At 59.1% G+C, this 115343-nt stretch carries 109 protein-coding genes (1 of these 109 cut by a window edge); 45 read left to right on the top strand and 64 right to left on the bottom strand.

What is annotated here, in order from left to right; all coding sequences use genetic code 11:
• Positions 1 to 208: 208 nt before the first annotated feature.
• Positions 209 to 565, top strand: coding sequence for a FlxA-like family protein (locus H7K56_RS11110; protein WP_021508090.1), 357 nt, complete (start codon positions 209 to 211; stop codon positions 563 to 565).
• Here the strand turns inward: H7K56_RS11110 and H7K56_RS11105 are convergent.
• A complete protein-coding gene (locus H7K56_RS11105) occupies positions 562 to 1482 on the bottom strand; it encodes a LysR family transcriptional regulator (RefSeq protein ID WP_150361611.1) in 921 nt (306 codons plus the stop codon). The two genes, H7K56_RS11110 and H7K56_RS11105, sit on opposite strands and share 4 nt — an antisense overlap.
• 101 nt (positions 1483 to 1583) lie before the next feature.
• Here H7K56_RS11105 and H7K56_RS11100 point away from each other — a divergent pair, with 101 nt between their 5' ends.
• Positions 1584 to 2585, top strand: coding sequence for a bile acid:sodium symporter family protein (locus H7K56_RS11100; RefSeq protein WP_021508088.1), 1002 nt, complete (start codon positions 1584 to 1586; stop codon positions 2583 to 2585).
• 31 nt (positions 2586 to 2616) lie between these two features.
• On the opposite strand, the gene H7K56_RS11095 is transcribed toward H7K56_RS11100, so the two are convergent.
• The 3 genes from H7K56_RS11095 to zipA form a co-directional block, all read right to left on the bottom strand.
• The gene (locus tag H7K56_RS11095) at positions 2617 to 2835 is read right to left on the bottom strand and encodes a DUF3820 family protein (protein WP_021508087.1); all 219 of its coding nucleotides are present in this window, start codon (positions 2833 to 2835) and stop codon (positions 2617 to 2619) included.
• Position 2836: 1 nt separating this feature from the next.
• The gene (ligA, locus tag H7K56_RS11090; RefSeq protein WP_058758355.1) at positions 2837 to 4855 is read right to left on the bottom strand and encodes an NAD-dependent DNA ligase LigA; all 2019 of its coding nucleotides are present in this window, start codon (positions 4853 to 4855) and stop codon (positions 2837 to 2839) included.
• A gap of 72 nt (positions 4856 to 4927) precedes the next feature.
• The gene (zipA, locus tag H7K56_RS11085; RefSeq protein WP_150361612.1) at positions 4928 to 5911 is read right to left on the bottom strand and encodes a cell division protein ZipA; all 984 of its coding nucleotides are present in this window, start codon (positions 5909 to 5911) and stop codon (positions 4928 to 4930) included.
• Between the two features lie 217 nt (positions 5912 to 6128).
• On the opposite strand from zipA, the gene cysZ reads away from it, so the two are divergent.
• The 6 genes from cysZ to crr all read left to right on the top strand — a co-directional run bounded on the left by cysZ (position 6129) and on the right by crr (position 11082).
• The gene (cysZ, locus tag H7K56_RS11080) at positions 6129 to 6890 is read left to right on the top strand and encodes a sulfate transporter CysZ (RefSeq protein WP_127834407.1); all 762 of its coding nucleotides are present in this window, start codon (positions 6129 to 6131) and stop codon (positions 6888 to 6890) included.
• 140 nt (positions 6891 to 7030) lie between these two features.
• Positions 7031 to 8002, top strand: a complete 972-nt coding sequence (cysK, locus tag H7K56_RS11075; protein ID WP_021508083.1) for a cysteine synthase A — start codon at positions 7031 to 7033, stop codon at positions 8000 to 8002.
• Between the two features lie 16 nt (positions 8003 to 8018).
• A complete protein-coding gene (locus H7K56_RS11070) occupies positions 8019 to 8213 on the top strand; it encodes a hypothetical protein (RefSeq protein ID WP_021508082.1) in 195 nt (64 codons plus the stop codon).
• A gap of 178 nt (positions 8214 to 8391) precedes the next feature.
• Positions 8392 to 8649, top strand: coding sequence for a phosphocarrier protein Hpr (ptsH, locus tag H7K56_RS11065; protein WP_007889063.1), 258 nt, complete (start codon positions 8392 to 8394; stop codon positions 8647 to 8649).
• Between the two features lie 159 nt (positions 8650 to 8808).
• Complete coding sequence (gene ptsI, locus H7K56_RS11060) at positions 8809 to 10536, top strand: phosphoenolpyruvate-protein phosphotransferase PtsI (protein WP_021508081.1); 1728 nt, start codon at positions 8809 to 8811, stop codon at positions 10534 to 10536.
• Positions 10537 to 10578: 42 nt separating this feature from the next.
• Positions 10579 to 11082, top strand: coding sequence for a PTS glucose transporter subunit IIA (gene crr / locus H7K56_RS11055; RefSeq protein ID WP_010617547.1), 504 nt, complete (start codon positions 10579 to 10581; stop codon positions 11080 to 11082).
• A gap of 243 nt (positions 11083 to 11325) precedes the next feature.
• On the opposite strand, the gene H7K56_RS11050 is transcribed toward crr, so the two are convergent.
• From H7K56_RS11050 to H7K56_RS11005, 10 genes are all read right to left on the bottom strand, one after another.
• Entirely contained in the window at positions 11326 to 12687 is a 1362-nt protein-coding gene (locus H7K56_RS11050) for an ATP-binding protein (RefSeq protein WP_021508080.1), read from the bottom strand.
• Positions 12684 to 13364 carry a response regulator transcription factor gene (locus tag H7K56_RS11045; RefSeq protein WP_021508079.1) on the bottom strand — a complete coding sequence of 227 codons (681 nt, stop codon included), beginning with the start codon at positions 13362 to 13364 and terminating at the stop codon, positions 12684 to 12686. The genes H7K56_RS11050 and H7K56_RS11045 overlap by 4 nt, the downstream gene beginning before the upstream one ends.
• Positions 13365 to 13537: 173 nt before the next feature.
• The gene (gene cysM, locus H7K56_RS11040) at positions 13538 to 14422 is read right to left on the bottom strand and encodes a cysteine synthase CysM (RefSeq protein WP_104094124.1); all 885 of its coding nucleotides are present in this window, start codon (positions 14420 to 14422) and stop codon (positions 13538 to 13540) included.
• A gap of 72 nt (positions 14423 to 14494) precedes the next feature.
• Entirely contained in the window at positions 14495 to 15583 is a 1089-nt protein-coding gene (gene cysA, locus H7K56_RS11035) for a sulfate/thiosulfate ABC transporter ATP-binding protein CysA (protein ID WP_021508077.1), read from the bottom strand.
• Positions 15573 to 16445, bottom strand: a complete 873-nt coding sequence (cysW, locus tag H7K56_RS11030) for a sulfate/thiosulfate ABC transporter permease CysW (protein WP_150361613.1) — start codon at positions 16443 to 16445, stop codon at positions 15573 to 15575. The genes cysA and cysW overlap by 11 nt, the downstream gene beginning before the upstream one ends.
• Positions 16445 to 17278 (bottom strand): sulfate/thiosulfate ABC transporter permease CysT, encoded by an 834-nt coding sequence (gene cysT / locus H7K56_RS11025; protein WP_021508075.1) that lies wholly within the window; start codon positions 17276 to 17278, stop codon positions 16445 to 16447. Before cysT ends, cysW begins: the two co-directional genes overlap by 1 nt.
• The gene (locus H7K56_RS11020) at positions 17278 to 18294 is read right to left on the bottom strand and encodes a sulfate ABC transporter substrate-binding protein (RefSeq protein ID WP_150361614.1); all 1017 of its coding nucleotides are present in this window, start codon (positions 18292 to 18294) and stop codon (positions 17278 to 17280) included. Before H7K56_RS11020 ends, cysT begins: the two co-directional genes overlap by 1 nt.
• A gap of 220 nt (positions 18295 to 18514) precedes the next feature.
• On the bottom strand, positions 18515 to 19417 hold the full coding sequence (locus H7K56_RS11015) for a Dyp-type peroxidase (protein ID WP_150361615.1): 903 nt from the start codon (positions 19415 to 19417) through the stop codon (positions 18515 to 18517).
• 98 nt (positions 19418 to 19515) lie between these two features.
• On the bottom strand, positions 19516 to 20136 hold the full coding sequence (locus tag H7K56_RS11010; RefSeq protein WP_150361616.1) for an RpoE-regulated lipoprotein: 621 nt from the start codon (positions 20134 to 20136) through the stop codon (positions 19516 to 19518).
• A gap of 114 nt (positions 20137 to 20250) precedes the next feature.
• The gene (locus H7K56_RS11005; RefSeq protein WP_021508071.1) at positions 20251 to 20676 is read right to left on the bottom strand and encodes a GNAT family acetyltransferase; all 426 of its coding nucleotides are present in this window, start codon (positions 20674 to 20676) and stop codon (positions 20251 to 20253) included.
• Positions 20677 to 20885: 209 nt separating this feature from the next.
• Here H7K56_RS11005 and amiA point away from each other — a divergent pair, with 209 nt between their 5' ends.
• Together amiA and hemF are read left to right on the top strand one after the other, a co-directional pair.
• Positions 20886 to 21743, top strand: coding sequence for an N-acetylmuramoyl-L-alanine amidase AmiA (gene amiA, locus H7K56_RS11000; RefSeq protein ID WP_021508070.1), 858 nt, complete (start codon positions 20886 to 20888; stop codon positions 21741 to 21743).
• A gap of 47 nt (positions 21744 to 21790) precedes the next feature.
• Positions 21791 to 22711, top strand: coding sequence for an oxygen-dependent coproporphyrinogen oxidase (gene hemF / locus H7K56_RS10995; RefSeq protein ID WP_021508069.1), 921 nt, complete (start codon positions 21791 to 21793; stop codon positions 22709 to 22711).
• A gap of 72 nt (positions 22712 to 22783) precedes the next feature.
• On the opposite strand, the gene maeB is transcribed toward hemF, so the two are convergent.
• Entirely contained in the window at positions 22784 to 25063 is a 2280-nt protein-coding gene (gene maeB / locus H7K56_RS10990; protein ID WP_150361617.1) for an NADP-dependent oxaloacetate-decarboxylating malate dehydrogenase, read from the bottom strand.
• A gap of 352 nt (positions 25064 to 25415) precedes the next feature.
• Here maeB and tal point away from each other — a divergent pair, with 352 nt between their 5' ends.
• The 3 genes from tal (at position 25416) to ampH (ending at position 29759) form a co-directional block, all read left to right on the top strand.
• Positions 25416 to 26366, top strand: coding sequence for a transaldolase (gene tal, locus H7K56_RS10985; RefSeq protein ID WP_021508067.1), 951 nt, complete (start codon positions 25416 to 25418; stop codon positions 26364 to 26366).
• A 69-nt stretch (positions 26367 to 26435) separates the two neighbouring features.
• Positions 26436 to 28445, top strand: coding sequence for a transketolase (gene tkt, locus H7K56_RS10980; protein WP_058758343.1), 2010 nt, complete (start codon positions 26436 to 26438; stop codon positions 28443 to 28445).
• Between the two features lie 144 nt (positions 28446 to 28589).
• Entirely contained in the window at positions 28590 to 29759 is a 1170-nt protein-coding gene (ampH, locus tag H7K56_RS10975) for a D-alanyl-D-alanine-carboxypeptidase/endopeptidase AmpH (RefSeq protein ID WP_031279806.1), read from the top strand.
• Positions 29760 to 30036: 277 nt separating this feature from the next.
• Here ampH and H7K56_RS10970 read toward each other — a convergent pair whose 3' ends face one another.
• Entirely contained in the window at positions 30037 to 30972 is a 936-nt protein-coding gene (locus H7K56_RS10970) for a DUF1176 domain-containing protein (RefSeq protein ID WP_249042762.1), read from the bottom strand.
• A complete protein-coding gene (locus H7K56_RS23385) occupies positions 30947 to 31351 on the bottom strand; it encodes a hypothetical protein (RefSeq protein ID WP_249042763.1) in 405 nt (134 codons plus the stop codon). Before H7K56_RS23385 ends, H7K56_RS10970 begins: the two co-directional genes overlap by 26 nt.
• Before the next feature lie 236 nt (positions 31352 to 31587).
• On the opposite strand from H7K56_RS23385, the gene H7K56_RS10965 reads away from it, so the two are divergent.
• The 8 genes from H7K56_RS10965 to rbsK are packed head-to-tail and all read left to right on the top strand — an operon-like array spanning position 31588 to position 39526.
• Positions 31588 to 32418: a DeoR/GlpR family DNA-binding transcription regulator gene (locus H7K56_RS10965; RefSeq protein ID WP_021508063.1), complete on the top strand. Its 831-nt coding sequence runs from the start codon at positions 31588 to 31590 to the stop codon at positions 32416 to 32418.
• Positions 32419 to 32430: 12 nt separating this feature from the next.
• Positions 32431 to 33414 carry a substrate-binding domain-containing protein gene (locus H7K56_RS10960; RefSeq protein ID WP_150361619.1) on the top strand — a complete coding sequence of 328 codons (984 nt, stop codon included), beginning with the start codon at positions 32431 to 32433 and terminating at the stop codon, positions 33412 to 33414.
• Between the two features lies 1 nt (position 33415).
• Complete coding sequence (locus H7K56_RS10955; RefSeq protein ID WP_021508061.1) at positions 33416 to 34921, top strand: sugar ABC transporter ATP-binding protein; 1506 nt, start codon at positions 33416 to 33418, stop codon at positions 34919 to 34921.
• On the top strand, positions 34914 to 35903 hold the full coding sequence (locus H7K56_RS10950) for an ABC transporter permease (protein ID WP_021508060.1): 990 nt from the start codon (positions 34914 to 34916) through the stop codon (positions 35901 to 35903). Before H7K56_RS10955 ends, H7K56_RS10950 begins: the two co-directional genes overlap by 8 nt.
• A 17-nt stretch (positions 35904 to 35920) precedes the next feature.
• Positions 35921 to 36970, top strand: a complete 1050-nt coding sequence (locus tag H7K56_RS10945) for an ABC transporter permease (RefSeq protein WP_021508059.1) — start codon at positions 35921 to 35923, stop codon at positions 36968 to 36970.
• Positions 36970 to 37662, top strand: a complete 693-nt coding sequence (gene alsE / locus H7K56_RS10940) for a D-allulose 6-phosphate 3-epimerase (protein WP_031279804.1) — start codon at positions 36970 to 36972, stop codon at positions 37660 to 37662. The genes H7K56_RS10945 and alsE overlap by 1 nt, the downstream gene beginning before the upstream one ends.
• Positions 37659 to 38555: an allose kinase gene (alsK, locus tag H7K56_RS10935; protein WP_150361620.1), complete on the top strand. Its 897-nt coding sequence runs from the start codon at positions 37659 to 37661 to the stop codon at positions 38553 to 38555. The genes alsE and alsK overlap by 4 nt, the downstream gene beginning before the upstream one ends.
• On the top strand, positions 38552 to 39526 hold the full coding sequence (gene rbsK / locus H7K56_RS10930; protein ID WP_141496608.1) for a ribokinase: 975 nt from the start codon (positions 38552 to 38554) through the stop codon (positions 39524 to 39526). The genes alsK and rbsK overlap by 4 nt, the downstream gene beginning before the upstream one ends.
• 71 nt (positions 39527 to 39597) lie before the next feature.
• Here the strand turns inward: rbsK and nudK are convergent, their stop codons facing one another.
• The 8 genes from nudK to H7K56_RS10890 form a co-directional block, all read right to left on the bottom strand.
• A complete protein-coding gene (gene nudK, locus H7K56_RS10925) occupies positions 39598 to 40176 on the bottom strand; it encodes a GDP-mannose pyrophosphatase NudK (protein ID WP_021508055.1) in 579 nt (192 codons plus the stop codon).
• Between the two features lie 300 nt (positions 40177 to 40476).
• The gene (gene napC / locus H7K56_RS10920; protein ID WP_058758337.1) at positions 40477 to 41061 is read right to left on the bottom strand and encodes a cytochrome c-type protein NapC; all 585 of its coding nucleotides are present in this window, start codon (positions 41059 to 41061) and stop codon (positions 40477 to 40479) included.
• A gap of 7 nt (positions 41062 to 41068) precedes the next feature.
• Positions 41069 to 41500, bottom strand: a complete 432-nt coding sequence (napB, locus tag H7K56_RS10915) for a nitrate reductase cytochrome c-type subunit (RefSeq protein ID WP_058758336.1) — start codon at positions 41498 to 41500, stop codon at positions 41069 to 41071.
• An 11-nt stretch (positions 41501 to 41511) separates the two neighbouring features.
• Positions 41512 to 43998 (bottom strand): nitrate reductase catalytic subunit NapA, encoded by a 2487-nt coding sequence (gene napA, locus H7K56_RS10910; RefSeq protein ID WP_150361621.1) that lies wholly within the window; start codon positions 43996 to 43998, stop codon positions 41512 to 41514.
• Positions 43995 to 44273, bottom strand: coding sequence for a chaperone NapD (locus tag H7K56_RS10905; protein ID WP_021508051.1), 279 nt, complete (start codon positions 44271 to 44273; stop codon positions 43995 to 43997). Before H7K56_RS10905 ends, napA begins: the two co-directional genes overlap by 4 nt.
• The gene (napF, locus tag H7K56_RS10900; RefSeq protein ID WP_021508050.1) at positions 44263 to 44733 is read right to left on the bottom strand and encodes a ferredoxin-type protein NapF; all 471 of its coding nucleotides are present in this window, start codon (positions 44731 to 44733) and stop codon (positions 44263 to 44265) included. Before napF ends, H7K56_RS10905 begins: the two co-directional genes overlap by 11 nt.
• A 163-nt stretch (positions 44734 to 44896) precedes the next feature.
• Positions 44897 to 46399 (bottom strand): L-asparagine permease, encoded by a 1503-nt coding sequence (gene ansP, locus H7K56_RS10895; protein WP_150361622.1) that lies wholly within the window; start codon positions 46397 to 46399, stop codon positions 44897 to 44899.
• 290 nt (positions 46400 to 46689) lie between these two features.
• Complete coding sequence (locus tag H7K56_RS10890) at positions 46690 to 46962, bottom strand: YdgH/BhsA/McbA family protein (protein WP_058770823.1); 273 nt, start codon at positions 46960 to 46962, stop codon at positions 46690 to 46692.
• Positions 46963 to 47201: 239 nt separating this feature from the next.
• On the opposite strand from H7K56_RS10890, the gene narQ reads away from it, so the two are divergent.
• The 3 genes from narQ (at position 47202) to acrD (ending at position 52876) form a co-directional block, all read left to right on the top strand.
• The gene (narQ, locus tag H7K56_RS10885) at positions 47202 to 48890 is read left to right on the top strand and encodes a nitrate/nitrite two-component system sensor histidine kinase NarQ (RefSeq protein ID WP_150361623.1); all 1689 of its coding nucleotides are present in this window, start codon (positions 47202 to 47204) and stop codon (positions 48888 to 48890) included.
• 41 nt (positions 48891 to 48931) lie between these two features.
• Positions 48932 to 49564, top strand: coding sequence for a response regulator (locus H7K56_RS10880; RefSeq protein WP_150361624.1), 633 nt, complete (start codon positions 48932 to 48934; stop codon positions 49562 to 49564).
• 195 nt (positions 49565 to 49759) lie between these two features.
• Positions 49760 to 52876 carry a multidrug efflux RND transporter permease AcrD gene (gene acrD / locus H7K56_RS10875; protein WP_021508044.1) on the top strand — a complete coding sequence of 1039 codons (3117 nt, stop codon included), beginning with the start codon at positions 49760 to 49762 and terminating at the stop codon, positions 52874 to 52876.
• A 108-nt stretch (positions 52877 to 52984) separates the two neighbouring features.
• Here acrD and ypfM read toward each other — a convergent pair whose 3' ends face one another.
• Positions 52985 to 53044: a protein YpfM gene (gene ypfM, locus H7K56_RS23530; protein WP_104085366.1), complete on the bottom strand. Its 60-nt coding sequence runs from the start codon at positions 53042 to 53044 to the stop codon at positions 52985 to 52987.
• Between the two features lie 394 nt (positions 53045 to 53438).
• Here ypfM and H7K56_RS10865 point away from each other — a divergent pair, with 394 nt between their 5' ends.
• The 3 genes from H7K56_RS10865 to H7K56_RS10855 are packed head-to-tail and all read left to right on the top strand — an operon-like array spanning position 53439 to position 55148.
• Positions 53439 to 53807: an ArsC family reductase gene (locus H7K56_RS10865; protein ID WP_021508043.1), complete on the top strand. Its 369-nt coding sequence runs from the start codon at positions 53439 to 53441 to the stop codon at positions 53805 to 53807.
• 1 nt (position 53808) lies between these two features.
• A complete protein-coding gene (dapE, locus tag H7K56_RS10860) occupies positions 53809 to 54936 on the top strand; it encodes a succinyl-diaminopimelate desuccinylase (RefSeq protein ID WP_010617581.1) in 1128 nt (375 codons plus the stop codon).
• A gap of 23 nt (positions 54937 to 54959) precedes the next feature.
• A complete protein-coding gene (locus tag H7K56_RS10855; RefSeq protein WP_021508042.1) occupies positions 54960 to 55148 on the top strand; it encodes a YpfN family protein in 189 nt (62 codons plus the stop codon).
• Between the two features lie 66 nt (positions 55149 to 55214).
• On the opposite strand, the gene ypfH is transcribed toward H7K56_RS10855, so the two are convergent.
• The 6 genes from ypfH to dapA form a co-directional block, all read right to left on the bottom strand.
• Complete coding sequence (gene ypfH / locus H7K56_RS10850) at positions 55215 to 55910, bottom strand: esterase (RefSeq protein WP_150361625.1); 696 nt, start codon at positions 55908 to 55910, stop codon at positions 55215 to 55217.
• 73 nt (positions 55911 to 55983) lie between these two features.
• Positions 55984 to 57960, bottom strand: a complete 1977-nt coding sequence (locus H7K56_RS10845) for a tRNA(Met) cytidine acetyltransferase TmcA (RefSeq protein ID WP_182689009.1) — start codon at positions 57958 to 57960, stop codon at positions 55984 to 55986.
• Positions 57960 to 58823 (bottom strand): KPN_02809 family neutral zinc metallopeptidase, encoded by an 864-nt coding sequence (ypfJ, locus tag H7K56_RS10840; RefSeq protein ID WP_021506607.1) that lies wholly within the window; start codon positions 58821 to 58823, stop codon positions 57960 to 57962. The genes H7K56_RS10845 and ypfJ overlap by 1 nt, the downstream gene beginning before the upstream one ends.
• A 206-nt stretch (positions 58824 to 59029) precedes the next feature.
• Positions 59030 to 59743, bottom strand: coding sequence for a phosphoribosylaminoimidazolesuccinocarboxamide synthase (gene purC / locus H7K56_RS10835; protein ID WP_031279423.1), 714 nt, complete (start codon positions 59741 to 59743; stop codon positions 59030 to 59032).
• 144 nt (positions 59744 to 59887) lie between these two features.
• Positions 59888 to 60919 (bottom strand): outer membrane protein assembly factor BamC, encoded by a 1032-nt coding sequence (bamC, locus tag H7K56_RS10830; protein ID WP_021506605.1) that lies wholly within the window; start codon positions 60917 to 60919, stop codon positions 59888 to 59890.
• A gap of 14 nt (positions 60920 to 60933) precedes the next feature.
• Positions 60934 to 61812, bottom strand: a complete 879-nt coding sequence (gene dapA / locus H7K56_RS10825; protein WP_021506604.1) for a 4-hydroxy-tetrahydrodipicolinate synthase — start codon at positions 61810 to 61812, stop codon at positions 60934 to 60936.
• 143 nt (positions 61813 to 61955) lie between these two features.
• Here dapA and H7K56_RS10820 point away from each other — a divergent pair, with 143 nt between their 5' ends.
• Together H7K56_RS10820 and bcp are read left to right on the top strand one after the other, a co-directional pair.
• Positions 61956 to 62522: a glycine cleavage system transcriptional repressor gene (locus tag H7K56_RS10820; RefSeq protein ID WP_081049393.1), complete on the top strand. Its 567-nt coding sequence runs from the start codon at positions 61956 to 61958 to the stop codon at positions 62520 to 62522.
• 142 nt (positions 62523 to 62664) lie between these two features.
• Positions 62665 to 63132, top strand: coding sequence for a thioredoxin-dependent thiol peroxidase (gene bcp, locus H7K56_RS10815; RefSeq protein ID WP_021506602.1), 468 nt, complete (start codon positions 62665 to 62667; stop codon positions 63130 to 63132).
• Between the two features lie 57 nt (positions 63133 to 63189).
• On the opposite strand, the gene H7K56_RS10810 is transcribed toward bcp, so the two are convergent.
• The 9 genes from H7K56_RS10810 to H7K56_RS10770 all read right to left on the bottom strand — a co-directional run bounded on the left by H7K56_RS10810 (position 63190) and on the right by H7K56_RS10770 (position 71841).
• Entirely contained in the window at positions 63190 to 64785 is a 1596-nt protein-coding gene (locus H7K56_RS10810; protein WP_150360853.1) for a sensor domain-containing diguanylate cyclase, read from the bottom strand.
• A gap of 166 nt (positions 64786 to 64951) precedes the next feature.
• A complete protein-coding gene (locus tag H7K56_RS10805) occupies positions 64952 to 65770 on the bottom strand; it encodes a phosphodiesterase (protein WP_220496578.1) in 819 nt (272 codons plus the stop codon).
• 24 nt (positions 65771 to 65794) lie between these two features.
• Positions 65795 to 66781, bottom strand: a complete 987-nt coding sequence (locus H7K56_RS10800) for an ABC transporter ATP-binding protein (protein WP_058770829.1) — start codon at positions 66779 to 66781, stop codon at positions 65795 to 65797.
• Positions 66778 to 67590, bottom strand: coding sequence for an ABC transporter permease (locus tag H7K56_RS10795; RefSeq protein WP_150058743.1), 813 nt, complete (start codon positions 67588 to 67590; stop codon positions 66778 to 66780). The genes H7K56_RS10800 and H7K56_RS10795 overlap by 4 nt, the downstream gene beginning before the upstream one ends.
• On the bottom strand, positions 67587 to 68444 hold the full coding sequence (locus H7K56_RS10790) for an ABC transporter permease (RefSeq protein ID WP_150360854.1): 858 nt from the start codon (positions 68442 to 68444) through the stop codon (positions 67587 to 67589). The genes H7K56_RS10795 and H7K56_RS10790 overlap by 4 nt, the downstream gene beginning before the upstream one ends.
• Positions 68444 to 69466, bottom strand: coding sequence for an ABC transporter substrate-binding protein (locus H7K56_RS10785; RefSeq protein WP_058758325.1), 1023 nt, complete (start codon positions 69464 to 69466; stop codon positions 68444 to 68446). Before H7K56_RS10785 ends, H7K56_RS10790 begins: the two co-directional genes overlap by 1 nt.
• Positions 69453 to 70475 carry a substrate-binding domain-containing protein gene (locus H7K56_RS10780; RefSeq protein ID WP_021506595.1) on the bottom strand — a complete coding sequence of 341 codons (1023 nt, stop codon included), beginning with the start codon at positions 70473 to 70475 and terminating at the stop codon, positions 69453 to 69455. The genes H7K56_RS10785 and H7K56_RS10780 overlap by 14 nt, the downstream gene beginning before the upstream one ends.
• Before the next feature lie 124 nt (positions 70476 to 70599).
• Entirely contained in the window at positions 70600 to 71208 is a 609-nt protein-coding gene (locus tag H7K56_RS10775; RefSeq protein ID WP_021506594.1) for a DsrE family protein, read from the bottom strand.
• Positions 71209 to 71235: 27 nt separating this feature from the next.
• Complete coding sequence (locus H7K56_RS10770; RefSeq protein WP_021506593.1) at positions 71236 to 71841, bottom strand: DsrE family protein; 606 nt, start codon at positions 71839 to 71841, stop codon at positions 71236 to 71238.
• A 697-nt stretch (positions 71842 to 72538) separates the two neighbouring features.
• Here H7K56_RS10770 and bepA point away from each other — a divergent pair.
• Positions 72539 to 74002, top strand: a complete 1464-nt coding sequence (gene bepA, locus H7K56_RS10765) for a beta-barrel assembly-enhancing protease (protein ID WP_021506592.1) — start codon at positions 72539 to 72541, stop codon at positions 74000 to 74002.
• Between the two features lie 148 nt (positions 74003 to 74150).
• The gene (gene arsC / locus H7K56_RS10760) at positions 74151 to 74498 is read left to right on the top strand and encodes an arsenate reductase (glutaredoxin) (protein ID WP_182689007.1); all 348 of its coding nucleotides are present in this window, start codon (positions 74151 to 74153) and stop codon (positions 74496 to 74498) included.
• Here arsC and hda read toward each other — a convergent pair.
• The 3 genes from hda to upp all read right to left on the bottom strand — a co-directional run bounded on the left by hda (position 74495) and on the right by upp (position 77417).
• Positions 74495 to 75196 carry a DnaA inactivator Hda gene (gene hda / locus H7K56_RS10755; RefSeq protein WP_031279417.1) on the bottom strand — a complete coding sequence of 234 codons (702 nt, stop codon included), beginning with the start codon at positions 75194 to 75196 and terminating at the stop codon, positions 74495 to 74497. The genes arsC and hda overlap by 4 nt on opposite strands.
• A 92-nt stretch (positions 75197 to 75288) precedes the next feature.
• Positions 75289 to 76572: a uracil permease gene (uraA, locus tag H7K56_RS10750; protein WP_031279414.1), complete on the bottom strand. Its 1284-nt coding sequence runs from the start codon at positions 76570 to 76572 to the stop codon at positions 75289 to 75291.
• Positions 76573 to 76790: 218 nt separating this feature from the next.
• On the bottom strand, positions 76791 to 77417 hold the full coding sequence (upp, locus tag H7K56_RS10745; RefSeq protein ID WP_010617600.1) for a uracil phosphoribosyltransferase: 627 nt from the start codon (positions 77415 to 77417) through the stop codon (positions 76791 to 76793).
• Between the two features lie 240 nt (positions 77418 to 77657).
• Here upp and purM point away from each other — a divergent pair, with 240 nt between their 5' ends.
• Positions 77658 to 78698, top strand: a complete 1041-nt coding sequence (gene purM / locus H7K56_RS10740; RefSeq protein WP_021506588.1) for a phosphoribosylformylglycinamidine cyclo-ligase — start codon at positions 77658 to 77660, stop codon at positions 78696 to 78698.
• Positions 78695 to 79333 (top strand): phosphoribosylglycinamide formyltransferase, encoded by a 639-nt coding sequence (gene purN, locus H7K56_RS10735; RefSeq protein WP_021506587.1) that lies wholly within the window; start codon positions 78695 to 78697, stop codon positions 79331 to 79333. Before purM ends, purN begins: the two co-directional genes overlap by 4 nt.
• Positions 79334 to 79468: 135 nt before the next feature.
• Here purN and pstB read toward each other — a convergent pair whose 3' ends face one another.
• Genes pstB through H7K56_RS10720 form a run of 3 tightly spaced genes read right to left on the bottom strand, consistent with a single transcriptional unit; the run spans position 79469 to position 83937 of the window.
• Positions 79469 to 80236, bottom strand: coding sequence for a phosphate ABC transporter ATP-binding protein PstB (gene pstB, locus H7K56_RS10730; RefSeq protein ID WP_021506586.1), 768 nt, complete (start codon positions 80234 to 80236; stop codon positions 79469 to 79471).
• A gap of 12 nt (positions 80237 to 80248) precedes the next feature.
• Positions 80249 to 81847 (bottom strand): phosphate ABC transporter permease PstA, encoded by a 1599-nt coding sequence (pstA, locus tag H7K56_RS10725; protein ID WP_150360857.1) that lies wholly within the window; start codon positions 81845 to 81847, stop codon positions 80249 to 80251.
• Positions 81844 to 83937 carry an ABC transporter permease subunit gene (locus H7K56_RS10720; protein WP_150360858.1) on the bottom strand — a complete coding sequence of 698 codons (2094 nt, stop codon included), beginning with the start codon at positions 83935 to 83937 and terminating at the stop codon, positions 81844 to 81846. The genes pstA and H7K56_RS10720 overlap by 4 nt, the downstream gene beginning before the upstream one ends.
• Before the next feature lie 183 nt (positions 83938 to 84120).
• Here H7K56_RS10720 and ppk1 point away from each other — a divergent pair, with 183 nt between their 5' ends.
• The 6 genes from ppk1 (at position 84121) to H7K56_RS10690 (ending at position 90995) form a co-directional block, all read left to right on the top strand.
• A complete protein-coding gene (gene ppk1, locus H7K56_RS10715; protein ID WP_021506583.1) occupies positions 84121 to 86181 on the top strand; it encodes a polyphosphate kinase 1 in 2061 nt (686 codons plus the stop codon).
• Positions 86182 to 86186: 5 nt separating this feature from the next.
• Entirely contained in the window at positions 86187 to 87710 is a 1524-nt protein-coding gene (ppx, locus tag H7K56_RS10710; RefSeq protein WP_021506582.1) for an exopolyphosphatase, read from the top strand.
• A 27-nt stretch (positions 87711 to 87737) separates the two neighbouring features.
• Complete coding sequence (gene tehB / locus H7K56_RS10705; RefSeq protein ID WP_058770838.1) at positions 87738 to 88337, top strand: tellurite resistance methyltransferase TehB; 600 nt, start codon at positions 87738 to 87740, stop codon at positions 88335 to 88337.
• 684 nt (positions 88338 to 89021) lie between these two features.
• Positions 89022 to 89207, top strand: a complete 186-nt coding sequence (locus tag H7K56_RS10700) for a YfgG family protein (RefSeq protein WP_022548292.1) — start codon at positions 89022 to 89024, stop codon at positions 89205 to 89207.
• Between the two features lie 124 nt (positions 89208 to 89331).
• The gene (gene mgtE / locus H7K56_RS10695) at positions 89332 to 90768 is read left to right on the top strand and encodes a magnesium transporter (protein WP_021506579.1); all 1437 of its coding nucleotides are present in this window, start codon (positions 89332 to 89334) and stop codon (positions 90766 to 90768) included.
• A gap of 47 nt (positions 90769 to 90815) precedes the next feature.
• Entirely contained in the window at positions 90816 to 90995 is a 180-nt protein-coding gene (locus H7K56_RS10690; RefSeq protein WP_010617609.1) for a GDFGVC terminal motif YodC-like protein, read from the top strand.
• Positions 90996 to 91049: 54 nt separating this feature from the next.
• On the opposite strand, the gene H7K56_RS10685 is transcribed toward H7K56_RS10690, so the two are convergent.
• From H7K56_RS10685 to H7K56_RS10670, 4 genes are all read right to left on the bottom strand, one after another.
• Positions 91050 to 91826 carry a DUF3750 domain-containing protein gene (locus tag H7K56_RS10685; RefSeq protein ID WP_150360859.1) on the bottom strand — a complete coding sequence of 259 codons (777 nt, stop codon included), beginning with the start codon at positions 91824 to 91826 and terminating at the stop codon, positions 91050 to 91052.
• 123 nt (positions 91827 to 91949) lie between these two features.
• Entirely contained in the window at positions 91950 to 92714 is a 765-nt protein-coding gene (locus tag H7K56_RS10680) for an SDR family oxidoreductase (RefSeq protein WP_021506577.1), read from the bottom strand.
• Positions 92715 to 92724: 10 nt separating this feature from the next.
• Entirely contained in the window at positions 92725 to 93912 is a 1188-nt protein-coding gene (locus H7K56_RS23380; protein ID WP_021506576.1) for an arabinose transporter, read from the bottom strand.
• A 53-nt stretch (positions 93913 to 93965) separates the two neighbouring features.
• Positions 93966 to 95282: an amidohydrolase family protein gene (locus H7K56_RS10670; protein WP_058770840.1), complete on the bottom strand. Its 1317-nt coding sequence runs from the start codon at positions 95280 to 95282 to the stop codon at positions 93966 to 93968.
• Between the two features lie 140 nt (positions 95283 to 95422).
• Between H7K56_RS10670 and H7K56_RS10665 the strand changes: the two genes are divergently transcribed.
• Entirely contained in the window at positions 95423 to 96331 is a 909-nt protein-coding gene (locus tag H7K56_RS10665) for a LysR family transcriptional regulator (RefSeq protein ID WP_104094087.1), read from the top strand.
• Positions 96332 to 96337: 6 nt separating this feature from the next.
• Here the strand turns inward: H7K56_RS10665 and H7K56_RS10660 are convergent, their stop codons facing one another.
• The 3 genes from H7K56_RS10660 to H7K56_RS10650 form a co-directional block, all read right to left on the bottom strand.
• The gene (locus H7K56_RS10660; protein ID WP_104094086.1) at positions 96338 to 96706 is read right to left on the bottom strand and encodes a hypothetical protein; all 369 of its coding nucleotides are present in this window, start codon (positions 96704 to 96706) and stop codon (positions 96338 to 96340) included.
• 125 nt (positions 96707 to 96831) lie between these two features.
• Positions 96832 to 97752, bottom strand: coding sequence for an NADP-dependent oxidoreductase (locus H7K56_RS10655; RefSeq protein WP_150360860.1), 921 nt, complete (start codon positions 97750 to 97752; stop codon positions 96832 to 96834).
• A gap of 20 nt (positions 97753 to 97772) precedes the next feature.
• The gene (locus tag H7K56_RS10650; protein WP_058770844.1) at positions 97773 to 98216 is read right to left on the bottom strand and encodes an ester cyclase; all 444 of its coding nucleotides are present in this window, start codon (positions 98214 to 98216) and stop codon (positions 97773 to 97775) included.
• Between the two features lie 95 nt (positions 98217 to 98311).
• Here H7K56_RS10650 and H7K56_RS10645 point away from each other — a divergent pair, with 95 nt between their 5' ends.
• A complete protein-coding gene (locus tag H7K56_RS10645) occupies positions 98312 to 99223 on the top strand; it encodes a LysR family transcriptional regulator (protein WP_150360861.1) in 912 nt (303 codons plus the stop codon).
• Positions 99224 to 99336: 113 nt separating this feature from the next.
• Here the strand turns inward: H7K56_RS10645 and guaA are convergent, their stop codons facing one another.
• Positions 99337 to 100917: a glutamine-hydrolyzing GMP synthase gene (gene guaA / locus H7K56_RS10640; RefSeq protein ID WP_021506569.1), complete on the bottom strand. Its 1581-nt coding sequence runs from the start codon at positions 100915 to 100917 to the stop codon at positions 99337 to 99339.
• A 72-nt stretch (positions 100918 to 100989) separates the two neighbouring features.
• Positions 100990 to 102456, bottom strand: a complete 1467-nt coding sequence (gene guaB, locus H7K56_RS10635) for an IMP dehydrogenase (RefSeq protein WP_021506568.1) — start codon at positions 102454 to 102456, stop codon at positions 100990 to 100992.
• A 168-nt stretch (positions 102457 to 102624) separates the two neighbouring features.
• Between guaB and xseA the strand changes: the two genes are divergently transcribed.
• The 4 genes from xseA to H7K56_RS10615 all read left to right on the top strand — a co-directional run bounded on the left by xseA (position 102625) and on the right by H7K56_RS10615 (position 105742).
• Positions 102625 to 103992 (top strand): exodeoxyribonuclease VII large subunit, encoded by a 1368-nt coding sequence (xseA, locus tag H7K56_RS10630; RefSeq protein WP_058781809.1) that lies wholly within the window; start codon positions 102625 to 102627, stop codon positions 103990 to 103992.
• A gap of 125 nt (positions 103993 to 104117) precedes the next feature.
• Positions 104118 to 105131, top strand: a complete 1014-nt coding sequence (locus tag H7K56_RS10625) for a M4 family metallopeptidase (RefSeq protein ID WP_021506566.1) — start codon at positions 104118 to 104120, stop codon at positions 105129 to 105131.
• Entirely contained in the window at positions 105128 to 105457 is a 330-nt protein-coding gene (locus H7K56_RS10620; RefSeq protein WP_021314501.1) for a protealysin inhibitor emfourin, read from the top strand. The genes H7K56_RS10625 and H7K56_RS10620 overlap by 4 nt, the downstream gene beginning before the upstream one ends.
• 102 nt (positions 105458 to 105559) lie before the next feature.
• A complete protein-coding gene (locus H7K56_RS10615) occupies positions 105560 to 105742 on the top strand; it encodes a con-10 family general stress protein (RefSeq protein ID WP_071813581.1) in 183 nt (60 codons plus the stop codon).
• A gap of 86 nt (positions 105743 to 105828) precedes the next feature.
• On the opposite strand, the gene H7K56_RS10610 is transcribed toward H7K56_RS10615, so the two are convergent.
• From H7K56_RS10610 to rodZ, 8 genes are all read right to left on the bottom strand, one after another.
• Complete coding sequence (locus H7K56_RS10610; RefSeq protein ID WP_021506565.1) at positions 105829 to 108267, bottom strand: glucose/quinate/shikimate family membrane-bound PQQ-dependent dehydrogenase; 2439 nt, start codon at positions 108265 to 108267, stop codon at positions 105829 to 105831.
• Positions 108268 to 108596: 329 nt separating this feature from the next.
• Positions 108597 to 108824 (bottom strand): zinc ribbon domain-containing protein, encoded by a 228-nt coding sequence (locus H7K56_RS10605; RefSeq protein ID WP_150360862.1) that lies wholly within the window; start codon positions 108822 to 108824, stop codon positions 108597 to 108599.
• Positions 108825 to 108909: 85 nt separating this feature from the next.
• Positions 108910 to 110400 carry a ribosome biogenesis GTPase Der gene (gene der / locus H7K56_RS10600; protein ID WP_021506563.1) on the bottom strand — a complete coding sequence of 497 codons (1491 nt, stop codon included), beginning with the start codon at positions 110398 to 110400 and terminating at the stop codon, positions 108910 to 108912.
• 176 nt (positions 110401 to 110576) lie between these two features.
• Positions 110577 to 111758, bottom strand: coding sequence for an outer membrane protein assembly factor BamB (gene bamB / locus H7K56_RS10595; protein ID WP_058758300.1), 1182 nt, complete (start codon positions 111756 to 111758; stop codon positions 110577 to 110579).
• 19 nt (positions 111759 to 111777) lie between these two features.
• Complete coding sequence (locus H7K56_RS10590) at positions 111778 to 112395, bottom strand: YfgM family protein (RefSeq protein ID WP_150360863.1); 618 nt, start codon at positions 112393 to 112395, stop codon at positions 111778 to 111780.
• Positions 112396 to 112434: 39 nt separating this feature from the next.
• A complete protein-coding gene (hisS, locus tag H7K56_RS10585; RefSeq protein ID WP_058770848.1) occupies positions 112435 to 113709 on the bottom strand; it encodes a histidine--tRNA ligase in 1275 nt (424 codons plus the stop codon).
• A 105-nt stretch (positions 113710 to 113814) separates the two neighbouring features.
• On the bottom strand, positions 113815 to 114936 hold the full coding sequence (ispG, locus tag H7K56_RS10580; protein ID WP_021506559.1) for a flavodoxin-dependent (E)-4-hydroxy-3-methylbut-2-enyl-diphosphate synthase: 1122 nt from the start codon (positions 114934 to 114936) through the stop codon (positions 113815 to 113817).
• 38 nt (positions 114937 to 114974) lie between these two features.
• Positions 114975 to 115343, bottom strand: the 3' portion of a protein-coding gene (gene rodZ / locus H7K56_RS10575) for a cytoskeleton protein RodZ (protein WP_150058768.1). Its footprint extends 654 nt past the window's final position; 369 of the gene's 1023 nt are visible here — the last part of the coding sequence; the start codon falls outside the window, past its right edge; its stop codon occupies positions 114975 to 114977.

Below are 115343 nucleotides of genomic sequence, written 5' to 3'. Positions count from 1 at the left end.
GTTGCCATATCTGACCGCTCTTACATTCTCAGGGCGCTTTTTCGCTTCAGCTGTGAAGAAAGAACCCGCTCAGCCTGAGGCCGTGCCCGCCCTATTCCCTTCCGCCCTCGTTCCTGACGAAACCTTTTCGCAAATTTAACACCTCTCACCCTCAAGCCGCAGCGGCTGCCTTCCGATAACGAAAGGGCACATTTGCAAGGAGAACGTTATGACCACCATTTCGACCAATACCAATATTGGCAGCAGCAGTACTTCCGGCTCCGGAAGCGCATCCGGCAGTAGCGATAGCGCTTCGAAAATCGCCAGCCTGACTAAACAAATCGCCAGTCTGAATGATGAACTGAAAGACATTGCGAAGGACAAAAGCCTGACCGAGAAGCAAAGAAAGGATAAGCAGGAGACGATTAACGCGCAGATTCAGTTGCTGCAGGCGCAAATCCAGCAGTTGCAGAAGCAGGAAAAGGAGAAAGCGGAGCAGAAGCAGGAGAAACAGGAGGTTACTGCAGTGAAAGCGGATGGTATCAACCGCCCAACCGACAGCAACCAACTTGACGTTTATGTTTAAAAAGCCGGATTAAGCGCGCGATCCTGCGTCAGCAGCGCCGCCTGCTGACGCACTTCCTGCCAGATAGCCTCCGCTGCCGGGGTGAGTGACCGATTTTTGCGTTTAATCAGCATCAGGCTGCGATTGATCTCCGGATAGAGCCGGCGCACCGTCAGCTTACGACCAGACGGCAGCGGCAGCGCCAGTGCCGGTAAGATACTGATGCCAATGCCCGCTTCCACCATCGGATAAAGCGTGGCCGGATGGCCAATCTCCTGCACCACCTGCACGTTCAGCGCCAGCCGCTGCAATGCGGCATCGACCAGCAAACGGCTGCCCGACGCGTAATCCTGCAGCACCATAGCGCGACCAGCCAGCATTGACCACTGGGCCTGCGGCACCTGCGCCAGCGCATCATCCTGATGGCACAACAGTAAAAACGGCTCCTGCAGAATCTCCTCGCTATCGAAATCCGCATCCTGCAGCGGACCGATGACGATGCCAAAATCGACTTCCGCATTGCGCACGCTCTGCAATACCCACTGCTGCACGCGGTCGTGCAGAATCACCCGAATGTCGGGGTAGCGCAGCTGGCTGCTGGCCAGACATTGCGGCATAAGATGCGCCGAGGGCGTCTGGCTGGCCGCCACGCGCACCGTGCCGCTGCGCTGCTCGCCATAGCTGCGCACATCGAGCAGAGTGGTATTGAGCTCCTCCAGCAGTCGTTCCAGCCGCGTTGCCAGTTGCTGTCCGGCTTCGCTCAGTAACACCTCGCGCGTGGTGCGATCCAGCAGCCGTACGCCCATCTCCTCTTCCAGCTCTTTAATGCTATGACTGACCGCCGACTGGCTCAGCCCAATCGCCTGCCCTGCCTGGCTGAAACTGCCGTGCTGCGCCACCGCCACGAAGGTGCGCAGCTGTCGTAAGGTGTAATTCATCGATTACGCTCATAGATTAATGCAATAAATCAATTTTATTTCTAAACGCGTCTGACGCACAATCAGCAGCATCATTTATTACATTTAACCGGATTGTAACAATGGGCTTTTTACGACTTGACCCGATGATGGTCAAACTCATCATCACCGTGCTGCTGGCCAGCTTCTTTCCGGCCAAAGGCGGGTTTGTCGATTTCTTCGAATACCTGACCACTGCGGCCATCGCCCTGCTGTTCTTCATGCACGGTGCCAAACTGTCGCGTGAGAAGATCATCGCTGGCAGCAGCCACTGGCGGCTGCATCTGTGGATTATGTGCAGCACCTTCGTGATTTTCCCGATCCTTGGCCTGCTGCTGGTGTGGTGGCATCCGGTCAACGTCGGCGCGGAGATTTACACCGGTTTCCTCTACTTGTGTATCCTGCCGGCGACGGTGCAGTCCGCGATTGCTTTCACCTCCATGGCGGGCGGTAACGTTGCCGCGGCGGTGTGTGCTGCCTCCGCCTCCAGTCTGCTCGGCGTCTTTATTTCGCCGCTGCTGGTTAACCTGGTGATGAATGTGCACAGCGATGCGCCGGGCAACGGTCTGGAGCAGATTGGTAAAATCATGCTGCAGCTGCTGGTGCCCTTTGTGCTGGGCCACCTGGCACGCCGCTGGATTGGTGGCTGGGTGGAGAAGCATCGCAGCCTGATTGGCAAAACCGATCAAACCTCGATTCTGCTGGTGGTCTATTCGGCGTTCAGTGAAGCGGTGGTTAACGGCATCTGGCATCGCGTCGGCGTTGATACCCTGCTGTGGATTCTGGCTGGCAGCCTGCTGATTCTGTTCGTCGCACTGGCGATCAACCTTGGCGCTTCCCGGCTGTTTGGCTTTAGCCGTGCGGATGAGATTGTGGTGCTGTTTTGCGGCTCGAAAAAGAGCCTGGCAAACGGCGTGCCGATGGCCAACATTCTGTTCCCGGCCAGTGCAGTGGGGATTATTGTCCTGCCGCTGATGATCTTCCATCAGGTACAGCTGATGGTGTGCTCGTTCATTGCCCAGCGCTATAAAGCCGGTAATGAGAAGAAGCTGGCGAAGCAACAGATTGAAGCGCAGAAGTCATAAAACATCAGGCCCGCAATTGCGGGCCTGTCACTTATTCACTGCGCTTGAGCGGTTTAACTAAGCCCTGTAAGCCTTCGATTTTGATCGCCAGCGTCAGCTGCATCAGCTCACCCAGTTTGCCGGCGGGAAATTCATTTTTACGCGCAAACCACAGCAGATACTCTTCCGGCACATCGATCAGCATCCGCCCTTTGTATTTGCCAAACGGCATCGCGGTATTGGCAATTTCAACCAGCTGCTGCTTATCCATCTCAGGCGCCCAATAACCGAATCATTTCGGCTTCATCGATCACCGCAATCCCCAGCTCCTGCGCTTTTGCCAGCTTGGAACCGGCAGCCTCACCGGCGATTAGCAAATCGGTTTTTTTCGACACGCTGCCGCTGACTTTGGCTCCCAGCGCCGTCAGCCGCGCTTTGGCATCGTCACGGTTCATCTGCGACAGCGAGCCAGTCAGTACCACGGTTTTTCCGGCGAACGGGCTGTCGATCTCTTCGGCTTTGACCACCACCACCGCCGGCCAGTGCACGCCCACCTCCTCCGTCAGCTGGCGGATCACTTCACGGTTACTCTCTTCTTCCATGAAGTTGCGCACGTGCGCTGCCACCACTTTGCCGACGTCCTGTACCGCGATTAACGCATCGAGATCGGCGTTCATGACCTTTTCCAGCTCGCCAAAGTGGTTCGCCAGGTTGGCCGCCGTCGCCTCACCCACTTCGCGGATGCCGAGCGCATACAGGAAGCGCGGCAGCGTGGTGAATTTGGCTTTTTCCAGCGCGTCCACCACGTTTTGCGCCGATTTCGGCCCCATGCGGTCCAGTCCGGTCAGCTTGCCGGCGGTGAGACGGAACAGGTCGGCCGGGGTTTTGACGTACTCTTTTTCCACCAGCTGGTCGATGATTTTATCGCCCATGCCGTCCACGTCCATCGCACGGCGTGAGACAAAGTGCTTCAGCGCCTCTTTACGCTGCGCGCCGCAAATCAGCCCGCCGGTACAGCGCGTTACGGCTTCGCCTTCCACACGCTCTACGTCAGAGCCGCACACCGGACAGTGGCTGGGAAACACAATCTCGCGCGCATCCGCCGGACGTTCGGATTCCACCACGTTGACCACCTGCGGAATCACGTCACCGGCGCGACGAATCACCACTTTGTCACCGATACGCAGCCCCAGCCGGGCGATTTCATCGGCGTTGTGCAGCGTCGCATTACTGACTATCACGCCCGCGACCTGCACCGGTTCGAGGCGCGCCACCGGCGTAATCGCGCCGGTACGTCCGACCTGAAACTCGACGTCGCGCACCACCGTCATCTGCTCCTGCGCCGGGAACTTGAATGCCACCGCCCAGCGCGGTGCGCGCGCCACAAAGCCCAGCTGCTCCTGCAGCGCCTGCGAGTCGACTTTGATCACCACGCCGTCAATATCAAAGCCGAGTGACGGACGGTCCTGCTCAACCTGACGATAAAACGCCAGCACTTCATCCGCGGTGTGCACCAGGCGAATCCGATCGCTGACCGGTAATCCCCAGGCCTTAAACTGTTGCAGACGCTGCCAGTGGCTGGCAGGCATTTCGCCGCCCTCCAGCAGGCCAAAGCCGTAGCAGAAGAAGGTCAGCGGACGTTTCGCGGTGATACGCGGATCGAGCTGGCGCAGCGAGCCGGCCGCCGCATTACGCGGGTTGGCAAATACTTTGCCGCCGGTGCGTCGCGCTTCCTCATTCAGCTTCTCAAAGCCGCTTTCAGTCATAAATACTTCGCCGCGCACTTCTACCCGCGCCGGAATATTGTCGCCGTGCAGGCGCAGCGGAATGGCGTGAATGGTGCGTACATTCGCCGTGATGTTTTCGCCGGTGGTGCCATCGCCGCGCGTGGCGGCTCGCACCAGCAGGCCGTTTTCATACAGTAAACTCACTGCCAGACCATCCAGCTTCAGCTCGCAGCAATAGGTGAGATCGTCAGTGCTTTTCAGGCGATCCTGCACGCGCTTATTGAAGGCAAGAAATCCGGCTTCATCAAAGGTGTTATCGAGCGACAGCATCGGCACTTCGTGGCGCACCTGTTCAAAGGTGGCAAGCGGTGCCGCGCCTACGCGCTGGGTGGGAGAATCCGGGGTGATTAAATCGGGATGCGCGCTCTCCAGCTCACGCAGTTCGCGCATCAATCGGTCATATTCTGCATCCGGGATTTCCGGCGTATCCATCACGTGATAGAGGTATTCGTGGTGGCGTAACGTGGTGCGCAGCGCGGTGATCTGCTCCTGAACCGATGTCATATTCTCTCGTCCGATAAAAAACCCCCGGCAAGCGGGGGTTATTTAGTTAAAGGGTGATACTGCTGGCGGCGTTTAGCCAATAACCTCGCGGATGCGTGCTTTGTAGGTTTCCAGCTTTTGTGGTGTCATCATGCGACGCTCATCATCCAGCACTACGCCACCGACATCATCGGCGATGCGCTGTGCCGATTGCAGCATCAGCTTAAAGTTCTGATTGGCGTCACCGTAGGACGGCACCATCATAAAGATTGAGACGCCCGGCGTGGTGAAATCGCCCATTTCATCCGGATTGAACGAACCCGGTTTGACCATGTTCGCCAGGCTGAACAGCACCGGACCGCTACCGGCCGGGCTGAGATGGCGATGGAAAATGTTCATTTCACCAAACTGGAAGCCAGCCTGCAGAATGCCCTGCAGCAGCGCTTCACCGTTCAGTGCGCCACCGGCATGCGCGGCAACGTGCAACACCAGCACCGCTTCTTTTTTACTGCCCGGCGCAGCGGGCTGCGGTTGCGGTGCAGCTTCCTGCACAGGCGCAGGTTCAGGTTGTTTAACCTCCGGCTCGGCGGCGGTAAACTCCGGTGCCGGCTGGGTGGCGGACAGCGGTTCATTATCCAGCAGCGGATCGGCCTGAATCGGTTGTGGCTGTGGCACGGGCTGCGCCACCGGCGCCTGCGGTTGTGGCGCAGGTGCAGGCTGACGTACCGGCTCATCGTCCAGCAGCGGATCGCCGCTTAACGGCGTTTCCTTGCGTGGGAACGGCTGACGCACCGGTTCCGGCGCACGCGGAGCAGCAGGTTTGGTGACCGGCGCATCGAACTGCGGCTCGTCTTCGGCATCACGCTGACGACGCACGCGTACTTCGCCGACGCCATCGTCTTCGCTGTTCAGCAGATCATCGTCATCCGCTTCTTCACGCTGTTTCAGACGTTTGTGCGGGCGATCGCGAAACACGGAAGAGCGCTCTTTACGGCTGGTCCACAGTCCGTGAAGAAGCAGCGCTATTATGGCGATCGCGCCAACAACGATTAATATCAGACGCAAATCCTGCATCATTGTATTCTCTGTTGTTCCAATACCTTGCCACCACGGCAAACTTTATCCTCTAACTGTATTTGCCCAGCTACACAAGTGCAAGTCTGTGCAGTATTTTCTGACAAATAAGATAGCTGCCCCACGCTTTTTTGCTGTTTTTTCGCGCAAAGTGCGCCTGTCACCGATAAAAAGCCAGGTTATGATGTTGGCGCCGCTACATAAAGGAGAAAGGCTCGCTATGCCCGCTGAGAATTCGGTCTCATCCATGAATGGTATTCATTATTTTGCCCAGGGCTGGAAACTGGTGCGTCTGCCCGGTATCCGCCGCTACGTCATCATCCCGCTGCTGGTGAACATTGTGCTGCTGGGCGGTGCGTTTATCTGGCTGTTTCAGCGCCTCGGCCAGTGGATTCCACAGCTGATGTCGCACGTGCCGGACTGGCTGCAGTGGCTGAGCTATCTGCTGTGGCCGCTGTCGGTGATTTCGATTGTGCTGGTATTCAGCTATTTCTTCTCCACCATCGCCAACTGGATTGCCGCGCCGTTTTGCGGCCTGCTGGCGGAGCAGCTGGAAGGTCGTCTGACCGGAAAACCCCTGCCGGACAGTGGCTGGCTCGGCATGATGAAAGACATCCCGCGCATCATGAAGCGCGAGTTACAGAAGCTCGGCTACTATTTGCCGCGCGCGCTGGGCCTGCTGCTGCTCTATTTTATCCCCGGCTTTGGCCAGACCGTGGCACCGGTGTTGTGGTTTCTGTTTAGCGCCTGGATGCTATCAATACAATATTGCGACTATCCGTTCGACAACCACAAAGTCAGTTTTCCTCAGATGCGTAACGCGCTGCGTCAGCATAAAACCGCCAATATGCAGTTTGGCGCGCTGGTCAGTCTGTTCACCATGATTCCGATCCTCAATCTCGCCATCATGCCGGTCGCGGTATGCGGCGCGACCGCCATGTGGGTCGATCGCTACCGCAGCCAGCATGCGCGTCATCTATAATGCATCAAAAAGCCTTATGCATTTTTGCATCAGGCTTATGGTCGCAGGCTATATAGATATACGATTTCTTTCCTTCCGCCGGGGGTCAGAACAGGTATGCTCTGAGGGTTCCCAATATTTCATACAGTTAAGGACGGGCTATGAGTAAGATCTATGAAGACAACTCTCTGACAATTGGTCATACGCCGCTGGTTCGACTGAACCGCATCGGTAATGGACGCATTCTGGCGAAGGTCGAGTCGCGTAACCCGAGCTTCAGCGTTAAATGCCGTATCGGTGCCAATATGATTTGGGACGCAGAAAAACGCGGTATTCTGAAACCGGGCGTTGAGCTGGTAGAGCCAACCAGCGGCAACACCGGCATTGCGCTGGCCTATGTCGCCGCTGCGCGCGGCTACAAGCTGACGCTGACCATGCCTGAGACCATGTCGATTGAACGTCGCAAGCTGCTGAAAGCGCTGGGCGCCAATCTGGTGCTGACCGAAGGGCCAAAAGGCATGAAGGGCGCCATCGCTAAAGCAGAAGAGATTGTTGCCAGCGATCCGGACAAATATGTGCTGCTGCAGCAGTTCAGCAACCCGGCCAACCCGGAAATTCACGAAAAGACTACTGGCCCGGAGATCTGGGAAGACACTGACGGCGCCGTAGACGTTTTCATTGCCGGCGTGGGCACCGGCGGTACGCTGACCGGCGTGAGCCGCTACATCAAGAACACCAAAGGCAAGCAGGATTTGATCACCGTGGCCGTTGAGCCTACGGATTCCCCAGTCATCGCGCAGGCGCTGGCGGGAGAAGAGATCAAACCGGGCCCGCACAAGATTCAGGGCATCGGTGCCGGTTTTATTCCGGGCAACCTTGACCTGAAACTGATTGACCGCGTGGTGGCCATCACCAATGAAGAAGCGATCAGCACCGCGCGTCAGCTGATGGAAGAGGAAGGCATTCTGGCCGGTATCTCTTCCGGTGCAGCGGTGGCGGCTGCCCTTAAGCTGCAGGAAGATGAAGCCTTCGCCAATAAAAATATCGTGGTGATTCTGCCCTCTTCCGGCGAACGCTATCTCAGTACCGCACTGTTTGCCGATCTGTTCACCGAAAAAGAGCTGCAACAGTAAACGACAGAGTCTGAAAATGATGAAAAAAGCACCCAAATGGGTGCTTTTTTGTGGCGCAGATCTCACTTTTACCACCGGGCAGATTGATTTCAGTGATGCGGCTCTGGTATTTAAGCAGCCAATTATTTCGGTGCCTGAAATTAATCTGCCTTTGAAGTGGATCAAGCTGAATCGATTTACTGATTTGGTGAAACGGCGAATCACGGCATAATCAGCAGAGTGACGTATTGCAGCAGTTTTGATCCGTCATCGAAAAAATGACTTTTTCATTCAAGCGCATTTTTTGGTCAGCGTGATGCCGTACCAGCGCACCTACACAGGCTAAAGTTACGGCTCCAGGCTAGACTTTAGATCCATAACACCAAACCTGATAAAGTTGGGGAAATAGAATGTTCCAGCAAGAAGTTACCATTACCGCACCTAACGGCCTCCATACCCGTCCTGCAGCTCAGTTCGTGAAAGAAGCGAAGGCTTTCCAGTCTGAAATCACCGTGACCTCTAACGGCAAATCTGCCAGCGCGAAAAGCCTGTTCAAACTGCAGACTCTGGGTCTGACTCAGGGTACGGTTGTTACGCTTTCTGCAGAAGGTGAAGACGAGCAGCAGGCGGTTGAGCATCTGGTCAAACTGATGGCTGAACTGGAGTAATTCCGCTCCGGCAAGCCATTAAACCGACTCCTTTGCCCCATTGAGTGCAATTATGTTGATCGCGGACAACCTGTCCGCGTTATTGCTTCCTTAGAGTACTGCTCCGCGACAGTGGCAACGCATTGGGTCAATGAGCCATCGTGATTAAAAGGTAGAGTTATGATTTCAGGCATTTTAGCATCACCGGGTATCGCTTTCGGCAAAGCACTGCTGCTGAAGGAAGACGAGATCGTCATCAGCCGTAAAAAGATTACTGACGACCAGGTTGAGCAGGAAGTTCAGCGCTTCCTCGACGGTCGCAGCAAAGCAGCCGGGCAGCTTGAAGCCATCCGTGTGAAAGCCGGTGAAACCTTCGGTGAAGAGAAAGCGGCGATCTTTGAAGGTCACATCATGCTGCTCGAAGACGAAGAGCTTGAGCAGGAAATCATCGACCTGATTAAAAAAGATCACGTAACCGCTGACGCCGCCGCCCACTCTGTGGTTGAAGGCCAGGCAAAAGCGCTGGAAGAGCTCGACGACGAATATCTGAAAGAGCGCGCGGCTGACGTACGTGACATCGGCAAGCGTCTGCTGCAGAACATTCTGGGTCTGCATATCGTTGACCTGAGCGCCATTGCTGACGAATCCATTCTGGTGGCGAAAGATCTGACGCCATCCGAAACCGCACAGCTGAACCTGAAAAAGGTGCTGGGCTTTATTACCGATCTGGGTGGCCGTACTTCACACACCTCGATCATGGCGCGTTCGCTGGAGCTGCCTGCGATTGTCGGCACCGGTAACGTGACCGCTACCGTGAAAAACGGTGATTTCCTGATTATCGATGGCGTGAACAACAAGATTTACGTCAATCCGACCGACGACGTGCAGGAAGAGTTGAAAGCGATTCAGACGCAGTATCTGTCTGAGAAGCACGAGCTGGCGAAACTGAAAGATCTGCCAGCGATTACGCTGGACGGCCATCAGGTTGAAGTATGCGCCAACATCGGTACCGTGCGTGATGTCGCCGGTGCTGAGCGCAACGGCGCGGAAGGTGTTGGTCTGTACCGTACTGAATTCCTGTTCATGGACCGCGATTCGCTGCCAAGCGAAGAAGAGCAGTTCCAGGCTTACAAAGCCGTGGCGGAAGCGATGGGTTCCCAGGCCGTGATCGTGCGTACTATGGACATCGGCGGCGACAAAGATCTGCCGTACATGAACCTGCCAAAAGAAGAGAACCCGTTCCTCGGCTGGCGTGCGATTCGTATCGCCATGGACCGCAAAGAGATTCTGCATGCCCAGCTGCGCGCCATTCTGCGTGCGTCTTCCTTCGGCAAACTGCGCATCATGTTCCCGATGATCATCTCGGTGGAAGAAGTGCGCTTCCTGAAGGCTGAACTGGAGATGCTGAAGGCACAGCTGCGTGAAGAAGGTAAAGCCTTTGATGAGTCCATTGAAGTGGGCATCATGGTGGAAACCCCGGCTTCCGCAGTGATTGCCCGCCATCTGGCGAAAGAAGTCGACTTCTTTAGTATTGGGACAAATGACCTGACGCAGTATACTCTGGCGGTCGATCGTGGTAATGATTTGATTTCACACCTCTATAACCCAATGACGCCATCTGTACTGGGCCTCATTAAGCAAGTGATCGACGCATCACATGCCGAAGGGAAATGGACCGGCATGTGTGGTGAGCTGGCTGGTGATGAACGTGCTACACTACTGTTACTGGGAATGGGGCTGGACGAATTCAGCATGAGTGCCATTTCAATCCCAAGCATCAAGAAGATCATTCGCAATACCAATTTCGAAGATGCGAAGGCACTGGCAGAGCAGGCTCTGGCTCAACCCACAGCGGAAGATTTGATGAACCTGGTGAACAAGTTCATCAAAGAAAAAACGCTCTGCTGATCCACGAGACGCTGGCCCCAAATTACTGCTTAGGAGAAGATCATGGGTTTGTTTTCTAAACTTTTTGGCGATAAATCAGAGAGCGCGTCAGGGACTATCGATATCGTTGCGCCTCTGTCAGGCGAAATCGTGAATATCGAAGACGTACCTGATGTGGTATTCGCAGAGAAAATCGTCGGTGATGGTATCGCCATCAAACCTACTGGCAACAAAATGGTTGCACCAGTGGATGGCACTATCGGCAAGATTTTCGAAACCAACCACGCGTTTTCTATCGAGTCTGATAACGGCATCGAACTGTTTGTGCACTTCGGTATCGACACGGTAGAACTGAAAGGTGAAGGCTTCAAACGCATCGCTGAAGAAGGCCAGAAAGTGAAAAAAGGCGATGTGGTGATCGAGTTTGATCTGCCGCTGCTGGAAGAGAAAGCCAAATCCACGCTGACCCCGGTCGTGATCTCGAATATGGATGAGATCAAAGACCTGGTGAAACTCTCCGGTCAGGTTACCGTGGGCGAAACGCCGGTTATCCGCATCAGGAAGTAAACCGCGCTGATTGCGTGAAAACGGCACCCAATGGGTGCCGTTTTTGTTTTTTCACACGTTGATGAAAGATTTGCAGGCGAGCGCTTCTGGCAAAGCGCACCGTGCCTGTTTGAGGGCAGGACGACCGGGCAGAGGAGCAAAGCGTCCCGCGCCATGGATGGCGCGGGCCGAGGCCCAGGGACGGTTTATGCCGTCTTTGCGATCTGTCCGGTCGTCCTGACCGCCTGCGCCTGGCGTGATAATTTACGCCTGCTTCCAGCGCGGCAGCCGCAGCGTCACTTCCAGCCCGCCTTCCGGACGATTCACTGCCTGAACTTCGCCGTGATGTGCGAGAACCACTTTGCGCACGATCGACAGTCCCAGCCCGTAACCTTTGCCCATCAGCGGCGAATTCACCCGAACGAACGGATCGAAGATACTCGACAGCTTCTCATCATCCACGCCCGGCCCCTGATCGCGCACGCGAATCGCCAGCCACTGATTCTCCGCCTGCAACTGCACGCTGATATGCTGCCCCTGATGCGAGAAACGCAGCGCGTTGCGCAGCACATTCTCCACGCCGCGGCGGATTAGCTCAGCATTACCGCGCACGGTGTAATCCGCGTTCTCATCCACCAGAAAATCTACGTGCACACCGGGGATCTGCGCTTCGTAGCGCACATCGGTTACCACCGCATGCAGCAGGCCGGTCAGGTCAAAATACTGCTCGCCAGGCATGCTCTCATGTTCAGCGCGCGACAGCGTCAGCAGTTCGCCGATCATCTTATCCAGACGGCGCGCCTCCTCGTCGATGCGATTCAGTGAGGAGGCTACCGACTCCGGCGTCTGGCGCGCCAGACCGGTGGCTAACTGCAGGCGCGCCAGCGGTGAGCGCAGCTCGTGGGAGATATCGTGCAGCAGCTCCTCGCGCGCTTTCACCAGCGTATCCAGCCGCTCCACCATCGCATCAAAATCCTGAGCCACAATCGACAGCTCATCATGGCGGCGGCGCATTACCGGATAGAGCCGCACCGACAAATCACCGCGCGACACGCGGGCAAACCCCTCGCGCAGCTGACGCATTGGCCGCGTCAGGTTCCACGCCAGCAGCAGACTGAACAGCAGCCCCAGCGCGCCGGCAAAGGTAAACATCGGCTCGGGGATATTCAGAATACGACGCGGGCCTCCGCCGCCCATTGAACTGTCTTCACGCAGCCCTTTGACGTCATAGCGCAGTTCGTACTCTTTACCGTCAGCGCCCTTCACCCAGCGCACAATCACCTGCGGAAACGGGCCGTGAAACGGCTGATTAAAGGTCTCCGGCGGCGCATTGTCCGGCGTAGTGGCCGGTCTGGCGTGCTGAATCACTGAGAAAAACTGGCGATCGTTCGGCTCCCAGTCGGCCATCATATCGTCGAGCGAGCTGGGGCCGCCGCGCTCCAGTACCGACACCGCTGAAGCCATTTGCAGATTGACGATACGGCGCACCGCCACAATCTCCGGCGGCTCGTGACGGTTTCCTGACAAGGTAAAGCCCAGCCACAGCAGCTGGCTGATAATCACAAACACAATCCAGAAGCCCAGCAGGATCTTCCAGAACATGCGGCCACGGTAGCTGTGTTTCATCGAATGCGATAACCAATGCTGCGCACGGTTTCAATATTCACGCTGTCTGCGGTCAGCGCAGCCAGCTTCTGGCGGATATTGCTGATGTGCACGTCCACGCTGCGATCGTAAGCTTCACGCGGACGGCCCAGCCCCTTCTCCGACAGCTCATCTTTGGACACTACGCGGTCCGGTGCGCGCAGCAGCAGATCCAGCAGATTGAACTCCGACGCGGTGAGATCAAAAGCTTTGCCCTGCCACTCCGTGATACGCGTGGCCGGGTTCAGGCTGAGATCGCCCCAGCGCAGGACCTCTTTCTTATCCGGCACCGGTGCCTGATCTTCAAAGCGACGCAGCACCGCGCGCAGACGCGCCACCAGCTCGCGCGGATAGCAGGGTTTGGGCACGTAGTCATCCGCGCCCATCTCCAGGCCGATAACGCGATCGATATTGTCGCCCTTCGCCGTCAGCATGATCACCGGCAGGCGGCTGTTCTGCCGCACCTGACGCAGCACATCAATACCGCTCATATCCGGCAGCATGATGTCGAGAATCATCGCGGTGTAGTGTCCGGATAACGCCCCTTCAATCCCGGCGCTGCCGGTCAGCACCAGCTGGGTTTCAAAACCTTCGGCAATCAGGTACTGGCTCAGCATGGTGCCAAGTTCAACATCGTCATCAACAAGCAGGATTTTCATCTTTTTCTCTCGTACAAAATTGCCGCTATTTTGTCCTGAGTGCCGCGGGAAAGCAGCCGGTTTTACGCGATCCTTACAGTGACCGCGTCAGAACATGCTTAGGGAGACTATAGACAAAAATGGCCCGTACGCCGCGTCACAGGGCGCACGAAGCCAGAAACAGGCGGGGGGAACTAGCGGTGAAAAACGCCGGTGGAGAGATAGCGATCGCCGCGATCGCAGACAATGGCGACAACCACACTGCCCGGTTGCGCTTTGGCGATGCGTAATGCGCCCGCTACCGCACCGCCCGAACTGACGCCGCAGAAAATGCCTTCACGCTGCGCCAGCGCGCGCATGGTCTCTTCCGCTTCCTGCTGCGCCATATCCATCACCTCATCCACCAGCTCCGGACGATAAATGCCGGGCAGATAGGCCGCCGGCCAGCGCCGGATGCCGGGAATGCTACTGCCTTCCTGCGGCTGCAGACCCACCACTTTTACCGCCGGGGCAAACTCTTTCAGATAGCGTCCGACGCCGCTGATGGTGCCGGTGGTGCCCATGCTGGAGACAAAATGCGTCATACGGCCGTGACTTTGCTGCCAGATCTCCGGACCGGTGGTGAGATAGTGGCCGAGCGGGTTGTCAGGGTTATTAAACTGATCCAGCACCTTGCCTTCGCCGCGTTGCGCCATGGCCTGTGCCAGATCGCGCGCCCCTTCCATGCCCTGCTCACGCGTCACCAGCACCAGCTCAGCTCCATATGCGCGCATCGCATCCTGCCGCTCCTGGCTCATGTTCTCCGGCATCAGCAGGCGTAAACGGTAGCCTTTTAGCGCGGCAATCATCGCCAGCGCAATGCCGGTATTGCCGCTGGTGGCCTCAATCAGCGTGTCGCCGGGCTGGATTTCACCCCGCAACTCAGCGTGGTGGATCATCGACCAGGCCGCGCGATCTTTCACCGAACCTGCCGGATTGTTGCCTTCCAGCTTGAGCCAGATTTCGCTGCCGTTATCCGGCGTCAGGCGCTGCAACTTAATCAGCGGCGTATTGCCGATGGTGTTTTCCAGAGTGGTCACGGTGTCATTCCAGCCGAAAGGAGTACAAATAAATCGGGCGGGAAAATCCCGCCCGAAGGAGTGACAAAAATATCAGGCGCTTTCGGCAAAGGCAACCGGGCGCAGCGGCGTGGTGCCCTGGTAGATACGTGCCTGTTGCAGACCAACAAACAGCCGTTCGCCGCGGATCGGCGCCGTCTGTTCACCGGCGAATACCACCGAGATTGGCTCGCTCTGCCAGCCGACGGGCTGAACCACCAGCTGCCAGAAGTGGCCACGCGGACTGACCTCCAGCACCTGTACCGGCAACGGCGTCTCCAGGCTACTCTGGCGTGACACGTCCACTTCCCACGGACGCAGGAACAGCTCCACGTCGCCCTGATGCGCTGGCGTATAGCCCAGCGGCCAGCGATGCGCGCCCACATGGAACTGCGAGCCGTGCACTTCGCCGTCAAAGCGGTTCACTTCGCCGAGGAACTCCAGCACGAAGCGGGTCGCAGGTTCGCGCCACACGTCATCCGGTGCGCCCACCTGCTCAATATTGCCCTGACTCATTACCACCACGCTATCCGCCACTTCCATCGCTTCTTCCTGGTCGTGGGTCACAAACACGCTGGTAAATTTCAGCTCTTCATGCAGCTGACGCAGCCAGCGGCGCAGCTCTTTACGCACCTGGGCATCCAGCGCGCCAAACGGTTCGTCCAGCAGCAGAATCTGCGGCTCAACGGCCAGCGCACGCGCCAGCGCCACGCGCTGTTTCTGTCCACCGGAGAGCTGAGCCGGGTAGCGGTTGGCCAGATGTGCCAGCTGCACCATCTCCAGCAGACGGGTAACGCGCTGCTTAATTTCGGCGCTGTTCGGACGCTCGCGGCGCGGCAGCACCGTCAGACCAAAGGCGATGTTGTCGAACACCGTCATATGGCGGAACAGCGCATAGTGCTGAAACACAAAGCCGACCTGACGATCGCGTGCGTGCGTGCGGCTGACGTCTTTGCCATGAAAATGGATCTGCCCGCTGTTCTGGTGCTCCAGCCCGGCGATAATGCGCAGCAGCGTGGTTTTACCGGAACCGGACGGTCCAAGCAGCGCCACCATCTTGCCGGAAGGAATATCCAGAGAGATATCGTTCAGCACCGGCGTGCGGCCAAATGCTTTATTAATGTGTTTAATCTCAATGCTCATGATTTTCCTCCTGTTGGCGCTTCTGCTGATGCTCTAATCGCCACTGCGCCACGCTTTTCAGAAACAGCGTCACAATTGCCATCAGGGTCAGCAGCGCGGCGGCGGTAAAAGCGCCCACGGTGTTGTAATCCTGATGCAGTAATTCAACCTGTAAAGGTAAGGTATAGGTTTCGCCGCGAATGGAGCCGGACACTACCGATACCGCTCCAAATTCGCCGATGGCGCGCGCGTTTGTCAGCACCACGCCGTACAGCAGCGCCCAGCGGATATTTGGCAGCGTCACGCGGCGGAACATCTGCCAGCCAGACGCGCCCAGCAGCACGGCGGCTTCATCTTCGTGGCTGCCCTGGCTCAGCATCACCGGCACCAGCTCGCGCACCACAAACGGACAGGTAACGAAAATCGTCGCCAGCACCATACCCGGCCAGGCAAACATCACCTGGATGTTGTGCGCATCAAGCCAGCCGCCAGCCGGGCCATTCACGCCCCAGAACAGCAGATACATCAGACCGGCCACCACCGGCGACACGGCAAACGGAATATCGAACAGCGTCAGCAGCAGCTGGCGACCGGGGAAAGTAAAGCGCGTCACCAGCCAGGCCAGCAGCGTGCCGAACACCAGGTTAACCGGCACGGTAATCAGCGCCACCAGCACCGTCAGCCAGATAGCATGCAGCATGTCACTATCCTGCAGGTTGCTAAAGGCCTTGCCGATGCCCTGCCCCAGCGCCTCCCAGAAGATGGAGACCATCGGCACCACCAGCAGGCCAATCGATACCAGCACGCCAATGCCGATCAGCAGCCATTTGCCCCAGTTCACCGGCTGACGCTCGGCATGATTGATCTGTGAAATCTCAGCCATCAGTGACCTCCCAGACGGCGGCCAAAGCGGCTCTGCAGAGTGTTAATCGCAAACAGCAGCAGCAACGACGCCGCGAGGATCACCGAAGCGATGGCGCTGGCGGCCGGATAATCAAACTCCTGCAGGCGAACAAAAATCATCAGCGAGGTCACTTCAGTTTTCCAGGCGATGTTACCGGCGATAAAGATCACCGCGCCAAATTCACCGAGGCTGCGGGTAAACGACAGCGCGGTCCCGGCCAGCAGCGCCGGCGCGACTTCCGGCAGCACCACGCGCCGGAAACTCTGCCACGGCGTGGCACCGAGGGTTTCCGCCGCTTCCTCATACTCCGGGCCTAACTCTTCCAGCACTGGCTGCACGGTACGCACCACAAACGGAATGCTGGTGAAAGCCATCGCCACCGCGATACCGAGCCAGGTGTAAGACACTTTGATATCAAAATGTGCCAGCCACTGACCGTACCAGCCGTTAACCGAAAACAGCCCGGCCAGCGTCAGGCCGGCCACCGCCGTCGGCAGCGCAAACGGCAGGTCCATCAGGCCATCCAGCAGCGTACGGCCGGGAAAGCGATAGCGGGTCAGAATCCACGCCATCAGCATGCCAAACACCGCGTTAAACAGCGAGGCCACGCCCGCTGACAGCAGCGTGACTTTATACGCCGCCACCAGTTGCGGATTGCTGATCACCTGCCAGTACTGCGCCAGCGTCATCTGCGACAGCTGCATGATCAGCGCGCTGATTGGCAGCAGCAGAATCAGGCAGGTAAACAGCAGGCTGGTGCCAAGGCTGAGACCAAATCCGGGCAGAACGCGTTTCTGTGCAGAAGCCAACATCAGCCGCGCCCCGCTGCCAGTAATTTATCCAGCTCACCGCCGCTGGCGAAGTGGGTTTTCATCACCTGCGGCCAGCCGCCAAACGCGTCATTAACATTGAACAGCGCAGTCTGCGGGAAGCGATCTTTCTGCTCCGCCATCAGCTGCGGGTTATTCACGCGATAGTAAAAGCCGGTGATGATTTTCTGCGCCTGCGGCGTGTAGAGGTAGTTAAGATAGGCTTTCGCCGCTTCCGCCGTGCCATTGTGTTCGACGTTCTTATCGACCCACGCGACCGGGAATTCAGCAAGGATGTTGGTTTTCGGCACAATCACTTCGTATTGGTCTTTACCGTACTGGTTACGGATATTGTTCACTTCCGATTCAAAGCTGATCAGCACATCACCCAGGCCGCGCTCGGCAAAGGTGGTGGTGGCACCACGGCCGCCGGTATCAAACACTTCAACGTTTTTCAGGAACCTGGTCATAAACGCTTCGGTTTTGGCCTGGTCTTTGCCGTCCGCCTGGTCGGCAGCGCCCCACGCGGCCAGATAGGTGTAACGGCCGTTACCGGAGGTTTTCGGATTCGGGAAAATCAGCTTCACGTTATCGCGCGCCAGATCGGCCCAGTCATGAATCTGCTTTGGATTCCCCTTGCGCACCAGGAAGGCCATGGTGGAATAAAACGGTGAGCTGCTGTTGGGCAGACGACTCTGCCAGTCGGCCGGGATCAGGTTACCTTTGTCGTGCAGCACCTGCACATCGGTCACCTGATTATAGGTCACGACATCGGCACGCAACCCCTGCAGAATGGCCAGCGCCTGTTTTGAGGAGCCCGCATGTGACTGTTTAATGGTCAGCTTGTCGTCAGGGTGCGCCGCGTTCCACTGCTGTTCAAACGGCGCATTCAGGGCAACAAACAGTTCACGTGACACATCGTAAGAGCTATTGAGCAGCTCTGTTGCCTGTGCCGCGCCCGCTAAACTCAGCGACAGCGCTATACCGCCAAGCCATTTTTTCGAAACCGAACGTGTCATGCTGCACCCTGAGAAATGGAGTTCGAGCCTATGCCATTAGATGCTGTCAGTGTATTTATAACTCTGGCGAAAGCTGTAACGGTTTTATATATCGTTTAGGGATTTCAAAGTCTAAAAAGGCATAAGCCAGCGGCAGAGTTTATGCGCAGGGCGGGATTAACTGAGCCGCGTCAAGCGGGGATGTGGTGCGCACGGCGGCGCACCGGTAAAACGCGATGGATTAACGTGACAGCGCCTGCAGCGCCGTCAGCGAAGGGGCAAAGAAGTAGCTGCCGCTCACCGGTTTGGTGAACCGTAACATGGCATCCATCTTGCCGTCGCGCTCGCCAAACATGCTCAGCAGCTGCTGCTCAATGTTATACAGGCGATGACAGTACGAAATAAAATAGAGACCGTGGCGACCGCTGGCGGTGCCGTACGGCAGGCTCTGGCGCAGAATCTTCAGGCCTTTGCCCGCTTCTTTCAAATCCACGCGGTTCAGGTGCGACGTCGCCGGCCGCTGATCGCCCGGCAGCTCTTCATTGTCCTGTTTGGTGCGGCCAATAATCGCTTCCTGCTTATCAATCGCCAGCCGGTTGAACTGCGGCAGGTTGTGCTCCCAGCGCTGGGTAAACACATAGCTGCCGCCGGCATCCGCGCCGTCAGCAATGATCGCCACCTGCTGGCGCGCCTCGCCCTGCGGGTTTTCGGTGCCATCAACAAAACCGGAAAGATCGCGATCTTCGACCCAGCGGAAACCGTGCGTCTCTTCTTCAATGGCGACCGCGCTGGCAAACGCCGTCAGCGCCGCCTGCGCCAGCGAAAAGTTCACGTCGTGACGCAGCGACTGAATATGGATCAACAGATCGCGCTGCGTCGCCGGTGCAGCACCTTTGCCGAGCGGCGTGAAAGCTTTGAGTTCGGGAGCTGAGTCGGTGCCCTGCAGATCGCGCCACAGCGCATCACCAAAGGCGATGACCGCACCGAGACCGGCGTCCGGAAATTGCTGCTGTAGCGCTGCCAGCTGTTGCAGAAAGGCGTGGCAACCCTGACGCAGCGCAGCGAGGTCGCCGGTGGCGCGGGCTTCCAGCCAAATGGCGAAACGGCGGTGCTCCAGCAGGATCCCGCTCTGAAACTGAGACATGACAATGCTCTCCGGCATAAAAGTTAACGGCGTTTTTTCGCCGGTATCATACCGGAAAGCCCTGCGCAGAAGATGCGTTAACGCAATTTTTTCGCCAGTTAACGCTGCCAGACGATCTTACTGATTTTCCAGCTTTTTAACGTATCATCTGACGGCATCAGCCCGGTCGGACCGTGCCACTCGCCGCTGTAGATATAGGCGATATGCTGACTACCCGGCGCGCGGCACTCAACATCGCGCACATCCAGCCCGGCAACCATTTTGCAATTATCAAACGCTTTGCTGAATTTATCGCTGAACGCATCACCGATTTTACTGCCGTCGGCGCTGCGCGCATCGCTATCGAGCACTTCAATGCGCTCGACGCTACGCTGGCCATTAATCACCAGCTTAACCTTACCGTCATCCAGCGCCTGCCAGAAATCCACTACCTGCCCGTTCTGCGTGCGCATGCCCTGACGCAGCTGATAATCATTGTTCAGCGCGGCGCCAATGGCGGACTCCGACATTGCCGTGTTGCTGTTCAGCCCGGCAACGCCCTGCTCGGTGACGGTGAGCGAACTGCCAAACCAGCTAAACGGATTGAGCGCCGACCAGTGATAGCTGAGCGGATTGTACCAGTGACTTTCGCTGGTGCTGGCAGAGGAAGAGGAACCGGAACTGGCGCAACCGGCCAGCACCAGGGCGCTGACCAGCAGGGCGGGACGAACAACTTTCATGCAAACTCCTTTCTTTTGTGCCGACTGGCGTGCCTGTTGGAGTCGCAAACCGGCAAAAAGTTTATTCGCTGTTGCTGCATGGCGGGCAGAAACCCGGCCGCGCGACGCGTGGAATCAGTATTCACGGTCTTCAATCAGGCGTTTGCCCAGCAGCAGTGAGTCGACCGGCTCGTAATCCAGCTTCTCGTAGAAAGCCACCACCTGATCGTTCTCTTCGCGCACCATCAGATGGATTTTCGGGCAGCCGCGCGCAATCAGCTTTTTCTCCAGCCGGTTCATCAGCGCATTGGCAAATCCCCGGCCCTGATAATCAGGGTGCACCGCCAGATAGTAGGCGGAGCCGCGATGGCCATCGTAGCCGCCCATCAGCGTGCCCACGACCTCGCCGCCTACCTCAGCCACCAGAAACAGCTCCGGGTCATGGTTCATTTTGCGTTCGATATCGAGTTCCGGATCATTCCACGGCCGTAACAGATCGCAACGCTCCCAGAGCGTAATGACTTCTTCAAAATCTTCCTGGCGGAAGGAGCGGATTTCCATCGGCGTTACCCTGCAATGAGGCACAATTCGCTGATTATCACGCATTCTTTGCCAGGCGCAACCCTCGCAGGGCGCAACGGCTGAAAAAAACGGCTAAATAGCGATTCGCGGCCTGAAATACAAAGTAATGTCCTGAAATGGTTCGGCAGTCGCCGCCGGACGGCGCTTAAGCTATAACACGGGGCAGGTTTACTCTCAGGGACATGTTAATGAACAAGATTTCACTGTTGCGGCGCCTGACCAATCGCCGCCAGTTGATCCTCTCCGGCCTGGCGCTGGCGGTGCTGTCGCCGCGCGCGGTCCAGGCGCAGGAAACGCGCGCGGCAGTGCCCGTCAGCGCACGCCATACACCGCCGAAACCGGCCACCAGCGGCAAGCGCATTGTGATGATCGATCCCGGTCACGGCGGCATTGATTCTGGCGCGGTGGGTCAGGAAGGCTCAGAAGAGAAGCACATCGTACTGGAGATCGCCAACACCGTGCGTACGCTGCTGCAGAACCACCCGAAGGTGGAAGTGCGGCTGACGCGCGACAGCGACCACTTCATTCCGCTCTACCAGCGCGTGGAGATTGCGCATCAGCACGGCGCCAACCTGTTTATGTCGATTCACGCCGACGGCTACACCAGCCCGGAAGCTAACGGTGCGTCGGTGTTTGCCCTCTCCAATCGCGGTGCCAGCAGCGCCATGGCGCGCTATATGTCGCAGCGCGAAAACGACGCCGATAAAGTGGGCGGCGCGGCGGTACAGGAAAAAGATAATTACCTTAACCAGATCCTGTTCGACCTGGTGCAGACCGATACCATTCGCAACAGCCTGACGCTGGGTAAACACGTGCTGGACCAGATTCGCCCGGTGCATCACCTGCACAGCCAGCACACCGAGCAGGCGGCGTTCGCGGTGCTAAAATCCCCGTCCATTCCGTCGGTGCTGGTGGAAACCTCGTTTATCACCAACCCGCGTGAAGAACAGCTGTTGGGCACCACGGCGTTTCGCCAGAAAATTGCCCGGGCGATTGCCGACGGTATCGTCAATTACTTTGATGAGTACGATCGTCGCCAGGCCTGATAGCGTTTTGTGCTAGAATCGCGGCAAATTTTTGCAATGAGTGAGCCATGAGCAATCCCGATATTTCGCGCGTCAAAGCCTATCTGCTGGCGCTGCAGGATGATATTTGCGCCGGTCTGGCGGCGGAAGACGGCAGCGCCAGCTTTGCCGAAGACACCTGGCAACGCCCCGGCGGCGGCGGTGGACGCAGCCGCGTGCTGCGTAATGGCAAGGTGTTCGAGCAGGCTGGGGTTAATTTCTCCCATGTGTATGGCGAGCAGATGCCCGCCTCAGCCACCGCGCACCGCCCGGAGCTGGCGGGCCGCAGCTTCGAAGCGATGGGCGTGTCGCTGGTGGTACACCCGGAAAATCCGTATGTGCCAACCAGCCACGCCAACGTGCGCTTTTTCATTGCCGAAAAGCCGGGCGCCGATCCGGTCTGGTGGTTTGGTGGCGGTTTCGATCTCACCCCTTATTACGGTTTCACAGAAGATGCCCGGCACTGGCATCAGACCGCGTTCGATCTGTGCCAGCCGTTTGGCGACGACGTCTATGCGCGCTACAAAAAGTGGTGTGACGACTACTTCTACCTGAAACACCGCAACGAGCAGCGCGGCATTGGCGGCCTGTTTTTTGATGATTTGAATACGCCGGATTTTGATCACTGCTTTGATTTCATGCAGGCGGTCGGCAACGGTTTCATGCAGGCCTATCAGCCGATTGTAGCGAAGCGCAAAGAACTGGCGTGGGGCGAGCGCGAGCGTCAGTTCCAGCTTTATCGCCGGGGCCGCTACGTTGAGTTTAATCTGGTGTGGGATCGCGGCACGCTGTTCGGTCTGCAAACCGGCGGTCGCACCGAATCGATTCTGATGTCGATGCCGCCGCTGGTGCGCTGGGAATATGATTATCAACCCGCCGACGACTCCCCGGAAGCCGCGCTGACCCGCGATTTTCTGCCAGTGCAGGATTGGCTGGGGCTGGAAAAATAAGCCAGGTGCGCATTCATGCGCACCCCGCGGAATAACCCGATAAAACGCGCCCCCGTGGGGTCGCCCTGCCGGTCACAACGGCTCGGTCTGCGCCTCCACCACCGCCAGCGCCACCATGTTAACAATGCGCCGCACCGAGGCGATGCGCGTCAGCACATGCACCGGCTTGCGGATGCCCATCAGCACCGGCCCCACCGTCACCCCTTCCGAACAGGACACGCGCAGCAGGTTGTAGCTGATGCGTGCGGCCTCAACGTTCGGCATGATCAGCAGATTGGCGGTACCTTTCAGCGGGCTGTCCGGCATCAGCTCGCGACGAATACTCTCCACCAGCGCTGCATCGCCGTGCATCTCGCCATCAATTTCCAGTTCCGGCGCTCGCTGCTGAATCAGCGCCAGCGCCTCGCGCATCTTCCGCGCGCCGGGTGCGTTCGAAGTGCCAAAACTGGAGTGCGACAGCAGCGCCACGCGCGGCTCGATGCCGAAACGCCGCACGGTTTCTGCCGCCAGCAGCGTGATATCCGCCAGCTGCTCAGCGCTGGGATCCTCATTCACATAGGTATCGGCAATAAACGTGTTGCCGCTCGGCAGCAGCAGCGCGTTCATCGCCCCAGCGACCTTGACGTCATCGCGGAAGCCAAACACCTTCTCCACCACATCGTAATGTTCACGGTAGTCGCCGATGGTACCGCAAATCATCGCGTCCGCTTCGCCGCGATGCACCATGATGGCGCCGATCAGCGTGGGATTGCCAATCACCGCGCGCTGGGCGGTTTCCGGCGTGACGCCGCGCCGCTTCATCAGCTGATAATATTCATTCCAGTACTCCTTGAAGCGCGGATCGGACTCGTTGTTCACGATCTCAAAATCACGCCCGGCCTCGATTTTCAGCCCCTGCTTCTGTAAACGCATGGCAATCACGTTGGGACGACCAATCAGGATCGGCTTCGCCAGCCCGAGCGACACCAGCTCCTGAGTGGCGTGCAGCACCCGCACCTCTTCGCCTTCCGCCAGCACCACGCGCTGCGGCGCTTTACGCGCCTGCGAGAAGATCGGCTTCATGAACAGATTGGTTTTATACACGAACTCGGTGAGCTGCTCGCGGTAGGCGTCAAAGTCAGCAATCGGTCGCGTCGCCACGCCGGAATCCATCGCTGCTCTGGCGACGGCCGGGGCTATCTGCACAATCAAGCGCGGATCGAACGGTTTGGGAATCAGGTATTCCGGGCCAAAGCTCAGATCCTGATCGTCGTAAGCGGACGCTACCACGTCGCTCTGTTCCGCCTGCGCCAGGGCGGCAATCGCATGCACCGCCGCCAGCTTCATCTCTTCGTTGATGGCGGTGGCACCGACGTCCAGCGCGCCGCGGAAGATGAACGGGAAGCACAGCACGTTATTCACCTGATTGGGGAAATCCGAGCGCCCGGTACAGATAATCGCATCCGGCCGCACCTGCTTCGCCAGCGGCGGCATGATCTCCGGCTCCGGATTGGCCAGCGCCAGAATCAGCGGATTTGGCGCCATCTTCTGCACCATCGCTGGCGTCAGCGCTTTCGGGCCGGAGCAGCCGAGGAAAATATCCGCGCCGCCAATTACCTCATCCAGCGTGCGCGCCCCGCTATCCTCCACGGCATAGGCGGCTTTGGTCGGCGTCATGTCCGCTTCGCGATCGCGATAAATCACCCCTTTTGAATCACACACCACGATATTTTTCTGCTGCATGCCAAGCGCCACCAGCAGATTGAGGCAGGCAATGGCCGACGCGCCAGCGCCCGACACCACCAGCCGCACGTCAGCAATCGCCTTATTCACGATGGTCAGGCCGTTAAGCACTGCCGCGGTACAGATGATGGCCGTGCCGTGCTGATCGTCATGAAACACCGGAATCTGCATGCGCTGCCGCAGCTGCTGCTCAATGTAAAAACACTCCGGCGCTTTGATGTCCTCAAGGTTGATGCCGCCGAACGTCGGCTCCAGCGCGGCAATCACCTTAATCAGCTTGTCCGGGTCGTGCTCGTCGATTTCGATGTCGAACACATCAATACCGGCAAACTTTTTGAACAGCACGCCCTTGCCTTCCATCACTGGCTTGCCGGCCAGCGCGCCAATATTACCGAGCCCCAGCACCGCCGTGCCGTTGGAGATCACCGCCACCAGATTGCCGCGCGCGGTGTATTTGTGCGCGGCCAGCGGATCGGCGGCAATTTCCAGACAGGGTGCCGCCACACCGGGGGAATAGGCCAGTGCCAGATCGCGCTGCGTCGCCAGCGGCTTAGTGGGTGACACCTGAATTTTTCCGGGGGTGGGATATTGGTGAAAATCGAGCGCGCTTTGCTTGAGTTGATCGTCCATCAGACATCCTTTTGCACGGCTGAAAAGCCCTCAGTATAAGAACGCGCGGCGCAAAAGAGGGTGAAGGCGCTCAAAGAACGCACAGTCGCCAGGGCACGGATTGCCACGGCTTCGCCTGCGGCTTTGGGACAGCCTGCTATGCTTAAGGGTGGCAAAACGCTGAGCTGAACCGATCAGGCAGGCCTGACTATCAGAAACGCGCCCCGACGTCACAATCAGAGAAAACGCATTTTCTTCATCCGGCGTCTGTTGCACTGTGTGGAACCTCCCTTCCCCGATAAGGGCGCACCTAAGACGATGACTGCCCGGGTGCCTGTTTTGCCCACATTATTGCTAATCAAGGAGTTAAGCGATGAACCAGCTAGATGCATTAAAACAGTTCACCACCGTGGTGGCGGACAGCGGCGATATCGAATCCATTCGCCATTACCATCCGGAAGATGCCACCACCAACCCATCCCTGATCCTCAAAGCTGCCGGCCTCGACGCTTACAAACACCTGATTGATGACGCCATTGAGTACGCGAAAAAACAGGGCGGCAGCAAAGAGACGCAAATCATCAACGCCAGCGATAAAGTGGCGATCAACCTCGGTATGGAAATTCTGAAAAGCGTACCGGGCCGTGTTTCGACCGAAGTGGATGCGCGCCTCTCTTTCGATCGTGGCATGTGTGTGACCAAAGCGGAGAAACTGGTCCGCCTGTATGAAGAGAACGGCATCGACCGCTCACGTATTCTGATCAAACTGGCGTCCACCTGGGAAGGCATCAAAGCGGCGGAAGAGCTGGAGAAGAACGGCATCAACTGTAACCTGACGCTGCTGTTCTCCTTCGCCCAGGCGCGCGCCTGTGCCGAAGCCGGCGTGTTCCTGATTTCGCCGTTTGTCGGCCGAATCTACGACTGGTACAACACGCGCAAACCGCTCGACCCGTATGTGGTCGACGAAGATCCGGGCGTTAAATCGGTGCGTCGTATTTACGACTACTACAAAAAGCACCGTTACAACACCGTCATCATGGGTGCCAGCTTCCGTAAAGTGGAGCAGATTGTGGCACTGGCCGGCTGCGATCGCCTGACCATCTCCCCGAACCTGCTGGAAGAGCTGGCCAACAGCGAAGCGCCGGTGGAGCGCAAACTGGAGCCATCAACCGAGGGCTTCCACCAGCCGGCACCGCTCTCCGAAGCGGAGTTCCGCTGGGAGCATAACCAGGATGCGATGGCCGTGGAGAAACTGTCCGACGGTATCCGCCAGTTTGCCGTCGACCAGCAGAAGCTGGAAGACGTGCTGGCCGCCCGCCTGTAATCCTGAACTCACCTTCTGCCGGACGGGTTGCGGCCCGTCCGCTTTTGCCCAATTACAAGGGAGAACCCTATGTCTTCACGCAGAGAGTTGGCTAACGCGATCCGCGCCCTGAGCATGGATGCGGTACAGAAAGCAAATTCCGGCCACCCAGGTATGCCGATGGGCATGGCTGATATCGCCGAAGTGCTGTGGCGCGACTTCCTGAAGCACAACCCGACCAACCCGGCCTGGGCGGATCGCGATCGCTTCATTCTGTCTAACGGGCATGGCTCGATGCTGCTGTATAGCCTGCTGCATCTCACCGGCTATGATCTGCCGCTGGAAGAGCTGAAAAACTTCCGCCAGCTGCACTCAAAAACGCCGGGCCACCCGGAAATTGGCTACACGCCGGGCGTTGAAACCACCACCGGCCCGCTCGGCCAGGGGCTGGCCAACGCTGTCGGTCTGGCGATTGCCGAGCGCACGCTGGCGGCCCAGTTCAACCAGCCGGGCCATGATATCGTCGATCACTTTACCTATGTGTTTATGGGCGACGGCTGTCTGATGGAAGGCATCTCGCACGAAGTCTGTTCGCTGGCCGGCACGCTGGGCCTCGGCAAACTGATTGGCTTCTACGATCACAACGGTATCTCCATCGACGGCGAAACCGAAGGCTGGTTTACCGACGACACTCACAAGCGTTTTGAAGCTTATAACTGGCACGTGGTGGGCAGCGCCGAAGGCATCGACGGCCACGATCCGGACGCCATCGCGGCGGCCATCAAAGAAGCGCAAAGCGTCACCGACAAGCCTTCGCTGATTATCTGCCGCACGGTAATCGGCTTTGGCTCGCCAAACAAAGCCGGCAAAGAGGAGTCGCACGGGGCCGCGCTGGGCGAAGAAGAAGTGGCGCTGACGCGTAAACAGCTCGGCTGGAATTACGGTCCGTTTGAGATCCCGCAGGATATTTATCAGCAGTGGGATGCCAGAGAAGCCGGGGCCGCGCAGGAGCAATCCTGGGAAGAGAAGTTCACGGCTTATCAGCAGGCACATCCGCAGCTGGCGGACGAATTCAGCCGCCGCCTGAAGGGCGAAATGCCGGCTGACTGGGAAAACAAAACCAGCCAGTTCATTCGCGATCTGCAGGCTAACCCGCAGAAAATCGCCAGCCGCAAAGCCTCACAGAACACGCTGGAAGCCTTCGGTAAACTGCTGCCGGAGTTCCTCGGCGGTTCCGCCGACCTCGCGCCCAGCAACCTCACCATCTGGTCCGGTTCGAAGCCGATCAAAGAGGATCACGCCGGTAACTACATTCATTACGGCGTACGCGAATTTGGCATGACGGCGATTGCCAACGGTATCGCGCATCACGGTGGTTTTGTGCCTTATACCGCCACCTTCCTGATGTTCGTCGAATACGCGCGTAACGCAGCGCGCATGGCCGCCCTGATGAAAGCGCGCCAGATTATGGTCTACACCCACGACTCAATTGGTCTGGGCGAAGATGGCCCGACGCACCAGCCGGTTGAACAGCTGGCCAGCCTGCGCGTGACGCCAAACTTCAGCACCTGGCGACCGTGCGATCAGGTCGAGACCGCCGTAGCGTGGAAAGCGGCGATTGAGCGCCATCACGGTCCGACCGCGCTGATTCTGTCGCGTCAGAACCTGCTGCAGCCGGAGCGCAGCGCGCAACAGGTAGAGAACATCGCGCGCGGTGGCTACATCCTCAAGGATTGTGACGGCACGCCGGACGTCATCCTGATTGCCACCGGTTCCGAAGTGGAGATCACGCTGGGCGCCGAAGCGAAACTCAGCGCCGACGGCCACAAGGTGCGCGTGGTGTCGCTGCCGAGCACTGACGTGTTTGATAAACAGGATGTGGCCTATCGTGAATCAGTGTTGCCTTCCACCGTGCGTGCGCGTGTGGCGGTTGAAGCCGGTATTGCCGACTACTGGTACAAATACGTCGGCATCGACGGCAAAATTGTCGGCATGACCACCTTCGGCGAATCGGCGCCAGCCGGCAAGCTGTTCCCGGCCTTTGGCTTTACCGTCGAGAACGTGGTGAGCCACGCCGAATCGCTGCTTAAGCCTGCCTGAGTGTCTGGCCCTTTCCCGCTACCGGGAGAGGGCCGTTTTATTTCACAGCCTGATACAGAAAAAAATCCGCCCCGCCCCCTTCCCGCTTTGCGCAAACTGATTACTATAGGTTTTCCTCCGATTCCTATAGCGGACGCTTTCCCGTTGAAAAAACGTACTCCTTTTTTACTGGCCTTAATGGTTGCCGTGCTGCCCTTTACCAGCGCGGCGCAGGTATCGCCCGATCCGCTGCTGGCCTCGCAGATTGTTGATCGCTATGCCGAGCATATTTTCTATGGCAGCGGTGCAACCGGCATGGCGCTGGTGGCAATTGACGGTAACCAGCGCGTGTTCGCCAGCTTTGGCGAAACCCGTCCCGGCAATAATGTGCGCCCACAGCAGGACTCACTGATCCGTATCGCCTCGCTGAGCAAACTGATGACCAGCGAAGTGATGGTGAAGATGGCCGAGCGCGGCCAGATTCGCCTTGACGATCCGCTGAGCAAATACGCGCCGCCGGGTGCCCGCGTACCGACTTACAACGGCCAGCCGATTCGGCTGATCAATCTCGCCACCCACACCAGCAGCCTGCCGCGCGAGCAGCCGGGCGGCAAACCGCATCGTCCGGTGTTTGTCTGGCCAACCAAAGCGGATCGCTGGCAGTGGCTGCGCGGTGCGCAGCTAAAAGCCGCACCGGGCACGCAGGCGGCTTACTCCAACCTCGCCTTCGATCTGCTGGGCGACGCGCTGGCTAAAGCCGCCGGTATGCCTTATCCGGCCCTGCTGCAGCAGCTGGTAACGCGTCCGCTCGGCATGAAGGACACCACTTTCACGCCATCACCGGACCAGTGTCAGCGCCTGATGATTGCCGAAAAAGGGGCCAGCCCGTGCAATAACACGCTGGCAGCCATCGGCAGCGGCGGCGTGTATTCCACGCCGGACGATATGGGACGCTGGATGCAGCAGTTCCTCAACTCGGCGGTGAATCACCGCACGCCGCAGATCGATCGGCTGCAAACGCTGATTTATCGCCGCGACCAGCTGACCAAAGTGGAAGGCATGGACGTGCCAGGACGCGCCGACGCGCTGGGCATGGGCTGGGTTTACATGGCACCGAAGGCGGGCCATCCGGGCATCATTCAGAAAACCGGCGGCGGCGGCGGCTTCATCACCTACATGGCGATGGTGCCACAGCACAACGTCGGCGTATTTGTGGTCGTGACGCGCTCGCCGCTGACCCGCTTCACCCCGATGAGCGATGGCGTCAACAACATGCTGGCTGAGCTGGTGGGCAACCAGACGGGCTCACCGATGATGATCGGCAATATCCGCTAAGTCTTTGACCAACAGCTAGTGATTTCTTGCTGCGAACCCTCCCCTAAATCATTCGTGCTGCAGGAAGGCGGCAACTGAATGAATCCCCGGGAGCTTACTCAGGTAAGTGACCGGGGTGAACAGCCGCAGCCAACGCCCCTGCAGTGCGAAGGATGATGCAGATTTGCCTGCTAAATAATTCGTGTTGCAGGAAGGCGGCAACTGAATGAATCCCCGGGAGCTTACATCAGTAAGTGACCGGGGTGAGAGAAGGCAGCCAACGCCCCTGCAGCGCGAATTATGACGCAGGCTGTGAAATCCAGAGGGTGGGCCAGTCATCACTACTATGCCAGGCGTCGCAGGTCTTCTCCTCCGCATACTCCGCCAGCACGAAAGCATTACCATCAAACTGCCAGCGTGTGGCCACACCGCAGTCGCCCAGACCGCGCCCTTTACTGAAGGTATACAGCTGGCCGTTACTGGCATCGAACTCGGCGTTCACCAGCTCCAGCTGATTATCAGTGCGCGACGGCGGGGTAAACGGCAGGTTGAGCGTGATGCCGCGCGACACATACGGCTGACTGCGTGTGACTTCAAACGCCAGATCGATCACGTTGTAGGCACCGGTTTCACAGCTTACCAGCAGCAGCGCTTTGCTGTCGGTGAGTGGCGCGACGCTGACTTCACGCCGCAGCGGATCGAGCGAGCAGTTGTCGGTGTTGATGCGCCAGGTTCCGTAATCGATCAGGCCGGTGGTTTCCTGCTGCGTCAGCGGCGCGGGTGCGGGCATTGGTGCCGGCAGCTGTGGAATTGAGGGCGGCGGTGGCACATCCCACTGCACGCGATCACCGCGCTTTACCCAGGCGCTGGCACCGTTAACCCGCCCCTGTACGTCATCCATCAGCAGCAGCGCCGCTTTCATACCGCGCAGCGGAATACTGGCGCTGGCTTTATAGGTGAGCTGTAAATTGCTGGCATCCAGCGTCTGGGCGAGAAATTCGTCGATGGCGATGGCGTTGCTGGTGGCCAGATGATGCGGCTCCACCGTCCAGTGTTTGAGGTCCGGATTGAGGCGGCGCTGGTCGAGCAGCAGGTTGTCTTTTAGCGCCGCGCCCGGCAATGCACCGCTGTAGGCGCTGCCGTAATCAATGCGCAGCAGCGGCCGATCGTTGACCCCGGCGTGACGCGAAATCGTCATCACCAGGCCATTATCGCCAGGAAAACTGCGTGCCACGCAGAACGCCGCGTTGTTGCAGGTGATCTGCCAGTCGGAAAACGACTTTTGCAGCGGCTCGGCTTGTACGCTGGCAATCAGCAGAAAGGGCAATAAAAGCAGCGACTTCATCCAATACGACATGAAAAAAAACGATCCCCGATACCTGGAAAGAAAATGATAGCGCAATGCATGCGCGGTCATCAGGCCGAAACTGTGAAGTGGCCTGAAAAGCGAAGTTAACTGCTGAAAAAGCCGTCGCCTTATGGGCGATCTGTGTGGAATAGCGCAACAGCTCCATCATCCGGTGCGGCTGATTTCTGCTCAATCGGATTCGTCGGACAATTTTTACCCCCTTCACAAAACGGTCAAATACACACAAACGGTCATAAGCGGTCATGCTATGGTGCTGACAGAGCGTCAACGCTGTGCATGGACTCTCTCATTCCCTCGCGTAATAACGCGCATTTATGTGAATGCGATCACTCAAATCTGAAATAAAGAGATCTCATTTACATAAAAAATCCAATGAAAATCACCTTAATGTCGCCGGGCCAGTTGGTCGCTGCGGACTCGTGCCCAGCCCACATTTTCACATTCCGGCATCCAGTAATTTATAGCCATCGGAGGGAAGTCATGTTGCCGATTGAAAGACAGCAGCGAATTATTGACGAGCTTAATTTAAATGGTCGGGTCATTGTCGCTGAATTAGTCACGCTGTGTCAGGTTTCGCAGGAAACCATTCGCCGTGATTTAACGCAGCTGGAGAAACGTGGCGTATTACAGCGCAGTCACGGTGGTGCAGTACCAGCCAAACGACAGGCCGCCAACATTCAGGGAAATACACGTGGTATTAACGAGTATGAATTATCTTTTCGCCAGCGCATGAATGAAAACGTCGAGGCCAAGATGGCGATAGCCAAACGAGCACTCGATTTTATCAGCCCCGGTGATTGTTTATTACTCGACAGTAGTACCACCTGCTGGTATCTGGCACGACAGCTACCGGATATTGAATTAACGGTGTTAACCAATTCTATCAGAATCGTCCAGACCCTTGCAGCGCGCGGCAGTATCCGCACCATCTGCCTGGGTGGAGAATATTCTGACCGTTATGAAGATTTCCACGGCGTCGTCGCAGAGCAGCCGCTACGGGAATTTCAGATCAATAAGATCTTTTTTTCCTGCAGCAGTTTGGGCAATGACGGTTATTTACGCGAAGGTAACGAAAACAACGCACATTTAAAACAGCAAATGTTGTTAGCGGCAGAAAGAAAACATCTGCTGCTGGACGGCAGTAAATTTCTGCGCCCCTCATTCGCGCGTATTTGTCATTACCGCGATGTGGATTTTCTCATCACTGACCAATTAAAAGACAAAGAGCTGGAACAAGAACTGGCGTGGAACGGCGTCAATATTATTGATTGCTCGCAACGCAGCCATTCGATGCAGCTAATAAAAAATTAATCCGGAGTCTTTATGAAAAAACATCTTATCGCCTGTTCTCTGCTTGCCCTGTTTGCCGCCGCTGGCGCGCAGGCCGCTGACAAAATCCGCATGGGCATCGTGGTAAAAATTGGCGGTATTCCGTGGTTCAACGCCATGGAAGCGGGCATCAAAAGTGAAGCGGCAAAACGCGGCATCGACGCGTGGATGGTCGGGCCAACCGCCGCTGACCCGGCGCTGCAGGTGCGCTCGATTGAAGATTTGATTGCGCAGAAGGTCGACATCATCGGCGTGGTGCCAAACGACCCGAAAGTGCTTGAGCCAGTGCTGAAGCGCGCGCGTGAAGCCGGGATCATGGTGATTACTCACGAATCGCCCGGCCAGAAAGACGCCAACTGGGATTTCGAGCTGGTCGATGCGCCGACCCACGGCATCAACCATATGAAAGCGCTGGCGAAATGCATGCATGAAGAAGGCAAATACGCCATGTATGTTGGCAGCCTGACGGTGCCACTGCATCAGGAGTGGACCGACGCCGCGCTCAACTACCAGAAACAGCACTATCCGAAGATGCAGCTGGTGACCGACAAATTCGGCGTCGGCGAATCGCTGGATGACTCCATCCGCACCACCAACGAGCTGATGTCTAAGTACCCGGATCTGAAAGGCATTATGGCGTTTGGTTCACAAGGGCCGATTGGCGCCGGCCGCGCGGTCATGAACCGCAACAAGATCGATCAGGTGTGCGTCATCGGCGCCTTCAGCCCGGGCCAGGGCGCGTCGCTGGTACAGCGCGGTGCCATCAAGGGCGGTTATATCTGGAATCCGCAGACCGCCGGTGAAGTATTTGTGCGTATCGCCGACATGATGGAGAAGAAAGAGCCAATCACCGACGGCATGACCATTGAAGGGCTGGGCAAAGTGAAGGTGGACGAGGCGACGCACACCATTCTCGGTAACAACACCGAAAGTCTCGATAAAGAGAACCTGCCAAAACTGGTGAAAATGGGGCTGTAACATGCAAGAGGTCACTCCACAGACGCTGATTGCGCTCGACAACCTGTCGAAAACATTTGGTGGCAACCGCGCACTGAGCGATATCTCGCTGACCCTGCTGGCCGGCGAAGTGCACTGTCTCGCTGGCACCAACGGCTGTGGCAAGAGCACCTTAATTAAAGTCATTTCCGGGGTGCACGCCCCGGACAGTGGCAGCCGCATTACCCTCGGCGACGGCCAGAGTTTCCCGCGTCTGACCACCCGTCAGGCGCGCGACTTCGGTATCCAGGTGATTTACCAGGATCTGTCGCTGTTCCCCAATTTGAGCGTGGCGGAGAACATCGCCTTTGAGCATAACCTCAACGGGTTGCTCGGCTGGCACCGTCAGGCCCGGCTGCGCGACACCGCGCGCGGCATTATTGATGAGCTTAAGTTTGACCTTGATCTGAATGAGAAAGTCGCTGCGCTGTCGATTGCCCAGCGCCAGCAGGTGGCGATTTGCCGCGCGCTGGTGGCCGATGCACGACTGGTGATTATGGATGAACCCACCGCATCGCTGACGCGTACCGAGGTCAATCAGTTGCTGCGCACCGTGCGCTATCTGAAAGACAAAAACATCTGCGTGGTGTTTGTCAGTCACCGGCTGGATGAAGTGCTGGAGATTTCGGATCGCGTGACGGTGATCCGCGACGGCCGCAAGATGGGCTGCTGGCCAGCCAGAGAGATGACGCCGCATCACCTGACCGAACTGATGACCGGCCTGAAGCTCGACTACCAGTTAAAAGCGCCAACGCGCAACGCCGATCGGGCGATTCTCGAAGTAGAGAAGCTGACGCGCGCCGGTCAGTATCATGACGTCAATTTCAAACTCTACGCCGGTGAAGTGCTGGGCCTGTGCGGCCTGCTCGGCTCCGGCCGCACCGAACTGGCGCTGTCGCTGTTTGGCATGACCAAACCGGACAGCGGCAAAATCTGGCTCGACAGCAAGCCGGTGCGTTTTCGCGGGCACGAAGACGCCATCAAAGCCGGCATCGGCTACGTTTCGGAAGATCGCCTGACGCTCGGCCTGGTGCAGCAGCAGTCGGTGGCCGACAACATGGTGCTGCCGATCCTCGATAAGCTGCAAAACCGTTTCCACCTGATCGACGAATACCGCAAGAACAAGCTGATCCTGCAGTGGATTCAGCAGCTCGGCGTGCGCGTGGCCGATCCCAACCTGGCGATCTCCACCCTGTCCGGCGGCAACCAGCAAAAAATCGTGCTGGCGAAATGGGTGCTGACCCAGCCGCGCATTCTGATCCTCGACTCGCCAACCGTCGGCGTGGATGTCGGCGCCAAGGCCAGCATCTATCAGCTGATCCACGAGCTGGCGAAAGAGGGACTGTCGATCATCCTGATTTCCGACGAAGTGCCGGAGGTCTGGTACAACTGCGACCGCATTCTGCACTTCCGCGACGGCACCATCCATGCCGAATACCAACCCGATACCGTGGCGCAGGAACAGCTGGCGGAGGTGATTAATGCCTGATTTCTCTCGTTTACGTCCGCACTCCAGCCAGGGCTGGCTCGCCTGGGTGCTGCTGGCTTTCATGGTGTTCTTCTCGCTGGCCAGCGATCAGTTCCTGACGGTGCAGAACCTGCTGGATCTGGCGGAAAGCTATGCCGTTACCGGCATTTTCGCCCTCGGCCTGTTTGTGGTGCTGGTGACCGGCGGTATCGATATCTCCTTCGCCGCCGTGGCGTCGGTGGTGCAATACCTGATCGCCTCGCTGTTTGTGCAGTTCCAGTTTGATAACGCGCTGCTCAGCATTCTGCTGGCTATCGTCTGTGGCACGCTGTTTGGCGTGATCAACGCCCTGCTGATCACCTCGCTGCGCGTGGTGTCGATCATCATTACCATCAGCATGCAGTCGTTGCTGTTTGGTCTGCTGATGTGGGTTACCGGCGGCAAAAGCCTCTACTCGCTGCCGGACTGGTGGATCACCCTGCGCAGCGTGCTGCCGTTTAGCGTACAGGGCAACAGTTTTCAGATTGGCTTACCGCTGGCGATCATGCTGGTGATTGCCGCCCTCACCGCGCTGCTGCTCAACAAAACCAATCTGGGCCGTCAGCTGTATGCGGTGGGTGGCGATGCGGAATCGGCGCGGCGTATTGGCATCCGCGTGGGATTGATTCACGTGTTTGCCTACGGCTGGCTCGGGGCGATGGCTGCGATTGGCGGGCTGGTGCAGGTGTACCGCATGGGTGAAGTGGTGCCGAACGCGCTGGTCGGCGGTGAGCTGGATGTGCTGGCCGCGACGGTGCTGGGCGGTGCCAGCCTGATGGGCGGCAAAGGCACGGTCAGCGGCACGCTGATGGGCGTATTCCTGATCGCCATCCTGAAAAACGGCCTCAATCTGATCGGCGTCTCCAACTACTTCATGAACATTGTGGTCGGCGGCACGATTATGGTGGCGATTGCCGTCACCCACTACAAAAAACGTAAAGAAACCGACGTCAGTTTCGTCTGACGGGAGGAGCCATCACCATGAAATCTCTCTCTGCGCTGCGGCCGGACGGCACCAACATCGGCCTGATGCTGTTAATTGCGCTGGCGCTGGCCACCTTCAGCGTCATGCTGCCAGGCCGCTTTCTCACCGACTCGACCTTTATGAGCATGGCGTTTCAGCTGCCGGAGCTCGGCCTGTTAACGCTGGCGATGTTTATCGCCATCCTCAGCGGCGGCCTGAACCTCGCCATCATCGCCACCGCCAACCTGACGGCGCTGTTCATCGCCTGGACCCTGATGAGCGCCCTGCCCGCTGATGCCGGTACCGGTCAGCAGCTGCTGTGGCTGTTTATCGCTATCGTCGGCGCGATGGTGATTGCCGCCGTGATTGGCGTGATCACCGGCGTGATGGTAACGCGCATCGGCGCGCACCCGATTCTGGTGACGCTGGCCACCATGATGACGCTCAACGGCATCGGCATCTGGCTGACCAAAGGTGCGGCGGTGAGCGGTATGCCGCCGGTGGTGCAGTCGCTCGGCTCAGACACGCTGCTGGGCATGCCGCTGCCGCTGTGGGTATTCCTGGTTGCCGCCGCGCTGCTGGCGCTGTTCCTCGGCAAAACCCGCGCCGGCAAATGCATCTACATGGGCGGCAGCAACATCAACGCCACCTGGTTCAGCGGCATCAATACCCACCGTATGGTGATGCTGGTGTACGTCATCTCCAGCCTGCTGTGCGTGCTGGCCGGCCTGATCATGATGGCGCGCTTTAACTCGGCGCGCATGGGTTACGGCGATGCCTACCTGCTGCTGACCGTGCTGGCCATCATTCTCGGCGGCACTGATCCCAACGGCGGTTTTGGACGCGTGACCGGCGTAGTGCTGGCGCTGATTGCGCTGCAGGTGCTCTCCACCGGCTTCAACCTGATGAACATCAGCCAGCACGTCAGTCTGGCGATGTGGGGTGCCGTGCTGGTGGTGGTGCTGGCCTTCAAACAACTCAAAGCGCGCTTTAACGATCACCGTGCCGTCAGGCTCAGCAAACTGGCCGCGGCGCTTAATCCTCTGACCGAAAAAAAGGAAGTATGATGCGTATTCAAGTCTCCCCGTCGTTGATGTGTATGAATCTGATGGAGATCAAGCACCAGCTGGCCGTGCTGGACTCCCGCGCTGACTTCCTGCACATCGACATCATGGACGGGCACTACGTTAAAAACATCACCCTGTCGCCGTTCTTTATTGAGCAGATCCGCCCGCATACCCAGGTGGCGATCGATGTGCATCTGATGGTGGAAGAGCCGACCGACTTTATTGAAGCGGTGGCCAACGCCGGCGCCGATTACATTTGCCCGCACGCTGAAACCATCAATCGTGATGCGTTCCGCGTTATCAACCTGATTCGCAGCTACGGCAAAAAAGTGGGCGTGGTGCTCAACCCGGCCACGCCGGTCTCCTTTATCCATCATTACATTCATCTGCTGGATAAAATCACCGTAATGACGGTGGACCCGGGCTATGCCGGTCAGCCGTTTATTCCGGAGATGGTGCAGAAGGTGCAGGAGCTGAAGGCGCTGAAGCAGGCGCACGGCCACCGCTACCTGATTGAGATTGACGGTTCCTGTAATACGCGCACCTACAACACGCTGGTCGGTGCCGGTGCCGAAGTGCTGATTGTCGGCACCTCCGGCCTGTTTAACATTCACGAAGATCTCGCCACCGCGTGGAACATGATGCGTGAGAGCATTGATGAAGCGCAGGGCCTGGCGCAGGTGTCGGCATGACAACACGCTGGCTCGGTATCGACATTGGCGGCACCGGCACCCGTCTGCAGTTGATGGAGGCAGGCCGCATCTGGAGCAGCTTTCGTAAAGTGCCCACCGCCAGCTGGGCGCAGCAGCCCGATGCGCTGGCCGCACTTGGGCAGCTGATTGCGGAAACGCTGGAGCAGCAGCCGGTCAGCGGTGTGATGCTCGGCCTGCCGGGTATTCTCAGCCGCGATCGCCAGCAGGTGATTTCACTGCCGTTCATTCAGGCGCTCGATCATCAGCCGGTAGCGGCGCTGCTGAGTGAACGACTGGGCGTGCCGGTGGCGATGGATAAAGACGTTAACCATCTGATGCTGTGGGATCTAATGCAGCTGGAGCAGCTGCCGGAAAATGCGGTAGGTCTGTATCCTGGCACCGGCATGGGCAACAGCCTGTGGATCAACGGCCGCTTCTACCATGGTCAACATGGCGGAGCCGGTGAACTCGGCCACGTGCCGGTGGCCGGTAACGCGCTGCCCTGCCCGTGCGGCAACCACGGCTGCGCGGAAACCGTGACCTCCGGCCACTGGTTAAGCCACTGGGCGCAGGCCAATGCGGCGCAAACGCCGATGTCGGCGCTGTTTACCCATCACGGTTCTGACCCGGCGCTGCAGGCGTTTGTGCAGCGTCTGGCGCAGCTGATCGCCACCGAGATGAACATTCTCGATCCGGAGTACCTGATTCTGGGCGGCGGCGTGCTGGCGATGGCAGATTTCCCGCTGGCGCAGCTGCGCAACCAGATTCAGCAGCATTTACGGCCGCCGGCCACGCGGGATGGTTTGAAAATCATCTTCAGTCAATCCACCGATCACACCGGCTGTCGCGGCGCCTGCCTCGCCGCAGAACGGCTGTTCAGGAGCGCGCAATGAAAGGAAAAGTGTGTGTGTTTGGCTCGTTCAACCTCGACGTGGTGGCGGTGATGAACCGTTTCCCCCTGCCGGGCGAATCGCTCACGGCGCACAACAGCATGATGGGGCCCGGCGGCAAAGGGGCCAACCAGGCCACCGCCGCGCTGCGCGCCGGGGCGCGCGTGCACTATATCGGTAAGGTGGGTAATGACGATTTTGGCACCTTTGCCCGTCGCCATCTGGAGAAGACCGGTTTCGACGCCATTACGCTGTTCACCTGTAAAGAGAAACCCACCGGCAACGCGCTGATTTACGTGGCGGGCGATGATGCCGAGAACATGATTTCGGTCTATCCCGGCGCAAATACCACCGTGACCGCGGCCGAAGTGGCGCGCTGTCAGCCCACCGTGGCTGCCGCCGATATTCTGCTGGTGCAGCTGGAGAACAACCTCAGCGCCATTCAGCGCATGATCGACAACGCGCGTGCCGGCGGCACGTTTGTGATTCTGAATCCGGCACCGTGGCAGAAAGTCAGCGATGCGCTGCTGGCTAAGGTGGATCTGTTAACGCCCAACAGCACCGAAGCGATGCAGCTGAGCGGGATAAAAGTGACCGATTTTGCCAGCGCGCAGCGCGCCGCCGAAGTGCTGCACCGTAAGGGCGCGCGTCAGGTGATTATTACGCTTGGCACCGCGGGCGCCCTGCTTTCCAGCGCGGAGCAGCAGCTGCGTATTCCGCTGTTTCCTGCCCAGCCGCTCGACACCACCGGTGCCGGCGATGCCTTCAACGGTGCGCTGGCGGCGCGCCTGGCATCCGGCGATGCGTTACCGCAGGCGGCGCTGTTTGCGGCGGCGTTTGCCTCGCTGTGCGTCGAGCGTTCCGGCGCGGCCAATTCTATGCCCTCCTACGCCGAAGCGCTGGCGCGCATGCAGGCTCATCCGGAGTGTGCAGTAACGCCGTTAAATGCTCCGGAAATCACGCACATGGCATAGTGGCGCAATGCATTGCGCCCCGGCATAGGCAGAGTCGGCATTCGTGCCGACCCTGCGAATTACCGCCGCGGTTATGCCTGCAACCAGCCCATCAGCTGCGCATAGTGCAGTAACATAATGGTCTTGCCGTCGCGAATGCGGCCCTCTTTCACCATCGCCAGCGCCTGGGGAAACGGCAGCTCGAGTACGGTGATCTCTTCATCTTCCACGCCGCCGCCGTCGTTAGCGCGCTGCGCATCGCTGTATTCAGCGGCGAAAAAGTGCAGCAATTCGGTCACGCCGCCCGGCGACATGTAGGCCTCAAACAGCTTTTCGACCTTACCGACCTGATAGCCGGTCTCTTCCACCGCTTCTTTACGGATGCAATCTTCCGGCGTGTCGTTATCCAGCAGTCCGGCGCAGGTTTCAATCAGCTCACCGCTGGCGTTGTCATTAACATAGGTCGCGATGCGGAACTGACGAATCAGCACCACGCTGTTTTTTTCACGGTTGTAGAGCAGGATGGTGGCGCCGTTGCCGCGATCGTAGACTTCACGTTTGTGACGTACCACGTCGCCGTTACTGCGGGTGAGTTCGTAGGTGTAGTTGCGCAGAATGAAATAATTATCAGACAGCAACTTATCTTTGATGATGTTGATCTTTAACGACATAGCCGCTCCACTGCGTAGCTGAGGGAGCCTGAGATAATAGGCCGAAGCCGCAGGGAAAACTATCTGAATTGTGGAACAGGTTGCCTGCGATGGCGTAAGGCTGTCAGTTGAGTATTACGCCTTTTCAACGCTCATGGCACGTGTCGTAGCGGCGCCGTTCATTGCGCATCCGGGCAGCTGTGCAGTGATTAACTTAGCGCGATAAATCGCGCCGCTACGATGTTGTGTGGTTTGCGGCGGTATCAACCGGTCGGCACGAAAACCCTGATACCGCACCGGCAGGCGCGGCCAGGGCCACTATTAAAAACCGTTTGGCTGGTCTTTCATATCCGGCAGATGGTGGGCAATGCCTTTGTGGCAGTCGATACAGGTCTGTCCGTCCTGCACCGCTTTGCTGTGCATTTTGGCGGCGACCGTTTTCTGCGCAGTGAAGTCCATATAATCGAAGTTATGGCAGTTACGACACTCCTGCGAATTGTTGTTCTTCATCCGGCGCCACTCGTTCTGCGCCAGCTCGATACGCGTCTCTTCAAACTTCTGCGGCGTATCAATCAGGCCAAAGATCTTGGCGTACACCTCTTTACTCGCCTGGATCTTACGAATCATCTTCGGCCCCCACTCGTGCGGCACGTGACAGTCCGGGCAGGTGGCGCGTACGCCGCTGCGGTTGTTGTAGTGCACCGTCTGCATATATTCCTGATAGACGTTGTTGCGCATTTCGTGACAGCCAATACAGAACTGCTCGCGGTTGGTCATCTCCATCGCGGTGTTAAAACCACCCCAGAAGATGATGCCGCCAGCAAAGCCAAGAATCAGCAGCGTGCCGAGCGCCAGACGGCTGGGGCGTCGCCACCAGCGCCAGATACGTAAAAGTTTCTGTTTCATCGCCACCTCACTGCCCAAAGCCGTCAGCCGGCTTAAAGGTGTTTTCCACCACCGGTTTGGCATCGGTCTGCGGCACGTGACACTGCAGGCAGAAGTAGCGACGCGGCGATACCGTGCTGCTCACTACGCCGTCGCGGTCAGTGAAGTGCGTCGGACTGACGCGCGGCGCGCCGGTGGTCAGATAGCTCTGGGTGCCGTGACACTGCAGGCAGCGGTTCACGTTCTTCGTCACCTGGTAGCCCTCCACGCTGTGCGGGATCACCGGCGGCTGATTAACATAGTTCAGCGGCTTACGGCTCTGCTCTTTGGGCTGATGAATGGTGCCCTGCTGCGTTGCCGTCACTTCCGGTGACTGATTGAGATCGACGCCGTTATTAGCGTACACCACGCCGCCCAGCATCAGGGCGGCAACGGTTACAAGAGTGATAAAAGGTTTCATTGCATCCTGCCTCAGATTTTCACCAGCTTAACGGCGCATTTTTTGTAATCGGTCTGCTTCGACAGCGGATCGGTGGCGTCCAGCGTGATGTTGTTGGCCAGCACGCCGGCATCGAAGAACGGCATAAATACCAGCCCCTGCGGCGGCTGATTACGCCCGCGCGTTTCCACGGTGGCGAGGGTTTCGCCGCGACGCGATACCACGCGCACCTTCTCACCGCGACGGAAGCCGCGATCTTTGGCGTCCAGCGGATGGATATACAACAGCGCCTGCGGCACCGCGCGGTGCAGTTCCGGCACGCGGCGCGTCATGGTGCCGGTGTGCCAGTGCTCCAGCACGCGACCGGTGCAGAACCACAGGTCGTATTCGGCATCCGGCGCTTCCGCTGGCGGCTCGTACGGCAGGGCAAAAATGGTGGCTTTGCCGTCCGGCTTACCGTAAAAACGTACGCCCTCACCGGCTTTCACGTAGCTGTCGAAACCTTCACGATAGCGCCAGCGCGTCTCTTTGCCGTCCACTACCGGCCAGCGCAGACCGCGTGCCTCGTGATAGGTATCGAACGGTGCGAGATCGTGACCGTGGCCGCGCCCAAAGCTGGCATACTCCTCGAACAGGCCTTTCTGAATATAAAAGCCGAACTCACGCGCTTCATCGTTAAGGCGATCGTCGGCCACTTCGCTCAGCGGGAACTGATTCACCTGGCCGTTGGCATACAGCACGTCGTAGAGGGTTTTGCCTTTCAGCTCAGGCTGCTGAGCAATCAGCGCCTCTGGCCACACGTCCTCAACGCGGAAGCGTTTGGCAAAGGTCACCAGCTGCCACAGATCCGATTTCGCCTCGCCCGGCGCTTTCACCTGCTGATGCCAGAACTGGGTACGGCGCTCGGCGTTGCCGTAGGCGCCCTCTTTCTCTACCCACATCGCCGTCGGCAGAATCAGGTCGGCAGACAGGGCGCTGATGGTCGGATACGGGTCGGAGACCACGACAAAGTTGCGCGCATCGCGCCAGCCCGGCATGCGCTCCTGCGTCAGGTTCGGCCCGGCCTGCATGTTGTTGTTGCACATCACCCAGTAGGCATTCAGCTTGCCGTCTTTCAGCGCGCGATCCTGTGCCACGGCGTGCAGACCGACTTTGGCTGGCACCGTGCCCTGCGGCAGCTTCCACAGTTTTTCAGCTAAAGCGCGGTGTTTGTCATTGTTCACCACCATGTCGGCTGGCAGACGGTGCGCAAACGTGCCCACTTCACGCGCGGTGCCACAGGCCGATGGCTGGCCGGTGAGCGAGAACGGTCCGGTGCCCGGACGGGAAATCTTGCCTGTCAGCAGGTGGATGTTGTAGCACTGGTTGTTCGCCCACACGCCGCGCGTATGCTGGTTAAAGCCCATGGTCCAGTAAGAGACCACCTTGACGTTCGGATCGGCGTACAGCTCCGCCAGCGCGATCAGCTGATCCTGCTCTACGCCGCTCATGGCGCTGGCTTTTTCCACCGTGTATTCCGCAACAAATTTCGCATATTCATCGAAGCTGATCGGCGTCGACTCGCCGTTGTCCGGATTTTTCGCCGCCGCCTGCAGCGGATTGGTCGGGCGCAAACCGTAGCCGATATCCGTCACGCCTTTACGCAGCGTGACGTGATTCTGCAGGAAGGTTTTATCGACTTTATTGTTCTGAATGATGTAGTTAGCGATGAAGTTGAGGATCGCCAGATCGCTCTGCGGCGTGAAGACGATGGCGTTATCGGCCAGCTCGAAGCTGCGGTGGCGATAGGTCGACAGCACCGCCACTTTGACGTTGTCATTGCTGAGACGACGCGCGGTCAGGCGTGACCAGAGAATCGGGTGCATCTCGGCCATGTTCGATCCCCACAGCACAAACGCATCGGCCTGCTCGATGTCATCGTAGCAGCCCATCGGTTCGTCCATGCCGAAGGTGCGCATAAAGCCCACCACCGCAGACGCCATGCAGTGGCGCGCGTTCGGATCGAGGTTGTTGGTGCGGAAGCCGGCTTTCATCAGCTTTGATGCAGCGTAACCTTCCCATACGGTCCACTGGCCGGAGCCAAACATGCCGACCGATTCCGGGCCGTTGGCTTTCAGCGCCGCCTTAAACTTCGCTTCCATGATGTCGAACGCCTGATCCCAGCTTACCGGGGTAAACTCGCCGTTCTTATCGAATTTGCCGTCGGTCATGCGCAGCAGCGGCTGGGTCAGACGATCTTTGCCGTACATGATCTTCGGCAGGAAGTAGCCTTTGATGCAGTTCAGACCGCGATTAACCTCCGCCTGCGGATCGCCCTGCGAGGCGACCACGCGGCCATTCTGCGTGCCGACCAGCACGCCACAGCCGGTGCCGCAAAACCGGCACGGCGCTTTTTCCCAGCGAATCGGCTCAGCCAGGCTGGTGGCCGCTTTGGTCACGGTCGGAATGGTGAGACCAGCAGCCGTTGCAGCAGCAGCCGCCGCATTGGCCTTCATAAAATCACGACGACTCAGGTTCATGATGCTTCCTTACAGGGTTCTTCAATTTCGTCTTGCTGGTGATAAACCAGCGATACCGCCAGCACATCCGGGATGTTGCGGGTGGCTTCAATGTTGCTCAGCAGCGTGGCGCTGTCGGCCGCGCCCAGCGTTAGCGCCAGCGTGCCGCGTGCGGCATCTTCCGCCGCGATGTCGCTGTCGGCAAAGTTCAGTAGCGCCTGCCGCACCGCCGCGATCGCGGTCGGACGTGCCTGGATCACCAGGCCACATACGTGCCAGCTGTCATTATTCGTCATGATGCAGTCCTGTGGCTGAGACCGGACACGGCGCGATACAGGCGCCACAGCCGGTGCAGTGTTGCGGAAGGATTTCCGGCTGGCCGATGCCGTTGGGCATCAGGCGAAAACGGATCGCCTGCTGCTCACAACTCTCCTGGCAGCTGCGACAATTAACGCCGAGAAAAGCGATACAGCGGCTGTCGATGCGGATGCGCCGGCTAAAAGGTTCAGTGTCGCGCGGCTGAAACAGCGGCTGCGGGCAGACGTCGGCACAGGCGGCGCAAAAGGTGCATTCCCCCTGCAGAAAGTCGAGCTGCGGCGCTTCGCCGGCGGCGATGCGGATAATGCCGCTCTCGCAGGCTTGTACGCAGCGGGCGCAGCCGTCACAGCCGCTCTCTCCCCGCCACCACGGCAACGCGATACCGCCGGCAGGCATGACGCGCTGCCCGGTAAAGAGTTCACGTCGCGACAGCGCCATCGGCTCACCTCAATGCGGGGATGTAGAGATAGTGCGTAAAATAACCTGAGGTTATGAAGGGCTATATCACCCGAAAGGTGTAATTCCCGATGCGGGATCAAGAGAAGGAGAATTGAAATAAAAACGGGGGCCGACTGGCCCCCGCAGGTGAGCATCGCTGCGATTAACGCGCGTTGTCTTCCGCCAGTTTAGGCGCCGCATCATCCTGATCGTAATGATGATGCTCGTGCTCTTTCATCGCCTCCGCCTGCACGCGCTTACGCACGCCAAACCAGCCGAGCACCAGCAGCACGGCAATCAGCGGAATTGAAGCAATGGTGTAAGTGCCGTTCGGGTAGTCAAACGCCATCAGCACCAGCACGCTCACCAGGAACAGCAGCGTCAGCCACGAGGTAACCGGCGCCCACGGCAGCTTGAAGCTGACATCTTCTGCTTTGCCCTCTTTGATGGCTTTGCGCAGACGCATCTGGCACACCACGATGAACGCCCACGAGGAGATAATCCCCAGTGACGCCACGTTCAGGACGATCTCAAACACCTGTGACGGAACGTAGTAGTTGAGCACCACGCCGATCACGTACACGCCGATGGTCACCAGGATACCGGCGTACGGCACCTGCTGCTTACTCATCTTCGACATGAACTGCGGCGCCGAGCCGCCCATCGACATTGAACGCAGAATACGTCCGGTGGAGTACAGGCCCGAGTTCAGGCTCGACAGCGCCGCACTCAGCACCACGATGTTCATCACGCTGCCAATGTAGGGCACGCCCAGTTTGGAGAAGAAGGTGACGAACGGACTTTGACCGGCCTGATAGGCGTTCCACGGCAGCAGCAGTACCAGCAGCACCACGGAACCCACATAGAACAGACCGATACGCCAGATCACGCTGTTGATGGCTTTCGGCAGCATGGTTTTCGGGTCTTTACACTCGCCCGCCGCCGTGCCCACCAGTTCAATCGAGGCGAAGGCAAACACCACGCCCTGTACCAGCACCAGCGCCGGCAGCAGACCGTGCGGGAACAGCCCGCCGTTGTCGGTGATCAGATGGAAGCCGGTGGTGTTGCCGTCCAGCGGTTTACCGCTGCCGAGGAACACCACGCCGACTATCAGGAACACCACGATAGCCAGCACTTTCACCAGCGCGAACCAGAATTCCATCTCGGCGAACCATTTCACGCCGATCATGTTCATGGTGCCGACAATCGCCAGCGCGCCCAGCGCAAACACCCACTGCGGCACATCGCCAAACGCGCCCCAGTAATGCATGTAAAGCGCCACCGCGGTGATATCGACGATACCGGTCATCGCCCAGTTAACGAAATACATCCAGCCTGCAACGTAGGACGCTTTTTCCCCGAGGAATTCACGCGCGTACGAAACAAAGCTGCCGCTGGAAGGGCGATGCAACACCAGCTCGCCCAACGCACGGAGAATAAAGAAGGAGAAGATACCGCACACCAGATACACCAGTGCCAGTGCCGGACCGGCCATCTGCAGACGCGCGCCGGCACCGAGGAACAGACCGGTACCGATAGCGCCGCCAATGGCGATCATTTGTACCTGACGGTTACCCATCGCTTTGTGGTAACCCGTGTCGTGAGAGTTAAGCCAGCGCCTTCTCGCAGCACGCTGTTCGGCTGGCGTTTTTTTAGTAGATTTCATAGCTTTCCTGTTTGTCCTGTCCATCAATCACCGCGTAACCAATCGATTGCGCCGGGCAGTGCGAAATGGGGTAAAACCGGCCCCTGAGCGGCGGAACGATGCCGCGCGGCGAGCCGGGAAATTACGGCGATGAATCCTACCCGTTCTGCATGAACGAAGCAAAATATACTGGCTGACTGCACGGGTTGATTTGTAATAATCCGTCGCGACGCACAAAAAAACCGGCCTGTGGGGTGGCCGGTAATCGGTGGCTACAGGAAAAAACTACCAGAGGGGAATAATGAAGGGCATTAACGGTAAATCTCGGCGCTGCCGCTCCACATGCTGGAATCGCCCGGATTCTGCATGCCAATGACGCGATAATGACTGGCGCCCATCTCTTCCGCTTTTTGCGACAGCTGACGGGTGGCGTCATCCAGCGAACCGCGCACGCCGCTCACCGAAACGGTGCCGCTGCTTTGCAGGTCCTGGGTTTGTGCCTCGCTCAACGGCGAGGCGGCAAAGGTAGTAAACGATGCGCTGGCAAGCAGTGCAGCAGTCATTACGGCATAACGTGTCTTCATGAGGTGCTCCTGTTGTCGTGCGGGAAAAGGGTTACGCGTCAAAGTATCGGCGAGCCAGTGCAAACCAGGCTGCGCGGGCGGTAAAGGCGTTCAATATTTCGCCAGCCAAACGCGGTTAATCCAGGGAAACGTAAACCGCGGTGAGTTTCTCTGATAAAAGTAACCAGATGTGTCAATTTCGCGCTCGCACCCGCGCTGCGGCTGACTTATAATCCCCCGCTCTTGTAAGGGTTATTATTGTGATAGTGAAACGTCCCGTTACCCGCACCATTGCCCGCGCGCTCAGCGCGATTGTGCTGCTGTCGCTGTTAACCACCGGCCTGGCGCTGATGACGCTCTCCAGCAGTTTGCGCGATGCCGAAGCGGTGAATGTCGCCGGCTCGCTGCGCATGCAAATCTACCGGCAGGCGTGGGACAGCACGCGCGATCCGCAGCAGCTGGCGCACCATATGCAGCAATATCAGCAGACGCTGGAGTCACCGGCGCTGCAGCATCTGGAGCGTCCGTGGGTACCGATTGAAGTCAGCAGCCGCTACCGCTATCTGCGCGACAGCTGGCCGGTACTGCAGGAGACGCTGCAGCCGGCGCGGGCGCAGGTGTACCAGCAGCGCGTGGCGGGCTACGTCAGTGAGATTGACCGCTTCGTGCTGGCGGTGCAGCACTATGCCGAGCTGAAAATGCATCTGGTGGCCGCCAGCAGCCTGTTCGGCTTTCTGGCGATTGTCGCGCTGGCGCTGTGGAGCATTGGCTTTATTCGCCGCAACGTGGTGCGTCCGCTCGATTCGCTGGTCACCGCCAGTCAATACGTCGAGCAGGCCAACTTCAGTTTTCCGCCGCTTTCCGTGCATCAGCCCAACGAGCTGGGCGTGCTGGCGCAGGCGTTTACCACCATGGCGGAGCGGCTGCATTCGCACTATCGCCTGCTGGAGTGCGCGGTGCGCAATAAAACCGAAGATTTAACCCAGGCCAACCGTACGCTGTCGCTGCTGTATGAAAGCTCGCAGATTCTCACCGGCAGCCCGCTCAATCCCGAGCTGTTCCAGGGCCTGCTGCGGCTGGTGCAGCGACGGGAAGCACTGGAGGTGCTGCAAATCGCCAGCGAGGATATCGCCTTTCAGGCTGGCGTGCCCGCCGACGATCTCAGCTGGCAGCGGCTGCCGCTGCAGCAGGAGGAGCAGCGCCTCGGCGAACTGTGCTGGCAAACCCGCCGCGCGCCGCCGGCCGATGAGCTAATGCACAGCCTGGCCAACATGCTGGCGCGTGCACTGTGGATCTGGCAGACGCAGAAGCAGTATCAGCAGATGCTGCTGATTGAAGAGCGCGCCACCATTGCGCGCGAGCTGCACGATTCGCTGGCGCAGTCGCTCTCTTTTCTGCGTATCCAGCTGACGCTGCTGCGGCGTAATGTCGATAGCAGCCAGCCACAGGCACAGGCGATCATCGCCGATTTCGATCGCGCGCTGGCCGAGGCCTATCAGCAGCTGCGCGAGCTGCTCACCACCTTCCGCCTGAGCATTGAACAGGCCGATTTAGTGCAGGCGATGCAGGCGATGATCGCCCCGCTGCAGGAGCAGTCGCAGGCGGCGATTACCTTTGACTATCAGCCTGGCCTGCAAACGCTGGATGCCCAGCAGCAGGTGCACGTGCTGCAGATTGCGCGCGAGGCGCTGCTCAACGCAATTCGCCACGCGCAGGCGCAGCAGATTCAGATTCGCTATCAGCGTGTCGCTGATGATGAGCACCTGCTGACCATCGAAGATGACGGCTGCGGTATCAACAGCGTGGAAGAGCCGCCGGGCCACTACGGGCTGACCATCATGGCCGAGCGCGCGGCGCGTCTCGCCGGCAGCTTACTGATTACCCCGCAGGCGCAGGGCACCTGCGTCACGCTGCGTTTTCCCGCCCGCCCCGCGCACCGGCTGGCTTAACGCATTACACTTAGCAAATGGATTGAAACTCTGGAGAACCTATGGCTCACCCTTCCCTGTCTATTATGATCGTTGACGATCATCCGCTGATGCGTCGCGGTATCCGCCAGTTGCTGGCGCTGGAACCGCGTCTGGAAGTGGTGGCTGAGGCGAATAACGGTACCGAAGCACTGGCCGAAGCGCGCCGTCTGGTACCGGATGTAATCCTGCTCGATCTGAATATGAAGGGCATGTCCGGGCTGGATACGCTGAAGGCGCTGCGCCACGAGGGCGTCGCGGCACGCATTCTGGTGCTGACGGTGTCCGACGCGCGCAGCGATATTTACGCCATGGTGGATGCCGGTGCCGATGGCTATCTGCTCAAAGACAGCGAACCGGAACTGCTGCTGGCGCAGGTAATGCGCGGCGCACAGGGCGAGAACGTGTTCAGCGAGGTGGTGGCAGAATATCTGGCGACCCGCCAGCCCAGCGCCAATCCGTTCAGACAGCTGACCGAGCGCGAGCTGGATGTGTTGCAGGAAGTGGCACGCGGCTTATCCAACAAAGAGATTGCCGCCACGCTGCACATTTCGGAAGAAACGGTAAAGGTACACATCCGCAACCTGCTGCGTAAGCTCGACGTCCGTTCCCGCGTTGCGGCAACGGTGCTGTGGCTGGAGAGCCGCAATGTGTGATTGCGCACATAAAGCTGCTGCGACTTTTACACTTTCTCCATAATTTATCCACGATTCCCTAATTTGCCCCGCGTACAGTAAGCAGCAGCCGGAGTTTTCAGGATCGCCCTTGCACTCCGCCAGCGTGAAGCGCAGCGTGCGGCACGCTTTTACTAATAACAAGTACAAAGTACGCAGCTGAGGAGTGTCGGTTTCATGTCGAACTTTTTTATCGACCGCCCCATTTTTGCCTGGGTGCTGGCTATTTTGCTGTGCCTGTGTGGCACGCTGGCCATTATCTCGCTGCCGGTGGAACAGTATCCGGATCTCGCGCCGCCCAACGTGCGCATCACCGCCAACTATCCCGGCGCATCCGCGCAGACGCTGGAAAACACCGTCACCCAGGTTATCGAGCAGAATATGACGGGAATCGATAACCTGATGTACATGTCCTCGAACAGCAGCAACACCGGCCAGGCGCAGATCACCCTCACCTTTACCGCCGGCACTAACCCGGATGAAGCGCGGCAACAGGTACAGAATCAGCTGCAGAGCGCGCTGCGCAAGCTGCCGGCGGCGGTGCAGTCGCAGGGCGTCACGGTAAACAAAACCGGCGACAGCAACATTCTGATGATCGCCTTTGTCTCCACCGACGGCAGCATGGATAAACAGGATATTGCCGATTACGTCGCCAGTAACATTCAGGATCCGCTCAGCCGCATCGACGGCGTCGGCCAGGTCGATGCCTACGGCTCGCAATACGCCATGCGCATCTGGCTCGATCCCAACAAGCTGATTAACTACGCGCTAACCACCGACGATGTGGTCAGCGCCATCGAATCGCAGAACACCCAGGTGGCGGTCGGCCAGGTCGGCGGGTTGCCGTCGGTGGACAAACAGGCGCTGAACGCTACGGTTAACGCCCAGTCAATGCTACAGACGCCCGCGCAGTTTCGCGCCATTACGCTGAAAACCAACACCGACGGTTCAGTGGTGACGCTCGGCGACGTGGCCACCATTGCCATGGGCGCCGAAAAGTATGACTTTCTGAGCCGCTATAACGGCCAGCCGGCCTCCGGTCTCGGCATCAAGCTGGCCTCCGGCGCTAACGAGATGAACACAGACAAGCTGGTGCGCGCCCGTGTTGCCGAACTGGCGCAATACTTCCCGCACGGGCTGGAAGCCAAAGTGGCGTTTGAAACCACGCCGTTCGTCAAAGCCTCAATTAAGGACGTGGTGAAAACGCTGCTGGAAGCGATCCTGCTGGTGTTTCTGGTGATGTACCTGTTCCTGCAAAACTTCCGCGCCACGCTGATCCCCACCATTGCTGTGCCGGTGGTGCTGCTCGGTACCTTTGCGGTGCTGTACGCCTGCGGCTTCAGTATTAACACCCTGACCATGTTCGCCATGGTGCTGGCCATCGGGCTGCTGGTGGATGATGCTATCGTGGTGGTGGAAAACGTTGAGCGCATCATGAGCGAAGAGGGATTATCGCCGCGGGCCGCCACGCGTAAATCGATGGGGCAGATTCAGGGTGCGCTGGTGGGCATCGCGCTGGTGCTGTCCGCGGTGTTTGTGCCGATGGCGTTCTTTGGCGGCACCGTGGGCGCTATCTATCGCCAGTTCTCCATCACCATTGTCTCGGCGATGGTGCTGTCGGTGCTGGTGGCGATGATTCTGACGCCCGCGCTGTGCTCCACGCTGCTCAAACCGCTGGCGCAGGGCCAGCACCATGGCCGGCGCGGCTTTTTCGGCTGGTTTAACCGTCACTTCAATGCCAGCGCCGAACGCTACGAGCGCGGCGTGGCGCGCATTCTGCTGAAGAGCGGCCGCTGGCTGCTGCTCTACCTGGCGATTATCGGCGTGATGGCATTCCTGTTTATTCGTCTGCCTACCTCCTTCCTGCCGCTGGAAGATCGCGGCGTATTTCTTACTCAGGTACAACTGCCGCCGGGCTCGACGCTGCAGCAAACCTCGCAGGTGGTGGCAAAGGTTGAGGATTATTACCTGACTGCCGAAAAGGACAATGTGCTGTCGGTGTTCTCCACCATCGGTGCCGGTCCGGGCGGCAACGGGCAAAACGTGGCGCGCCTGTTTGTGCGCCTGAAGGACTGGGAGCAGCGGCCAGGTCGCGATCGCACCTCGTTTGCCATCATCGATCGCGCCACCGCAGCCTTTAAAAAGATCAAAGAGGCACGCGTCATCGCCAGCAGTCCACCGGCGATCACCGGCATGGGCAGCTCCTCCGGCTTTGATATGGAGTTGCAGGATCACGGCGGCATCGGGCACACCGAGCTGATGGCGATGCGCGATCGGCTGCTGGCGCTGGCCGACAACAATCCGGCGCTGTCGCGCGTGCGCCACAACGGGCTCGACGACAGCCCGCAACTGCAGATTGATGTCGACCAGCGCAAAGCGCAGGCGCTCGGCGTGTCGCTGGATACCATCAACGACACCCTGACCACCGCCTGGGGCTCAACCTACGTGAATGATTTTCTCGACCGCGGCCGCGTGAAGAAAGTCTACGTCCAGGCGGCACCGGAATTCCGCATGCTGCCGGGCGACATCAACAAATGGTATGTGCGCAACAACAGCGGCGGCATGGTGCCGTTCTCCGCCTTCGCCACCAGCCACTGGGAGACCGGTTCACCGCGTCTTGAACGCTATAACGGCTATTCGTCGCTGGAGATTGTCGGCGAGGCGGCTAACGGCGTCAGCAGCGGCACGGCGATGGATGAGATGGAGAAGCTGGTGGCGCAGCTGCCGCTCGGCGTTGGCTTCCAGTGGACTGGTGCCTCCTATCAGGAACGTCTCTCCGGCTCGCAGGCGCCGGCGCTGTATGCGATTTCGCTGCTGGTAGTGTTCCTGTGCCTCGCGGCGCTGTACGAGAGCTGGTCGATTCCGTTCTCGGTGATGCTGGTGGTGCCGCTGGGCGTGGTGGGCGCGCTGGTCGCCACCTGGCTGCGCGGACTGGAGAATGACGTCTACTTTCAGGTCGGCCTGCTGACGGTGATTGGCCTGTCGGCGAAGAATGCGATCCTGATCGTCGAGTTCGCCAATGAGATCAACAGCAAAGGGCGTGAACTGCTGGAGTCGACGCTGGAGGCATCGCGGCAGCGCCTGCGGCCGATTCTGATGACGTCGCTGGCCTTTATTTTCGGCGTGCTGCCGATGGCGATCAGCAGCGGTGCCGGTTCCGGCAGCCAGCATGCGGTCGGTACTGGCGTGATGGGCGGCATGATCTCCGCCACGGTGCTGGCGATCTTCTTTGTGCCGCTGTTCTTTGTGCTGGTGCGCCGCCGCTTCCCGCTGCGGGCAAAGCCGCACGACTGAGGCTAACTCCGGGCAAATAAAAAGCCGCCATGATGAATGGCGGCTTTATTGATGTGTGCGGTAAGAATAACAGCAAGTTGGGAAGTGCCCTGCTTTTCTCTTCACGAATTACTTACGTAACATCGCTTCGATAAATTCTTTCCAGTTCCCCAGTTCGTGTTCAACCATAATACCCTCTCTTCTTGTAGTGGCGATTTTACGCCGTTTTTTTCTACAGGTGAATACGTTTCCACCTCTCATCACTATCGGCAACTACCGCAGAAAGCTTGAATTTGCCGAAACTGCGGACTGACGCACATTTCAGCAACCTGTTAATGCGACTCATAAAAGCGCGGACTTAATCCGCCAGGCCCGTTTTTGCCGTCTAAGATAATTCTTAGATCGCTAATGATGCCGCAGGCGACAATTTCGCAGGTAAGTGAAAGCGTTTACTGGCCCTGATTAGCGTCGTTTATTGGCGTCGCGGTGAGATGAAAAACAGCGCTGCCACGCGTCTGACCTCACAGCCCACGGCGCGCTATGGTAAACTCGCGCTTTATTTAACACAGGACGGGAATACGCGATGACAGCGCAGTGGGTGATGTACGGAATTAAGAATTGCGACACCATAAAAAAAGCACGCAACTATTTGAGCACTTCCGGCATCGACTTTCATTTTCATGATTATCGCGCTGACGGGCTGGATGCGGCGCTGCTGCAATCCTTTATCGACCAGCTGGGGTATGACGTGCTGCTGAACACGCGCGGCACCACCTGGCGTCAGTTGCCGGAAGCGGAACGCGATGCCATCCGCGATGCGGCCAGCGCCAAAGCGCTGATGCTGGCGCACCCGGCGCTGATCAAACGTCCGGTGCTGGCGGCACCAGACGGTACATTGCTGGTGGGTTTCAAAGAACCCGTTTATCACGCCTTTATCCAGGAGAAGTCATAACATGTTCTGTCCGGTCATTGAGCTGGCTCAGCAGCTTATTCGTCGCCCCTCGCTTAGTCCGGATGACGCCGGTTGCCAGGCCATGTTAATTGCGCGCCTGGAGGCGATTGGTTTCCACGTCGAGCCGATGCACATTGGCGATACGCTTAACTTCTGGGCCACGCGCGGCCAGGGCGAAACGCTGGCTTTTGCCGGGCACACTGATGTGGTGCCGCCGGGCGATGCCAACCGCTGGATCAGCCCGCCGTTTGAACCGTCGATTCGTGACGGCATGCTGTTTGGCCGTGGCGCTGCTGACATGAAAGGCTCGCTGGCAGCGATGGTGGTGGCGGCCGAGCGCTTCGTTGCTGCCCATCCCAATCATGCTGGCCGGCTGGCGTTTCTCATCACTTCCGATGAAGAAGCCAGCGCCGTCAACGGTACGGTAAAAGTGGTTGAGCGCCTGATGGCGCGCAATGAACGCATGGATTACTGCCTCGTCGGTGAACCGTCGAGCACCGAAGTGGTTGGCGACGTGGTGAAGAATGGCCGTCGCGGCTCGATGACCGCCAATCTGACCATTCACGGCGTGCAGGGCCACGTGGCTTATCCGCATCTGGCTGATAACCCGGTACATCGTGCAATGCCAGCGCTCAACGAGCTGGTGGCGACCGAATGGGATCAGGGCAATGAATTCTTCCCGCCGACCAGCATGCAGATCGCCAACGTGCAGGCCGGCACCGGCAGTAACAATGTGATCCCCGGCGAGTTTTTCGTGCAGTTTAACTTCCGCTTCAGCACCGAACTGACCGATCAGATGATCAAAGATCGCGTGGCGGCGCTGCTCGATCGCCACCAGCTGCGCTATACGCTGGAGTGGAATGTGTCCGGTCAGCCATTCCTGACTTCACGCGGCAAGCTGGTGGATGCGGTCGTCAACGCCGTGGCGCACTATAATGAGATCAAGCCGCAGCTGTTAACCACCGGCGGCACCTCTGACGGGCGCTTTATTGCCCGCATGGGCGCACAGGTGGTGGAGCTCGGCCCGGTGAATGCCACTATTCATAAGATCAATGAGTGCGTGAAAGCCTCGGATTTGCAGCTGCTGAGCCGGATGTATCAGCGCATTATGGAACAGCTGATCGCCTGATGGCACCTTGAAGGAGAAACCTCATGGAATGGTTAAAAGAGTACTGGTGGGTGATTGTGATTCTGCTGATGGTGGGCGTGCTGATGAACGTCTATAAAGACCTGAAGCGCATCGATCATAAAAAATATATGGATAACAAACCGGATCTGCCACCGCATCGCGATTTCAACGATAAGTGGGACGATGACGACGACTGGCCGAAGAAGAAGTAGTCGCCGCCGATCGTTTAGCGTACAAGGTCGCCCTGCACGGCGACCTTTGTTTTATGGCGCGCGGTCTCACACCATCATCACCACATCGTCGTCGCCCGGCTTCGCCCCGCTCAGCGCCTCATCGAAATAGCGGCGCGGCACGGTATAGCGCAGGTGATTCAGCGCCAGCTGCATGCTGCGTTCATCAATTGCGTGCGGCAGATCGTCAACGATATCCAGCGTCACATCGCCGCCCAGCGCAGTTAAGCGATGCATCGCCGCTTCCGCATGCTGCATCGGCACCTGCTCGTCATAATCGCCGTGAATCAGGTGGATAGTGTTGCGCGTGCTGGCCTGCTCCGGCAGCGTGACGTAGCGGCCGCTAAAGGCCACCACGCGTCCCGCCAGATCCGGCTGGGCTTTTACGCCTTCCAGCACCATGGTGCCGCCCTGCGAAAAACCGACCAGCGCGGTGGCTTCCGGCCGCACGCCGCTCTGCTGCTGCCAGTGACGCACCGACTCGACAAAGGACGGCATCACCGCATCCACGCCCTGCTGCTGCGAGCGGTCGTGTTCCGGTATCTCGGCATACCACTGGCGGCCCTGCGGCGCGCTGGCCGGATAAGGTGCGCCCACCGACACCACCTGCGCCTGCGGAAACGCCTGCGCGAACCAGCTGCCAATCTGCGCCATAGAATCGGGGTTGTCGTTCACGCCGTGATACAGCAAAAACAGCTGCGCGGCGTTATCCGGTTGCTGAACAATTACATATCGTAGTGCCATAACGTCCTCCTCAAATCACTATACGCCGCTGACGGCAAAGTGATATTGGGAAAATTTGAACGAGATAATGGATTTATTGCAATGTGCCGAGGCGCTGCTGCCAGAGCTGCGCGGCAGCGGCATCCAGAGTGATGAGTGCGTCAGCCGCCTCCGCGCGCAGCCTGAGCATCAGCGCTTTACGCCCGCTCACGCCGGCCAGCCGTGCCGCTTCACTCAGCGTTTGTTTTTGTTGCAGTATGGCACACAGCAACGGTGGCGATGCGACATTAGCCAGCCGCTGCAGCACCGGATAGCTGGCTTCATAGGGCCGCTGCGCCCAGGCAAACGCGGCCAGCAGCGGCCAGTCGTCGGCGCTGAGGGATTGATGGTCGGTGGACGACAGGGTCAGCGGCACCGCGATCAGCTTTTGCAGCCACGGCCAGTCGCGCGCCAGACGCTGCGCGGCGCGCTGCTGCAGGGCTTCACCGGCTGGCGTCAGCGCACAAATCGCCATCGCCGCATAGCAACCGCTACTGGCTTCGCGCTGTGAACCGATACGCACCAGCGTAAAGCCGCAGGCACGCCAGAACTGCCACAGCGCTGCGGTGTAGCCAAAGCTCACCGACAGATAATCCGCGCCCTGCGCCTGCTGCCGCGCCGTCGCCACCAGCGCGCGACCGATGCCGCGCTGGCGCTGTGCGGCCTGCACGGCGATGCGGCTGATGCGCAGCGAACGTAACGTCGCCGCTTCAGTAAAACCGGCATGTGCCGCTAATGACTGCGCCACCAGATTGCCGCGCGGACGACGTAAGCCGGCCCACACCGCCTGCGCCAGCGCGGCATCCAGTCCGCCCTCTTCCACCAGCCACAGCGCGCCGGTGACCTGCTGCGGCTGCCCGGCCAGCCAGAAATGCATGCCGGGCGCATCCAGCATACGTCGCAGATCGAGCGGCGAGGTGCGATAGTGGGCGCTCGCCAGCAGACGATAGCCAGCCTGTAAGGCGCCGGCGTGCTGCGCGGGCGTGGCGGCAAAAATCGCTGTCTGCGCGGGTGCGTCGCAGGCTTCGGCCTCAGCAAACAGCAGCGCCGCACTCAGCCACTGCTCCAGCGGATCCTGCGCCGACCAGCGCAGCGGCTCATCCAGCTGGAAGTAGCGCACCTGCGGCAGCGTGGCGCAGAAGCGCAGCATGAAACCGCGCCCGGTACCTTCGTAGCCCTGCACCGTGGTGGTCAGCAGAACGCGCGGAAAACGCTGCACCAGCTGCTGTAACAGCGGCGCGGGGATGGCCGCGGCCTCATCCACAATCAGCCATTCCGCCAGCGGCTGAGCCTCCTGCGGCTGAGCGAGAATCGCATCCGGGGCCATAAAGCTAAACTGCTCAGCGGCGAACTGCGCCAGCACCTCCGTCGAAAGCTTCGCTGGTGCCGTCACCAGCGCGCTTTGCGTCTGGCGCGCCAGCATTCCCGCCAGCGCCGATTTGCCGCGACCGCGCGGGGCGATGATCACCGCGACACCGGGCGGCATGGCGCACAGCTGGCGGACAATCTGCGCCTGCTGCTCGGGGGCGCGACACTGCCACGGCGCGAAGGGGTGCGCCGCCGGCAGGCGCGGCGTCTGATGCTGACGCAGCAGCATCACCTGCGCATCCTGCAGGATATGCTGTTGCAGGTGGTGGATGAAATGCGGCGTGGCGATGGGCTGGTCGACATCGGCCCAGCGCAGGCTGTCACGATCGGTCTGCACCGGCCAGGCGTTCCAGTCTGGCGTCAGTAACAGCAGCCAGCTGCCGGCCCGCAGCGTCCCGGCCAGCGCAGCGAACGCTTCCGCATGAAAGCCGTGGCGCGCATCGAAAATGGCATGCCGGAATTCCCGGCCCAGCAGGGTACGCAGCGCTGCAGGCGCGACGCGCTGCGGGAAGTCATCGCTGTCGCTGACCGTTAACCAGTCACCGGGCAGTGCGGCCTGCCATGTGGCCGCCTCCTGGCGCGCCCAGCCAGCTTCACCGGCTATCACGCACAGACGGCGGATACCGGCTTGCTGCATCGCCGCCGTCAGTTCAGCGTGCAACATCAGTTACTGGCGAAGGTATTGCACTGGCCCGGATTGCCGCTGTCAAAACCGCGTTTGAACCAGGTGTAGCGCTGCTGAGAAGTGCCGTGAGTGAAGCTGTCCGGCACTACGCGCCCCTGACTTTGCTGCTGCAAACGATCGTCGCCAATCGCCTCGGCGGCGTTCAGCGCTTCCTGCAAATCGCCCACCTCAAGAATGTTCTCCTGCTGCATATAGTGACCCCAGACGCCAGCAAAGCAGTCCGCCTGCAGCTCCATCTTCACCGACAGTTGATTCACCTGCGCCTGCGTAGCGCCCTGCTGCATCTGCCGCACTTTGGGTTCGATACCCAGCAGTTTCTGCACGTGATGCCCTACTTCGTGAGCGATGACATAACCCTGGGCAAAATCCCCCCCGGCTCCGAGTTTGGTTTTCATGTCGTCATAGAAGGAGAGATCGATATATACCGTCTGATCGGCCGGGCAGTAGAACGGCCCCATTGCCGACTGGCCGGTACCGCAGTTAGTGCGCGTTGCACCGCGATACATCACCAGCTTTGGCGGTGCGTATTGTTTGCCCATCTGCTGGAACAGTTTGCCCCAGGTATCTTCGGTGGTGGCGAGGATTACCGAGGTGAATTTGGCCGCCTCGTTATCCTGCGCCGAATTGACCTGACGCTGCTGCTGTTGCGACACCGGCGCGCCGCCTTCCAGCAGCGCGGTGAGGTCGTAGCCGTAATAGCCAGCGACCGCGACCACAATCAGCAGAATAATGCCGCCCTTGCCGCGCGGCAGACGAATCTGGCGTCCGCCAGAACTAAAACCCGGCGAATCGCCGCGACGATCTTCCACATTGTCGCTTTCACGACGCCCTTGCCAGCGCATGGCCTGCTCCTGTTATCAATGACTTTTGCATGATTTTAGTTGGCGGCAGAGGTTAGTACCAGCAATGCGATGCCAGCGCAGCGAGATTGCGCGCAGGGTGCAGCGTGAAGGCCGTAAACAGACAATAAAAAAGGCCGCCAGCCAGGGCGACCTTCATGCGCTGAAAGGTTTGCGTCTGTTATACCGTGACGCACACCGGCAGAAGCTTAGTCCAGTTTGACACCCAGACGGTGTGCCACTTCTTCGTACGCTTCGATCAGGCCGCCGAGGCTCTGACGGAAACGGTCTTTGTCCATCTTGTCCATGGTCTCTTTGTCCCACAGACGCGCGCCGTCTGGCGAGAATTCGTCGCCCAGTGTCACTTCACCTTTGAACAGACCGAACTCCAGCTTGAAGTCCACCAGAATCAGACCGGCATCATCAAACAGTTTGCTCAGCACTTCGTTGGCTTTGAAGGTCAGCTCCTGCATGCGCGCCAGGTTAGCCTTGCTCACCCAGCCAAAGGTTTCGCAGTACGATTCGTTGACCATCGGGTCGTGTTTGGCGTCATCTTTCAGGAAGAGATCAAACAGCGGTGGATTGAGCAGCATGCCCTCTTCGACGCCCAGACGTTTCACCAGCGATCCAGCCGCCCGGTTGCGCACCACGCACTCTACCGGCACCATCTCCAGCTTTTTCACCAGCGCTTCGTTATCAGAAAGCAGCGCTTCCATCTGGGTCGGAATGCCCGCTTCCTGCAGTTTGGTCATGATGAAATGGTTAAACTTGTTGTTCACCATGCCTTTACGATCAAACTGCTCGATTCGTGCACCGTCTCCTGCTGACGTATCGTTGCGGAATTCAAGTACCAGCAGATCCGGATTGTCGGTGCTGTATACGGTTTTCGCTTTACCGCGATACAACTCAGCTCGCTTTTGCATCTTGTTAACTCCAAACATGAAAGAACCCGTGTTCAGCGGTGTTTCACCGCGCGATGACTGCCTGACGCAATCGTTTACCTCGCCGGGCGCTATTATGCCAAAACCAAAACAAAAAGGCCGGAGAATCTCCGGCCTTTATTGCATTTATTTGTTCAGTGCGCCCTGCAGGACCGCCACCAGCGCATCATTCTGCGCCTGGGTGAGTACGTGTCCTTTCGGATCGATGAACTGCAGGCTGCTGCGGTTATCGAGATCGCCCACCTGCAACTTGTAGTCGCCGTTTGGCAGTTCCGGATCTTTCGCGCCGATGGCGTCAAACGCGCTGCTGCCCGGCTGCTTGTAGGTCACTTTCAGACTGCCCTGCGAGCGGTTGTCATCGGTAACTTCCATGCCCATACGCTTCAGCGCCGCCGGCAGACGCTGCCAGGTGACGTTAAACGGTGAGCGCAGCACCAGCAGTGGCAGGCCGGTGTCGTCCGCGCCGCTCTGGACATCAATCTGTCCGCTGGCACGTCCGGCAGCCGCATCCTGGCTGGCGGTATCGATCTTATCCAGACCGGTGCTGATGTCATTCAGCATCTGACCGGTATAGCGCTGAACCTGGACCGGCGTGGTGACCGTCTGGCCCTGCTGCTGCAGTTCCAGCAGACGTACGGTCAGCACCTGCTGATAGCCCTGGTTCTGCACGCTGATCTGGTAACGGCCGCGATACTGGTTATCTTCGTCAGCACGGTTCCACTGTACCCAGTCGGTGGTGAGCTGCTGCGCCGCATCATCACGCTGGGCAACCGGGAATTTGTACGACTGCACCACGTTCACCACCTGCGACCAGATGGAGCCACGGCTGCTGTCAACCGCCAGCACGCCGGTGTTACCGGTGAACTGCGCGCGGGTGCCGTTCATCAGCGCCAGCGGCTGCGCCGGTGGACGGATGTCGAGCTCTTTACCCAGCGCGCCTTTCGCCACGCTGTGCGGCACATCGTAATCACCATTCTGCAGCGGCAGAATCATGCCCGCCGGGGCTTTTAAATCATGCAGTTCAGGCGCCTGCAGGTAAGATTCATCACCGCTGACCTGGCGCTTATAACGCTGATCGCTGGAACAAGCTGTTAGCAGCATCAGGGTGGACAGGCCCACCACGGTTGCCAGCGTCGAGCGCTTAACTGAATAACTCATTGATTCTCCCTAAATTATCGCAGACCCGCCTGGATCAGCGCCTGCGCGGTTTTCGCCTGACCGGCTTCGGTCAGCGGCGTCATCGGCAAGCGCAGCGTGTCATCGGCGATTAATCCTAGCTGTTTCGCGGCCCATTTCACCGGGATAGGATTCGGTTCACAGAAAAGCGTCTGGTGCAGGTGCATCAGACGCTGATTCAGGCGACGCGCTTCGGCAAATTTGCCCTCTTGCGCCAGCGCACAGAGTTCAACCATTTCACGTGCTGCAATGTTAGCCGTGACCGAAATAACGCCTTTGCCGCCCAGTTGCATGGAGTCCAGCGCTGTCGCGTCATCACCGCTGACAATAATGAACTCATCTCCAACCAGCTGTTGGATCTGCGAAATACGCGATAAGTTCCCGGTGGCCTCTTTGATTCCGATAATATTTTTGATTTCAGCCAGGCGGGCAACGGTTTCCGGCAGCATGTCACAGCCGGTACGTGACGGGACGTTATACAGCATCTGGGGCAGATCGGTGCTTTCGGCGATCGCTTTGAAGTGCTGGTACAGACCTTCCTGCGTCGGACGGTTGTAGTACGGGGTCACGGTGAGGCAGCCGACTACGCCGGTGCCGGTAAAGCGTTTTGTCAGAGAGATCCCTTCGGCGGTGGCATTCGCGCCGGTCCCGGCAATCACGGGAATGCGGCCATCGGCCAGCTCCAGGGTTTGCATCACCACATCGCCATGCTCTTCATGGCTGAGGGTCGCGGATTCGCCGGTGGTGCCAACAGAAACAATCGCCGCCGTACCGCTGGCGACATGATAATCAATCAGTTTTTTCAGACTTGCGCGGCAGACATCACCTTTTTCATTCAAAGGCGTAATGAGCGCAACAATACTTCCGGTGAACATGGGCTATCCCCTCGACAAACAAGTGCCTCATGTTACGTTTTCCGCCGAAAGAAAAGCAAGCGAGCCACGCCATTACCGCGCTTGTCAGCAGTTTTTTTTATGTTTACCTTATGGTTATTAGCGAACGTACAGGAAACGCCATTTTGCCGCAGTCACAGCCGCACCATCTGGTGATCACCGCTCTGGGCGTTGATCGTCCGGGTATCGTCAATACTATTACCCGCCACGTCAGCAGCTGCGGTTGCAATATTGAAGACAGCCGCCTGGCGATGCTGGGCGACGAGTTTACCTTTATTATGCTGCTCTCCGGCAGCTGGAACGCCATTACCCTGATTGAATCGACCCTGCCGATGAAGGGTGCCGAGCTGGAGCTGCTGATCGTGATGAAGCGCACCAATGCGCGCGTCACGCCGCCGATGCCTGCTACCGTCTGGGTACAGGTAGAAGTGCCGGATTCACCGCATATCATCGAACGCTTCACCGATCTGTTCGATAAACATCAGATGAACATCGCCGAGCTGGTGTCGCGCATTACGCCCGCCCAGGACGACGAGCCGCCGGTGCTCTATATTCAGATGACCGCGCACAGCCCGGCGAATCATGCCAGCGCACCGTTTGAGCAGGCTTTCCATCGGCTGTGCGAAGAACTGCATGCACAAGGTTCAATTCGCCTCTATAGTGTCACCGACGACGCGCACAGCGCCGTCTGAATCAGGCTCCGGGTTATTCCGCCACACACTCTGCCGCGCTGGCATACCGTGTAGTGAAATAACCCTGAGGTAAACTCCACCTGGCGCTTTTGCCGCTGATGGTGTATTACCCACAGCATGAAGAAAAAAATGGAGAGTTGTGATGAATCCACTGAAAGCCGGTGACACCGCACCGAAATTTAGCTTGCCCGATCAGGATGGCGAACAAGTAAATTTGGCCGACTTCCAGGGACAGCGCGTTCTGGTCTATTTCTACCCGAAAGCCATGACGCCGGGCTGCACCACGCAGGCCTGTGGTCTGCGCGATAACATGGATGATTTGAAGAAGGCGGGCGTGGAAGTGCTGGGCATCAGCACCGACAAGCCGGAAAAACTGTCTCGCTTTGTCGAGAAAGAACTACTCAACTTCACCCTTTTGTCGGATGAAGATCATCAGGTTTGCGAGCAGTTTGGCGTCTGGGGTGAGAAAACCTTTATGGGTAAAACCTACGACGGCATTCACCGCATCAGCTTCCTGATTGGCGGCGATGGCAAAGTGGAGAAGGTGTTCGACGATTTTAAAACCTCGAACCACCACGATATCGTGCTCGATTACCTGAAATCAGCCTGATTACCAACGGGTGCCCGCCAGGCACCCGTTTTTTTATCCTGCTGTGACGCTGCGCGATTAATAGCGCGAAACCGTGCTGGCCAGCGCTTCCTGCCCGGCAATCACCACGCAGTTACGTCCGGCGTTTTTCGCCTGATATAGCGCATCATCGGCCTGCTTCAGAATCTGCTCCTGACTGCTGTGCGTCGGCTGCCAGCTGGCGATACCAATCGAAATCGTGATCTGCCCGACCGGATCAATCCAGCCGCCGGCAATGCTGCTGCGCACGCGCTCCGCAATCACCCGCGCTTCATCAGGGGCGGTGGCGGGAAGCAGCATCAGAAACTCTTCGCCGCCGTTGCGGCACACCACGTCGGTCTGACGCGCGCTCTGGCGCAGCGTGCGCGCCACCTGTTTGATCACCTCGTCGCCAACATCATGCCCGAAGTTATCATTCACCCGCTTGAAATGGTCAATATCCAGCGCCAGCACGGCAAACGGCTGCTGCATGGTATCGAAATAGTCGAGCACCGCGCTCAGGCCGCGGCGATTGAGCAGGCTGGTCATGGGATCGCTCTGCACCTCTGACTTGAGCCGGCCGATTTTATCCTGCACCAGACCAATGCCGGTGAGCAGCGCGCGCTTCACCTGCGCCGCTTCAAAGTACCAGGCGCGGATCACGCCAATTTCACCGGAAACGCCCTGGGTATCCATCTGGCTGGCTTTGCGCGCCAGCTGCCACAGTGGCAAGGCAATCAGCCGGGCCAGAATCACCGCCACCAGCAGCGTCAGCAGCGCAAACGGCACCGAATTCTTCAGCACCTGTAGCAGCAGCCCGGAGAGCGGCGCCAGCGTGACGTTTGTCGGCTTGAGCGCCACCACCATCCAGCCGGTGGTGGGCACCACAGCGTAGCCCGCCAGCTTCGCCGTGCCCTCTTCCGTCAGCTGAACTTCGCCATTGCTGTGCTCCTGGCGCTGACGATCGCTGACGATGCCCGGCACGTTTTTGCCAATCAGCTGATTGTTCTGGTGATACAGCACGCGGTTTTCGCGATCCAGCACGTAAACATGGGTGCCGTCACGATAGTACTGCTCGCCGAGCAGCACGTTGAGAATGCTTTTTTTCTTCAGATAAATAGTGCCGCCGACGTAGCCAAGATAGCGCCCATCGGTGCTCCATACCGGCCAGGAAACAAACACCAGCAGGTTATTGGTGGCAGAAATGGTGGGCCGGCTGACCATCGGCTGGCGCTGCGCCAGCGCTTCGCGCGAAGACTGGCTGGTGAGCTGCATGCCTTTTAGCATCAGCGATTCCGGCGAAATGGCTTTAATCACGCCGTTGCTGTCGACAATCGCCACCGAGTTAAAACTGCTGGTCTGTTCGCGCAGTCGGTTCACTTCCTGCTGCAGCAGTTCGGGATTATCGAAATCTTTACCCAGCTGATTAGCGCTGTAGTGCAGCTGCGACTGCGCCAGCTGGAAAAACACTTCGGTGGTGGCCGCCAGTTTGGTGGCGTAAGCGCGATTGGCTTCGAGGGTGCTTTCGATCAGCACCATGCGCTGTACGCGCCAGGTGGCGTACAGCGTATTAGCCAGTGTGATGACGATACTGGTGATCGCCAGCAGCGCAATCAGCGTGCGCAGATCAGTTTTTGGCCGGATGCGCGTTAACATGGCGCAACCGCCCTGGTGAGTAGCTTCATAAGTTAGCGTGCCTGACTATCTTGTTATAATTGGAGGTGTTTACCCTGGTGAGGTAACAGACAATTGTACACCTCTGAGCCAAATTGACTACGACGCAGACCCTCAGGAACGCTTTTTTATTGTGCTATTACTGGTGCTAATCAATTAAACCCTGCGCATCGTAAAACGGCCACGGACCTGGATAATCGCCGATCGCGCACAGATGCGTAGTCATCCCCTGCTGCGGCTGCCAGCGATGCAGCAGAAAACCGGGCGGTTCCAGCACAAAGTTCGCCGGACCGTGGTCACGCAAATCCAGTGCCACCTGATGCGACACACCGGGCGCCACGCAGGCCAGCGTGCCGGCAAAACGCGCCTGCACCGAGCGGTGCAGGTGGCCGCTCAGCACCCGTTCCACCTGAGGATGCTGACCAATAATGGCAGCCAGCGCCGCCGGATTGCACAGCGGTTGCCGATCCATATGGCCAATGCCGCTCAGGAACGGCGGATGATGCAATAGCACCAGCGTCGGCAAATCCGGTTCACGCGCCAGCTGCTCTGCCAGCCATTGCAGCTGTGCGTCATCGACGTAGCCCCACGGCTGATGCGGTACGCTGGAGTCGAGCGCCAGCAGCTGCAGATGATTCACACGCATCTGCCAGTTGAGCGTTTCGCCGTGCTGCAGGTAGTGATGCTCCGGAAACGCGGCGCGCAGCTGCTGGCGATCGTCGTGATTGCCCGGCATCAGCAGGAACGGCAGCTGCAGATGGCGCAGCGCCTCGCGCAGCGTCTGGTACTCTTCCGCAGTGCCAAAATCCACCAGGTCGCCGGTAATCACCACCGTATCCGGTCGCGGCACCAGCTGATTCAGCGTGTCAATCACCCGCAGCAGCGCAGCGTGCGTATCCACTTTTTTATAGGAGAGACGGCCATGGGCCTTGATGTGTAAATCGCTGATTTGCGCAATCAGCGTCATTGCGTCAGTCACAACAGCTCCTTATCAGGCAGAAAAGTGCAGCGCGGCATCCTGCGCCAGCGTCCAGCTTACCGGCTGGCCGGCGTGCCAGGCTTCGCGCGCGTGGCGATCAACCTGGATCGGCGCCGCCAGCCCGATATCAATACTCAGCCGCTGCGCAGCGCCGAGAAAGGTGGTGCCGAGGATGAAACCGGGGCGTGCGTAGCGCTGGTCCGCCGCCAGCAGCACATCCTCAGGGCGGCAGAAATGCTGCGGATTGCCACGCGCATCGACCCCGACACAGTTAATCGCGCCGACAAAATCCGCGACAAACTGTGACGCCGGGCGCTGGTAAATATTTTGCGGCGTATCGATCTGCACCAGACGCCCCTGCTCCATCACCGCAATGCGATCGCCCAGCGCCATCGCTTCCTGCTGATCGTGCGTGACGTACACGGCGGTGATCGCCAGCTGTTTCAGCAGCGCGCCAATCTCCAGCCGCAGCCGGTCGCGCAGGCGCGCATCGAGCGCCGCCAGCGGCTCATCAAACAGCAGCACCTTCGGACGCGCCGCCAGCGCACGCGCCAGCGCTACGCGCTGCTTTTGACCGCCCGACAGCTTGTCGATGCTGCGCTGCGCCAGCGCGCTGAGATCCACCAGGGCCAGCATCTCCTGCACGCGCGCGTCGCGTTCGGCGCGCGCCACGCCCTGCACTTTCAGGCCGTAAGCGACGTTCTGCGCCACGTTGAGATGGGGAAACAGCGCGTAGTTCTGGAACACCATGCCCACGTTGCGTTTCTCGATCGGCAGCGCTGTCACGTTACGATCGTCAAACCACACTTCGCCGCCGTCGTCACAGCGCTCCAGGCCACTGATGATGCGCAGCGTGGTGGTTTTGCCACAGCCGGACGGACCGAGCAGCACCAGGGTTTCGCCAGGCTGCACCGTCAGATCGAGCGGCTGCAGCGCCAGCTGGTGATTAAAGTGCCGCGCACAGTGGCGCAGCGTAACGGTTACGGCCGCAGGGTTCATGCCGCCTCCTTGTTAGCACGCGTGAGCGTACGGTTGAGCCAGTGATTGACCGCGTTGAGCATCAGCAGCAGCGGCAGAATCAGCAGAATAAAGATCAGCGTGTAGGCCGATCCCACTTCCAGTCGCATTGAGGCATAGCTGTCTGCCAGCCCCACCGGCAGCGTTTTTGTCAGCGGCGTATGCAGCATCCAGGTGATGTTGAACTCACCCACCGACAGGGTGATCACCATAAACGCCCCGGCGAGAATGCCGTTGCGACAGTTGGGCACCACCACGGTAAAAAAGCGCTGCCAAAGGCTGGCACCGAGACTGGCCGCCGCCTCTTCCAGCCGCGGCATCTCCACCGCCTGCATTACCGCCAGCACCGGGCGCAGCATAAACGGCAAGGTAAACAGCACGTGACCGATGAGAATGAACAGCCAACTATCGCGCAGGCCGGAGAACTGACCGTACAGCAGGATGATGCCCAGCGCGGTGGCGAGGCCCGGCAGCGCGACCGGCAGCATCAGGCACTCTTCGATGCGCGCCGCCCAGCGCCGCGGCGCTTTTAACAGCCCCCACGCTGCCGGCACGCCGATCAGCAGCGTGATCAGCAGGCAGGCCAGCGCAATCAGCAGCGACAGCCAGAAGGTGTCGGTGTAAAGCTGCCACACCTGGGTCACCCACTTCAGCGTCAGGCCGCTGCGCAGGCCGGTAAAGTAGTTGTTGGTCACGCCGGCCAGCATCGACAGCACCACCGGCACGATCATGAACAGCGCGGTGAGCACGGTGACCAGCAGTTGCAGGCTGAACAGTCCGCGACGTCTCATGTCACCTCCTGGTGAGCCAGTCGGCGCGCCAGCATTAGTGCCAGCCAGGCGACGCCGCCCATCACCACCGACAGTGCGGCGGCGGTGGCGAAATTGGCGTAGTTGGTGAATTCGCCGTAAATGGTCAGCGGCAGCACCGCCAGATCGGTGCCCAGGGTGAACGCGGTACCGAACGCACCCATGCTGGTGGCAAAACAGAGCGCGCCGGTGGAGAGCAGCGCCGGCTGCAGCCCCGGCACAATCACATCCCAGGTGATGCGCCACTGACTGGCGCCCAGCGAACGCGCCGCCTCTTCGAGAGAACGGTCGAGTTTTTCACTCGCCGCCACCAGCGTGATGATGGCGCGCGGCAGTGAAAAATAGAGATAGCCAATAAACAGGCCGGTAAACGAATAGGCCAGCATCCAGCGCTCGTGGAACAGCGCCAGGCTGATTTGCGCCAGCAGTCCCTGACGGCCCGCCAGCATCACCACCAGAAATCCCACCACCACGCCCGGAAAGGCCAGCGGAAACGTCAGCAGCGCCAGCAACGTGCTGCGTCCGCTGAAGCGCTGGCGTGCCAGAAAGCAGCCGACTGTCGCGGCGATGACCAGCGTCACCAGCGTGACGGCGAGCGACAGCAGCACGGTATTCAGCAGGCTGAGCAGGTAGTGCGGCTGCGTCAGTACCGTCCAGTAGCCGCTGTGCCGGGTGCTGCGGTCGTCCTGCATCGCCATCTGCAGCAGCCGGACAAACGGCAGCAGCCAGAAGGCGCAGAAGAACAGCAGCGCCGGCAGCGTCAGCCATAGCCAGCGGCTGCCGGCCAGGCGCGGTGTCCGGCGGCACGAAGCCGCCAGGGTATCGGTCATCGCCATCAGCGAATCTCACTCAGATAGCGCGCCGAGAACGCTTTCTGCGCTGCCGCCATCTGCTGATAGTCAACGGTGTGCGCACGCGCATAGTCGCTGTCCGGCAGGAAATATTTCTTCGCTTCTGCGCTCATGGCGCCGGTGCGCACCGGGCGCAGGAACGCGCTGGCCCAGATAGCCTGCCCCTTGTCAGACAGCACATAGTCGATCACTTTTTTGCCGTTCGCCGCGTGCGGTGCATTCTTCACCAGGCTAATGACGTACGGCACCGTTACCGTGCCCTCTTTGGGAATAACAAAGGCGACGTTAGCGTGATCTTTGTAGCGGGCGCGGTAAGCATTGAAGTCATAGTCGAGCAGAATCGGGATCTCGCCGGAAATAAGCCGCGCATACGCGGTCTGCTTAGGCACGATGGGCTGATTCGCCTGCAGCTTTTTGAACCAGTTCAGCGCCGGCGTGAAGTCCTGCATGTTGCCGCCCTTCGCCTGGTTGACCGCCACCGCCGCCACGTAACCGACAAAGGCGCTGGCCGGATCGAGATAACCAATCATGCCTTTGTATTCCGGCTTCAGCAGGTCGTCCCACGATTGCGGCACCGGCGCGCCGCCCAGCGCATCAACATTGACCATAAAGCCCATGGTGCCCGAGTGCAGCGCCACCCATTTGCCGTTGCTGTCTTTCATGCCGGCAGGAATGTCATCCCAGTGCGCCGGTTTGTAACTGGCGACCACGCCGGCGCTGTCGGCCTGAATGCCGAAGCTGACGCCGTAATAGACCACGTCGGCCACCGGATTGCCCTGCTCCGCCACCAGCTGCGCCAGCGCCTGGCCGGAGTTTTTGTTGTCCTGCGGCACCTGAATGCCGGTGTCTCTGGCAATCGCTTTGAGCTGAGTGCCCCAGTCGGCCCACTCGGGCGGACAGTTGTAACAGATGGCGGTTTCCGCCGCCTGCGTCAGGCTGGTAAACAACGCGCTGGCGCTGAGCGCGATGGCGCCGGCGTAAATTTTTACTTTTTTATGCAGCATCATGAGGTTCCCTGGTGGTGGCAATAAACGCGGGGGCAGCAACACTCTCACCGCTCCGCAACTGATGTGGCAGCACGCGGGTGCCGCGGCTGACGTTATGCAACAACATATCGATGGCGCAGGCGCCGAGCCGTTCGGCGGGCTGCGCTACGCTGGCCAGCGACGGGGCCATTTGTGCCCCCATCGCAATCCCGTCAAAGCCCATCACCGCGAGCTGCTGTGGCACAGGCACGCCCGCGCGCGCCGCCGCGCCAATCAGGCTGATGGCCAGCAGGTCGTTAGTGCAGATTACGGCGCTGAGCGGGGTGGCACCGCCGAGCATCGGGGCCAGCAGCGTAAAGTCGGATTGGGTGTGGCTGGCCATCTCAATCACCGGCAGCGCCGTCAGGCCCGCGTGCTGCATGGCATCGCAATAGCCCTGATAGCGCAGGCGCGCACGGTCTGACTGCAGCATCGGTCCGGCGACCATGGCAATGCGGCGATGACCAAGCGCCAGCAGCTGTGCGGTGGCTTCGCGCATCGCCTGGCGGTTATCCACGCACACCGCCGGCCAGTGGCTGTGCTGCGGCACGTTATGCGCCAGCACAAATGGCAGGCCAGCCGCCTGCAGCGTGCTGAGCACCGCGCTGTTATCCGCGTCGGCCACTGTCAGGACCAGGCCCGCCACGCGCTGGCGCAGCATATGTTCAACGATGGCGGCTTCGCGCTCGGGCTGGTAATCGCTGGTGGCCACCAGCAGGCCATAGCCGGCGTCGCGCGCCTGGCGCTCCATCGCCTGTAACTGGCAGGAGAAGATCGGGTTAAGCAGCGAGGGCAGCAGCACGCCGAAGGTGGTAGAGTGCTGCGTGCGTAGCTGGCGCGCGATGTGGTTAGGACGAAAGCCGAGCTGCTCCGACGCCGCCAGCACTCTCTCCAGCGTGTCGCGCCGCAGCAGATGGGGATCGGAAAAGGCGCGCGCGGCCGTGGCGCGTGAAACGCCTGCCAGCTTTGCCACCGTGAGTAAGTCGGACATGTTCGCCTCGTAAAGTGCCGATGAGATCGATCTCATTGGCGCCTAAACTAACGGCGAACTGTGACAGTGACATCGCGAAGGGATGACGAAAAGATGACAGCAGCCTGCACTGCTGTCGGCAGGATTACAGCATCAGGAAGGCGTACCCTTCATTTTGTAGCGACGCGACGGTGGTGCCGCTGGAGAGCGTATGCGTGACACGGGTATCAATCCAGTCGCGCTCCAGCTGATGGAAGGCCACCGACTGGTCGCAAATGGTCACTTTCACCCCGGCTTTCTTCAGCTCATCAATCAGCTTCAGGTTAGGGTTATCGCTGCCGTATGCTTTACGGAACTGATCGTTATTGAGCGCGGCCGGCACCGCATCGCTGTTGATCGACACCACAAAGTTGAGCTGATTAAGCGGCACGCCGGCCGCGTAATAGAGGTTAGTGACGCGTGCCACGCGCTCAAGGCCGAGGTTCGGCTGATGGATATCCCCTTCGCTGCGGTTGATCTGAAACACAATCTTATTGCTCAGCCCGGGCGTGTTGGCCGGGTTGTAATCCGGCGTGTTAACAAAGTGAATTTTACCGTAACCGGCAATCGCCGGCGTGCTCCAGAAATCCGCCGGTTCGGTTTTCTGGTCAGCGAATTTCCCGCTGACTTTATCCACCAGTTCCGGCAGCTGCAGCACATTTCCGCCGACAAAGCCCGCCAGCGCGGCGATAACAATATAGGATGCTGGACGCATGACACTTCTCCTTAACCAAAGACGCGATTACATCTGTAAAAAGGCATAGCCCTGATTTTCCAGCGTCGACACCGTGGTCGGGCTGGACAATGCATGAATCACCGACCGATCGATCCAGTCGCGCGGATAGTGATGGAACGCCACCGACTGATCGCACACCGAGACTTTGACGCCCAGCTTGTTCAGCGCGCCAATCAGTGCGAGGTTGGGGTTATCGACGCCGTAAAACTGCTTAAAATGCGCGTTATCCAGCGTGGCGGGCGTGGCATCGCCGGTCATTGACACCACAAACTGCAGCTGTTCGGCCGGTACGCCAGCGGCGATGTACAGATTGACCACGCGCGCCACACGCTCCAGCCCGAGGTTAGGCCGTTTGATATCGCCTTCATTGCGGGTCAGCTGAAATACCACTTTGTTGCTCAGCCCCACTGCCGGTTTAAACGCGGCGTCGGCTTCATAATGAATTTTGCCGTAGCCCGCGACCGCCGGCGTGCTCCAGAACCCGTCCGGATCGGCAGGTTCGGCGGAAAAATGGCCCGCGATACGCTGATACAGGTCATCGCTTTTGATTACGGCGGCACCGACCATCCCACCCACGATGGCAATCAGGGCATAGGAAACAACAGAACGCATAGAAACTCTCCGGCATGCACTGCGCGTTAATTCACAGTCCGTTTGAAAAAGTGCTTTATCTATACCACAGCGCGCGGCGGGCAAAACGCCTGTACTGGCGGGCTGTCCGGCGTTTGGCTGCCAGCAGAAATCATTGCGCTTGCTGATTGAATAAGGCTGTTAATTGAGCGGTGCGGGCGAGTTGAAAAATAGCTGGCCGGAAAAACCGGCAGTCACCAGGCAGAGGGATGCATGGCAGATGACAGCGCCTCATCGTGCGGGTTAATACTGTCATCGCGCGCCGCCAGTTGACCAGTGAGCAAAACCTGACCATTCATTTCTGGGCTGGTGATGCACGGCCAGAGCAGCACGATAAAAATCACTGATGGATAAAGCGGGCCAAGCGTGGGATTTCAGGCGTGTTTTTCAGAGTAAACCTGGAAAAAACCATGCCAGATTCAATTATTTTGAGCAACTTTACGTAACTTTAAATTCATCAGTGCGCTGCGCCTTTTTATGTTGCCTTTTCGCTATTCAATTTTTTGCTACAAATTTCGCGTCAGTCAGCCATTCTTTGCCATCACGTCAATGTGACGGCGGCATTTGCTTGTATCCTCACTGTGGTTAAGATAGAGCCGCGGCAGAAAAGGAAACGCCGCCACAGAACATTGGCATGACTTTCCTGTCCAATGGCAGGAGACTTTTACAGGATCAAGGCATGTTTAACCGGTTGAAAAAATCAGTGCTGGCGGCCCTTATTCCTGCGCTGCTGCTCACGCCTGCGGTCGGTGTCCGCGCCGATCTGAGCGACAATTTGCCCGACATGGGCACCACGGCAGGCTCCACGCTTTCCATTAATCAGGAGCTGCAGATTGGCGACTTCTACGTGCGCCAGCTGCGCGCCAGCGCGCCACTGATCAACGATCCGCTGCTTAATCAGTACATTAATGAACTCGGCCAGCGGCTGGTGGCACACGCCCATTCGGTGCGCACGCCGTTTCACTTTTTCCTGATTCAGAATGACGAGCTCAACGCTTTCGCCTTCTTTGGCGGCAATGTGGTGCTGCACTCGTCGCTGTTCCGCTATACCGATAACGAAAGCCAGCTGGCGTCGGTGATGGCGCACGAAATTTCGCACGTGACGCAGCGTCATCTGGCGCGCGCCATGGAAGAGCAGAAGCGCAGCGCCCCGCTCACCTGGGTCGGCGCGCTGGGTTCGATCCTGCTGGCGCTGGCCAGCCCGCAGGCCGGGATGGCGGCGCTGACCGGTACGCTGGCCGGTACGCAGCAGGGGATTATCAGCTTTACCCAGGGCAACGAGCAGGAAGCGGATCGCATCGGCATTCAGGTGCTGCAGCGCGCCGGTTTCGATCCGCAGGCGATGCCCGCATTTCTGCAAAAGCTGGCCGATCAAAGCCGCTTCTCGTCAAAACCACCGGAAATTCTGCTGACGCACCCGCTGCCCGATAGCCGCCTGGCCGACGCGCGCAACCGCGCCAACCAGATGCGCCCGGTGGTGGTGCAGTCGTCGCAGGATTTCTATATGGCGAAGGTGCGCGCGCTGGGTATGTACGCCACCGGCCGCAATCAGCTGACTGACGATTTGCTAAATGAGTACGCCAAAGGCAACACGCGGGAACAGCAGGCGGCGCAGTACGGCAAAGCGGTGCAGTTCCTGCAGGCAAAAGATTTTGCCAACGCGAAAAAGATCATCGCGCCGTTGCTGGCGAAGCAGCCGGATAACCTGTGGTTCCTTGATATCATGACCGATATCGACATCGGTCTGAACCAGCCGCAGCAGGCCATCAGCATGCTGAACGCCGCCCGCGGCAGCCAGACCAGTCCGGTGCTGCAGCTTAACCTGGCGAACGCCTACGTCGAGGCGAAGCAGCCGGCCAACGCCAGCCGCATCCTTAACCGCTACACCTTTGCGCACCCTGACGATCTCAACGCATGGGATTTACTGGCGCAGGCCTCAGCCGCGCAGGGGCTGCGCGATGAGGAGCTTTCGGCACGGGCTGAAAGTCTGGCGCTGAACGGCCAGCTCGATCAGGCCATCACCACCCTGAGTAGCGCCAGCGCCCAGGTGCCGCTCGGCAGCCTGAAGCAGGCGCGTTACGATGCGCGCATCGACCAGTTCCGCGAGTTGCAGCGGCGTTTTAAGCAGTATGCAAAAGGGTAAATAGCCGGTTACGCGGGTGGATGGCCGGCAGGATTTCGGTGCGCACCAATGGTTATTCGTAGGGTGCATATTGATGCGCACCAGCAGTTATTCGTAGGGTGCGCATTCATGCGCACCTGGCAACAATGGATTACCCAGGATAAAAAACATGGTCCGTATTTATCACAATCCGCGCTGCAGCAAGAGCCGCGAAACCCTCGCGCTACTGCAGCAACAGGGCATTGAACCGCAGGTGGTGCTGTATCTCGACACGCCGCCGGACATCGATACGCTAAAAACGCTGCTGCAACAGCTGGGCATGCACAGCGCGCGCGAGCTGATGCGCCGTGGCGAGGAAATCTATAAAACGCTGGGGTTGGCCAGTAACGATCTCAGCGAACAACAGCTGTTACAGGCGATGGTGGAGCATCCAAAACTGATCGAGCGGCCGATTGTGATTCAGGGCGACCGCGCACGCATTGGTCGTCCGCCGGAAGCGGTGCTGAAGATTCTCTAAAGCCCCAGCGCCTCTTTCACGAAGGGAATGGTCAGCTTGCGCTGTGCGCTGATCGAGGCGCGATCAAGACGATCAAGCGTGTCAAACAGCGTGCGCATTTCGCGGTCGAGGCGTTTCAGCAGGAAACGCCCAACGTCTTCCGGCAACTCAAAGCCGCGCAGGCCGGCACGCAGCTGCATCGCCTGCAGTTTGTCCTCGTCGGACAGCGGCTGTAAGCGGTAAATTTGTCCCCAGTCGAGACGTGACGCCAGATCCGGCAGGCCCAGATTGAGCTGACGCGGGGGGCGATCGCCGGTGATCAGCAGGCGGGTTTTGCCGGTTTCCAGAATGCGGTTGTAGAGATCGAAGATCGCCATCTCCCACTCGGCTTCGCCGGCGATGCACTCAATATTATCAATGCACACCAGCGCCAGGTTCTCCATGCCTTCCAGCACTTCCGGCACGAACCAGGTGCGCTTATCGAGCGGCACATAACCCACCGCTTCGCCGCGCGCGGACATTTCGGCGCAGGCTGCGTGCAGCAAATGGCTGCGGCCGCCGCCTTCGCGCGACCAGAAGTAGAGATAGCTGCCGTGCTGTTGCGCCAGCGCGCCCTGCAGCGCCGCCAGCAGTGACGGATTTTCCCCCGGCCAGAAACTGGCGAAGGTTTCATCATCGGGTAGATAGAGTGGCAGTGAAAGCTGTGCCGGCGTGTTCAGAAGTACCTCAACGGATGAGCGGGCAGAAAACCGGGCAAGTTTATCACGATCCTCCACAGAGATGAACCGGGCTTCCCTGCCCGCAGGATCCTTTAAAGCTCGCGTTTTTCTTCTGCGTCCAGCACCACTTCTTCCGGACGTAACAGACTGATTACGCGGAAAATCAGCGCCAGGCCAACGCCGACGATGGTGGCCAGCGCCATGCCCTTCAGCTCGGCGGCGCCCACGTGCACCTTCGCGCCGCTGACGCCAATGATCAGGATCACCGAGGTGAGGATCAGATTCTGCGCTTTGTTGTAGTCGACTTTGGATTCAATCAGCACGCGAATACCGGAAGCGCCGATCACGCCATACAGCAGCAGCGACACACCGCCCATCACCGGTACCGGGATCGCCTGGATGGCGGCCGCCAGTTTACCGACGCAGGAGAGCAGAATAGCGAAGATTGCCGCGCCGCCGATCACCCAGGTGCTGTAAACGCGGGTGATCGCCATGACGCCAATGTTTTCACCGTAGGTGGTATTCGGCGTGGAACCAAAGAAGCCGGAGATCATGGTCGAAAGGCCGTTGGCGAACATCGAGCGATGCAGGCCGGGATCGCGAATCAGATCCTTCTTCACGATGTTGGCGGTGACTACTAAATGGCCCACGTGCTCGGCAATCACCACCAGCGCTGCGGGCAGGATGGTCAGCATCGCGGCCCACTCAAAGCGCGGCGTGTAGAAGGTCGGCAGCGCAAACCACGGCGCGTTTTCCACCGCGCTCCAGTCAACGATACCCATGGCCGACGACAGCGCGTAGCCGACCAGCACGCCAATCAGGATCGGGATAATGGCAAAGAAGCCACGGAACAGCACCGAGCCAAACACCGTCACCGCCAGCGTCACCAGCGAAATAATGATGGTTTTACTGTCCGCTGTGGTGCCGTCAGCGGGCAGCAGCCCGGCCATATTCGCCGCTACGCCAGCCAGTTCGAGACCAATAACCGCCACGATGGCCCCCATCGCCGCCGGTGGAAACATGACATCGAGCCAGCCGGTGCCGGCCTTCTTTACAATCAGCGCCACAATGCAGAACAGCGCGCCGCACAGGATAAAGCCGCCGAGCGCCACTTCATAACCGAGCGGCAGCAGCAGCAACACCGGCGAGATAAAGGCAAAGCTGGAGCCAAGATAGGCCGGGATTTTGCCTTTACAGATAAACAGATACAGCAGCGTGCCGACACCGTTGAACAGCAGCACGGTCGCCGGGTTGATGTGGAACAGAATCGGCACCAGCACGGTGGCGCCGAACATGGCGAACAGGTGCTGCAGGCTGAGCGGAATGGTTTGAAGAAGCGGTGGGCGTTCGCTAACGCCTATGGCTCTGCGAGTCATCATTTATCCCCTATACGTTTATTTTTATGCTCGTTCGTCAACGCCGCACCTTATCGTAGTGGCGCAATTGATTGCGCCTTGTCCGGATGGGCACCATAGCTTGCCCGGCATCAGCGCGATAAATCGCGCCGCTACAAAATGTGCATCCTGTCGATACGGTGTCTGACTGAACGGTATTTTTGCCAAAAAAAAGCCGACTCTCTGGCCGGCTGGTTTATTTATTTGGTTCCGAAAATCTTGTCGCCGGCGTCGCCGAGGCCCGGGATAATGTACCCCTTCTCGTTCAGGCCCTGATCGATTGACGCGGTGTACAGCTCAACGTCCGGATGCGCTTTCTCCAGCGCGGCAATGCCTTCCGGCGCGGCCACCAGCACCAGCACTTTAATACTGTTGCAGCCGGCTTTCTTCAGCAGATCGATGGTGGCGATCATCGAGCCGCCGGTCGCCAGCATCGGGTCAACCACCAGCGCCATACGCTCTTCGATGTTTGACACCAGCTTCTGGAAGTAAGGCACCGGCTCCAGCGTCTCTTCGTCACGGTAAACGCCCACCACGCTGATGCGCGCGCTCGGTACGTGTTCCAGCACACCTTCCATCATGCCAAGGCCAGCACGCAGAATCGGGACGACGGTAATTTTTTTGCCTTTGATTTGATCGACGTCGACCGGACCGTTCCAGCCTTCAATGGTCACGCGCTCGGTTTCGAGATCGGCGGTGGCTTCATAGGTCAGTAAGCTGCCCACTTCCGAAGCCAGCTCGCGGAAGCGCTTGGTGCTGATATCATGCTCACGCATCAGGCCCAGTTTATGTTTGACCAGCGGGTGTCTGACTTCCACGATCTTCATGATTATTCTCCCGGAATTGAGTTGAGCTAAAAAAAAATCGCCGGATTATACCGCCTTTTTACCGCCGCGCCACCGGTGATTGGTCAGGTAACGTGCACAAATCGCCTGAGAATAAGGATTAGCGAAAAATCAGCACGCTGCAAAGGTGCCCTGAGATGGGACTCGCAAACGTTTGCCTGCACTGGTAGAATTGCCGCGCTTAATTTTTGCCACCAACCGCAATCGCGTGGGGATTCCGCAGTGACCGACAAAACCTCTCTCAGCTACAAAGACGCCGGTGTTGATATTGATGCTGGTAACGATCTGGTTGACCGTATTAAAGGCGTAGTAAAGAAAACCCGCCGCCCGGAAGTGATGGGTGGACTGGGTGGCTTTGGCGCGCTGTGTGCGCTGCCGCAGAAATACCGCGAGCCGGTGCTGGTCTCCGGAACTGATGGCGTCGGCACCAAGCTGCGTCTGGCGATGGATCTCAAACGCCACGACAGCATCGGCATCGATCTGGTCGCGATGTGCGTGAACGATCTGGTGGTACAGGGCGCTGAGCCGCTGTTCTTCCTCGACTATTACGCCACCGGCAAGCTGGATGTGGATACCGCCTCCGCGGTGATCACCGGTATCGCCGAAGGCTGTCTGCAGTCGGGCTGTGCGCTGGTCGGCGGTGAAACCGCTGAGATGCCGGGCATGTATCACGGCGAAGATTACGACGTGGCCGGTTTCTGCGTCGGCGTGGTGGAAAAATCTGAGATCATCGACGGCAGCAAAGTGCAGGATGGCGACGTGCTGATCGCGCTGGGCTCCAGCGGTCCGCACTCTAACGGCTACTCGCTGGTGCGTAAAATTCTTGAAGTCAGCCAGACCGATCCCACCACCAAACAGCTGGAAGGCAAACCGCTGGCCGATCACCTGCTGGCGCCGACCCGCATCTACGTGAAAAATATCCTCAGCCTGATTGAGCAGGTTGACGTGCACGCCATTGCCCACCTGACCGGCGGCGGCTTCTGGGAAAACATTCCGCGCGTACTGCCGGATAACACCCAGGCGGTGATTGACGAGAAAAGCTGGCAGTGGCCGGCGGTATTCAGCTGGCTGCAGCAGGCCGGTAACGTCAGCCGTCACGAGATGTACCGCACCTTTAACTGCGGCGTGGGCATGGTGATTGCGCTGAGCCCGGCCGATGCCGACAAAGCGGTACAGCTGATGACCGCGGCTGGCGAGCAGGCGTGGAAAATTGGCGTGATTAACGCGTCTGATGCCGAAGAGCGTGTGGTTATTAACCCATGAAGAAACTGGTTGTACTGATCTCCGGCAACGGCAGCAATCTTCAGTCCATCCTCGACGCCTGCGAGAGCGGGCGTATCAACGGCAGCGTGGCTGCCGTTTTCAGTAATAAAGCCTCGGCCTATGGTCTGACGCGGGCGCAGCAGGCCAGCGTGCCTGCTCACGCGCTGTCCGCGCAGGATTTCGCCGATCGCGACGCCTTTGACCGCCAGCTGATGCAGCAGATCGACGCTTATGCGCCGGATCTGGTGGTGCTGGCCGGTTATATGCGCATTCTGAGCCCGGCGTTTGTCGCGCACTATCACGATCGACTGCTGAATATTCATCCGTCGCTGCTGCCGAAATATCCCGGTTTGCATACGCATCGCCAGGCGCTGGCGAACGGGGACGCGGAACACGGGACGTCGGTGCATTTTGTGACTGATGAGCTGGACGGTGGACCGATCATTCTGCAGGCGCGCGTGCCGGTATTTGCCGACGATGACGAAGCTGAGATCAGCGCCCGCGTGCAGCATCAGGAGCACGCGATTTACCCGCTGGTAATCAGCTGGTTTGTCGAAGGACGATTGCAGATGCGCGCGGGCAAAGCGTGGTTAGATGGCGAACCGCTGCCGCCGGAAGGTTATGCGCACGATTGATTGACCTTGACGCCGTGCGCTTGCAGGAATTACGCAATAAATTGCGCCGCTACGGGGCTGTGCCGGCTTTTATTACTGCATGATTTCTTTGCACATTTCGTAGCGGCGCGATTCTTCGCGCTAACCTAACAATACTTACCCAAACCGGCCGGTAATATAATCCTCGGTGCGCCGCGCCTGCGGTGCGGTGAAAATCCGGTCGGTTTCATCAAACTCCACCAGCTGCCCGTTATGCATAAACGCGGTGTAATCGGATACGCGCGCTGCCTGCTGCATGTTGTGCGTCACCAGCACCAGCGTGAAATGCTGCTTCAGCGTGGTCATCAACTCTTCAATCACCAGCGTCGAGATCGGATCCAGCGCCGAGGTGGGTTCATCCAGCAGCAGCACTTCCGGCTCGATGGCGATGGCGCGCGCAATCACCAGACGCTGCTGCTGACCGCTCGACAGCGTCAGCGCATTCTGCCCCAGCTGATCTTTCACTTCGCCCCACAGCGCCGCCGCCCGCAGCGCGCGCTCGCAGGCCTCATTCAGCACGCGACGATCGCGCACGCCCTGCAAACGCAGACCGTAAACCACATTCTCATAGATCGACTTGGGGAACGGATTGGGACGCTGAAACACCATGCCGATGCGTCGCCGCAGCGCCGGCAGGTCCTGGTTCGCCTGCATCACCGCGTGGCTATCGAGCAGAATCTCGCCTTCGATGCGGCAGCCATCAATGACGTCGTTCATGCGATTGAAGCAGCGCAGCAGCGTCGATTTACCACAGCCGGAGGGCCCAATCAGCGCCGTGATGCGATGCTTCGGGATCTGCAGATCAATGTTATTCAGCGCCTGCCGTTCGCCGTACCACAGCGACAGCTGGTTAACGGTGAGCGCAATAGCGTAATCGGGCGTCATGTGTAAACCTTATTAGTGCGTCATAAGCCGGTAGCGCTCGCGCAGGCGATGGCGCAGCACCATCGCCAGCAGGTTAAGCGACAGAATGATCGCCACCAGCAGCAGTGCCGTAGCATACACCAGCGGTCGATCGGCGTCGATGTTCGGGCTCTGGAAAGCCAGATCGTAAATCTGAAAACCGAGATGCATAAATTTACGGTCAAGATGCAGGTAAGGAAACACCGCATCGACCGGCAGCTCAGGCACCATTTTGACCACGCCCACCAGCATCAGCGGTGCAGTTTCGCCGGCGGCGCGCGCCACCGCCAGAATCAGGCCGGTGAGCATTGCCGGTACCGCCAGCGGCAGCACCACGCGCCACAGGGTTTCTGCCTGGGTTGCGCCCAGCGCCAGCGAGCCCTGACGCAGATTGTCCGGAATACGCGACAGCCCCTCTTCGGTGGCGACGATCACTACCGGCAGCGTCAGCAGCGCCAGCGTCAGCGCCGCCCACAGCAGGCCAGGCGTGCCGAAGGTAGGATTGGGCAGCGAGCGGGAGAAGAACAGCTGATCGAGGGTACCGCCAATCAGCCAGACAAAAAAGCCGAGGCCAAACACGCCATACACAATCGACGGCACGCCAGCCAGATTCACCACCGCAATGCGCACCAGCCGGGTGAGCGCGTTGCGCCCGGCGTATTCGTGCAGCCAGACGGCGGCCACCACGCCCAGCGGCATGACAATCACCGACATCAGCAGCACCATCAAAACAGTGCCGAAAATCGCCGGCAGCGCGCCATTTTCACTGCCGCCCGAGGTGGGCGAGTCACTGACAAACTGCCAGATCTGACTGAGGAAATGCCCGATTTTCTGCCCGAGGCTCAGGCTGTTTGGATACCAGGCGGCCACCACCTGCGCCAGCGGAATCAGATGATCGTCGCCCTGCACGTCGCGCAGCACCAGCGTATCGCGCTGGCTTTCATGCTGCAGATGCGCCAGCTGCTGCGCCAGCGCGCCGAAGCGTTTATGCAGCGCCGCGCTGTTGGCATCCAGTTCTGACTGATCCTGCAGGCTGAAGTGACCACCGCGCCGCTGCTCGTCAGCCTGCTGTTGCAGACTCTCCAGCTGCGCGTTAAGGCGCGCCATTTCAATACGCCGGATGTTGCTCGCCTGGCGCAGCTGCTCATGCACCTGCTTCAGCCGCTGCTGCAGCAGTGCATCGCGGTCGCGCGCGGTCAGCACCTCGTTGTCTTCACGCAGCTCCACCAGCCAGCCGTAGGCATTGCCGCCACTGCGTCGCTGTAGCACCAGCACTTCTGCCGGGCGTCGGGTTTGCGCTTCGCCCTGACTGACGATGACGCGGAAATCCGGCGCGGCAAAATCGCGGTTGCCGGTTTTCACTACGTAGCGCCAGCGATCGCCATGCTGCTGGCGATCCAGCGTTTCACCCAGCACCATCAGCGGTGCCCCCTGCGGCGGCTGGAACTGATACTGATCGACCGGCTGCGGCCAGAACGCCCTGACGCCCTGCCAGCCCAGCAGGCCGATTAATAAGGTAAATGCCAGCAGGCAGACGGCGACCGCACCGGCAGTCAGCCAGCGCCAGCGATCGTTTTGACGCAGCGCGCTCATGCCTGCCCCTCATGCTGACTGTAGCGCTGACGCAGCCGCTGGCGAATCAGTTCCGCCACGGTGTTGATCGCCAGCGTGAATATCAGCAGCAGCAACGCACTGAGAAACAGGATGCGATAATGGGCGCTGCCCGCCGCGGCTTCCGGCATTTCAATGGCGATATTGGCTGACAGCGCGCGCAGCCCGGCAAACAGTCCGCCTTCGCTCACCGGCGTGTTGCCGGTGGCCATCAGCACAATCATGGTTTCGCCCACCGCACGACCAAAGCCGATCATCAGCGCAGCAAAAATGCCTGCCGACGCGCCCGGCAGCACCACGCGCGTCAGGGTTTGCCACGGTGTCGCGCCCAGCGCCAGCGAGCCCTGCCCCAGCGCCACCGGCACGCTAAACAACGCATCTTCCGCCAGGGTAAAGATCAGCGGCACCAGCGCGAAGCCCATCGCCAGCGCCGCCACCAGCAGGTTACGCTGCTCATAGTGCGCCAGCTGTTCGCCCATCTGCGGCCACCACAGTGTCGGCAGCCACAGCGTCAGTAACGTCACCAGTAACAGCAGCGGCATCAGCAGCAGCACTTCAAAACCGGGCCGCCGCCAGCGCGCCGGCAAACGCGGACTGAGCACGCCGCACACCAGCAGCGTGGCGGCCAGCACCAGCGGCAGCAGCATCACGCCAGGCAGCGCGCGGCTGATGTGCGGCGCCAGCCACACGCCAGCGATCAGGCCAATCACCACGCTCGGCAGCGCGCCCATCATTTCAATGCCCGGCTTGACCCAGCGGCGCAGGCCCGGCGACATAAACCATGCGGTATACATTGCCGCCGCCAGCGCCAGCGGCGTGGCAAACAGCAGCGCCAGCGACGCTGCTTTCAGCGTGCCGATCACCAGCGGCATCAGGCTGAATTTGGCCTGATAGCTGTCGCCGGCGGCGGTGGATTGCCATACCCAGTCCGGCTGCGGATAGTTTTCATACCAGATTTTCTGCCACAGATTGCGCCAGCTGAAATCGGGCCACGGATTATCCAGCGCGAATTGCTGCCACTGTCCGGCACGTTCGACGAACAGGCTATCGCCGCGCGGAGACATTGCTAGCGCACTGATGCCCGCGGCCAGCTGGCGCGTGACAATCGGGCCCGCCTGCTTGCTGGCGAACAGGCGCACCACGCCCTGCGCGTCAAAGCTGGCAAAAACGCGCCGCTGCGCCTCAGGCACGATGCCGAGCACACCCGCGCTGTGCGTGAAGGTGTGAATCTGCTGCAGCCGTGGCCCGTGGTCGCCGGTAATGGCAAACCACTGCTGAATGCCACGCGCATCCTGAATCAGTAAGCTGCGCCCGCCCGCCAGCAGTTGCAGGCTGCGCGGTTGCTGAGTCAGCGTCTGGGTTTCCCGCAGCTGCGCGCCCTGCGGCGTAATCTGCCACACCCGCAACAGCCGTCCGGCACTGGTGTACAGCAGCGTGCCGTCCGGCGACAACCGCATCAGGTCGGCCTGCTCACCGGGCAATACAATCAGGTCGATGCGTTTCTGGCCGGCAAAGGTCAGCAGGCTGATACCGGCCGGCGTTTGTGCGGCGATGCGCCACTGGTGATCGCCCGGCACTGCCAGCGCCATCTGGCTGACCGCGCCCTGCGGCAGATGCAGCGGCCGATCGCCCAGCGGGAAATACCATTCACCGTGCTGGCCGTGGATGAGCGGTTGCATCAGCAACAGATCGCCCTGCATATTGAGCAATACGCTGCTGCCGTCGCTGCTGGTCACCGCCGCCTGCGGCTGGCCGTTCAGCGCCAGCGCGTCGCCCGCTGGCTGGCCGTCGAGCGGAATAAAGCGCGCTTCGTTGCGGCTGATGCGCCAGCCGAGCTGGCCTTCGCTGCCCAGCGCCAGCGCCGGGGCTTTGTCCCACAGCTGCTGACTGAGCGTCGGCTGCATGCCCGGCGCGCTGAACAGCGGCATCACCACCCAGATCAGCCAGAAGAACAGCAGCAGCATCAGCAGTAAAATTCCCACACCGCAGGCCGTGACGATGCGGCGCACGAACTGATCGATGACGCGTCGACGACGGTCACTAAAGTGGACAGGAATACGATTTATGCTCATGCAGGCCAGAGTTACCCTTGAAGTTATGCCGCTATGTTGCCCGTAGCTGATTGATAAGACAACTGTTGAGGTTGGACAAGGCTGCCATACTCTCGCCATAATGGTGGAGGACACTGAGCGGAACCGCAATTTTGCGTTTATTCCGCCGGACATTCCGTCCAGCAACAGCATCACGGAGTCAGAATGGGTCAGGAAAAGCTGTATATAGAAAAAGAACTAAGCTGGTTAACCTTTAACGAACGCGTGCTGCAGGAAGCCGCTGATAAAAGCAATCCGCTCATTGAGCGTATGCGTTTTCTCGGCATCTATTCCAACAACCTGGAAGAGTTTTACAAAGTGCGCTTTGCCGATCTCAAGCGCCGCATTCTGATTGGCGAAGAACAGGGGACGCCCACCACCCTGCGCCATTTGCTGAAAAAGATTCAGCTGCGGGTACAGAAATCGGATCAGGAGTTCGATGCTCTGTATAACGACCTGCTGCTGGAAATGGCGCGCAACCAGATTTTCCTGATCAACGAGCGCCAGCTGTCACCCAATCAGCAGGAGTGGCTGCGCTACTACTTTAAGCATCAGCTGCGCCAGCACGTCACGCCAATTCTGATCAACCACGACACCGACCTGATTGAGTTCCTGAAAGACGACTACACCTATCTGGCGGTGGAGATTATCCGCGGCGAAGAAATCCGTTACGCCCTGCTGGAGATCCCGTCCGATAAAGTGCCGCGCTTTGTGAATCTGCCGGCAGAATCGCCGCGTCGTCGCAAGCCCATGATTCTGCTCGATAACATTCTGCGCTACTGCCTTGATGAGATTTTTAAAGGCTTCTTTGATTACGACGCGCTGAACGCCTATTCAATGAAAATGACGCGCGACGCCGAGTACGATCTGGTCACGGAGATGGAATCCAGCCTGCTGGAGCTGATGTCCTCCAGCCTGAAACAGCGCCTGACCGCCGAGCCGGTGCGCTTTGTCTATCAGCGCGATATGCCCGATGCGATGGTGGAAATGCTGCGCCATAAGCTGTCGATCTCAAGCTACGACTCGATTGTGCCGGGCGGCCGTTATCATAACTTCAAAGATTTCATCGGCTTCCCGAACGTGGGTAAAGCCAATCTGGAAAATCGTCCGCTGCCGCAGATTCGTCATATCGGTTTTGATGGCTTCCGCAACGGCTTTGATGCCATCCGCAACCGCGATGTGCTGCTTTACTATCCGTACCACACCTTTGAGCACGTGCTGGAGCTGCTGCGTCAGGCGTCGTTTGACCCGAACGTGCTGGCCATCAAGATCAACATTTACCGCGTGGCCAAGAATTCGCGCATCATGGATGCGATGATCCACGCCGCCTACAACGGTAAAAAGGTCACGGTGGTGGTCGAGCTGCAGGCGCGCTTCGATGAAGAAGCCAACATTCGCTGGGCGAAGCGGCTGACCGAAGCGGGCGTGCACGTGATTTTCTCAGCGCCCGGCCTGAAGATTCACGCCAAGCTGTTCCTGATCTCCCGCCGCGAGGGTGAGGAAGTGGTGCGTTACGCCCACATCGGCACCGGCAACTTCAACGAAAAAACCGCGCGTATTTACACTGACTATTCGCTGCTGACCGCCGATGCGCGCATCACCAACGAAGTCCGGCGCGTATTTAACTTTATCGAAAACCCGTATCGCCCGGTAACGTTCGAACACCTGATGGTGTCGCCGCAAAACTCGCGCGCCATGCTGTATCAGCTGATTGATAACGAGATTGCCAACGCGCAGCAGGGCAATCCTTCCGGCATTACGCTGAAAATCAACAACCTGGTGGACAATGGTCTGGTGGATCGGCTGTATGCCGCCTCATCGGCCGGCGTGAAGATCAACCTGCTGGTGCGCGGCATGTGCTCGCTGATCCCCGATTTGCCGGGCATCAGTGAAAATATTCGCATCACCAGTATCGTTGACCGCTACCTCGAGCACGACCGCGTCTATATTTTTGAAAGCGGCGGCGATAAAAAAGTATTCCTGTCGTCGGCGGACTGGATGACGCGCAACATCGATTATCGTATCGAAGTGGCGGTGTCGGTGCTCGATCCGCGCCTGAAACAGCGCATACTGGATATCATTGCCATTCTGTTAAGTGATACGGTAAAAGCCCGCATCGTAGACAAAGAATTGAGTAACCGTTATGTTCCGCGCGGCAATCGCAAGAAGGTGCGCTCGCAGCTGGCGATTTACGATTACATCAAGAAACTGGAACAACCCGAATAACGCCTATGCCAATCTCCCATAAAAGTACGCCGAAACCGCAGGAATTCGCCGCCATCGATCTCGGCTCGAACAGCTTCCACATGGTGATTGCCCGCGTGGTGGATGGCGCCATGCAGGTGCTGGGACGCCTGAAACAGCGCGTGCACCTCGCCGACGGGCTGGATGCGCAAAATCGCCTGAGCGAAGAAGCGATGGAGCGCGGGCTGAGCTGCCTGGCGCTATTTGCCGAGCGCCTGCAGGGGTTCAGTGCCGCCAACGTCACCATCGTCGGTACGCACACGCTGCGCATCGCGTCCAACGCGGAAGAGTTTCTGCAGCGCGCTGCGGAGGTCATCCCTTATCCGATCGAGGTGATTTCCGGCAATGAAGAGGCGCGCCTGATCTTTATGGGCGTTGAGCACACGCAGCCGGAGAAAGGCCGCAAGCTGGTGATTGATATCGGCGGCGGTTCAACCGAGCTGGTGATCGGCGAAGATTTTGAGCCGCAGCTGGTGGAGAGTCGCCGCATGGGCTGCGTCAGCTTCGCCAACCTCTACTTCCCGAAAGGCGAGATTAGCCAGGAGAATTTCCGCCGCGCCCGGCTGGCCGCCGCGCAAAAGCTGGAAACGCTGGCGTGGCAGTACCGTCTGCAGGGCTGGCAGTATGCGCTGGGCGCGTCCGGCAGTATCAAAGCGGCCTGCGAAGTGCTGCTGGCGATGGGCGAGAAAGAGAAGCGCGTGACGCCGGAAAACCTCGACATGCTGGTGAGCGAAGTGCTGAAGCACAAATCCTTTGCTGCCCTGAGCCTGCCGGGCCTGTCGGATGAGCGCAAGGCGGTGTTTGTGCCGGGGCTGGCGATTCTGTGTGGCGTGTTTGACGCGCTTGCCATTCGCGAGCTGCGCCTGTCGGATGGCGCGCTGCGTGAAGGCGTGCTGTATGAGATGGAGGGCCGCTTCCGTCATCAGGATATCCGCAGCCGCACCGCGCAGAGCCTGGCGAATCATTACGCTATCGACAGCGACCAGGCACGCCGCGTGCTGGAAACCACCGAACAGCTGTACAGCCAGTGGCTGGAGCAGAACCCGAAGCTGGCCAATCCCCAGCTGACGGCGCTGATGAAGTGGGCAGCGCTGCTGCATGAAGTCGGGCTGACCATCAACCACAGCGGTATGCAGCGTCATTCGGCCTACATCCTGCAAAACTCCAATATGCCGGGCTTTAATCAGGATCAACAGATGCTGCTGGCCACGCTGGTACGCTTCCACCGTAAAGCGGTGAAGCAGGATGAGATGCCGCGTTTCACCTTGTTCAAAAAGAAACAGTTCCTGCCGATGATCTTCCTGCTGCGGCTCGGCACCCTGCTGAACAATCAGCGTCAGGCCACCACGCGCCCCGACACGCTGAAGCTGAGCACCGACGATGGTCACTGGACGCTGACCTTCCCGGCCGGTTTCCTCAGCCAGAACACGCTGGTTCAGCTGGATCTGGAGCGGGAGCAGGCTTACTGGAATGACGTCACCGGCTGGAAACTGATGCTGGAAGAGGAGTAACGCGGGCTTCAGGCCCGCAATAGCACTATGACAACACGCCCCGATAACTATTTTGCGGAGAAATACGGCCTGACGCCGCCCCACTCCGAAGTGCTGGCAGCGCTGCCAAAACTGGCAGTGGGTAACGCGCTGGACCTCGGCTGCGGCCAGGGCCGCAACAGCCTGCTGCTTAATCAGCACGGTTTTACTGTTACCGCCTGGGACAACAATCCGCAGAGCCTGGAACGCCTTAACAGCATCATCGCGGAAGAGCAGCTGCAGCAGATACATACCGAACAGTGCGACCTGAATCAGATGCGCTTCAACGGTGATTATCAGTTTGTGTTTTCTACCGTGGTGATGATGTTCCTGCAGCCGGCGACCATCCCGCAGCTGATCGCCGATATGCAGGCCAGCACGCGCAAGTACGGTTACAACCTGATTGTGGCGGCGATGAGCACCGATGATTATCCCAACACGCAAAACTTCCCGTTTACCTTTAAATCGGGCGAGCTGAGCCATTATTACCGTAACTGGCACATCGTGAAGTACAACGAAGAGGTCGGTGAACTGCATCGCCGCGATGAACACGGTCAGCGCATTAAGTATCGCTTCGCTACCCTGCTGGCGCAGAAAGCCAGCTACTGATGGCTGGCATCATGATGGTCCGGTCGCCATCAATGGCGTAATGCCGTTCGGTGACGAAAACGCAAGCCGCACCCTATCGTAGCGGCGCGATTTATCGCGCAATAAATTGCGCCGCTACGAAAAGTGCCTCTTTTTAAATAAAATCAAAGGTTAACTGGTAAGCGTTACATCATGCGGGTTCTGGTCGCCATCAATGGCGTAATGCCGTTCGGTGACGAAAACGCAAGCCGCACCCTATCGTAGCGGCGCGATTTATCGCGCAATAAATTGCGCCGCTACGAAATGTGCCTCTTTTTTTAAATAAATTCAAAGGTTAACTGGCAAGCGTTACATCATGCGGGTTTTGGTCGTCATAAATGGCGTAATGCCGTTCGGTGACGAAAACGCAAGCCGCACCCTATAGTAGCGGCGAGATTCATCGCGCAATAAATTGCGCCGCTACGCAAAGTGTCTCTTTTTTTAATAAAGTCAAAGGCTAACTGGCATGAGTCACATCATGCGGATTTCGGTCGCCATCAATGGCGCTCCTGCAGAGTCGATGACGCACGCTTCGCCCGGCGGCTGACATCGATCAAAGCAACCTTAACCTTTTCTGCTCATTTTTCACGCAGCGGTTGACCTCCCGGTCGGGTTGTGACTAAATATTGCCACCGCCCAGCCGGGCTTTGACAGGAACCACCCCGCGTGAATAGCGCCATCTCTGCACGAAGACGTCCCAAAACCGGTACCATGACCCGCATCGTTTTGCTGATCAGTTTCTTTATTTTGGTTGGCCGTCTGATTTTCATTATCCCCGGTGCCATCGAGCATCATCAGCAAAAGAAAGCCGCACCTGAACCGGTCACACTGAGCACCAGCGAGACGCGCTAAGGAATTTGCGGGTCATCGTCGCTCTGCCATCACATTGTCCGCCGCGGCAATGCTGCTTGTTACGCCCACTTTACCCGCAACGCGCTACACTTTGACCTGACTTTACAGACACAAAGGACGCGTTATGTCTGCTTCGCACGCACAACAACTATCAGAAACCCGCCAGCGAATTCTGCACCTTCTGCTCAGCGAGCACGATTTAGTCGATGTGCTGCTGGATAAATCCGTCGACCTCAACGCCGCCGAACTGCGCAAAATCACCGGCTGGCGTCAGCAGCTGGAGCATGAACTGCCGCAGCTGCACGCCGCCGACCTGGCGGACATTCTCGAAGCGCTGCCGGAAGAGGAGCGTCTGGCGCTGTGGCGGCTGGTGCCCTACGAGCAGCGCGGTCGCGTGCTGGTGGAGGCCTCCGAAACCGTATGGGCCAGTCTGACGGAAGAGATGACCGACCGCGAAATCCTGCGCGCCATCGAGCCGCTGGATATTGACGATCAGGTCTATCTGGCGCGTTATCTGCCGCGCGATCTCACCGGCCGCCTGCTCACCACGCTCGATCCCAGCCTGCGCGCCCGGCTGCTGGACGTGATTGAGCTGGATCGCGATCGCGTCGGCCAGGTGATGGACTTCAATATCCTGACCGTGCGCTCAGACGTGACGCTGGCGACGGTGCAACGCTTTCTGCGCAAGCGCAAAAGCATGCCGGACGGCACCGATAAAATCTTCATCACCGACGAACACAATCAGCTGCTGGGTGAACTGGCGCTGACCGATATCCTGCTCAACAAGCCTAAAACGCTGGTGGCTGAGGTGATGAACGCGCGCCCCACCACTTTCCAGCTGGATGACAAAGCGGAAGAGGCCGCCAGCGCCTTCGAACGCTATAACCTGATCTCTGCTGCGGTGACCGATGCCAAAGGCAAGCTGATTGGCCGTATCACCGTGGAAGATGTGATTGACCTGGTGAACGAAGAGAACGAAAGCAACATCCGTAAGATGGGCGGCATCAGCCAGGGCGAGGACGTGTTTGCACCGGTGCGCAAAGCGGTGAGAAAGCGCTGGACCTGGCTGGCCGTCAACCTGTGTACGGCGTTTATCGCCTCGCGCGTCATTGGCCTATTTGAGGACACCATTTCGCAGCTGGTGGCGCTGGCCACGCTGATGCCGATTGTCGCCGGCATTGGCGGTAACACCGGCAATCAGACCATCACCATGATCGTGCGCGCGCTGGCGCTGCATCAGGTTGAACCCGGCAACTTTTCGTTTCTGATTGCGCGTGAACTCGGCGTGGCGCTGCTTAACGGCCTGTTCTGGGGCGGCATCATGGGCGGCGTAACCTGGCTGATGTACGACAATCTGCAACTGGGCGGCGTGATGATGCTGGCGATGGTGCTGAATCTGCTGCTGGCGGCGCTGATGGGCGTGCTGATTCCGCTGATTATGACCAAACTCAAACGCGACCCGGCGGTCGGCTCCAGCGTACTGATCACCGCCATCACCGATACCGGCGGCTTCTTTATCTTCCTCGGCCTGGCCACGCTGTTTCTGCTGCACGGCCACTAAAGCGCAGCTACAATCATCGTTGATCCCTAATCAGCTGGAGAGCAGTGATGTTTAACGTGGATGATTTTGTGCAGGCGAAAACCGGTGGGCCAAAAATGCAGGTGCTGCGCGTTGCGGGCGATACGCTGTGGTGCGCCCGCGTTGACGATCCGATCAAAAAAGAGATCGAGGTGAAGGCCGACAGCGTCAATCTCTATCATGAAGACGGGGATTTCGGCGTGTGTTAACGGCTGCGAGCCCGCGCCGCCCGCGAACCGATGCTGTCGCGGCGCGGCGCTGTCTCAGGGCTTATCCTTCTGTAAATTATCCTGCCCCACCCCGCCGATAAACGGCAGCCGCAGACGCAGCGGGGTGAAATCCAGCCCCAGATTCAGTCCCAGCAGATTCACCTCCACGCCCTCTTCCGCACCCAGCATCACGCCCAGCACGCCGAGCAGCGACAGCTGCACGCCGCGCCCGGATGGCGGCAGACCAAGCGGATGCAGCAGCGAACGGAAATCCTTACCGATAGCATTGGCGGGCAAATCGAGCTTCAGCGCCGGCACTTCACGGCCAATGTGAGCGAGGAAGGTGTTGCTGTTGGGGCCCGGCCACGCATGATAGGTGTTGGGCCACGGATAGGATTGAATCGCCGCTTCAATCTGCGGGATCATCGCCTGCGCAGCCGCACCGCGATGTGACACCAGCAAACGCGGACGCGCACCGTACCAGTAGCCGTCCGGCAGATTGCTGTTGCGCCGCACTTTATCGCCGCTGCCCCAGCTGATCACCTCATAACGGTTGTAGCGGGTTTCTCCGGCGCGCTTAAAGATAATCCACGGATGCACGGCCACCGCGCCTTTCCAGCCGTAGGTCGGCGCAGCATACACCTGCACAATCGCCTCACTGGCGAAGCGCTGCGGATCCGGTGCCAGCCCGGCCGAATCACGCCGCGCCGTCGCCCAGCCACCGCGTTCGGTGGTGAACTCACCGCTGCGCGTCGCCTGCGCCAGGCTGGCCGCCAGCGACAGTAACACCACACAGAGAAAAGAGAGTAAAACAGCTTTAACAGGCAACATGCATGGACATCCCGGTGGTGAAAAAACGCTCCCGCCATGATGCGCCGAAACGGCAGCGTCTGTATTCACCAACTATGCGGTGGACAAAAAATGCGTTGCGGTGCCCGGTCAGCTGATTTTTCCTTAGTCAGGCAGGGCGATACCGCTGATATCGGCGCATATCGCCAGCAACTGCTGCTGCAGCCGTGGATTGCGCGCCTGCGGATTAGCCGCCAGCGCCTGACGGTGATAAAAGTACTCCCCGCTGACCCGCGCCTCATCGGCGGTGGCTAACCACACCTGGGTACGATGCGCCTGATCAAGATCGTCGGGTGCCCCGGCACCGCCCATTTTGGTCGGCACCCAGCCTGGCTCCAGCGCGTTGCTGTATACCTGCGGCCAGCGCCGGGCGATGGCAAACGCCAGTATGGCATCATGCAGTTTACTCTCAGCATAAGCCTGCGAAGCGTGCCAGCGCCGCCGCTGCCACAAAATATCATCCAGGTTAGCTTCGGCATGATGATGCATGCCGGAGCTGAGGTAAATCAGCCGCTGCGGCCGTTCAATCAGCGCCGTAAGAATATAGGGTGCCAGCGTGTTGATGGCGAACAGATGCGGCAGGCCATCTGCGGTTAACTGATAAGGCTCGCGATAGCCAACCGCCACGTTGTGGATCACCGCATCAAATCTGCCGAGCGCATTAACCTGCTGCGCCACACTGCGGGCGCCGGCGATGGTTATCACGTCGCCGCTGACTACGGCTTCAGCCTGCGGTAGCGCCTCCTGCGCGGCGCGGGCACGCGCGGCGTTGCGTCCGTGCAGCACCACCTGATGGCCCTGCTCAACCAGCAGTTCAGCCGCCATCAGCCCGAGGCCGGTGGATGAACCGGAAATAAAAATACGTGACATGGAAAACTCCTTAAGCGTGAAGTGAAGCGGCGCGCGATGTCAGCGCCAGCAGCGCACCGAGCAGCGCACAGGCCGCACCAAACAGATAGACGGCGGCATAGCTGAAGTGGCTGGCGATGGCACCGGCAATCGGTCCGGAAATACCATAAGCGATGTCGAGAAAAGCAACGAAGGCGCCCATGGCGCTGCCGCGACTGGCCGGCGGCACGCGCTTCAGCGCTTCCACGCCGAGGGCGGGAAAGATCAGCGCACAGCCAAGACCGGTAATCAGCGCGCCGGTGAGCGCCAGGGTTTCGTCAGGCGCAAACCACAGCAGCATCTGCCCCAGCGCCTCCACCAGCAGTGAATAAGCCGCCACGCGGTAGCCACCAATGCGATCCGGCAGATGTCCCAGCACCAGGCGCACGGCGATAAAACCAACGCCAAACGCGGTCATCACCCAGCCGGCCAGCTGCCAGTGACGCGCGGCGAAGTAGAGCGAGGCGAAGGCCGTCAGGCCGGCCAGTCCGACGCCCTGCAGCATCAGGCCACAGCCTTCACGCCAGATGCGGCCAATCACCCGATAGAACGGCAAACGAGCCCCTCCGACCGCGCGATAACCGCTGGCAGCCGTGGCGATGAGCGCCGCCAGCAGCGGAGCCGCGATGCAGGCCAGCATCGCCGCCGCTAAGCCGACGTGCTGATACAGCATCATACCGGCAGGGGCACCGAGCGACAGCGCGGCAAACATGGCGATGCCGGTCCAGGACATCGACAGACCGGCACGCTGTGGCCCGACCGAGGCGATTGACCAGGCCACGCAGCCGGTGACGAACTGGCTTTCGCCCATACCCGCCGCCAGCCGTCCGGCAATCACCAGCGCCAGACTGACCGCCGGTGAAAAGCCCGGCAGCGCGGCCAGCCAGTACAGCACGCCAGCCAGCGCGCACACCGCCGCGCCCTGCAGCGCCGAGCGCTTACCGCCAACGCGATCGGTCAGTTGACCGGCGTAACCGCGCGTCAGCACGGTGGCAACAAACTGTATCCCGATCACCAGCCCGACCCACAGGTTGCTGAAACCGAGATGCTGATGGATAAACAGCGGGATTACCGGCAGCGGCAAGCCGACCGCCAGATAACCGCAAAACAGCGCGGCAATCACGCCGGTCGCTGGTCGCGACAAATGCGCAGCTTCAGCCTGCGCGCTTAATGCAGACATAACAGCCTCCATAAATGAACAGACAGCGCGGCAGGCCGCCGCGCTGCGGAAAATCAGGCAAACAAAGGATGGTGATAGCCGCTGGCATTCAGCAGATAGTCGCGCGAAGCGGTGATTTCCGCGTTCAGCTGTGCCACATCGACGTTGAGCAACTGACCATGACGTTTACGCAGTTCACCCGCCACCATCACGGTATCAACATCGGCGCGTTGCACCGCCTGCACCACCGTTGCCGTCACGCTGGTCAGCGGGAAAACGCCGATACCATCGGTGCGCAGCATAATAACGTCGGCCTGTTTACCTGGCGTCAGCGTGCCCGTTTGCTGCTCCAGCCCGGCCGCACGCGCGCCGTTAATCGTTGCCGACTGCAGTACGGCTTCCACGCTAATCGGTGCCGGTACGTCGCTTTCGCCCCGGAAGCGGCGATAGCGCATCGCTGAGCGCTGCTGGTTAAACAGCGCCTGCATTTCACCGAACAGATCGCTGCCGAAGGCGGTATCGAGATCGATACCGAGCGCCGGCGTCATTCCGCGATCGACCGCCTGCTGCCAGGCAAAGCTGTCGTCGTCGAAACCAAACAGCGCATCCGAACGCGGATTCACGGTAATGTTGACGCCCGCGTCCGCCAGCTGCTGCCAGGTGTGCGCCGGTACGCGCGTACAGTGGTTGAAAATGTTGTGCGGACCCAGCAAGCCGGGTTCGGCAAACTCCGCCGGCAGCTGCGCCAGGTCACCAATAAACTCGGTGAGAATGCGCATATCCAGCTCGCGCGCCACGCGCCACCACGCCAGGTTGAGCTGGCCAAACAGGCCAACCTGCACGCGACTGCCGGCGTGGTTCCAGCGGCTGGCGAGACGGGCCAGATCGCCCGGTAGATGATCGCTGGAAGCCTGCTTATCCATTGCTGCGCCAACCATATGCAGCGCACGAATCCCGCTCTCCTGCAGCGCGTCGAGCGCCGCATCGGTATGCGCCGGACTGCGTGAACTGTGGCAGGCATCAATCACCGTGGTGATGCCGGCATCCAGGCAAGCCAGCGCCGTCAGCCGGGTGCTGAGATACATATCCAGCGGACGGTAATGCGCGCCGAGCGTTTCTGCCACCACATCGATATAGACAAACAGGTCGTCAACGTTGGGCATCAGGCGGCGCATCGCACCGAGCCACATATGGTGATGCGCATCCACCAGGCCCGGCATCACGATATGGCCGCGGGCATCAATCACCTGCGCATCATCGGCGGAAAGGTTTTCCCCCACGGCGGCAATACGATCGTCCTCAATCAGCACATCGCCACAGACGAGGTCGGGCACGCTGGCGTCCAGCGTCAGGATAGTGCCGCCTTTAAAAAGGGTGCGCCGTACAGTCATAACATTCTCCTCAAAAGAGATCAGGAATCCGGCGGTCAGTGCCGGTCACGTTTCGGGGCACACAATAAGTTGCAGCGCATTTTTGATAAAGGTAGGCTCAGGCAAATGATCTTTGCTAAAAATCAAAGATGGAGAACAGGATGAGTTTTGATGGCCGACTATTATCCGGCATGAGCGTGCTGGCAGCCGTGGTTGAAGCCGGCAGCTTCAGCCGCGCCGGCGAAGTGCTGGGGTTATCCGCCTCGGGCGTCAGCCGGGCGATTTCGCGACTGGAACAGCGTCTCGGCGTGCGTCTGCTGGATCGCACCACCCGCACCCTGCATCTCACCAGCGAAGGTGCCAGCCTGTATGAGCGGGCGGCGCCACATCTGGAAGGGATTGAAGAAGCAGCAAACTACGTCTCCGGCGCCGCCGTGACGGTGCGCGGTACGCTGCGCGTGAGCCTCAATCCGCTGTTTTCCCGCTATGTGCTGGCGGCAAAGCTGCCGCTGCTGCGTGCCCGTTATCCGCATCTGGAACTGACGATTTTGCAGCAGCCCGATGTGGGCGATCTGGTGGCAGAAGGTATTGATGTTGCGGTGCGTTTCGGGCCGCAGCCGCCGTCCACCATGACCTCACGCCTGCTGTTACAAACGCGCGTCCTGACGGTGGCCGCCCCGGACTATCTGGTACGCTGTGGTCGCCCGACGCAGCCGCAGCAGCTGACTGAGCACAATTGTCTGCAATACATCGATCCGCGCAGCAATAAGCCCTTTAGCTGGGAGTTTCATCGTGGCACGCAGCGGCTGACGGTCGCCACCCACGGCCATCTGACCACCACCGATCCGGATTTAATGGTACAGGCGTGCGTCGGCGGTGCCGGCGTAGCCCAGGTGCTGGCACTGAGCGTGCAACATCTGATCGCCAGCGGTGAACTGGTCGAACTTTTCCCCGACTGGCCTGACGAAACCTATCCGCTGTTTATCACCCGGCCTTCGCGCCGTCTGGCCCCGGCGGCGGTGGAGGCATTTCTCGGGTTCTGCCTGGAGATTTGTGCGGAACAGCACTGACGCAAATTACCGATTAGCCTCAGCGCGTGTTTGCCGGTAATAGCCCACCAGCTGAACGATGAAGGTGAGGGTCGCGAGTAAAAATAGTATCCCACCCAGGGGAATGGTGCCGAGCAGGAACCAGCCCATGACGCCTGATTCATACAGCAATTGGCCGCGATCTTCTCCCAGGATGTAACAGGGATGCACGTTGCCTTCGTCCAGCTGGCAGCCTGCCAGACTGGCGACATATCCGGCGCCCATCGCGCAGATCAGCGGCAGAAACGCGAGAAAAGCCGTACCGCACAGCATCGCAAGATAGAGAATGATGATGGATGTCAGCGAGCGTTTGCCAGGTGGTGCGCGCTTGCCCGCGGCTCTGAAATTAAACAGCACGTTTCCTCCTGAAGCCTCTGCCGTTAACGCCAGATTATTAACACATCCTTATCCCCTGCGACAGACCGGTAAACAAACGCCCGCGGGGTAGCGGGCGCGTTTTTACTGCGACATGACGCCAGGCGTTAAGGGTTGGCGCGGATAATCACTTTGCCGCGCGCATGGCCGGTCGCCACCTTCTCCAGTGCGGAACGTGCATCATCCAGCGAAAAGATAGCGTCGGTGATGACCTGTAACTGCCCGGCCTGGAACAGGCTGCTCGCCCGGGCAAGATACGGCGTCGCGCTGGCGAAGAAGACAAACTCGCCGTGCTGGCCGCCGACGGGTGTGATGCCAAACTCTACCAGCGTGGCAATGCGCCCGCCGGCGCGCAGCACGGACCAGGAGCGGCTCAGCGTTTCGCCGCCGACGCTGTCTATCACCAGGTCGATATCGCGCGTTGCTGCAAAGTCCTGCGTGCGGTAGTCAATCACCTCATCGGCGCCCAGACTGGTCACCAGCGCATGGTTTTTCGCCGACGCCGTGGCGATGACATAAGCGCCCGCCTGATGCGCCAGCTGGACGGCCATGCTGCCGACGCCACCCGCTGCGGCGTGAATCAGCACGCGCTCGCCGCGCTGCAGCTGGCCCACATCGAACAATGCCTGCTGCGCGGAGCCAAACGCGGTAGGCAGCGCCGCGGCCTGTTCGGCGCTCATCGCTGCCGGGACAAGGCATACGTCATCGGCGGCGATCACCAGGCTTTGGGCAAAAGCCCCGCCTGCGCCAGGTGGCGTGCGCCCGAATACGCGATCGCCCGCGTTTAAATGGCTCACGCGCTCGCCAGCTGCTGTAATCACGCCGCAGAAATCCATGCCCGGCACGTAAGGCAGGTCCACCGGGAAAACCTGCTGCATGTGCCCTGAGATGATTTTCACATCCAGCGGGTTAACGCTCGCCGCTTCAACCTGCACCGTCACCTCATCCGGACTGGCGGCGCGTAATTGACGTTCGCCAATCGTCAGCACATCGGCGGTGCCAAACGTATCAATCAATGCTGCTTTCATTATCAACTCTCCGGTCTGATTCAGGCTTGTGGCGGAAACTGGCCAAGCTGGAGGAACAGGCCAAACCAATCCTCCATGTGCCAGGTGGTGATCAGACGGCCGTCCTCCAGCGCATGGAACTCATGCAGACGGAAGCTCACTTTCTTACCAGTCGGCGCGATACCGAAAATTTCGCCGAGATGGGTGCCGCTGATTTCCGCCCGCGCCGCGATGCGGCCAGGCTCCTGAATCATGTCATGCACCACGATCTGCACGTCCGGAAAAGCCTGCGCCAGCATGCGAATGATCGGCTTGATGCCTTCCGGCCCGGGCGCCTGTCCCGGCGCCAGCGGAATGTCTTCCCATGACGGAGCCAGCACGCTATCGACCAGATCTGGGTTGTTGTCGCTGAAGGCCTGATAGAGCGTCTCTACCGCCTGTCGTTCAATTTTCAGACGTTGTACGTATTCTGCTGCTGGATTCATCGTTATTCACTTTCAGGTGAGGGTTGGTTGTGGAATTTTGCGCAGCGCCCTACAATTCGTCCAACAAATATTCAATATGAGTGATTATTTGCCGTATGGATTTTCATGGCATCGATCTCAATCTGTTAGTGGCTTTTGACGCGCTGATGAACGAGCGCAACGTCACGCGGGCGGCAACCCATGTGGGCGTCAGCCAGCCGGCGATGAGCGCCGCTTTGTCGCGGTTACGCACCCTGTTCGGTGACCCGCTGTTCATGCGCAGCGCGGAGGGTTTACTGCCGACCGCGCGTGCACGCGATCTGTCCGGCCCCATCGCCGGGGCGTTGCGCCAGCTCGAAGCGACACTGGTGGCAAAGCCCGCGTTTGCAGCGGAAAAAGCGCAAATAAACTTCAAATTGGGCGTGTCGGAGTATCCGGCTTTCGTGTTGCTGCCTTCGTTAATGCAGGCGCTACAGGACGTCGCCCCCGGCGTGTCATTGAATGTGCAGGCGTTTACCAACCGCGATCACGCGGTCGATTTGTTAGATGCCGGCGCGATTGATGTCGCCATCGGCGTCATGCCTACGCACAGCGATAGCCGCATCATCTCCCGGCCGGTATTGCGCGACGAATTCGTCACCATCGTCGCCAGCAACCATCCGGCGGCCAGACGCGGCATGGACATGGAAAGCTACCTGGCGCTGCCGCATATTCTGGTCTCGCCGGAAGGTGAACTGTACGGCCTGGTTGATCAGGTGCTGGCGCAGCAGGGTAAAAAGCGCCGGCTGGGGCTGACGGTCCAGCAGATGTTTACGGTGCCGTCTATCGTGGCGCAAACCCACATGACGGCGACCGTGATGAAGCGCGTGGCGCTGCATGCGCAGGCCAGTCGCCAGCTGGTGCTGTTCCCTCCACCGCTGTCGTTGCCCGAAATGGTGTTCAACCTGATCTGGCACCGGCGCAGCGACGCGCATCCCGCCCAGCAGTGGTTCAGGGAATTTATTGAACAACAGGCGGCGCGGCTGTAGGCGCTGTATCTGAATTCTGCGCGGATCGGGCGATGCGAAAGATGGCAGGATAAAAAAGCCCGCAGTTACGCGGGCTTTGAAGCTTCAGGTGCTGGCGGTTGCCAGTGCGGGCGTTATTCCCACTCAATCGTCGCAGGCGGTTTACCTGAAATGTCATAAACCACGCGTGAAATGCCGTTCACTTCGTTGATGATGCGGTTGGAGACGCGTCCGAGGAAGTCGTACGGCAGGTGCGCCCAGTGGGCCGTCATGAAGTCGATGGTTTCGACAGCACGCAGGGAAACCACCCAGTCGTATTTACGGCCATCGCCCATCACGCCGACGGAGCGCACCGGCAGGAACACGGTAAAGGCCTGGCTGACTTTGTTGTACAGATCGGCTTTGCGCAGCTCTTCGATAAAGATGGCATCGGCACGGCGCAGCAGGTCGCAGTACTCTTTCTTCACTTCACCCAGTACGCGCACGCCCAGACCCGGGCCCGGGAAGGGATGGCGGTACAGCATGTCGTAAGGCAGGCCGAGTTCCAGACCGATTTTACGCACTTCATCTTTGAACAGCTCTTTCAGCGGCTCAACCAGGCCCATCTTCATCTCTTTCGGCAAACCGCCCACGTTGTGGTGCGATTTGATCACGTGCGCTTTACCGGTAGCCGAAGCCGCCGACTCAATCACATCCGGATAGATGGTGCCCTGCGCCAGCCACTTCACGTCGGTCAGCTTCAGTGCTTCTTCGTCGAACACTTCCACGAACACGCGGCCGATGATTTTACGTTTGGCTTCCGGATCGTTCTCGCCCGCCAGCGCGTCGAGGAAGCGCCCTTCTGCCGCAACGTGCACGATGTTCAGACCAAAGTGGTCGCCGAACATGTCCATCACCTGCTCAGCTTCATTCAGACGCAGCAGTCCGTTATCGACGAACACACAGGTCAGGCGCTCGCCAATCGCGCGGTGCAGCAGCATCGCGGTCACGGACGAGTCCACGCCGCCGGAAAGGCCGAGAATCACACGGTCTTCACCCACCTGCTCACGGATGCGCTCTACCGCGTCTTCGATGATTTTGGCTGGCGTCCACAGCGCTTCACAGCCGCAGATGTCGCGCACAAAACGCTCCAGCATGCGCAGGCCCTGACGGGTGTGCGTCACTTCCGGGTGGAACTGCACGCCGTAGAAACGCTTCTCTTCGTTGGCCATGATGGCAAACGGGCAGCTTTCGGTGCTGGCAACCGTCACGAAGTCTGCCGGGATCGCCGTGACTTTGTCACCGTGGCTCATCCACACGTCTAGCAGCGGTTTGCCCGCCGCGCTGATGGCATCTTCGATATCACGCACCAGCGCGCTCGGGGTTGTCACTTCAACCTGCGCGTAACCAAATTCACGCTCGTTCGAGCCTTCAACCTTACCGCCCAGCTGCATCGCCATGGTCTGCATGCCGTAGCACACGCCCAGCACCGGCACACCAGCGTTGAACACATATTCCGGCGCGCGCGGGCTGTTGTGCTCGGTGGTGCTTTCCGGACCACCGGAGAGGATGATGCCGTTCGGGTTGAACTGGCGGATTTGCTCTTCGGTGACATCCCACGCCCAGAGTTCGCAGTAGACGCCCAGCTCACGCACGCGGCGCGCGACCAGCTGCGTATACTGAGAACCAAAATCGAGGATCAAAATACGATGTTTATGAATATTTTCAGTCGTCATTGAGGCGTTTCCATTGGGATGGACTTAATAATAAAAGCGCCCGGCAGGAGCCGGGCGGGAAATCTTACGGGATTATGAACCCATGCGGTAGTTCGGTGACTCTTTGGTGATGGTCACATCGTGCACGTGGCTTTCGTTAATGCCGGCGCCGCTGATGCGCACGAACTCGGCTTTGGTGCGCAGATCGTCGATGGTCGGGCAACCGGTCAGGCCCATGCAGGAGCGCAGGCCGCCCATCTGCTGGTGCACGATCTCTTTCAGGCGGCCTTTATAGGCAACGCGCCCTTCGATACCTTCCGGCACCAGTTTGTCGGCGGCGTTATCGCTCTGGAAGTAGCGGTCAGACGAGCCTTTGGACATCGCGCCCAGTGAACCCATACCGCGGTAGGATTTGAACGCACGGCCCTGGTAGAGCTCGATTTCGCCCGGCGACTCTTCGGTACCGGCCAGCATGGAGCCGACCATTACCGCCGACGCGCCCGCGGCGATAGCTTTGGCGATGTCGCCAGAGAAACGGATACCACCGTCAGCGATGACCGGAATACCGGTACCTTCCAGCGCTTCAACCGCGTCGGATACTGCCGTGATCTGCGGTACGCCAACGCCGGTAACGATACGGGTAGTACAGATGGAGCCCGGGCCGATGCCCACTTTCACCGCGCTCACGCCCGCGTTAGCCAGCGCCAGTGCGCCTGCACCGGTCGCCACGTTGCCGCCGATGATTTCGAGGTCTGGATATTTTGCGCGGGTTTCACGGATACGCTGCAGCACGCCTTCAGAGTGGCCGTGCGAGGAGTCGATCAGCAGTACGTCAACGCCCGCAGCGACCAGCGCATCAACGCGCTCTTCGTTGCCGGCACCGGCACCCACCGCGGCACCGACGCGCAGACGACCCTGCGCATCTTTACAGGCGTTAGGTTTACGCTCGGCTTTCTGGAAATCTTTAACGGTAATCATGCCCAGCAGGTGGAAGCTGTCGTCAACAACCAGCGCTTTCTCGACGCGTTTTTCGTGCATTTTCTGCAGCACGACTTCACGCGCTTCACCCTCTTTCACCGTCACCAGGCGCTCTTTCGGCGTCATGACCGCGGTCACCGGCAGCGTCATATCGGTCACGAAGCGCACGTCACGACCGGTAATGATGCCCACCAGCTCGTTGTCAGCGTTAACCACCGGGTAACCGGCGAAGCCGTTACGTTCGGTCAGCTCTTTCACCTCGGCCAGCGTGGTGGTTGGCAGCACGGTCTGTGGCTCCGTTACGACGCCGCTTTCGTGTTTTTTCACCTTGCGAACTTCATCCGCCTGGCGCTCAATCGACATGTTTTTGTGGATAAAGCCCAGACCGCCTTCCTGCGCCAGCGCAATCGCCAGACCGGCTTCGGTCACGGTGTCCATCGCTGCAGACAGCATAGGAATGTTGAGACGGATGTTTTTGGTCAGCTGGGTGCTGAGATCGGCCGTGTTGGGTAAAACAGTGGAGTGAGCGGGAACGAGCAGGACGTCGTCAAATGTGAGGGCTTCTTTCGCGATTCTTAACATTGCAATATCTCCACCTGGGGCGTTTAAAACAGATAAAATATTGCCGCGGCATTATACAGGCCGAAATCGGTTGCCTCCAGTGTTTTTTCGGAAAAAGTCTTGATCCTCCGGGGCAGGCATGTAGTATCGGTTAATTAACCCTCTGATTTGAAATTTGATCCTCATCACATGTCGCTACCGCCAACCGCCAATATTTTTACTGTCAGCCGCCTGAACACCACGGTGCGCCAACTGCTGGAAAATGAGATGGGCCTGGTGTGGCTCAGCGCTGAAATTTCCAATTTCACTCAGCCCGCTTCCGGTCACTGGTACTTCACCCTGAAGGACGATGGCGCGCAGGTGCGCTGTGCCATGTTCCGCAACAGCAATCGACGCGTCAGCTTTCGCCCGCAGCACGGTCAGCAGGTGCTGGTGCGTGCCAGCATCACGCTGTATGAGCCGCGCGGCGACTATCAGTTGATTATCGAAAGCATGCATCCGGCCGGTGAAGGGCTGCTGCAGCAACAGTTTGAGCAGCTGAAAGCCCGGCTGGCGGCGGAGGGCCTGTTCGACCAGCAGTTTAAACAACCGCTGCCGGAGCCGGCGCGCCAGGTGGGCGTGATCACCTCCGCCACCGGCGCGGCATTGCACGATGTGCTGCGCGTGCTGCATCGCCGCGATCCCTCGCTGCCGGTGGTGATCTATCCGACTGCAGTGCAAGGCGTTGATGCGCCCGCCGCCATCGTGCGCGCCATCGAGCTGGCCAACCAGCGTGACGAGTGCGACGTGCTGATCGTCGGGCGCGGCGGCGGTTCACTGGAAGATTTGTGGAGCTTCAACGACGAGCGCGTGGCGCGGGCCATCTTTGCCAGCCGCCTGCCGATCGTCAGCGCCGTTGGGCATGAAACCGATGTCACTATCGCCGACTTTGTTGCCGATCTGCGCGCGCCGACGCCTTCTGCCGCTGCCGAGCTGGTGAGCCGCAACCAGATCGAGCTGCTGCGCCGTTTGCAGTCTCAGCAGCAGCGCATGGAGATGGCGATGGATTATTACGTGGCGCAGCAGCAGCGCCGCTTCACCCGGCTGCAGCATCGTCTGCAACAGCAGCATCCGCAGCTGCGCCTGGCACGCCAGCAAACCACGCTGATCCAGCTGCAGCGTCGTCTGCAGGAAGCGGTCGACCAGCGGCTGCGCCTGGCGCATCGCCAGCAGGACCGCCTGCTGCAGCGCCTGCAATCCCAGCAGCCGCAGGGACGTATTCTGCGCGCTCAGCAGCAGTTACAGCAGTGGCATTACCGGCTGCAGCAGGGCATGGAAAAACAGCTCAATCACAGCCGGCAGCGTTTTGGTACGCTGGCAGCACAGCTGGAAGGCGTGAGTCCGCTGGCGACGCTGGCGCGTGGCTTTAGCGTCACCACCGATGCTCAGGGCCAGGTGGTGAAAAAGACCCGTCAGCTGCATACCGGCGATCTGCTGCGTACCCGGCTGGATGATGGCTGGGTGGAGAGTCAGGTGACGGCGTTACAACCACAGAAGGCGCGCAGCCGTAAGGCGTGATAATCTTTTCAGCCGCATAAATGGTTGATAACCCCCTGTAAATCGCGCGGGCTGCAGACGCAGCGGCGCGCGATTGATAAGCAGGTCTATACTTTCTGACATACCCATCCGTCAGGGAGTTCGACATGCCTTACAGCGTTATTCCTCCGTATATTCTGCGAAACATCATCGATAACTGTTCCGGCGCACAGCAGGATTACGCGCGGCGCACTCTCACCCACGTGCAACAGCTGATGGCGGAACATCCTCACACCGCCAGCGCAGCCAGCACCGCGCAGCCCGGCAGTGTTTTGCGTGCTATCTACGACGCGGGTAATACGCAAAATCTGCCCGGCACCCTGATCCGTGAGGAAGGCCAGCCCGGTAACGGTGACGTCGCCGCCGACGAAGCGTGGAACTATCTCGGCATCACCTATGATTTCTACTGGCAGATCTATCAGCGCAACTCGCTGGACAACAAAGGCCTGAAACTGGATGGCACCGTGCATTACGGCAAGGAGTACCAGAACGCCTTCTGGAATGGCCAGCAGATGGTATTTGGCGACGGCGACGGTGAGATCTTCAATCGCTTTACCATTGCCATCGATGTGGTCGCGCACGAGCTGACGCACGGTGTGACCGAAACCGAAGCCGGGCTGATTTACTTCCAGCAGGCAGGTGCGCTCAACGAATCGATGTCCGATGTGTTCGGCTCGCTGGTGAAGCAGTATCACCTTAAGCAAAGCGCCGACCAGGCTGACTGGATCATCGGCGAAGGGCTGCTGGCGGCGGGTATTAAGGGCAGTGGCCTGCGCTCGATGTCTGCGCCCGGTACCGCCTATGACGATCCGCTGCTCGGCAAAGATCCGCAGCCTGCCGATATGGATCACTATATCGACACGCGCGAAGACAACGGCGGCGTACATCTTAACTCCGGCATTCCCAATCGCGCCTTCTATCTGGCAGCGACCGCGCTGGGCGGCTTTGCCTGGGAACGGGCCGGTCAGGCATGGTACGACACGCTGTGCGATAAGGAATTGCCGCAGGATGCCGACTTCAGCACCTTTGCGCGCTTTACCGTACAGCATGCCGCAAAACGTTTTGATAATACGGTGGCACAGGCGATCCAGTCCGCGTGGCACGAGGTAGGTGTAAGGTGAATATTCAGCTGACCGATGACGCCATCATTGAGCTGGCGCGTGAAGGCGGCATTGCATTTATCCCCGGCCTGCGCAGCGAGCGGCGATTTGCGCTGGCACAGCTGCCGGAACCGCAGAAGCAGCGCGTGTGCAACGTGCTGGAGCAGGCGCTGCCGCTCGGCGAGCCGGAGGAACAGGCCGCCAGCATCGGGCGCGGCGACCAGCGCTATTTCCGCATCCAGATAAGCTACGCGACCCACCGCGAAGCCGGAACGATTGTGATTCTTATTCCGGAAAACGTTGCGCCTCCTGAACTGCAGGCGCTGTGGCGCGACGGCGAAGAATAACTTAGACAGTTCCCACAGCATCGCCGTAACTAACTGACTATACTGGATAACGTGGCTAGCTAGTCCACATCAAAGAAAATACCCTTAGATGAGGTCTCTGCTATGACACAAACCAAGCAACGAGGCGGTGCCGGGAACTTTGCAGAGGACCCGGAGCGCGCCAGGGAAGCCGGTAGCGCGGGCGGCAAAGTCAGTGGGGGCAATTTCAGGAACGATCCTGAGAGAGCCAGGGAAGCTGGAAGAAAAGGAGGTCAAAAAAGCCGTCGCCCCTCTAAGCAGAAGTAAGTAAGGATCCTTACAGGAAGGAGTACGCCACGGAAGGTTAATAAAAAAGGCCGACATCATGATGTCGGCCTTTCTTTTACTGCGGCTTACTTGCTGTCGGGCAGCGCGTAAGCAATCACGTAATCACCGCGATCCGGTGACTGACGCGCACCGCCTGCGGAGATCAGGATGTACTGTTTGCCGGTTTTCGGCGAAACATAGCTGATTGGTCCGCCCTGGCTGCCCACCGGCAGACGTGCTTTCCACACTTCTTTACCGGTTGAGCTATCAAAGGCGCGCAGGTAGTAATCCTGGGTGCCGGCAATAAATACCAGACCGCCCTGCGTTGCCAGCGTACCGCCCAGCGTCGGCATACCGACCGGCATCTGCGCATGCATTTTGATACCAAACGGACCGGTATCCTGCACCGTACCCACCGGCACCTGCCACACAATCTGACGGGTCTTCATGTCGATGGCCGACAGCGTACCGAACGGCGGTGCCTGACACGGAATGCCCAGCGGCGACATGAAGCGGTTTTTGTTTACTGCGTACGGCGTGCCTTTCAGCGGTACCGCACCCATGCCGGTGTTGATGGCTTCACCGCCGTTGCTGGCAGCCGATTTGGTGGTGTCCTGCGGAATCATCTGCACCCACAGGCCAAGGCGCATATCGTTGACGAACATGTACTGGTTGTTCGGATCGAACGAGATGCTGCCCCAGTTCATGCCACCGAGCGAGCCCGGGAAGCTGAGCGAAACATCGGTGTCCGGCACGGTGAACAGGCCGTCATAACGCATGCCTTTAAAAGCAATACGGCAAGCCAGCTGGTCAAACGGCGTAGCACCCCACATGTCTGACTCGGTCAGTTTCTGATTGCCAATGTTTGGCATTTCTACCGAGTGCGGCTGAGTTTTGGTGTACTGCTCGTTCGGGATATGGCCCTGCGGCATCGGCAGCTCTTCAACTTTGGTTAAAGGCTTGCCGGTCAGGCGATCCAGCACCCAGATCATGCCGGTTTTCCCGCCGATCACCACCGCAGGTTTGGTGGTGCCGTCCTTCATCGGGAAGTCCACCAGGCTCGGCTGCATTGGCAGGTCGAAGTCCCACAGGTCATTGTGGACCGTCTGATACACCCACTTCTCTTTACCGGTGGTGGCATCCAGCGCCAGCACCGACGCGCCATATTTGTGATCCAGCGCGGTACGGTTGGCACCCCACAGGTCCACCGACGAGCTGCCCATCGGCAGGAACACGGTGTTCATCGCCGGATCGTAAGAGATTGGCGCCCATGAGTTTGGCGTGCTGCGGGTGTAATCCTGACCCGGCATCAGCACGGCATTCGGATCTTCATTGCCCGGGTCAAACGCCCAGCGCATCTGGCCGGTGATGACGTCGAAGCCACGCAGAACGCCGCCAGGCATGTCTGTCTGTACGTTATCCGCGACGCGACCGCCCACCACGACCGTGGTGCCTGCCACCTGCGGCGGCGAGGTCAGCTGATACTGCGGGTCCGGCGCGCTGCCGAGACCTTGCTTCAGATCGACCACACCGTGGTTACCGAAGTTTTCACACAGTTCACCGTTATCGGCGTTGATGGCAATCAGACGCGCATCGATGGTGTTCATCAGGATGCGACGCTGGCAGCTATCGCCCGCCGCCAGCGTTACCGCTGGCACCGGCGTGGAGCCCGGCTGCGTTGGCTGCTGTACCGGTTTGGTGGCATCAAAGTACGCCAGACCACGGCAGCGGTTCCACACCTGCGCCTGCGCATTGATTTCGCGCTTCCAGATCTGCTTACCGCTGTCGGCTTCCACCGCAATCACGTTGTTGTGCGGCGTACACAGATACAGGGTATTACCCACCTGCAGTGGCGTTTCCTGATCTTCTGCACCGTTACCGGTCGGGCTGATCGGCGTGTCGCCGGTGTGGAACGTCCAGGCAACCTGCAAGTCTTTCACGTTGTCGCGGGTAATCTGGTCGATAGCGGCAAAACGGTCACCCTGCGGCGTACGGCCGTAGCTGCTCCAGTCCTGCTGCGGTTTGCTTTTATCTACCGGGATCAGCGGCAGCTGCTTGCCGGTGAAAGCCACAGTCGGATGCGGCTGGAACATCTGGACAAAGGTGACCACCATACCAACGGCAATCACCGCTGACAGCGCATATGAAAGCTTCGCCAGCGAGGCCTTGCCTTCACGCTTACGCAGCGCCGGCCAGGTAATAAATGCCAGCACCATCAGGCCGGCCGGCACCATCAGGCGCGACACCAGCGGCCAGAACTGCCAGCCAGCATCGTACAGCGCCCAAATCAGCGTACCGGCGAAGACCAGAATGAACAGCGTAACCGCCGAGGATTTACGGCGAAAGAACTGAATCGCCGACAGTAACATGACGATACCGGCAATGAGGAAGTACCAGCTGCCGCCCAGGGCCACCAGTTTACCGCCACCGATCGCGAAGAACAGGCCGATCGCCAGCAGGACCAGCCCGAATAACACGGACCAGAGACTCAACCCTTTACCGGGACGAGCGGAATTTTCTGCCATAACACAAACTCTCCTGAAAAAATAACGCGTGGCGGCCGGAATGCGGGAGCAGCCGGTCAATGTCTTCCTGACTGAGCAGGGACAGGAAGTTATCCGTTACGCTTTATTTTATATCTGTTGGTACGGGAGCTACGCCCGTTATGCAGCGCTTGTGAGCGAGGCCGCAGGATCAACATCCGCTGGCATTCGCGACAAGGCGGGCAGGATTGTACCATCCGGTACAATTAAAAGTGAACATCCATAACGCGGTAGTTACTGGGCAATAGCATTTTTGCTACAAACGCAGCGCGAAGCGAGCAGCCAGCGCCACTTCGCGCTATCGCAAACCCTCATTCCATGACGTCTTCCGGGCGATAATGCACGCGCCTGGTGGAGATCAGGCCGTGACCGTGGGTACAGAAATAATCTATGGCACCGCACGCCTTCAGCACCTGCAGCGGCTGCTGGCAGTCGGGACAGCAGGCCAGCGCGGTGAAATGACGCTGGCAGTGCGGGCAGTCGAAGCGTTGTTCGCTGTAAGTGAGCGGTTGCTGACAGTGAGGGCATGGGGTGAGCATGATGACTCCGAAATCGTGGCTGAGGATCGTGATAAAACCGGATGTTACGCCAAAAAAAGAGGGCCCATCCGGGCCCTCATCATGTTTAGCGTTTGTTTTTCTTCAGATGCGATATCAGACGCTTACGCTTACGCTGCTGGGTTGGTGTCAGCAGGTTGCGTTTGCCCGCATACGGGTTATCGCCCTCTTTAAACTGGATGCGAATCGGCGTTCCCATCACGTTCAGCGAGCGGCGGAAGTAGTTCATCAGGTAACGCTTGTAAGAATCCGGCAGATCCTTCACCTGATTACCGTGAATCACCACAATCGGCGGGTTATAACCACCGGCATGCGCGTATTTGAGTTTTACGCGGCGGCCACGCACCAGCGGCGGCTGATGGTCGTCAGCAGCCATGTTCATGATACGCGTCAGCATGGAGGTATTTACGCGTTTGGTCGAGCAGTCGTACGCTTCGGTCACGGATTCAAACAGGTTGCCCACGCCGCTGCCGTGCAGTGCCGAGATAAAGTGCACACGCGCGAAGTCGATAAAGCCGAGACGGAAGTCCAGCGTCTCTTTCACTTCGTCTTTAATCTCCTGCGACAGGCCATCCCACTTGTTGACCACAATCACCAGTGAGCGCCCACTATTCAGGATAAAGCCGAGCAGCGACAGGTCCTGATCGGAAATGCCCGCGCGCGCGTCAATCACCAGCATCACCACGTTGGCATCTTCAATCGCCTGCAGCGTTTTGATGACGGAGAATTTTTCCACCGTATCAGTGATTTTGCCGCGCTTACGCACGCCCGCGGTATCAATCAGAATGTACTCGCGGTCATCACGCTCCATCGGAATGTAGATGCTGTCGCGCGTGGTGCCCGGCATGTCGTACACCACCACACGGTCTTCACCGAGGATACGGTTGGTAAGCGTTGACTTACCTACGTTGGGACGCCCGACAATCGCCAGTTTGATAGGCAGACCGGTCGGATCGAAGGCTTCTTCCTCTTCTTCCTCCAGCGCTTCACCGTTCTCTTCGGCGGCTAACGCGGCCCAGTAAGCTTCGTTTTCGTCCTCTTCGCTGACTTCCCGCGGCGCGATATCATCCATCCACGGCAGCAGCGCGGTTTCCAGCAGGCTGGTGACGCCACGACCGTGCGACGCGGCAATCGGGTGAATCTCACCCAGGCCGAGCGCGTAAAAGTCCAGCACCGCAGCATCCGGATCGAGACCGTCAGTTTTGTTGGCAACGAGGAACGTCGCTTTATCGCGCGAACGCAGATGATTGGCGATCTGCTGATCCGCCGGCATGACGCCAGCACGCGCATCAACTAAAAACAGCACCACATCGGCCTCTTCAATCGCCAGCAGCGACTGCTCCGCCATGCGGTTTTCCACGCCTTCCTCGGTGCCATCAATACCGCCGGTATCGATAACAATAAATTCGCGCCCTTCCACTTCGGCGCGACCATATTTGCGATCGCGAGTCAGTCCAGGGAAATCGGCCACTAACGCATCACGTGTGCGCGTTAAGCGGTTAAACAGCGTGGATTTCCCCACATTGGGACGCCCAACCAGCGCGACCACAGGTACCATAACACTTGCCTCAGTTTTAAAAATAAATCGCCCGAATGGCGTGATTATAACGGCATTTGCCGTCAGGTTCAGGCCGCAGGCGCCAAGAATATCATGCCTGACTAAAAACAGAACGGCCCCTGACGAATCAGGAGCCGTATCAATGCGTGCGAAACGCTGCCCGTCGGGCCATCGCCTTAACGGGTGATGGCGTAGACCTCACCGCCTTTCGCCTGGATCAGCAGCTTGTCACCGGCCACGACTGGCTCGGTCTGGAAGCCGTCGCTGTCCAGTTTCTGCTGCGCCACAAAGCGGCCGTCCAGGGTGTTGATCCAGTGCACGTAGCCTTCGCTATCGGCGACCACCAGGTAACCGTTGAACAGCACCGGAGACGTCAGGTTACGGTGCAGCAGATCGCTCTGACGCCAGATCGCCACGCCGCCATCGGCGTTGAGCGCAATCACGCGGTCATCCTGATCCACCAGATAGATGCGACCGGCATCGACGATCAGATCTTTGACGCCGCCGATTTCACGCTTCCACAGAATCTGACCGGAACGCAGATCCAGCGCCGTCAGGTTACCGTTGTAGGCCAGCGCATAGACCACGCCATTGACGATAACCGGCGTGGTGTCGACATCGTTAAGACGATCGATCTCGGTCGCGCCGCTTGGCTGGGAGATACGCTGCTGCCAGATCAGCTGACCCTGGTTCATGATCACCGCGCTGACGCGGCCGTTATCGCCGCCAACAATCGCGCCGCCGAACGCTACTGCCGGCGCCGATTCACCGCGCAGCGACAGCGCTGGCATATCCAGATTCACGCTCCATTTCACCGCGCCGCTGCTCTGATCGAGCCCCTGCAGCATACCGTTGCTGGTGTGAATCAGTACCAGACCATCGCTGACCACCGGACGCGACAGCGCTTCGCCGGCCACTTTGGTCTGCCAGGCAATGCTGCCGTCGCTGCTGTTCAGGGCAAATACCTGCCCCCGCTCGCTACCGATGTAGAGGCGATCGCCATTGGCCGTGATACCGCCAGACAGCAGTGCCGAAATGTTTTTCGAGAAGAAGCCGGTCTTCTCAGAGAGATTCACTTTCCACTTCTCTTTGCCGTTGCTGGCATCGAGCGCTTTCACGATACCGAAGCGGTCGGCGGCATACACGGTGCCGTCCTGCCAGGCGGGATGCAGATTGGAGTAGAAATCACCCACGCCGTCACCGACCGAGGTGCTCCACGCGGTTTCTGGCGTGAACTGGTTTTCAACCTTCGGCAGCGGGGCCATTTTCACTACATCTTCTTCGCCGCTGAACAGCGAGCAACCGCTGAGCAGAGTGACTGACATCAGCCCTGGCAGCAGGTATTTACGTAATTCCATGTGCGCTCTCTTGACTGGCTTAACTTAAGTTATTCATCTTCATCTGCAGCATCTGCTTCAGCGCAGGAGAAGCCTGCGATTCCGCACCTTTGCTCCAGGCATCACGGGCGCCCTGCTTATCGCCTTTGCTCAGCAGTGCTTCGCCACGAATGTCCGCCACAATGGCTGTCCAGCCATCACCCTTTACATTGTTCAGGGTAGTAAGGGCGGCATCGGCCTGATTTTGCTGCAGTTGAATGCGTGCCAGACGCAGGTTGATCACCGCCTGCAGATTGGCATCTTTGGTGTCTTTCAGCCCGCTCTGTAACAGCGTGATGGCTTTGTCTAACTGATTGGCGGCAACGTACTGTTTAGCCAGATCCAGCGCGGCCAGCGCACCGTAGGTGTTGTTGTTCTCGCTGGCGAAGCTGGCGACCGCTTCCAGCGTCTGCGGCTTGTCTGCCTGCATGGCGCTGGTCAGCTGCTGATACTGCGCCGACGCGGCTTTGTCCGTCCCTTCCTGATGGCTGCTCCAGAAACGCCAGCCACCCAGTGCAGCGATACCGACGATAACCCCGACCGCCAGTGCTTTGCCATTATTGGCAAAGAAGCGACGCAGCGCATCAACCTGTTCGTTTTCGTTGCTGTAAACTTCCACGCAATCCCTCTCCTTAAAATGCCTGTTGCAGTGCTGCGCTTACTGCAGCAGCGTGTGCAGCGTCGCGGCGGCGTCGCTCTGCGCCAGCGTCTGCTGATCGCCGGTGCGCAGGTCTTTAATCACCACCTGGCCCGCTTTCACTTCGTCTTCGCCCAGCACCAGCGCAATGCGTGCGCCCCACTTGTCTGCACGGGCAAACTGCTTTTTGAAGTTACCGCCGCCGAAGTTGGTCATCAGCTTCAGCGCCGGGTCGGCATCACGCAGTTTTTCCGCCAGTTGCATCGCGGCGGACTGCACGCCCTGCCCCGAAGCGATAACATAGACATCAACAATGCGCGTCGGTTCAAATTCCGGATTCACCGCCTGCACCAGCAGCACCAGACGCTCGAGCCCCATGGCAAAACCGACCGCCGGCGTCGCGCGGCCGCCCAGTTGCTCCACCAGACCATCATAGCGACCGCCGCCGCACACGGTGCCCTGCGAGCCGAGGCTGCTGGTCACCCATTCGAACACGGTGCGGTTGTAGTAGTCGAGGCCGCGCACCAGGCGCTGATTGATGCGGTATTTGATGCCGGCATCGTCGAGCAGCGCGCACAGGCCGCTGAAGTGTTCACGTGACTCCTCGTCGAGGAATTCACCCAGCGTCGGCGCGTCGTTCAGCAGCGTCTGAATATCCGGATTTTTGCTGTCCAGCACGCGCAGCGGATTGGTATACATGCGGCGTTTGCAATCTTCGTCCAGCACCTCTTTATGCTGTTCGAGGAAGGCCACCAGCGCACTGCGGTAGTTGGCGCGTGCTTCCAGTGAACCGATGGAGTTCAGTTCCAGCTCAACGTGGTCAGCAATACCCAGCGCTTTCCACCAGCGATGGGTCAGCATGATCAGTTCGGCGTCCACGTCCGGCCCCTGCAGGCCAAACACTTCGACACCCATCTGGTGGAACTGGCGATAGCGCCCCTTCTGCGGACGCTCGTAGCGGAACATCGGACCGATGTACCACAGGCGCTGCTCCTGATTGTACAGCAGACCATGTTCGATACCGGCGCGCACGCAGCCTGCGGTGCCTTCCGGACGCAGCGTCAGGCTCTCGCCGTTGCGGTCTTCAAAGGTGTACATTTCTTTTTCAACCACGTCGGTGACTTCACCGATCGCGCGGCTGAACAGCGGGGTTTGCTCGACGATTGGCAGACGGATTTCACTGTAGCCGTAGCTGGCCAGCACCTGCTTCAGGGTGCCCTCAATACGCTGCCAGATGGCGGTATCTGCCGGCAGGTAATCGTTCATCCCGCGAATCGCTTGAATATTCTTCGCCACGTTAGAATCTCTTAATACAAAAAAACCTGTCCGGCATCATACCTTATGAGGATGAAACCGCACAGGTTCAATCACAACTGGCGTGCGCCGGGCGCACACCGTCCTTTATTTTTCCAGCTGCTGCACGTTGATGCGGCGGCTCTCGTCCAGCATGGTGGCTTTTGCACGGATGCGCGCTTCCAGCTGATCGATCATGTCATTGTTGTCGAGGCGATCGCGCTGGCGCACGCCATCTTCGTAGAAACCGCTTTTCTTGTTGCCGCCGGTGACGCCGAGCGTCGAGACCGTGGCTTCGCCGGGACCGTTCACCACGCAGCCAATGATCGAGACGTCCATCGGCGTGATGATGTCTTCCAGCCGCTCTTCCAGCGCGTTCACCGTGCCAATGACGTCAAACTCCTGGCGCGAACAGGTCGGGCAGGCGATGAAGTTGATGCCGCGTGAGCGGATGCGCAGTGATTTCAGGATGTCGTAGCCGACTTTGACCTCTTCAACCGGGTCGGCGGCCAGTGAAATACGCAGCGTATCGCCAATCCCTTCCGCCAGCAGCAGACCAAGGCCGATCGCTGATTTCACCGCTCCCGCACGCGCGCCACCAGCTTCGGTGATGCCAAGGTGCAACGGCTGATCGATGGCTTTTGCCAGCAGACGGTAAGATTCCACCGCCAGGAACACATCGGAGGCTTTGACGCTCACTTTGAACTGGTCAAAGTTGAGGCGATCGAGGTGATCAACATGACGCATCGCGGATTCGAGCAGCGCCTGCGGCGTTGGCTCACCGTATTTTTCCTGCAGATCTTTTTCCAGCGAACCGGCGTTAACGCCGATACGGATCGGAATATTGTGGTCACGGGCGCAATCCACTACCTGGCGAATACGCTCGTTGTTACCGATGTTGCCCGGGTTAATGCGCAGGCAATCGACGCCGTACTCGGCCACTTTCAGAGCGATGCGGTAGTCAAAGTGAATGTCCGCTACCAGCGGCACGTTGACCTGCTGCTTAATCAGTTTGAAGGCTTCCGCCGCATCCATGGTGGGCACGGACACACGCACGATATCCACACCGACGCGCTCCAGCTGACGGATCTGATTCACCGTGGCTTCGACGTCCGTGGTACGGGTGTTGGTCATTGACTGAACGGCGATAGGCGCGCCATCACCAACCGGCACCTTGCCGACGTAAATACGTGTAGATTTGCGACGGATAATGGGTGCTTCGTTATGCATATTCTCTCTCCACAATTACCCGGAAAGCGCGCTGCGCGTTATTGCGCACCCAGCGTCAGACGGGCAACCTGGTTATTACGGATAAAACGACTTAAATCAACGGGCTGATTCTGATATTGCACGTCAACCGCACCCGGAGCGCCAATTTTCAGACGATACGGAGCAGTGCCGGACAGGCTGAGTTTACCGCCGCTACGTTGCAATCCGCTGAACAGCTTCTTACCGGTCGCATCGGTGACTTCCAGCCAGCAGTCAGCTTTGAAGTTCATCACCACGGCGTTAGGGTCGCCCGCGGGCTGGCTGACGGCAGCGGTACCGGTTGGCATTGAGCCTGCCGGCACGCTGTTGGCCGGCGCCGGTGAGGTGGCCGCTGGCGGTGCGTTGTCAATCGGCGCCTGGCTCGGAGA

It is taken from the genome of Pantoea dispersa, from assembly GCF_014155765.1.
GTDB lineage: Bacteria > Pseudomonadota > Gammaproteobacteria > Enterobacterales > Enterobacteriaceae > Pantoea > Pantoea dispersa.
This window is presented reverse-complemented; position numbering and strand designations above follow the sequence as displayed.

Bases quoted from the DNA above. Each gene is read 5' to 3' on its own strand.
- H7K56_RS10615 (WP_071813581.1), top strand. From the start codon at position 105,560: ATGACACAAACCAAGCAACGAGGCGGTGCCGGGAACTTTGCAGAGGAC.
- purC (WP_031279423.1), bottom strand. From the start codon at position 59,743: ATGCAAAAGCGAGCTGAGTTGTATCGCGGTAAAGCGAAAACCGTATAC.
- H7K56_RS10625 (WP_021506566.1), top strand. From the start codon at position 104,118: ATGCCTTACAGCGTTATTCCTCCGTATATTCTGCGAAACATCATCGAT.
- ppx (WP_021506582.1), top strand. From the start codon at position 86,187: ATGCCAATCTCCCATAAAAGTACGCCGAAACCGCAGGAATTCGCCGCC.
- H7K56_RS11095 (WP_021508087.1), bottom strand. From the start codon at position 2,835: ATGGATAAGCAGCAGCTGGTTGAAATTGCCAATACCGCGATGCCGTTT.
- H7K56_RS10960 (WP_150361619.1), top strand. From the start codon at position 32,431: ATGAAAAAACATCTTATCGCCTGTTCTCTGCTTGCCCTGTTTGCCGCC.
- cysW (WP_150361613.1), bottom strand. From the start codon at position 16,445: ATGGCTGAGATTTCACAGATCAATCATGCCGAGCGTCAGCCGGTGAAC.
- H7K56_RS11110 (WP_021508090.1), top strand. From the start codon at position 209: ATGACCACCATTTCGACCAATACCAATATTGGCAGCAGCAGTACTTCC.
- napB (WP_058758336.1), bottom strand. From the start codon at position 41,500: ATGAAACCTTTTATCACTCTTGTAACCGTTGCCGCCCTGATGCTGGGC.
- xseA (WP_058781809.1), top strand. From the start codon at position 102,625: ATGTCGCTACCGCCAACCGCCAATATTTTTACTGTCAGCCGCCTGAAC.
- der (WP_021506563.1), bottom strand. From the start codon at position 110,400: ATGGTACCTGTGGTCGCGCTGGTTGGGCGTCCCAATGTGGGGAAATCC.
- H7K56_RS10775 (WP_021506594.1), bottom strand. From the start codon at position 71,208: ATGCGTCCAGCATCCTATATTGTTATCGCCGCGCTGGCGGGCTTTGTC.
- dapA (WP_021506604.1), bottom strand. From the start codon at position 61,812: ATGTTCACCGGAAGTATTGTTGCGCTCATTACGCCTTTGAATGAAAAA.
- cysT (WP_021508075.1), bottom strand. From the start codon at position 17,278: ATGTTGGCTTCTGCACAGAAACGCGTTCTGCCCGGATTTGGTCTCAGC.
- bamB (WP_058758300.1), bottom strand. From the start codon at position 111,758: ATGGAATTACGTAAATACCTGCTGCCAGGGCTGATGTCAGTCACTCTG.
- napF (WP_021508050.1), bottom strand. From the start codon at position 44,733: ATGGCGCTGTCGCGACGTGAACTCTTTACCGGGCAGCGCGTCATGCCT.
- H7K56_RS10685 (WP_150360859.1), bottom strand. From the start codon at position 91,826: ATGTTGCCTGTTAAAGCTGTTTTACTCTCTTTTCTCTGTGTGGTGTTA.
- H7K56_RS10965 (WP_021508063.1), top strand. From the start codon at position 31,588: ATGTTGCCGATTGAAAGACAGCAGCGAATTATTGACGAGCTTAATTTA.
- H7K56_RS10865 (WP_021508043.1), top strand. From the start codon at position 53,439: ATGACAGCGCAGTGGGTGATGTACGGAATTAAGAATTGCGACACCATA.
- H7K56_RS10785 (WP_058758325.1), bottom strand. From the start codon at position 69,466: ATGATGCTGCATAAAAAAGTAAAAATTTACGCCGGCGCCATCGCGCTC.
- ptsH (WP_007889063.1), top strand. From the start codon at position 8,392: ATGTTCCAGCAAGAAGTTACCATTACCGCACCTAACGGCCTCCATACC.
- guaB (WP_021506568.1), bottom strand. From the start codon at position 102,456: ATGTTAAGAATCGCGAAAGAAGCCCTCACATTTGACGACGTCCTGCTC.
- H7K56_RS10845 (WP_182689009.1), bottom strand. From the start codon at position 57,960: ATGTTGCACGCTGAACTGACGGCGGCGATGCAGCAAGCCGGTATCCGC.
- alsK (WP_150361620.1), top strand. From the start codon at position 37,659: ATGACAACACGCTGGCTCGGTATCGACATTGGCGGCACCGGCACCCGT.
- H7K56_RS10610 (WP_021506565.1), bottom strand. From the start codon at position 108,267: ATGGCAGAAAATTCCGCTCGTCCCGGTAAAGGGTTGAGTCTCTGGTCC.
- ptsI (WP_021508081.1), top strand. From the start codon at position 8,809: ATGATTTCAGGCATTTTAGCATCACCGGGTATCGCTTTCGGCAAAGCA.
- zipA (WP_150361612.1), bottom strand. From the start codon at position 5,911: ATGATGCAGGATTTGCGTCTGATATTAATCGTTGTTGGCGCGATCGCC.
- cysK (WP_021508083.1), top strand. From the start codon at position 7,031: ATGAGTAAGATCTATGAAGACAACTCTCTGACAATTGGTCATACGCCG.
- tehB (WP_058770838.1), top strand. From the start codon at position 87,738: ATGACAACACGCCCCGATAACTATTTTGCGGAGAAATACGGCCTGACG.
- acrD (WP_021508044.1), top strand. From the start codon at position 49,760: ATGTCGAACTTTTTTATCGACCGCCCCATTTTTGCCTGGGTGCTGGCT.
- ligA (WP_058758355.1), bottom strand. From the start codon at position 4,855: ATGACATCGGTTCAGGAGCAGATCACCGCGCTGCGCACCACGTTACGC.
- mgtE (WP_021506579.1), top strand. From the start codon at position 89,332: ATGTCTGCTTCGCACGCACAACAACTATCAGAAACCCGCCAGCGAATT.
- H7K56_RS10805 (WP_220496578.1), bottom strand. From the start codon at position 65,770: ATGACGCTGATTGCGCAAATCAGCGATTTACACATCAAGGCCCATGGC.
- H7K56_RS10905 (WP_021508051.1), bottom strand. From the start codon at position 44,273: ATGACGAATAATGACAGCTGGCACGTATGTGGCCTGGTGATCCAGGCA.
- H7K56_RS10945 (WP_021508059.1), top strand. From the start codon at position 35,921: ATGAAATCTCTCTCTGCGCTGCGGCCGGACGGCACCAACATCGGCCTG.
- maeB (WP_150361617.1), bottom strand. From the start codon at position 25,063: ATGGACGATCAACTCAAGCAAAGCGCGCTCGATTTTCACCAATATCCC.
- H7K56_RS11070 (WP_021508082.1), top strand. From the start codon at position 8,019: ATGATGAAAAAAGCACCCAAATGGGTGCTTTTTTGTGGCGCAGATCTC.
- H7K56_RS11005 (WP_021508071.1), bottom strand. From the start codon at position 20,676: ATGGAAATCCGCTCCTTCCGCCAGGAAGATTTTGAAGAAGTCATTACG.
- H7K56_RS10880 (WP_150361624.1), top strand. From the start codon at position 48,932: ATGGCTCACCCTTCCCTGTCTATTATGATCGTTGACGATCATCCGCTG.
- ypfH (WP_150361625.1), bottom strand. From the start codon at position 55,910: ATGGCACTACGATATGTAATTGTTCAGCAACCGGATAACGCCGCGCAG.
- H7K56_RS10800 (WP_058770829.1), bottom strand. From the start codon at position 66,781: ATGAACCCTGCGGCCGTAACCGTTACGCTGCGCCACTGTGCGCGGCAC.
- H7K56_RS23385 (WP_249042763.1), bottom strand. From the start codon at position 31,351: ATGACCGCTTATGACCGTTTGTGTGTATTTGACCGTTTTGTGAAGGGG.
- H7K56_RS11045 (WP_021508079.1), bottom strand. From the start codon at position 13,364: ATGAAAATCCTGCTTGTTGATGACGATGTTGAACTTGGCACCATGCTG.
- H7K56_RS10950 (WP_021508060.1), top strand. From the start codon at position 34,914: ATGCCTGATTTCTCTCGTTTACGTCCGCACTCCAGCCAGGGCTGGCTC.
- bcp (WP_021506602.1), top strand. From the start codon at position 62,665: ATGAATCCACTGAAAGCCGGTGACACCGCACCGAAATTTAGCTTGCCC.
- H7K56_RS11015 (WP_150361615.1), bottom strand. From the start codon at position 19,417: ATGTCTCAGTTTCAGAGCGGGATCCTGCTGGAGCACCGCCGTTTCGCC.
- H7K56_RS23380 (WP_021506576.1), bottom strand. From the start codon at position 93,912: ATGTCTGCATTAAGCGCGCAGGCTGAAGCTGCGCATTTGTCGCGACCA.
- cysA (WP_021508077.1), bottom strand. From the start codon at position 15,583: ATGAGCATTGAGATTAAACACATTAATAAAGCATTTGGCCGCACGCCG.
- H7K56_RS10605 (WP_150360862.1), bottom strand. From the start codon at position 108,824: ATGCTCACCCCATGCCCTCACTGTCAGCAACCGCTCACTTACAGCGAA.
- alsE (WP_031279804.1), top strand. From the start codon at position 36,970: ATGCGTATTCAAGTCTCCCCGTCGTTGATGTGTATGAATCTGATGGAG.
- tal (WP_021508067.1), top strand. From the start codon at position 25,416: ATGAACCAGCTAGATGCATTAAAACAGTTCACCACCGTGGTGGCGGAC.
- ispG (WP_021506559.1), bottom strand. From the start codon at position 114,936: ATGCATAACGAAGCACCCATTATCCGTCGCAAATCTACACGTATTTAC.
- bepA (WP_021506592.1), top strand. From the start codon at position 72,539: ATGTTTAACCGGTTGAAAAAATCAGTGCTGGCGGCCCTTATTCCTGCG.
- dapE (WP_010617581.1), top strand. From the start codon at position 53,809: ATGTTCTGTCCGGTCATTGAGCTGGCTCAGCAGCTTATTCGTCGCCCC.
- H7K56_RS11010 (WP_150361616.1), bottom strand. From the start codon at position 20,136: ATGAAAGTTGTTCGTCCCGCCCTGCTGGTCAGCGCCCTGGTGCTGGCC.
- H7K56_RS10645 (WP_150360861.1), top strand. From the start codon at position 98,312: ATGGATTTTCATGGCATCGATCTCAATCTGTTAGTGGCTTTTGACGCG.
- nudK (WP_021508055.1), bottom strand. From the start codon at position 40,176: ATGTCGTTAAAGATCAACATCATCAAAGATAAGTTGCTGTCTGATAAT.
- H7K56_RS10770 (WP_021506593.1), bottom strand. From the start codon at position 71,841: ATGCGTTCTGTTGTTTCCTATGCCCTGATTGCCATCGTGGGTGGGATG.
- H7K56_RS10955 (WP_021508061.1), top strand. From the start codon at position 33,416: ATGCAAGAGGTCACTCCACAGACGCTGATTGCGCTCGACAACCTGTCG.
- pstA (WP_150360857.1), bottom strand. From the start codon at position 81,847: ATGAGCGCGCTGCGTCAAAACGATCGCTGGCGCTGGCTGACTGCCGGT.
- H7K56_RS11100 (WP_021508088.1), top strand. From the start codon at position 1,584: ATGGGCTTTTTACGACTTGACCCGATGATGGTCAAACTCATCATCACC.
- H7K56_RS10790 (WP_150360854.1), bottom strand. From the start codon at position 68,444: ATGGCGATGACCGATACCCTGGCGGCTTCGTGCCGCCGGACACCGCGC.
- napC (WP_058758337.1), bottom strand. From the start codon at position 41,061: ATGAAACAGAAACTTTTACGTATCTGGCGCTGGTGGCGACGCCCCAGC.
- uraA (WP_031279414.1), bottom strand. From the start codon at position 76,572: ATGACTCGCAGAGCCATAGGCGTTAGCGAACGCCCACCGCTTCTTCAA.
- purN (WP_021506587.1), top strand. From the start codon at position 78,695: ATGAAGAAACTGGTTGTACTGATCTCCGGCAACGGCAGCAATCTTCAG.
- cysZ (WP_127834407.1), top strand. From the start codon at position 6,129: ATGCCCGCTGAGAATTCGGTCTCATCCATGAATGGTATTCATTATTTT.
- guaA (WP_021506569.1), bottom strand. From the start codon at position 100,917: ATGACGACTGAAAATATTCATAAACATCGTATTTTGATCCTCGATTTT.
- H7K56_RS10890 (WP_058770823.1), bottom strand. From the start codon at position 46,962: ATGAAGACACGTTATGCCGTAATGACTGCTGCACTGCTTGCCAGCGCA.
- H7K56_RS10670 (WP_058770840.1), bottom strand. From the start codon at position 95,282: ATGACTGTACGGCGCACCCTTTTTAAAGGCGGCACTATCCTGACGCTG.
- H7K56_RS10795 (WP_150058743.1), bottom strand. From the start codon at position 67,590: ATGAGACGTCGCGGACTGTTCAGCCTGCAACTGCTGGTCACCGTGCTC.
- bamC (WP_021506605.1), bottom strand. From the start codon at position 60,919: ATGAGTTATTCAGTTAAGCGCTCGACGCTGGCAACCGTGGTGGGCCTG.
- H7K56_RS10810 (WP_150360853.1), bottom strand. From the start codon at position 64,785: ATGTTAACGCGCATCCGGCCAAAAACTGATCTGCGCACGCTGATTGCG.
- pstB (WP_021506586.1), bottom strand. From the start codon at position 80,236: ATGACGCCCGATTACGCTATTGCGCTCACCGTTAACCAGCTGTCGCTG.
- rbsK (WP_141496608.1), top strand. From the start codon at position 38,552: ATGAAAGGAAAAGTGTGTGTGTTTGGCTCGTTCAACCTCGACGTGGTG.
- H7K56_RS10680 (WP_021506577.1), bottom strand. From the start codon at position 92,714: ATGTCACGTATTTTTATTTCCGGTTCATCCACCGGCCTCGGGCTGATG.
- ansP (WP_150361622.1), bottom strand. From the start codon at position 46,399: ATGAAATCTACTAAAAAAACGCCAGCCGAACAGCGTGCTGCGAGAAGG.
- H7K56_RS11105 (WP_150361611.1), bottom strand. From the start codon at position 1,482: ATGAATTACACCTTACGACAGCTGCGCACCTTCGTGGCGGTGGCGCAG.
- H7K56_RS11020 (WP_150361614.1), bottom strand. From the start codon at position 18,294: ATGACACGTTCGGTTTCGAAAAAATGGCTTGGCGGTATAGCGCTGTCG.
- H7K56_RS10665 (WP_104094087.1), top strand. From the start codon at position 95,423: ATGAGTTTTGATGGCCGACTATTATCCGGCATGAGCGTGCTGGCAGCC.
- H7K56_RS10720 (WP_150360858.1), bottom strand. From the start codon at position 83,937: ATGAGCATAAATCGTATTCCTGTCCACTTTAGTGACCGTCGTCGACGC.
- upp (WP_010617600.1), bottom strand. From the start codon at position 77,417: ATGAAGATCGTGGAAGTCAGACACCCGCTGGTCAAACATAAACTGGGC.
- napA (WP_150361621.1), bottom strand. From the start codon at position 43,998: ATGAACCTGAGTCGTCGTGATTTTATGAAGGCCAATGCGGCGGCTGCT.
- ppk1 (WP_021506583.1), top strand. From the start codon at position 84,121: ATGGGTCAGGAAAAGCTGTATATAGAAAAAGAACTAAGCTGGTTAACC.
- arsC (WP_182689007.1), top strand. From the start codon at position 74,151: ATGGTCCGTATTTATCACAATCCGCGCTGCAGCAAGAGCCGCGAAACC.
- H7K56_RS10690 (WP_010617609.1), top strand. From the start codon at position 90,816: ATGTTTAACGTGGATGATTTTGTGCAGGCGAAAACCGGTGGGCCAAAA.
- tkt (WP_058758343.1), top strand. From the start codon at position 26,436: ATGTCTTCACGCAGAGAGTTGGCTAACGCGATCCGCGCCCTGAGCATG.
- crr (WP_010617547.1), top strand. From the start codon at position 10,579: ATGGGTTTGTTTTCTAAACTTTTTGGCGATAAATCAGAGAGCGCGTCA.
- amiA (WP_021508070.1), top strand. From the start codon at position 20,886: ATGAACAAGATTTCACTGTTGCGGCGCCTGACCAATCGCCGCCAGTTG.
- H7K56_RS10650 (WP_058770844.1), bottom strand. From the start codon at position 98,216: ATGAATCCAGCAGCAGAATACGTACAACGTCTGAAAATTGAACGACAG.
- ypfJ (WP_021506607.1), bottom strand. From the start codon at position 58,823: ATGCGCTGGCAAGGGCGTCGTGAAAGCGACAATGTGGAAGATCGTCGC.
- H7K56_RS10855 (WP_021508042.1), top strand. From the start codon at position 54,960: ATGGAATGGTTAAAAGAGTACTGGTGGGTGATTGTGATTCTGCTGATG.
- H7K56_RS11050 (WP_021508080.1), bottom strand. From the start codon at position 12,687: ATGAAACACAGCTACCGTGGCCGCATGTTCTGGAAGATCCTGCTGGGC.
- hemF (WP_021508069.1), top strand. From the start codon at position 21,791: ATGAGCAATCCCGATATTTCGCGCGTCAAAGCCTATCTGCTGGCGCTG.
- H7K56_RS10655 (WP_150360860.1), bottom strand. From the start codon at position 97,752: ATGAAAGCAGCATTGATTGATACGTTTGGCACCGCCGATGTGCTGACG.
- H7K56_RS10780 (WP_021506595.1), bottom strand. From the start codon at position 70,475: ATGTCCGACTTACTCACGGTGGCAAAGCTGGCAGGCGTTTCACGCGCC.